General features: G+C 62.6%; 105 protein-coding genes and 4 tRNA genes (1 of these 109 running past the window's edge). 47 read left to right on the top strand and 62 right to left on the bottom strand.

Translation table 11 applies throughout. The annotated features are described in order from the left end of the window. Positions 1–153: 153 nt before the first annotated feature. From J8C05_RS07835 to dnaJ, 3 genes are all read left to right on the top strand, one after another. Entirely contained in the window at positions 154–1,074 is a 921-nt protein-coding gene (locus J8C05_RS07835; protein ID WP_211421676.1) for a nucleotide exchange factor GrpE, read from the top strand. A 104-nt stretch (positions 1,075–1,178) separates the two neighbouring features. After that, positions 1,179–3,059: a molecular chaperone DnaK gene (gene dnaK / locus J8C05_RS07840; protein ID WP_211421677.1), complete on the top strand. Its 1,881-nt coding sequence runs from the start codon at positions 1,179–1,181 to the stop codon at positions 3,057–3,059. Positions 3,060–3,200: 141 nt separating this feature from the next. After that, positions 3,201–4,430 (top strand): molecular chaperone DnaJ, encoded by a 1,230-nt coding sequence (gene dnaJ / locus J8C05_RS07845; RefSeq protein WP_211421678.1) that lies wholly within the window; start codon positions 3,201–3,203, stop codon positions 4,428–4,430. 57 nt (positions 4,431–4,487) lie between these two features. Here the strand turns inward: dnaJ and J8C05_RS07850 are convergent, their stop codons facing one another. Then, positions 4,488–4,862, bottom strand: coding sequence for a response regulator (locus J8C05_RS07850; protein ID WP_211421679.1), 375 nt, complete (start codon positions 4,860–4,862; stop codon positions 4,488–4,490). Positions 4,863–5,109: 247 nt separating this feature from the next. Here J8C05_RS07850 and J8C05_RS07855 point away from each other — a divergent pair, with 247 nt between their 5' ends. Next, positions 5,110–6,030, top strand: coding sequence for a LysR family transcriptional regulator (locus J8C05_RS07855; protein ID WP_211421680.1), 921 nt, complete (start codon positions 5,110–5,112; stop codon positions 6,028–6,030). On the opposite strand, the gene J8C05_RS07860 is transcribed toward J8C05_RS07855, so the two are convergent. Then, positions 6,027–6,725, bottom strand: coding sequence for an ABC transporter ATP-binding protein (locus tag J8C05_RS07860; protein WP_211421681.1), 699 nt, complete (start codon positions 6,723–6,725; stop codon positions 6,027–6,029). The two genes, J8C05_RS07855 and J8C05_RS07860, sit on opposite strands and share 4 nt — an antisense overlap. 251 nt (positions 6,726–6,976) lie before the next feature. Between J8C05_RS07860 and J8C05_RS07865 the strand changes: the two genes are divergently transcribed. The 18 genes from J8C05_RS07865 (at position 6,977) to J8C05_RS07950 (ending at position 25,824) form a co-directional block, all read left to right on the top strand. Then, positions 6,977–7,744 (top strand): arylesterase, encoded by a 768-nt coding sequence (locus tag J8C05_RS07865; protein WP_211421682.1) that lies wholly within the window; start codon positions 6,977–6,979, stop codon positions 7,742–7,744. 8 nt (positions 7,745–7,752) lie between these two features. Next, on the top strand, positions 7,753–9,144 hold the full coding sequence (gene mnmE, locus J8C05_RS07870; RefSeq protein ID WP_211421683.1) for a tRNA uridine-5-carboxymethylaminomethyl(34) synthesis GTPase MnmE: 1,392 nt from the start codon (positions 7,753–7,755) through the stop codon (positions 9,142–9,144). A 93-nt stretch (positions 9,145–9,237) separates the two neighbouring features. After that, positions 9,238–10,125, top strand: coding sequence for an ABC transporter permease (locus J8C05_RS07875; protein ID WP_211421684.1), 888 nt, complete (start codon positions 9,238–9,240; stop codon positions 10,123–10,125). Between the two features lie 27 nt (positions 10,126–10,152). After that, on the top strand, positions 10,153–11,430 hold the full coding sequence (locus J8C05_RS07880) for an ABC transporter ATP-binding protein (protein WP_211421685.1): 1,278 nt from the start codon (positions 10,153–10,155) through the stop codon (positions 11,428–11,430). Next, positions 11,427–11,600, top strand: a complete 174-nt coding sequence (locus J8C05_RS07885; protein WP_211421686.1) for a hypothetical protein — start codon at positions 11,427–11,429, stop codon at positions 11,598–11,600. Before J8C05_RS07880 ends, J8C05_RS07885 begins: the two co-directional genes overlap by 4 nt. 15 nt (positions 11,601–11,615) lie before the next feature. Then, positions 11,616–12,920: a glycosyltransferase family 4 protein gene (locus J8C05_RS07890; protein ID WP_211421687.1), complete on the top strand. Its 1,305-nt coding sequence runs from the start codon at positions 11,616–11,618 to the stop codon at positions 12,918–12,920. A 29-nt stretch (positions 12,921–12,949) separates the two neighbouring features. After that, entirely contained in the window at positions 12,950–13,690 is a 741-nt protein-coding gene (locus J8C05_RS07895; RefSeq protein WP_211421688.1) for a class I SAM-dependent methyltransferase, read from the top strand. After that, complete coding sequence (locus tag J8C05_RS07900; RefSeq protein WP_211421689.1) at positions 13,687–14,829, top strand: glycosyltransferase family 4 protein; 1,143 nt, start codon at positions 13,687–13,689, stop codon at positions 14,827–14,829. The genes J8C05_RS07895 and J8C05_RS07900 overlap by 4 nt, the downstream gene beginning before the upstream one ends. Further along, positions 14,826–15,845 carry a glycosyltransferase family 2 protein gene (locus J8C05_RS07905; RefSeq protein WP_211421690.1) on the top strand — a complete coding sequence of 340 codons (1,020 nt, stop codon included), beginning with the start codon at positions 14,826–14,828 and terminating at the stop codon, positions 15,843–15,845. Before J8C05_RS07900 ends, J8C05_RS07905 begins: the two co-directional genes overlap by 4 nt. Positions 15,846–15,853: 8 nt before the next feature. Continuing rightward, positions 15,854–17,095 (top strand): glycosyltransferase, encoded by a 1,242-nt coding sequence (locus tag J8C05_RS07910; protein ID WP_211421691.1) that lies wholly within the window; start codon positions 15,854–15,856, stop codon positions 17,093–17,095. After that, the gene (locus J8C05_RS07915; protein WP_211421692.1) at positions 17,013–18,314 is read left to right on the top strand and encodes a glycosyltransferase family 4 protein; all 1,302 of its coding nucleotides are present in this window, start codon (positions 17,013–17,015) and stop codon (positions 18,312–18,314) included. The genes J8C05_RS07910 and J8C05_RS07915 overlap by 83 nt, the downstream gene beginning before the upstream one ends. 45 nt (positions 18,315–18,359) lie before the next feature. Further along, positions 18,360–19,313 (top strand): glycosyltransferase family 2 protein, encoded by a 954-nt coding sequence (locus J8C05_RS07920; RefSeq protein ID WP_211421693.1) that lies wholly within the window; start codon positions 18,360–18,362, stop codon positions 19,311–19,313. A gap of 8 nt (positions 19,314–19,321) precedes the next feature. After that, positions 19,322–21,259: a hypothetical protein gene (locus J8C05_RS07925; protein ID WP_211421694.1), complete on the top strand. Its 1,938-nt coding sequence runs from the start codon at positions 19,322–19,324 to the stop codon at positions 21,257–21,259. A 10-nt stretch (positions 21,260–21,269) separates the two neighbouring features. Continuing rightward, entirely contained in the window at positions 21,270–22,406 is a 1,137-nt protein-coding gene (locus J8C05_RS07930) for a hypothetical protein (RefSeq protein WP_211421695.1), read from the top strand. 3 nt (positions 22,407–22,409) lie between these two features. Further along, entirely contained in the window at positions 22,410–23,474 is a 1,065-nt protein-coding gene (locus J8C05_RS07935) for a glycosyltransferase family 2 protein (RefSeq protein ID WP_211421696.1), read from the top strand. Further along, positions 23,468–24,571 carry a sialate O-acetylesterase gene (locus J8C05_RS07940; protein ID WP_211421697.1) on the top strand — a complete coding sequence of 368 codons (1,104 nt, stop codon included), beginning with the start codon at positions 23,468–23,470 and terminating at the stop codon, positions 24,569–24,571. Before J8C05_RS07935 ends, J8C05_RS07940 begins: the two co-directional genes overlap by 7 nt. A 111-nt stretch (positions 24,572–24,682) precedes the next feature. Next, positions 24,683–25,288: a D-sedoheptulose-7-phosphate isomerase gene (locus tag J8C05_RS07945; protein ID WP_211421698.1), complete on the top strand. Its 606-nt coding sequence runs from the start codon at positions 24,683–24,685 to the stop codon at positions 25,286–25,288. Next, positions 25,285–25,824: an acyltransferase gene (locus J8C05_RS07950; protein WP_058867140.1), complete on the top strand. Its 540-nt coding sequence runs from the start codon at positions 25,285–25,287 to the stop codon at positions 25,822–25,824. Before J8C05_RS07945 ends, J8C05_RS07950 begins: the two co-directional genes overlap by 4 nt. Before the next feature lie 21 nt (positions 25,825–25,845). On the opposite strand, the gene J8C05_RS07955 is transcribed toward J8C05_RS07950, so the two are convergent. The 11 genes from J8C05_RS07955 to J8C05_RS08005 all read right to left on the bottom strand — a co-directional run bounded on the left by J8C05_RS07955 (position 25,846) and on the right by J8C05_RS08005 (position 35,358). Beyond that, the gene (locus J8C05_RS07955; protein ID WP_211421699.1) at positions 25,846–26,880 is read right to left on the bottom strand and encodes a FecCD family ABC transporter permease; all 1,035 of its coding nucleotides are present in this window, start codon (positions 26,878–26,880) and stop codon (positions 25,846–25,848) included. Further along, positions 26,877–27,059 (bottom strand): hypothetical protein, encoded by a 183-nt coding sequence (locus J8C05_RS07960; protein ID WP_211421700.1) that lies wholly within the window; start codon positions 27,057–27,059, stop codon positions 26,877–26,879. The genes J8C05_RS07955 and J8C05_RS07960 overlap by 4 nt, the downstream gene beginning before the upstream one ends. Continuing rightward, complete coding sequence (locus J8C05_RS07965; protein ID WP_211421701.1) at positions 27,049–28,056, bottom strand: Uma2 family endonuclease; 1,008 nt, start codon at positions 28,054–28,056, stop codon at positions 27,049–27,051. Before J8C05_RS07965 ends, J8C05_RS07960 begins: the two co-directional genes overlap by 11 nt. Positions 28,057–28,203: 147 nt before the next feature. Beyond that, entirely contained in the window at positions 28,204–29,103 is a 900-nt protein-coding gene (gene atpG, locus J8C05_RS07970) for an ATP synthase F1 subunit gamma (RefSeq protein WP_211421702.1), read from the bottom strand. Between the two features lie 53 nt (positions 29,104–29,156). Continuing rightward, the gene (atpA, locus tag J8C05_RS07975; RefSeq protein WP_211421703.1) at positions 29,157–30,674 is read right to left on the bottom strand and encodes a F0F1 ATP synthase subunit alpha; all 1,518 of its coding nucleotides are present in this window, start codon (positions 30,672–30,674) and stop codon (positions 29,157–29,159) included. Between the two features lie 26 nt (positions 30,675–30,700). After that, positions 30,701–31,234 (bottom strand): ATP synthase F1 subunit delta, encoded by a 534-nt coding sequence (gene atpH / locus J8C05_RS07980; RefSeq protein WP_211421704.1) that lies wholly within the window; start codon positions 31,232–31,234, stop codon positions 30,701–30,703. A gap of 27 nt (positions 31,235–31,261) precedes the next feature. Further along, the gene (locus J8C05_RS07985) at positions 31,262–31,777 is read right to left on the bottom strand and encodes a F0F1 ATP synthase subunit B family protein (protein ID WP_211421705.1); all 516 of its coding nucleotides are present in this window, start codon (positions 31,775–31,777) and stop codon (positions 31,262–31,264) included. Next, positions 31,774–32,265, bottom strand: coding sequence for an ATP synthase F0 subunit B (locus tag J8C05_RS07990; RefSeq protein WP_211421706.1), 492 nt, complete (start codon positions 32,263–32,265; stop codon positions 31,774–31,776). Before J8C05_RS07990 ends, J8C05_RS07985 begins: the two co-directional genes overlap by 4 nt. Positions 32,266–32,495: 230 nt before the next feature. Next, positions 32,496–32,572, bottom strand: a tRNA-His gene (locus J8C05_RS07995). A gap of 186 nt (positions 32,573–32,758) precedes the next feature. Further along, entirely contained in the window at positions 32,759–34,816 is a 2,058-nt protein-coding gene (locus J8C05_RS15625; protein ID WP_211421707.1) for a DnaJ domain-containing protein, read from the bottom strand. Positions 34,817–34,992: 176 nt separating this feature from the next. Further along, positions 34,993–35,358 (bottom strand): gamma-butyrobetaine hydroxylase-like domain-containing protein, encoded by a 366-nt coding sequence (locus J8C05_RS08005; protein ID WP_211421708.1) that lies wholly within the window; start codon positions 35,356–35,358, stop codon positions 34,993–34,995. A gap of 193 nt (positions 35,359–35,551) precedes the next feature. On the opposite strand from J8C05_RS08005, the gene J8C05_RS08010 reads away from it, so the two are divergent. From J8C05_RS08010 to J8C05_RS08035, 6 genes are all read left to right on the top strand, one after another. Beyond that, entirely contained in the window at positions 35,552–36,028 is a 477-nt protein-coding gene (locus tag J8C05_RS08010) for an acyl-CoA thioesterase (RefSeq protein ID WP_211421709.1), read from the top strand. Positions 36,029–36,176: 148 nt separating this feature from the next. Next, a complete protein-coding gene (locus J8C05_RS08015) occupies positions 36,177–37,163 on the top strand; it encodes a beta-ketoacyl-ACP synthase III (RefSeq protein ID WP_211421710.1) in 987 nt (328 codons plus the stop codon). Positions 37,164–37,220: 57 nt separating this feature from the next. Then, positions 37,221–37,940 (top strand): hypothetical protein, encoded by a 720-nt coding sequence (locus J8C05_RS08020; RefSeq protein ID WP_211421711.1) that lies wholly within the window; start codon positions 37,221–37,223, stop codon positions 37,938–37,940. 78 nt (positions 37,941–38,018) lie between these two features. After that, positions 38,019–40,790, top strand: a complete 2,772-nt coding sequence (gene ppdK, locus J8C05_RS08025) for a pyruvate, phosphate dikinase (protein ID WP_211421712.1) — start codon at positions 38,019–38,021, stop codon at positions 40,788–40,790. Positions 40,791–40,891: 101 nt separating this feature from the next. After that, positions 40,892–43,996: a UvrD-helicase domain-containing protein gene (locus J8C05_RS08030; RefSeq protein WP_211421713.1), complete on the top strand. Its 3,105-nt coding sequence runs from the start codon at positions 40,892–40,894 to the stop codon at positions 43,994–43,996. Between the two features lie 42 nt (positions 43,997–44,038). Further along, a complete protein-coding gene (locus tag J8C05_RS08035; protein WP_211421714.1) occupies positions 44,039–45,277 on the top strand; it encodes a competence/damage-inducible protein A in 1,239 nt (412 codons plus the stop codon). Between the two features lie 24 nt (positions 45,278–45,301). Here J8C05_RS08035 and purS read toward each other — a convergent pair whose 3' ends face one another. The 8 genes from purS to ispE all read right to left on the bottom strand — a co-directional run bounded on the left by purS (position 45,302) and on the right by ispE (position 49,992). Beyond that, a complete protein-coding gene (gene purS / locus J8C05_RS08040) occupies positions 45,302–45,550 on the bottom strand; it encodes a phosphoribosylformylglycinamidine synthase subunit PurS (protein WP_058867124.1) in 249 nt (82 codons plus the stop codon). 25 nt (positions 45,551–45,575) lie between these two features. Continuing rightward, positions 45,576–46,118 (bottom strand): 50S ribosomal protein L9, encoded by a 543-nt coding sequence (rplI, locus tag J8C05_RS08045; RefSeq protein WP_211421715.1) that lies wholly within the window; start codon positions 46,116–46,118, stop codon positions 45,576–45,578. Positions 46,119–46,153: 35 nt separating this feature from the next. Further along, complete coding sequence (rpsF, locus tag J8C05_RS08050) at positions 46,154–46,576, bottom strand: 30S ribosomal protein S6 (protein ID WP_343316623.1); 423 nt, start codon at positions 46,574–46,576, stop codon at positions 46,154–46,156. 122 nt (positions 46,577–46,698) lie between these two features. Beyond that, entirely contained in the window at positions 46,699–47,262 is a 564-nt protein-coding gene (gene pth / locus J8C05_RS08055; RefSeq protein ID WP_211421717.1) for an aminoacyl-tRNA hydrolase, read from the bottom strand. A gap of 7 nt (positions 47,263–47,269) precedes the next feature. Then, entirely contained in the window at positions 47,270–47,887 is a 618-nt protein-coding gene (locus tag J8C05_RS08060) for a 50S ribosomal protein L25 (RefSeq protein WP_211421718.1), read from the bottom strand. Positions 47,888–47,973: 86 nt separating this feature from the next. Continuing rightward, positions 47,974–48,903, bottom strand: coding sequence for a ribose-phosphate diphosphokinase (locus J8C05_RS08065; RefSeq protein ID WP_281503762.1), 930 nt, complete (start codon positions 48,901–48,903; stop codon positions 47,974–47,976). Between the two features lie 98 nt (positions 48,904–49,001). Further along, positions 49,002–49,075 (bottom strand) — tRNA-Gln (locus J8C05_RS08070). 17 nt (positions 49,076–49,092) lie between these two features. Beyond that, entirely contained in the window at positions 49,093–49,992 is a 900-nt protein-coding gene (gene ispE / locus J8C05_RS08075; protein ID WP_211421720.1) for a 4-(cytidine 5'-diphospho)-2-C-methyl-D-erythritol kinase, read from the bottom strand. A 189-nt stretch (positions 49,993–50,181) separates the two neighbouring features. On the opposite strand from ispE, the gene J8C05_RS08080 reads away from it, so the two are divergent. Further along, on the top strand, positions 50,182–51,060 hold the full coding sequence (locus tag J8C05_RS08080) for a prolipoprotein diacylglyceryl transferase (RefSeq protein ID WP_211421721.1): 879 nt from the start codon (positions 50,182–50,184) through the stop codon (positions 51,058–51,060). A gap of 27 nt (positions 51,061–51,087) precedes the next feature. Beyond that, entirely contained in the window at positions 51,088–53,037 is a 1,950-nt protein-coding gene (locus J8C05_RS08085) for an ABC transporter ATP-binding protein (RefSeq protein ID WP_211421722.1), read from the top strand. A gap of 9 nt (positions 53,038–53,046) precedes the next feature. On the opposite strand, the gene adhP is transcribed toward J8C05_RS08085, so the two are convergent. Together adhP and J8C05_RS08095 are read right to left on the bottom strand one after the other, a co-directional pair. Next, positions 53,047–54,090 (bottom strand): alcohol dehydrogenase AdhP, encoded by a 1,044-nt coding sequence (gene adhP / locus J8C05_RS08090; protein ID WP_211421723.1) that lies wholly within the window; start codon positions 54,088–54,090, stop codon positions 53,047–53,049. Positions 54,091–54,314: 224 nt separating this feature from the next. Then, complete coding sequence (locus J8C05_RS08095) at positions 54,315–55,343, bottom strand: NAD(P)H-dependent glycerol-3-phosphate dehydrogenase (RefSeq protein ID WP_211421724.1); 1,029 nt, start codon at positions 55,341–55,343, stop codon at positions 54,315–54,317. Between the two features lie 144 nt (positions 55,344–55,487). Here J8C05_RS08095 and J8C05_RS08100 point away from each other — a divergent pair, with 144 nt between their 5' ends. Together J8C05_RS08100 and J8C05_RS08105 are read left to right on the top strand one after the other, a co-directional pair. Continuing rightward, positions 55,488–56,147 (top strand): HAD family hydrolase, encoded by a 660-nt coding sequence (locus J8C05_RS08100; RefSeq protein ID WP_211421725.1) that lies wholly within the window; start codon positions 55,488–55,490, stop codon positions 56,145–56,147. A 63-nt stretch (positions 56,148–56,210) separates the two neighbouring features. After that, positions 56,211–57,746, top strand: a complete 1,536-nt coding sequence (locus J8C05_RS08105) for an ArnT family glycosyltransferase (protein ID WP_211421726.1) — start codon at positions 56,211–56,213, stop codon at positions 57,744–57,746. Positions 57,747–57,780: 34 nt separating this feature from the next. Here the strand turns inward: J8C05_RS08105 and J8C05_RS08110 are convergent, their stop codons facing one another. The 10 genes from J8C05_RS08110 to nuoH form a co-directional block, all read right to left on the bottom strand. Then, on the bottom strand, positions 57,781–59,664 hold the full coding sequence (locus J8C05_RS08110) for an ATP-binding protein (RefSeq protein WP_211421727.1): 1,884 nt from the start codon (positions 59,662–59,664) through the stop codon (positions 57,781–57,783). Between the two features lie 26 nt (positions 59,665–59,690). Further along, the gene (gene ispF, locus J8C05_RS08115) at positions 59,691–60,209 is read right to left on the bottom strand and encodes a 2-C-methyl-D-erythritol 2,4-cyclodiphosphate synthase (protein ID WP_211421728.1); all 519 of its coding nucleotides are present in this window, start codon (positions 60,207–60,209) and stop codon (positions 59,691–59,693) included. 7 nt (positions 60,210–60,216) lie between these two features. Next, positions 60,217–60,822: a thymidine kinase gene (locus tag J8C05_RS08120; protein ID WP_211421729.1), complete on the bottom strand. Its 606-nt coding sequence runs from the start codon at positions 60,820–60,822 to the stop codon at positions 60,217–60,219. A gap of 54 nt (positions 60,823–60,876) precedes the next feature. Further along, positions 60,877–61,242, bottom strand: coding sequence for a hypothetical protein (locus tag J8C05_RS08125; protein ID WP_211421730.1), 366 nt, complete (start codon positions 61,240–61,242; stop codon positions 60,877–60,879). Between the two features lie 50 nt (positions 61,243–61,292). After that, positions 61,293–62,345, bottom strand: a complete 1,053-nt coding sequence (gene asd / locus J8C05_RS08130) for an aspartate-semialdehyde dehydrogenase (protein ID WP_211421731.1) — start codon at positions 62,343–62,345, stop codon at positions 61,293–61,295. Further along, the gene (locus tag J8C05_RS08135) at positions 62,342–63,151 is read right to left on the bottom strand and encodes a WecB/TagA/CpsF family glycosyltransferase (protein ID WP_211421732.1); all 810 of its coding nucleotides are present in this window, start codon (positions 63,149–63,151) and stop codon (positions 62,342–62,344) included. Before J8C05_RS08135 ends, asd begins: the two co-directional genes overlap by 4 nt. Continuing rightward, entirely contained in the window at positions 63,148–63,708 is a 561-nt protein-coding gene (gene rfbC, locus J8C05_RS08140) for a dTDP-4-dehydrorhamnose 3,5-epimerase (RefSeq protein WP_211421733.1), read from the bottom strand. Before rfbC ends, J8C05_RS08135 begins: the two co-directional genes overlap by 4 nt. 2 nt (positions 63,709–63,710) lie before the next feature. Continuing rightward, positions 63,711–64,445, bottom strand: a complete 735-nt coding sequence (locus J8C05_RS08145; protein ID WP_211421734.1) for a sugar phosphate nucleotidyltransferase — start codon at positions 64,443–64,445, stop codon at positions 63,711–63,713. Between the two features lie 113 nt (positions 64,446–64,558). Further along, on the bottom strand, positions 64,559–66,004 hold the full coding sequence (locus J8C05_RS08150; RefSeq protein WP_211421735.1) for a sensor histidine kinase: 1,446 nt from the start codon (positions 66,002–66,004) through the stop codon (positions 64,559–64,561). 48 nt (positions 66,005–66,052) lie between these two features. Beyond that, positions 66,053–67,075: an NADH-quinone oxidoreductase subunit NuoH gene (gene nuoH, locus J8C05_RS08155; RefSeq protein ID WP_211421736.1), complete on the bottom strand. Its 1,023-nt coding sequence runs from the start codon at positions 67,073–67,075 to the stop codon at positions 66,053–66,055. Between the two features lie 155 nt (positions 67,076–67,230). Between nuoH and J8C05_RS08160 the strand changes: the two genes are divergently transcribed. The 4 genes from J8C05_RS08160 (at position 67,231) to J8C05_RS08175 (ending at position 71,811) form a co-directional block, all read left to right on the top strand. Beyond that, positions 67,231–67,659: a hypothetical protein gene (locus tag J8C05_RS08160; RefSeq protein WP_211421737.1), complete on the top strand. Its 429-nt coding sequence runs from the start codon at positions 67,231–67,233 to the stop codon at positions 67,657–67,659. Position 67,660: 1 nt separating this feature from the next. After that, on the top strand, positions 67,661–68,293 hold the full coding sequence (locus J8C05_RS08165; RefSeq protein WP_211421738.1) for a ribonuclease HII: 633 nt from the start codon (positions 67,661–67,663) through the stop codon (positions 68,291–68,293). A gap of 152 nt (positions 68,294–68,445) precedes the next feature. After that, on the top strand, positions 68,446–71,523 hold the full coding sequence (locus J8C05_RS08170) for a tetratricopeptide repeat protein (RefSeq protein ID WP_211421739.1): 3,078 nt from the start codon (positions 68,446–68,448) through the stop codon (positions 71,521–71,523). A 27-nt stretch (positions 71,524–71,550) separates the two neighbouring features. Beyond that, the gene (locus J8C05_RS08175; protein ID WP_014100157.1) at positions 71,551–71,811 is read left to right on the top strand and encodes a hypothetical protein; all 261 of its coding nucleotides are present in this window, start codon (positions 71,551–71,553) and stop codon (positions 71,809–71,811) included. Positions 71,812–71,823: 12 nt separating this feature from the next. Here J8C05_RS08175 and J8C05_RS08180 read toward each other — a convergent pair whose 3' ends face one another. The 7 genes from J8C05_RS08180 to J8C05_RS08210 form a co-directional block, all read right to left on the bottom strand. Beyond that, positions 71,824–73,638: a cytochrome c3 family protein gene (locus J8C05_RS08180; RefSeq protein WP_211421740.1), complete on the bottom strand. Its 1,815-nt coding sequence runs from the start codon at positions 73,636–73,638 to the stop codon at positions 71,824–71,826. Between the two features lie 26 nt (positions 73,639–73,664). Beyond that, the gene (locus J8C05_RS08185) at positions 73,665–75,845 is read right to left on the bottom strand and encodes a M1 family metallopeptidase (RefSeq protein ID WP_211421741.1); all 2,181 of its coding nucleotides are present in this window, start codon (positions 75,843–75,845) and stop codon (positions 73,665–73,667) included. Then, positions 75,821–77,269, bottom strand: coding sequence for a menaquinone biosynthesis decarboxylase (locus J8C05_RS08190; protein WP_211421742.1), 1,449 nt, complete (start codon positions 77,267–77,269; stop codon positions 75,821–75,823). Before J8C05_RS08190 ends, J8C05_RS08185 begins: the two co-directional genes overlap by 25 nt. 201 nt (positions 77,270–77,470) lie before the next feature. Beyond that, positions 77,471–77,546: transfer RNA gene (locus J8C05_RS08195), tRNA-Ala, on the bottom strand. A gap of 63 nt (positions 77,547–77,609) precedes the next feature. Next, positions 77,610–78,485 (bottom strand): 16S rRNA (adenine(1518)-N(6)/adenine(1519)-N(6))-dimethyltransferase RsmA, encoded by an 876-nt coding sequence (gene rsmA / locus J8C05_RS08200; RefSeq protein ID WP_211421743.1) that lies wholly within the window; start codon positions 78,483–78,485, stop codon positions 77,610–77,612. Beyond that, complete coding sequence (locus J8C05_RS08205; RefSeq protein WP_211421744.1) at positions 78,472–79,455, bottom strand: S1/P1 nuclease; 984 nt, start codon at positions 79,453–79,455, stop codon at positions 78,472–78,474. Before J8C05_RS08205 ends, rsmA begins: the two co-directional genes overlap by 14 nt. A 225-nt stretch (positions 79,456–79,680) precedes the next feature. Continuing rightward, a complete protein-coding gene (locus J8C05_RS08210; RefSeq protein ID WP_058867095.1) occupies positions 79,681–80,040 on the bottom strand; it encodes a hypothetical protein in 360 nt (119 codons plus the stop codon). A gap of 214 nt (positions 80,041–80,254) precedes the next feature. Here J8C05_RS08210 and J8C05_RS08215 point away from each other — a divergent pair, with 214 nt between their 5' ends. Beyond that, the gene (locus J8C05_RS08215) at positions 80,255–81,013 is read left to right on the top strand and encodes a glucose 1-dehydrogenase (protein WP_211421745.1); all 759 of its coding nucleotides are present in this window, start codon (positions 80,255–80,257) and stop codon (positions 81,011–81,013) included. A gap of 55 nt (positions 81,014–81,068) precedes the next feature. Here the strand turns inward: J8C05_RS08215 and J8C05_RS08220 are convergent, their stop codons facing one another. Then, positions 81,069–83,489, bottom strand: coding sequence for a VIT and vWA domain-containing protein (locus tag J8C05_RS08220; RefSeq protein ID WP_211421746.1), 2,421 nt, complete (start codon positions 83,487–83,489; stop codon positions 81,069–81,071). A 112-nt stretch (positions 83,490–83,601) separates the two neighbouring features. Next, a complete protein-coding gene (locus J8C05_RS08225) occupies positions 83,602–84,351 on the bottom strand; it encodes a hypothetical protein (protein ID WP_211421747.1) in 750 nt (249 codons plus the stop codon). Positions 84,352–84,619: 268 nt separating this feature from the next. Here J8C05_RS08225 and J8C05_RS08230 point away from each other — a divergent pair, with 268 nt between their 5' ends. After that, positions 84,620–85,282: an RNA polymerase sigma factor gene (locus J8C05_RS08230; RefSeq protein WP_014100167.1), complete on the top strand. Its 663-nt coding sequence runs from the start codon at positions 84,620–84,622 to the stop codon at positions 85,280–85,282. Between the two features lie 17 nt (positions 85,283–85,299). Then, a complete protein-coding gene (locus J8C05_RS08235) occupies positions 85,300–85,905 on the top strand; it encodes an energy transducer TonB (RefSeq protein WP_211421748.1) in 606 nt (201 codons plus the stop codon). Positions 85,906–85,968: 63 nt separating this feature from the next. Here J8C05_RS08235 and J8C05_RS08240 read toward each other — a convergent pair whose 3' ends face one another. From J8C05_RS08240 to J8C05_RS08280, 9 genes are read right to left on the bottom strand one after another with little or no spacing between them, the layout of a single operon-like run. Then, positions 85,969–86,421, bottom strand: coding sequence for a molybdenum cofactor biosynthesis protein MoaE (locus tag J8C05_RS08240; RefSeq protein WP_211421749.1), 453 nt, complete (start codon positions 86,419–86,421; stop codon positions 85,969–85,971). 8 nt (positions 86,422–86,429) lie between these two features. After that, positions 86,430–86,687 carry a MoaD/ThiS family protein gene (locus J8C05_RS08245; protein WP_211421750.1) on the bottom strand — a complete coding sequence of 86 codons (258 nt, stop codon included), beginning with the start codon at positions 86,685–86,687 and terminating at the stop codon, positions 86,430–86,432. Further along, positions 86,684–87,430: a 16S rRNA (uracil(1498)-N(3))-methyltransferase gene (locus J8C05_RS08250; RefSeq protein WP_211421751.1), complete on the bottom strand. Its 747-nt coding sequence runs from the start codon at positions 87,428–87,430 to the stop codon at positions 86,684–86,686. Before J8C05_RS08250 ends, J8C05_RS08245 begins: the two co-directional genes overlap by 4 nt. Positions 87,431–87,451: 21 nt before the next feature. Beyond that, a complete protein-coding gene (locus J8C05_RS08255; RefSeq protein ID WP_211421752.1) occupies positions 87,452–88,465 on the bottom strand; it encodes an ABC transporter permease in 1,014 nt (337 codons plus the stop codon). Then, positions 88,449–89,957 carry an ABC transporter ATP-binding protein gene (locus tag J8C05_RS08260; RefSeq protein ID WP_211421753.1) on the bottom strand — a complete coding sequence of 503 codons (1,509 nt, stop codon included), beginning with the start codon at positions 89,955–89,957 and terminating at the stop codon, positions 88,449–88,451. The genes J8C05_RS08255 and J8C05_RS08260 overlap by 17 nt, the downstream gene beginning before the upstream one ends. A gap of 3 nt (positions 89,958–89,960) precedes the next feature. Further along, the gene (locus tag J8C05_RS08265; RefSeq protein WP_211421754.1) at positions 89,961–91,022 is read right to left on the bottom strand and encodes a BMP family protein; all 1,062 of its coding nucleotides are present in this window, start codon (positions 91,020–91,022) and stop codon (positions 89,961–89,963) included. Continuing rightward, a complete protein-coding gene (locus tag J8C05_RS08270) occupies positions 91,019–91,726 on the bottom strand; it encodes a DedA family protein (RefSeq protein ID WP_014100175.1) in 708 nt (235 codons plus the stop codon). Before J8C05_RS08270 ends, J8C05_RS08265 begins: the two co-directional genes overlap by 4 nt. Positions 91,727–91,744: 18 nt before the next feature. Beyond that, positions 91,745–93,514: a hypothetical protein gene (locus tag J8C05_RS08275; RefSeq protein ID WP_211421755.1), complete on the bottom strand. Its 1,770-nt coding sequence runs from the start codon at positions 93,512–93,514 to the stop codon at positions 91,745–91,747. Beyond that, positions 93,514–94,059: a hypothetical protein gene (locus J8C05_RS08280; protein WP_211421756.1), complete on the bottom strand. Its 546-nt coding sequence runs from the start codon at positions 94,057–94,059 to the stop codon at positions 93,514–93,516. The genes J8C05_RS08275 and J8C05_RS08280 overlap by 1 nt, the downstream gene beginning before the upstream one ends. 174 nt (positions 94,060–94,233) lie before the next feature. On the opposite strand from J8C05_RS08280, the gene J8C05_RS08285 reads away from it, so the two are divergent. Both J8C05_RS08285 and J8C05_RS08290 read left to right on the top strand, forming a co-directional pair. Then, positions 94,234–94,659, top strand: coding sequence for a CoA-binding protein (locus J8C05_RS08285; RefSeq protein WP_211421757.1), 426 nt, complete (start codon positions 94,234–94,236; stop codon positions 94,657–94,659). A gap of 90 nt (positions 94,660–94,749) precedes the next feature. Further along, positions 94,750–95,103, top strand: a complete 354-nt coding sequence (locus J8C05_RS08290) for a hypothetical protein (protein WP_211421758.1) — start codon at positions 94,750–94,752, stop codon at positions 95,101–95,103. Positions 95,104–95,302: 199 nt separating this feature from the next. On the opposite strand, the gene J8C05_RS08295 is transcribed toward J8C05_RS08290, so the two are convergent. Beyond that, positions 95,303–97,960, bottom strand: a complete 2,658-nt coding sequence (locus J8C05_RS08295) for a ComEC/Rec2 family competence protein (RefSeq protein ID WP_211421759.1) — start codon at positions 97,958–97,960, stop codon at positions 95,303–95,305. 199 nt (positions 97,961–98,159) lie between these two features. Between J8C05_RS08295 and pilB the strand changes: the two genes are divergently transcribed. The 3 genes from pilB (at position 98,160) to J8C05_RS08310 (ending at position 102,841) form a co-directional block, all read left to right on the top strand. Then, complete coding sequence (gene pilB / locus J8C05_RS08300) at positions 98,160–100,004, top strand: type IV-A pilus assembly ATPase PilB (protein WP_211421760.1); 1,845 nt, start codon at positions 98,160–98,162, stop codon at positions 100,002–100,004. A gap of 175 nt (positions 100,005–100,179) precedes the next feature. Further along, positions 100,180–101,349 (top strand): type IV pilus twitching motility protein PilT, encoded by a 1,170-nt coding sequence (locus J8C05_RS08305; protein WP_058867080.1) that lies wholly within the window; start codon positions 100,180–100,182, stop codon positions 101,347–101,349. A gap of 268 nt (positions 101,350–101,617) precedes the next feature. Then, positions 101,618–102,841 (top strand): type II secretion system F family protein, encoded by a 1,224-nt coding sequence (locus J8C05_RS08310; RefSeq protein WP_211421761.1) that lies wholly within the window; start codon positions 101,618–101,620, stop codon positions 102,839–102,841. A 131-nt stretch (positions 102,842–102,972) separates the two neighbouring features. On the opposite strand, the gene J8C05_RS08315 is transcribed toward J8C05_RS08310, so the two are convergent. Next, on the bottom strand, positions 102,973–103,854 hold the full coding sequence (locus J8C05_RS08315; RefSeq protein WP_211421762.1) for a hypothetical protein: 882 nt from the start codon (positions 103,852–103,854) through the stop codon (positions 102,973–102,975). A 119-nt stretch (positions 103,855–103,973) separates the two neighbouring features. Between J8C05_RS08315 and J8C05_RS08320 the strand changes: the two genes are divergently transcribed. Continuing rightward, positions 103,974–104,615 carry a zinc ribbon domain-containing protein gene (locus J8C05_RS08320; protein ID WP_211421763.1) on the top strand — a complete coding sequence of 214 codons (642 nt, stop codon included), beginning with the start codon at positions 103,974–103,976 and terminating at the stop codon, positions 104,613–104,615. Between the two features lie 101 nt (positions 104,616–104,716). On the opposite strand, the gene J8C05_RS08325 is transcribed toward J8C05_RS08320, so the two are convergent. From J8C05_RS08325 to J8C05_RS08360, 8 genes are all read right to left on the bottom strand, one after another. Further along, on the bottom strand, positions 104,717–105,061 hold the full coding sequence (locus J8C05_RS08325) for a hypothetical protein (protein WP_211421764.1): 345 nt from the start codon (positions 105,059–105,061) through the stop codon (positions 104,717–104,719). Positions 105,062–105,067: 6 nt separating this feature from the next. Beyond that, positions 105,068–105,454, bottom strand: coding sequence for a TM2 domain-containing protein (locus J8C05_RS08330; protein WP_335334117.1), 387 nt, complete (start codon positions 105,452–105,454; stop codon positions 105,068–105,070). Positions 105,455–105,574: 120 nt separating this feature from the next. After that, the gene (locus J8C05_RS08335; RefSeq protein ID WP_246840684.1) at positions 105,575–105,901 is read right to left on the bottom strand and encodes a TM2 domain-containing protein; all 327 of its coding nucleotides are present in this window, start codon (positions 105,899–105,901) and stop codon (positions 105,575–105,577) included. 148 nt (positions 105,902–106,049) lie between these two features. Continuing rightward, a complete protein-coding gene (locus J8C05_RS08340) occupies positions 106,050–106,640 on the bottom strand; it encodes a zinc-ribbon domain-containing protein (protein WP_211421765.1) in 591 nt (196 codons plus the stop codon). Between the two features lies 1 nt (position 106,641). After that, on the bottom strand, positions 106,642–108,183 hold the full coding sequence (locus tag J8C05_RS08345; RefSeq protein WP_211421766.1) for an ABC transporter ATP-binding protein: 1,542 nt from the start codon (positions 108,181–108,183) through the stop codon (positions 106,642–106,644). Positions 108,184–108,224: 41 nt separating this feature from the next. Next, positions 108,225–108,301, bottom strand: a tRNA-Arg gene (locus tag J8C05_RS08350). Between the two features lie 70 nt (positions 108,302–108,371). Next, positions 108,372–108,872: a peptidylprolyl isomerase gene (locus J8C05_RS08355; protein WP_058867072.1), complete on the bottom strand. Its 501-nt coding sequence runs from the start codon at positions 108,870–108,872 to the stop codon at positions 108,372–108,374. 74 nt (positions 108,873–108,946) lie between these two features. Further along, a complete protein-coding gene (locus tag J8C05_RS08360; RefSeq protein ID WP_246604592.1) occupies positions 108,947–109,627 on the bottom strand; it encodes a peptidylprolyl isomerase in 681 nt (226 codons plus the stop codon). Between the two features lie 142 nt (positions 109,628–109,769). Here J8C05_RS08360 and J8C05_RS08365 point away from each other — a divergent pair, with 142 nt between their 5' ends. Together J8C05_RS08365 and J8C05_RS08370 are read left to right on the top strand one after the other, a co-directional pair. Further along, a complete protein-coding gene (locus tag J8C05_RS08365) occupies positions 109,770–112,949 on the top strand; it encodes a CHAT domain-containing protein (RefSeq protein ID WP_211421767.1) in 3,180 nt (1,059 codons plus the stop codon). A gap of 104 nt (positions 112,950–113,053) precedes the next feature. After that, positions 113,054–113,422: a hypothetical protein gene (locus tag J8C05_RS08370; RefSeq protein ID WP_058867070.1), complete on the top strand. Its 369-nt coding sequence runs from the start codon at positions 113,054–113,056 to the stop codon at positions 113,420–113,422. A 97-nt stretch (positions 113,423–113,519) separates the two neighbouring features. Here the strand turns inward: J8C05_RS08370 and gyrB are convergent, their stop codons facing one another. Continuing rightward, a protein-coding gene (gene gyrB / locus J8C05_RS08375) for a DNA topoisomerase (ATP-hydrolyzing) subunit B (protein ID WP_246840685.1) crosses the window boundary here: on the bottom strand, positions 113,520–115,343 show its 3' portion. It continues 669 nt past the right edge of the window; the window shows 1,824 of its 2,493 coding nt (coding positions 670–2,493); the start codon falls outside the window, past its right edge — the gene reads right to left on this strand; it ends in the stop codon at positions 113,520–113,522.

The raw sequence follows: 115,343 nt of genomic DNA on the forward strand, positions 1-115,343 counted from the left end.
TGACTGCACGTTTGTAACCTCGTTCCCGTCAGCGGTTTCCGGCGTGCCAGCCCGGTTTCTGACGGCGGTGACTGCCATGCGCCACAATCCTGTGCATCGGTGTGACGCATCCTTCAGTCTGCCCCCCAAGCCTGCTTCGAGGAGGACAATCTGGTGAACACTCCCGTTGGCAACGTCATGCCGAAGCTCGATGTGGCAGGGCCGAAACGCCGCACCATTGAAATTGAATTTCCCACGGAGCCCCCTCTGGCGGACGAACGGCTGGAAGTGCCGGTGTCCTCGCCGGCGGGCACGCCACCGGCGGTTTCGGTTCCAGACCTGGTGGAAAACGTCCTTGAACTGGAAGCCAGCGGAGCCGAGGCAAAGACGGCCGACCTGGCCGTGGATGCCTCCACAGCCGATGCCCCAGCCCCGGCGGCGCCCCGGGCGGCGGAACCGGCGGTAGCGCCGACGGAAGACCTCCCGGCAAGTGGCGTCACCAGCGGCAGGCAGGCTTTCTCTGAAGACGAAACCATTAAGCTGCTGATGGACCTCGCCAGCTTGCAGGAAGACCTCGAACGCGCCCGTGAGCAGACCAACTCCGCCCGCCGCCATGTCGAGATCGTCCAGGAACAGCTTTCCAAAACCCTCGTCGAGAAGAGCGCGGTCCAGGATCAGCTCCAGCGACTGATGGCCGAGTTCGACAACTATCGCCGCCGCGCCGAACGGGAAAAGGCCGAAGCCATGGAACGTGGCAGACAGGCCGTTCTGCTGGCGACACTGGAAGTTCTGGACAACCTCGAGCGTGCCCTGGCCACCGGACGGGCAGAAGGCGGGACACTCGCCGATTTTCTGGCCGGGGTCGAACTCATTCAGCGGCAGGTCGTGGACAGCCTATCCAGCTTCGGCGTCAAGCCGGTTCCGGCCGTTGGTGAAATTTTTGACCCCACGGTTCACGAGGCGATTGCCACGGACGAAACAGACGAGTACAAACCCAATACCGTTCTGGCCGAACTCAAGCGCGGGTACACACTCGGTGATCGGCTGCTGCGCCCGGCAATGGTACGGGTGGCCGTCCGCCCAGCCGCTTCTTGAGTGCCGAATGGGATCAGCTCAGGTAGGCAGACCCCGCACGACAGTATTTCGTGCGCCCTGTCGTGGCGCACCGGAAGTCATTTCTTCACGCATGTCTTCAGGGCATGCCACGGACTGATGTCATGGGCAAAGTTATCGGCATAGACCTTGGTACGACCAACTGCTGCGTTGCCGTCATGGAAGGCGGCACGACCCAAATCATTCCCAACAAGGAAGGTGGGCGCACGACGCCCTCGGTTGTTGGTTTTACCGACAAGGGCGAGCGACTGGTGGGGCAGATTGCCCGGCGGCAGGCGATCACCAACGCCGCCAACACCATCTATGCTGTCAAACGTCTCATTGGCCGCAAGTTCAACTCGCCGGAAGTCCAGCGCGCACGCGAAACCTGCCCCTACGAAATTTGTGAATCCTCGAACGGCGACGCCTGGGTCCGCGCCCAGGGGCGGGCCTACAGCCCCCCGGAGGTCTCGGCCATCATCCTGCAGCGGCTGAAAGCCTCGGCGGAAGACTTCCTCGGTGAACCGGTCGAGGAAGCCATCATCACGGTTCCGGCCTACTTCGACGACTTTCAGCGCCAGGCGACGAAAGATGCCGGCAAGATTGCCGGTCTCAACGTCCAGCGCATCATCAACGAGCCGACAGCCGCCGCCCTGGCCTACGGTGCCGGGCAGCACAAGTCGGAGCGGATTGCCGTCTATGACCTCGGCGGCGGCACGTTCGACGTGTCGGTGCTCGAAATGAACGACGGCGTGTTTGAAGTCCTCTCGACCTGCGGCGACTCCTTCCTGGGCGGTGAAGACTTCGACCAGCGCATCATTGACTGGCTCATTCAGGAATTTCTCCGCGAGACGGGCATTGATCTGCGCGCCGACCGCCTGGCGCTCCAGCGGCTGAAGGAAGCGGCGGAACGCGCCAAGTGCGAACTTTCCTCCACACTCGAAGCCAACATCAACCTTCCCTTCATTGCCGCCGATCCGGCTTCCGGCCCCAAACACCTCAACCTCAACCTGACCCGCGCCAAGTTTGAGGAACTGGTCAAGGACCTCGTCGAACGCACCGTCGAACCCTGCCAGAAAGCCCTGTGGGATGCCCGGCTCAAACCCGAAGACATTGACCAGGTATTGCTTGTCGGTGGACAGACGCGCTCCCCCATCATTCACGAATGCGTGAGGAAGATTTTTGGGCGTGAACCCAACGCGAGCATCAACCCGGATGAAGTCGTGGCCATTGGTGCCTCGATTCAGGGCGGGGTGTTTACCGGGCAGGTCAAGGACCTCGTGCTGCTCGACGTTATCCCCCTCTCGCTGGGGATTGAAGTCCGCGGGGGGCTGTTCCAGAAGATCGTCGAGCGCAATGCCACGATTCCGGTCCGCAAGGCGCTGACCTTCACCACCGTGGTGGATAACCAGTCCAGTGTCGAAGTCCACGTGCTTCAGGGTGAGCGTGAAATTGCCAAGGGGAACCGCTCCCTGGGACGGTTCGAGCTGATTGGCATTCCTCCGGCCCCGCGCGGCGTCCCGCAGATTGAAGTTTCCTTCGAGATTGACGCCGACGGCATCGTACAGGTCTCGGCGCGCGACAAATCCACCGGCCTTGAACAGAACATGCGCGTCACCCCCTCTTCTGGTCTGTCCCCCGGTGAGATTGCCAACCTCATTGCCGAGGCCCAGCGCAATGCCGAAAGTGACCGCCAGTTGAAAGAACTTCTGCTGTTGCAAAGCCGCATGGACGGTCTGCTGCAAAACACCCAGCGGTCGTTCGGCGAGTTTGGCTGGATGCTGCCGGCGGAAGAGCAGGAACTCGTGCGGGAGACCCTCATCGGCGCCAAGGAAGTGCTCAACATTCAGGACCCGGCCGTGGTCAAACAGTGGCTCGACGCGCTCGAACAGGCCGCCCAGATCATCACCAATGCCATGTTCAATGCGCCGGCAGGCGAGCAGCCTCCGCCATCCGAAACCGGCGGCGTGAAGATGTTGACGGAATGACGCCCGTCGGAAATGGTAAGGCTGACCGGTGAAGTGGTGCGCGCGGCCCCGCTAGGGGCCACGCAGACACACCACCCAGCCGTCGGCAGGCGTGGCCCGGCGGGCCACGGTAACCTCACCCGGTTTCGGAAGGATTGAGGCATGGCAACCAAACGGGATTACTACGAAGTGCTGGGCGTCGCCCGCAACGCAACGGAGACGGACATCAAAAAGGCCTATCGCCGTCTGGCCATGAAGTACCACCCAGACAAAAATCCGGGAGATGCCGCCGCCGAGGAAAAGTTCAAGGAAGCGGCAGAAGCCTATGCTGTCCTTTCCGACCCCGAACAACGCGCGCGCTACGACCGCTTTGGGCATGCCGGTGTCGGCGCGGCCGCCGCGGGCGGCTTCGGCGGCGGCTTCGCCGGTTTCCAGAACTTCGAGGACATCCTGGGCGACCTCTTTGGCTTCGGCTTTGGCGGCGCTGGCGGCGGACGCCGCAACAGCCAGGTCCAGCGCGGCGCGGATTTGCGCTACGATCTGGAACTCACCCTTGAAGAAGCCGCCAATGGCGTCACGACACAAATTCGCGTTCCACGGCTTGAAGCCTGTGGCGACTGCAATGGCAGTGGAGCCGCCCGTGGCAGTTCGCCGGAAACCTGCCCGACCTGTGGCGGGCTGGGGCAGGTTCGCTACCAGCAGGGCTTCTTCAGTGTGACCCGGACCTGTCCCCAGTGCCGCGGGACGGGGCAGATCATCCGCGACCCCTGCCGTACCTGCCGGGGCGAAGGACGGGTGCGGCGCGAAAAGCGCATCGAAATCAAGGTCCCGGCCGGCGTGGATGACGGCATGCGGCTGCGCGTCAGTGGTGAAGGCGAAGCCGGCCTCGGCGGCGGCCCGCCGGGCGACCTGCAGGTGGTCATCCACATCCGCGAACACGACATCTTTGAACGGCAGGACAACAACCTGCTGTGCCAGGTCTCGATTGATTTCGTCGAAGCCGCCCTGGGCGCTGAAATCGAAGTGCCGCTGCTGAATGGTCAGACGACCATGAAGGTTCCCGAAGGCACCCAGTCCGGGACGACCTTCCGCCTGCGGGGCAAAGGGATTCCCTCGCTTTCGGGCGAGGTGGGCGATCTGTTCGTCGTCGTCAACGTTGTCACCCCCACCAACCTCACCCGTGAACAGCGGCGGCTGCTCGAAGAATTCGCGGCGGCCTCCCCCCGGCGCGAAGGACGCAAAGCTGTCCGCAAAACCGAAGAAAAGGGTTTTTTTCGACCGCGTCAAGGACGCCATCTTCGGCACCTGACACCTGCCGGAGCCGGCCGTCGCCGGCGGCCGCCGAAACGGCGCGCCCGTAAAGACTCCCGCAGAAACCGCCCGGCCGCCTGACCGGACGGGACTCCCCCAGCTCCTGGCAGGGATTGGTGTCGTGGGAACGGGCTTCGGCTACCGGGCGGCGATGCTCTGGCGGAGCGTGTTCCGTAACTGCCCCAGGTTGAAAGGCTTGGGCATGACCGTCACATTGGGGCGCTCCCGGAGCTGGTTCAGCCGCGCCTCGTCCTGAAGGGCGGTAATGAGAATGATTGGCAGGTCAGGCTGCTCCGCGTGGAGTTGCCCGATGAGTTCTTCACCGTCCATGCGCGGCATGAACAGGTCCGTGACGACACACTGAATGGCGTCGCGGTGCTGGCTGTAGGTCTCAAACGCCTCCACACCATCCTCGGCCGTCAGGACCGTGTACTCCAGACTCAGTACGGAAACCAGCAAGTCGCGGATGTACGACTCATCGTCCACAATCAGAATCGTGTGCGGGGATGTCATGTGATTGGTTGAAAACTCAGGCAAAGTCCAGCAGTCACGCGCCCGATCAACCCGTAACCGGTGCCGGCAACACCCAAGCATGCCGAGCACCACCAACCCTGGTCAAGCCAACCGAAGGGCGCGGGGACGAAACTGCACTTTTTTATCTTTCAGATGAAAAATACTTTCACACACTGCCAGCCTTTGTCCACCCAGGGACAGCACACCCCACAGCAGCCCCGGTGGGTGCGGAAAGGACTTCTGCACCGTGGACCTGTCGCAGCTTGAAGTCTTTGTCGCCGTCGTCGAGGAACGGCACTTTTCACGGGCCGCCGGCAAGCTGGGACGGACGCAGGCGGCCGTCAGCCAAACCATCAAAAAGCTTGAAGGCGACCTTGGCGCGGCGCTGCTTGACCGCAACTCGAAAGGCGTTATTCCCACTGAAGCCGGACGGCTGCTGTACGACTATGCCCGCCGCCTGCTCGATCTGCGCGATGAAACAACCCAGGCGCTGCGGCAACTTGACACCCTCACGGCCGGGCGGCTGGTCATCGGCGCCAACGAGCAGACCGTGACCTACCTTCTGCCCTGGCTGGAGCGTTTCATTCGGATGTATCCGGCGGTGCACGTCGAGGTCAAACGCTGCCGGGCCAGTGATGTACCGGCCGAAGTCCTGCGGCACGGCGTGGAGCTGGGCGTCATCAGCTTCGCGCCCCCGGAAGCCGGACTGCACGCCCTGACCATTGCCACCGACGCCGTGGCACTCGTTACGGCCCCGCACCACCCGCTGGCCGGACGCGCCTCGGTCTCCATCCGGGAGCTTGGACAGGAGACGTTCATTGCGCACAACGTCGTCTCGCGGTATCGGCTTCAGGTCGTCGAAGCCTTTGCCCGCCACCGGACGCCCCTGCGGATTACCGTCGAGCTGCCCTCCATCGAGGCCATCAAGCGCATGATCGAGGCCGGGATTGGCGTCAGCCTGCTGCCCCGCCTGTGCGTGGCGGCTGAAGTAGCGCGGGGACAGTTGGCGGCCGTTCCCGTCCGGGAAATGCGTCTGGCACGCAAGCTGCGCGTCATCCACCGGCAGCCGTCGTCGCTGTCGCGCGCAGCCCAGGCCTTTATCGCTCTCGTCCGCCATCCCGAACCGGAAAACACTTCACCGGAAAGCACCCGGCCGGAAAACACCTAAGTAGAAGGTAACGGCTCGATGGAGAGCTTCGGGTTGTCGAGCACAATGCGGCCGTCGCGCAGCGTGATGGCGCGGTCGGCCGCCCGCGCCAGCTCCTCGTTGTGCGTCACCAGCACGAGCGTCGTTCCGGTGGACTGGTTGAGTTCACGCAGCAGCTCGAAAATGCGCATGCCGTTGGCGTAGTCCAGATTGCCGGTCGGCTCATCGGCCAGCAGAATGGGCGGCTCGTTGGCAAAGGCGCGGGCAATGGCCACCCGTTGCTGCTCGCCGCCGGAAAGCTGCGCCGGGTAGTGATGCCCCCGGGCGCTGAGACCTACGGCCGCAAGCAAGGCTTTGGCGCGCTTTCTGGCGTCCCGTCGCCCGGCAATCTCCATGGGAATCTGGATGTTTTCGAGGGCGGTTGCCGTCGGGATGAGGTGAAACGCCTGAAAGACAAACCCGATGGTGCGGCTCCGAAACGCAGCCAGGGCGTCTTCCCCCAAGCGCGTGATGGAGGTCCCGGCGAGGATGACTTCACCGGTCGTCGGCGTATCCAGCCCGGCCATCAGGCCGAGCAGTGTGGATTTCCCGCTCCCGGAAGGGCCGAGAATGGCGGCAAACTGCCCGGCCGGAATGACGAGATCGAGCGGGTGGAGAATGGTCAGGCGGCTCTGGCCGCTGAGGGCTTGCTTGGAAAGCTGCTTCAGTTCAATCATTCAGAAGTCGGGCCTTACCGCCAGAACTATGCCGCGCGCGACATCCGGCGTTGATTTGGGCTTGCCCGCAACATACCAGTTTTCTGCATCGGCTGCCCGCTCAGTCAGCACCTTCAGTCCGTCACTTCCATGCCCCGGGCGTCAGTAACAGGTTATCCAAAGTGCCGAAAACCAGGCACCAGACAGTGCGTACATGCGCTAATATCGGAAGGCAATCTTTGCAGCCAGCGAACGGAGCCGCGAACGGACGTATGAAGGCACAGTGCAGTCGGGTTGGCAGCTTTGCCCTCAGTCTTCTGGTCATCAGCAGCAGCCTGCTTGCCGGCGGATGCAGTCGTACCGGCACGGAAGCCCCGGAAACCCTGCCTGTCCTCGCGCCAGCGCCCACGGACACCGCACCTACCGCCCGGCCGCGGATCGTTGTCCTCGGCGACAGCCTGACCGCCGGTTTCGGCCTGCCACGCGAAGCCAGCTACCCGGCCGTCCTCCAGAAGAAACTCGATGCCGCCGGACTGAACTACCAGGTCATCAACGCCGGTATTTCCGGCGACACCTCGGCCGGCGGCGTCGAACGGCTCGACTGGTCGCTGGACGGCGACGTGCGCATCGTCATCCTCGCCCTCGGCGCCAATGACGGACTGCGCGGGCTGCCCCTCAACCAGATGGAAGCCAATCTGCGCACCATCATCGAACGCGCCCGTGCACGCGGAGCGCAGGTCATCCTCGCCGGTCTCAAAGCTCCCGCTGAAGCGGGACCCGACTACGGCGCACAGTTTGAAGCCGTCTATCGCAAACTCGCCCAGCAGTACCGGTTGCCCCTCATCCCGTCCCTGCTCGAAGGCGTTGCCGGCCGGGAAGAACTCAATCAGGAAGACGGCATTCACCCCAATGCGCGTGGCGCGGCCATCGTCGCCGACAACGTCTGGAAAGTTCTCGAACCCGTCGCCCGGCAGCAGCTTGCCCAATCGCAGTCCAATCCCGATGCGCCCCCGGCGGCCAAGCCGGCTGGCGCACGATAACCCGGCGGATGCCCACCTACGACTGGCAGGATACCATCGTTGCCATTGCCACCCCGCCCGGCCACGGCGGCATCGGTATTGTCCGCCTCAGCGGCGAACGCGCGCTCGACATCGGCGCCACCCTTTTCCGTGGACGGCGCACACTGGCCAGACACCCCTTTCGCCTGCTGCGCGGCACATTTCTGGACATCACTGCGGACGAAACCATAGACGACGGGCTGGCCGTCTATTTCCCGACTCCACGCTCGTTTACCGGTGAAGATGTCGTGGAGCTGCACGCCCATGGCTCGCCGGTCGTGCTGCGCCGCCTCGTCGCCTGCGCCATGCGGGAGGGCGCGCGGGCGGCGCGTCCCGGCGAGTTCACCCTGCGCGCCGTACGCCACGGCCGCCTCGATCTCGCCCAGGCCGAAGGGCTGCGCGACCTTATCCACGCCCAGACAACCTACCAGGCGCGGCTGGCCGCCCGGCAGATGCGCGGCGCGCTGTCCACCCGGCTGCAACCGCTGAAGGAGCAGCTCCTGACGACGATTGTCCACCTCGAATCGGCTGTGGAGTTTGTCGAAGAACAGCTCGATACGCATTCACGCGCGACACTGGTGGAAGAACTGTCCCGGCTCGAAACCCAGGTGCGCCAGCTCGCCGCAACCTACCGTGCCGGACGCCTCATCCGCGAAGGGCTGGCGCTGGCCATCGTCGGCCGTCCCAACGTCGGCAAATCCAGCCTTTTCAATGCCCTGCTCGACGCCGACCGGGCGATTGTGACTGACATTGCCGGCACAACCCGCGACACCCTGCAGGAAGTCGCCACGATTGGCGAACTGCCTGTCCGGCTCATGGACACCGCCGGCATCCGCGACACCTCAGACATCGTCGAGCGCATGGGTGTTGAGCGCAGTTACCGGGCGCTGGCCGATGCCGACATCGTGCTGTTTGTCGTGGATGCCGCAGCCGGCCCGCACCCGGACGAAACGCAGGTCATCGGGCACCTGCGTCAGCGCCAGGCCATCTGTGTCGTCAACAAGCTGGACCTCGTGCCGTCCGTCGTGCCGTTTGTGCTGTTTCTTCAGGAACACGACCTCACATGTCCGGTCGTCGGCGTTTCGGCGCATACGCGGGCCGGGCTGGCCGAGCTGAAAGCCACCATCCAGCAGGTTGCCGTCGGCGGCAGCTTCGACACGAGCCAGGACTGGCTGGTGACGGACGCCCGGCACGCCACCGCCCTGACGACCGCGGCCGAGGCGCTCGGTTGCGCGCGCGAACTGCTGGCCGAAGGGCATTCGGAAGAAGTGCCACTGGCCGAACTCCACCGCGCCCTGCATGCCCTGGGCGACATCACCGGCGAAACGGGCATTGAAGAGGTGTTCGACCGCATCTTTGCGACCTTCTGCATTGGCAAGTAAGCTGAGACCTACCCACCCGCTGCCTGAACAACCATCCCCCTGACGTTGACGCACGGGCAGCCGTTTGACATAACAATGCCCGACTGACCCTCTATGGAATCCACCGCTCCACTGGACAAAACCGCCAGCCCGGACCTTGCCGCGACGCCCCACGCGCCGGCATCGCCGGTCATCCGCATTGAACCCACCCGGGGCTGGGTGGCCGTCAGGCTGAAGGAACTGTGGGACTACCGCGAACTGCTGTACTTTCTCGTCTGGCGGGATGTCAAAGTGCGCTACAAGCAAACTGTGCTGGGCGCGGCCTGGGCCCTTCTGCAGCCGTTGTTCACGATGCTCGTGTTCAGCATCTTTTTCGGACGGCTGGCCGGCATCCCGTCCGACGGCGTTCCCTACCCGCTTTTCGCCCTGGCGGCGCTGATTCCGTGGACGTTTTTCGCCAACGCGCTGGGGCAGTCCTCCAACAGCCTCGTCAACAGCGCCCACCTCATTGCCAAGGTCTATTTTCCCCGGCTGGTCATTCCGCTGGCCAGTGTGCTGGGCGGACTCGTGGATTTGGCCGTGGCCTGTTCCCTGTTCGTTCCGATGCTGCTCTACTACGGCATAACGCCGGGCTGGGGCCTCCTCTGGCTGCCGGGATTCGTCCTGCTGGCCATTGTGACGGCGCTGGGCGTCGGGCTGTGGGCTTCGGCGCTCAACGTCGAATACCGCGACGTACGGCACATCATCCCCTTCGCCACGCAGCTCTGGATGTTCCTGACGCCGGTGGTCTATCCCGGCAGCCTCGTGCCGGAACGCTGGCGGCTGCTCTACAACCTCAACCCCATGAGTGGCGTCGTGGATGGCTTCCGGTGGGCGTTGCTGGGCGCTGGCGCGCCGCCGGGCCTGCCGCTGCTGGCTTCCGCCCTCGCTTCCCTGACCCTGCTGGTGACGGGGGCGTTCTACTTCCGGCGCATGGAGAAAACCTTTGCCGACCGGGTGTGACGGTTCGTGTGACGGAAAGCCCTGCCGATGAGTGACATTGCCATTCGTGTCCGAGGACTGGGAAAGCAGTACCGCATTGGCGGCGGGAACCGCGGCCCGTACCGCTCGCTGCGCGAATCCATCAGCGATGTCTTCCAGCTCCCGTTCCGCCGTCCGTCGTCCACCGATGAGGAAACATCCTTCTGGGCGCTGAACAATGTGTCGTTTGACATCCGGCGCGGCGAAGCCGTCGGCGTCATCGGGCGCAACGGCGCGGGCAAAAGCACACTGCTCAAAATCCTCTCCCGGATTACCGAACCCACCACCGGGCGCGTGGAACTCCATGGACGGGTCGGCTCCCTGCTGGAAGTCGGCACGGGCTTTCACCCCGAACTCACCGGGCGCGAAAACATCTTTCTCAACGGAGCCATTCTGGGGATGCGCCGGTCGGAAATTGCCCGCAAGTTTGATGAAATCATCGCCTTTGCCGAAATCGAGCGGTTTCTCGACACGCCCGTGCGCTTCTATTCCAGCGGGATGTACATGCGGCTGGCCTTTGCCGTCGCAGCCCATCTGGAGCCGGAAATCCTTATTGTGGATGAAGTTCTGGCCGTAGGCGATTCCGGCTTCCAGAAAAAGTGCCTCGGCAAGATGGAAAACATTGCCCAGCACGGGCGTACGGTGCTGTTTGTCAGCCACAGCATGCAGGCCGTCCGGCGGCTCACCACAAGCTGTCTGGTGCTCTCCGGCGGCGAAGTCGTCTATGACGGCCCCACGGCCGGCGCGATCCGGGAATACGAACGGCTGCAACGCCTGGCTACTGACATGGCCCCGACCTACGTTGCCAATCCGCCGCCGCGCCACAGCCACATCGCACAGGCCAGCGTTGTGACCTCCGGCCCCTGCGGCCAGCACGAATGGGGCCATCCGCTCACCTTCCGCTTTACCCTGCACTTCACCGAATCCAGTCAGCACTTTACCTTCAGCTTTCAGGTGATGGATGAGCAGGAACGCCCGGTTATCCATTGCTACTACATCCACCCGGTGACAAAAGCTGACTGTGATCTGGGGCCAGTGGAACGTGGGACGTACCAGGTTGAATGTCACCTGCCGCATCCACGGCTCTACATGGGGCGCTACACCGTCACGACCTGGCTGACCAACCGGCGCTCCAACCAGCTCATCGAGAAACTTTCCGGGATTCTTGCTTTTGAAGTCACCATGCATGAGCAGCCCCGCGAGGAATACGAGCGGCAGCACGGCGAAGCCGCCTATGTCGAAGACTGGGCGTGGTCGCCGGTTCAGCCGGTTGAGATTGGTGTATGAGTCTCCAGACCAGTCCCCGGACCGTGCCCAGCCCGGTTGTTCCGGGCGCGCTGGCGCACTTCGTGGATGCCCTTGAAGTCCCACGGCTGATTGAACGCTACCGGCAGGATTACGGTCTCGACGTGACCGACGACTTCCACAGGCTGTCGCAGGATTGCCTGGCAGGCTGATGTGGGAAAGCACTCATGACCGCAGAGCGCGTCATTATCTGTACGTTCGATGCACCGGGCTTTACCGGCGGGCCGAACACATGGCTGCGCCGCTGGTATGATGTCGTCACGGCGCACGGCTTCGAGGTTCTGACGCTGGCCTTTGTCCTTGAGCCGGACCGCTACCGCCTTCCTGAAGACTACCCCCTGCTGGCGGCTCTGGCAGACCGGGGGGCCCGTTTCGAGACCTTCCCCTACTGGGAAACCGTCGAGAAAAAAATCCGGTGGCTGCTGTCCCGCATCGAGGCGTTCCGGCCGGCGGTCTTCGTCCCCAACTTCACCATAGCTGGGCTGTACGCCGCCGCATGGACGCGGCCGGCAGGTCTCCCCACGGTGGGCATGCTGCATTCGGACGATGCCTACTACCGGGCGCTGCTTGATGTCTTCGTGGCCGGGCAGCCGCGTTTCCGGGCAACGGATGTGGTGGCGGTGTCGCAGTATCTCACCGAGACGGCTCAGGCGCGGGCAACGCCTGAAACGGCCGTCCACAGCATCCCCTACGGCGTGCCGCTCCCCGCCACCGTGTCGGGCTGGACACAGGGGCCGCTCCGGCTGCTCTACGCCGGCCGCCTTGAAGAGGAACAGAAACGCATTTCCGATGTCACCCGCGCCCTGTGCCGTGCGGCGCAGCTTCCGAACGTCACGGCCACGATTGCCGGCGATGGACAGGCGCGGGCCTCTGTTGAAAGCATCATCAGCCGGGAAGGTCATGGCCGGGTGCAGTATGTGGGACTGGTGGACAATACCCACATTCAGGCGCTGATGGCCGAACACCACGTGTTTGTCCTGCTTTCGGATTACGAAGGGCTGCCCATTGCCCTGATGGAAGCCATGGCGACCGGTCTCGTCCCCATCTGTACGGCGATGCGCAGCGGCATCGGGCAACTCGTTGTGGATGGTGTCACGGGCTGCATCGTGGGTGACCGGGGCGAGGGCTTCGTAGCCGCCGTCAGACAACTGGCCACCCGGCCGGAGGAATGGGCGCGGCTTTCACGTCAGGCCCGGCAGCATATTGTTGCGTCCGGCTATGACTCGGAGACCTGCCTGCGCCAGTGGGTGGAGCTACTCACCCGCCGCAGCCGGGAAGCCACCTACCGGGGGCAACCCCTGCTCCGCCACCAGGGGCGGCGGCTTGGTCTGCCGGCGCCACATCCTGATCTGGAAGAGGATCAGTGGCGGGAGCCGCCGCCGCTGGTGTACTACAGCCGTGTCGCACGGGCAAAACTCCGGGCCGCTGCCCGGCGGCTGCTCCCTGGCAGCCAGCCTTCAGCCCTTCGGTAGGTTTTTGTCACGCCCTGCAAACAGCCACCATGCTCGAACGCAAGCACTACGTTCAACGCCCTGACTATACGCCGGTTTTTCCACGTGAGTCTTTCATCGTGCCACTTCTGCGTCGAGAAGTTGAAGCGGCATTGGAGACTTACCTTCCAGCCGTTCATGGCGGGCGCGCCCTCGATGTCGGCTGTGGGCGGCAGCCATTCCGTGCCTGGCTGGAAGCGCATGGGTTTCACTACGTCGGTCTCGATGTTGAACAGAACCCCGAAGGAACGGTGGATGTGATCTGTGAGATTGACCAGCCCCTGCCGGAGGGCCTGCTGGCCAGTGGACCGTTTGACTTCATCCTCTGCCTCGAAGTGCTCGAACACGTGGCGGACTGGGAAGCGACCTTTGCCAACTTTGCGCGCCTGCTGCGTCCCGGCGCCCGCGCGCTCATCACCTGCCCGCATTTCTACATGCTGCACCTCGAACCCCATGACTTCTGGCGGCCGACGCCCTATGCCTTCCAATACTTTGCCGCCCGGCATGGCTTTGCCGTCAGGTTCCAGAAAACGGCCGGGGATGGATGGGACATTCTGGGCACCCTGCTGATCAGCAGCTATCCGCAGCCGAAGGGACGCTCACTGGTCAATCGCATCATCAACCGCATGTACTGGTCCATCCATCGGCTGCTGCTATGGGGGCTGCTTTCACGCCAGCTTCAAAAACGTGTTGCGTGGTGCAGTGAGTTCACCTTTTACCAGTCCAACGTCGTCGTGCTTGAAAAATCATGAAATGGGCGTTCATCTCGACCATGGAGGGTTGCCCATGGGGTGGGAGTGAAGAACTCTGGAGCCGAGTGGCGAAGCGGTTGCTGGAAGGCGGCGACGAGATTCATGCCAACGTCAGGTTCTGGCCCGAACCGGCCCGGCAGGTGACGGAACTCATTGCGGCCGGCACGCAGGTGACATTCCGGCGGCTTGACCGCCGGAAAAAACTCCAGAGCCTGCTGCACCGGCTGGGCGGCGGCGGTTACGTGCCGCCCGTGCATCTGGCCAGCCGGCGCTGGCTGGAGCGCGTCCACCCCAAAGTGGTCGCGATTTCACAGGGCGCCAATTTTGATGAATGGTCGCTGTTTTTTTCGGAAGAATGCCGCCGGATGGACATCCCCTACGCTCTCATCACGCAGGCCAACAGTCTGCTGTGGATGCCCTCCGATGAGCTGGTTGAACCTGTGGCCCGGATGTTTGTGCAGGCCCGGCGGGCATACTTTGTCTCGGAAGGCAACCGGCTTCTGCTCGAAAAGCAGATCGGACGGTCGCTGCCCAATGCCGAAGTCGTTTTCAATCCCTTCAATGTGTCCTTCGATGCCCGGCCGCCGTGGCCGGAAGAACACAGCCCGCTGCGGCTAGGGTGCGTGGCCCGGATGGAACCCTCGGCCAAGGGGCAGGACGTACTGTTTGAAACGCTGGCGCTTCCCAAGTGGCGCACACGGGATGTCTGCGTCACGCTGGCCGGGACGGGGCCGTGGGAGAAAGGCTTGCGCCGCTATGCCAACTGGCTGGAGTTGACTTCCGTTCACTTTGCCGGCTTTGTTTCAGATATTGAAGCTTTCTGGCGCAACCACCATGCGCTGGTGCTGCCGTCACGCCACGAAGGGCTGCCCCTCGCGCTGGTCGAAGCCCTGCTCTGCGGACGCCCGGCCATCGTGACCGACATCCCCGGCAATACGGAACTGCTCACCGATGGCATCACCGGCTTCATTGCCCGCGCCCCGGATGTGGTTTCCCTTGACGAGGCGCTGGAACGGGCCTACGAGCGCCGGGATGAGCTGCCCCGGATGGGCGCGCGTGCGGCCGAAGCCATCCGGCAACGCATCCCACGCGATCCGGCGCGGGTGATGGCCGACAAGCTTCTGGAAGTGTTCTCATGACGCCCCCGCGTGTTTCCGTCGTGCTTTGCGTCTATAACCAGGCGGACTACCTGCCGGAAGCCATGGGCAGCATTCTGGGGCAGACGCTGACCGACCTCGAACTCATCGTCGTGGATGATGGCTCGACGGACAGCTCACCGGAGGTCATCCACCGCTTCACCGACCCGCGCATCCGCTATGTGCGCAACGAGCGCAACCTGGGGCATGCCGGCTCGCTGAACCGGGGCCGTGCGCTGGCGCGTGGGCGCTACCTGGCCATTATGGACAGCGACGACATCAGCCTGCCGGAACGCCTCGCGCGGCAGGCGGATTTTCTCGACGCCCATCCTGACGTGGCCATGTGCGGAAGCTGGGTGGAGACCTTCGGCGCCCGGACGGAAGTGCGGCGCTTTCCGACTGAACCGGCGGCGCTGGCCGTCCACCTGCTGCTGTCCTGTCCGTTTTCGACGCCAACGGTCATGCTGCGTCAGGCAGCGACCGTGCCGGGGGGATTTGATTTTGACCGTTTTGGGCTGGCTTTCGACTATGCCTGCTGGGTGGATGTGGCCAATCGCGCGCCGGTCGCCAACCTGCCGGAAGTGCTGCTGAAGTACCGCCTGCATGCCGGGCAAACGACGGTGTCACGCCGGGCGGCGCAACTGGCCGGAACGCGCCTCGTCCTGCGCCGGCAACTGGAGGCGCTGCTCGGTGAAGTGAGTGAAGCGGAGCTGGACGCGCTCATGTATGTTTTCGTCAATGAAGTTTCGGACGAGCCGCCAACGGCCGCGATTGGCTGGCTGTTTGCCCGCCTGCGCCGCGCCAACCGGCAACGGCGGCGCTACGATCCGGCGGTGCTCGATGCCCTGCTGGCCGAAAAGTGGGCGCATATCGTCACGGCGCATGAGCCGGCGGTGGGGGCGATGTGGGGGCAGGCTGTACGGTATCCGGCGCTGTGGTCATGGGCGCTGGGGCGGGATGCCATACGGCGGACGCTGCGCCCGTTCAAACCGTGGTTCTGGAAGCAACGCCCGGTATGAGGCCCGGCATGAGGGTTGTCCACATCAACGAATTCGATCAACTGGGTGGGGCCGCGACTGCCATGTGGCGGCTTCACACGGGGTTGCGGCGGCTGGGGGTGGCGTCTTCGATTCTGGCGGCGCGGATTCAGGGTGACGGGACAGACACTTATCCGCTGCCGCGCTGGCGCTGGCGGGACTACCAACTGGCGCGGCTGGGGCGGTGGCTGCGGTTTCCCGATGTGTTCATCACCAGCACGTTCGATCTGGCGCGGGAAAAGGTGTTTCAGGAAGCGGAGGTCGTGCACCTGCACAACCTGCACCATGGGTATTTCAACTATCTGGCGTTGCCGAAACTGTTGCGGGGCAAGCGGGCCTTTCTGACGTTGCACGACATGTGGGCCATTACCGGACACTGTACCTACAGCACCGATTGCACCCGCTGGCAAACCGGCTGCGGCCGGTGCCCGTATCCAAAGGTCTATCCGGCCATGCGGTTCGACACCTCCAGACTGGAATGGCACATGAAACGGCGTGTTCTGACGCCGACACTGGCCGGCGTTTTCGTGCTGAGCCGCTGGATGGAAGCCGTCGTCAAAGCCAGTTTTCTTGGCGGCCTGCCGGTGCACCGGATTCCATCCGGGCTGGATACGGAAGTCTATCGTCCGTATGACAAATCAGCCTGCCGCCAGTTGCTCGGCATACCCGAAGCGCAGTTCGTGCTCATGTTCGCCGCGATGAACGTCACGGACCCGCGCAAGGGAAGTGACCTGCTCATCGCCGCGCTGCGGGCGCTGCCACCTGCCTACCGGCAACGCCTGACGCTTCTGGTGCTTGGGGATACGGTTCCGGAAGGCTGCCGGGAACTCGAAAGCCGGATGCTTCTGGTCGGACGGATTACCCACGACCATCTCAAGGCCCGGGTATATTCCGCAGCCGATGTGTTTGTGAGCCCGGCGCGGGAAGAGGCCTTCGGACTGGTGCTGCAGGAAGCCATGGCCTGTGGTGTCCCCTGCATCAGCTTCGAGGTTGGCGGTATGCCGGACCTGGTGCGTCATGGTAAGACGGGCCTGACCGTTGAGCCGGGATGCGCCGCCAGACTGGCCGCCGCCATAAGGCAGGTCATGGATGCGCCTGACCAGTGTCTTGCCTTGGGGCAGGCCGCGCGGGCGCTGGTGGTGGACGAGTATGACCTTCTCCAACAGGCCCGGCGCTGCCGGGCGGTTTACGAAGGCCAACCCGACCTGCCCGCCGCCCAACTTTCAGACTGACTCAGGCCCGAGCATGAAGATCACGCTGGTGACGCGCGAATTCTTTCCCCTGACCGGTGGCTTGCAGGCGCTGGCCGCACAGCTTGGGCAGGAACTCCAAAAAAAGGGCTGCGACTTTGACATCATCACCCGTTTTACCAACGAGAGAAAAGCCCTCGAAAGACATCTCACAGAGTCGGAAAAAGACCAGGTAACTGAAAGAAAGTCCATCAGAACCCACATCATCGGACACAGTCATTTCTCTTCCCTGTTTTTGCGGCACACCTATGCTTTGCTTTTCAGAAAAACTGCCTACCGCCTTCCAGTATCCATATTCAGCCACACCTACGAAGAGAAAATAGCCAGAGTCATCACCAATACGGATGTCGTTCATTTCCTTGGGCAGGGACTGGAGCTTCTTGGTTTTGCAGCCCTTTCAGCCGCAAGGAAGCTCGGAAAGCCCTTTATCGTCGAACCGTGCGTCCATCCCGGACAGTGGGGGGATCATTTCGTTGACCTGAGATTGTACCGCCAAGCGGATGCCCTGATTGCACATACCCGCTTCGAGAAGCAATTTCTTGAAAGCCACGGCATTGCTTCACAAAAGATACATGTTCTCCACGGATTTGAAGACCGAACTGACGGAGACGGTTCGAGGTTCAGAAAAAAATACAACATCACCGGGAAACTGGTGCTTTTTCTCGGCCGGAGATCACAGGACAAGGGCTATCCCATTGCCGTCAAAGCTTTTCTGGATGCTCTGAAAGACCACCCGGACGCCAGGCTGGTTGTCATCGGGCCGCCGGACGACTACCAAATCCAGGTTCCCTCGCCATACCAGAACTACGTCATTGAACTTGGGCTGGTCGAAGAATGTGAAAAACACGATGCCCTGGCTGCCTGCGATGTACTTTGCGTGCCATCAGCCGGAGAGTCTTTCGGCATGGTCTATATGGAAGCCTGGCGTTATAAAAAACCGGTCATTGCAAGGAAAATCCCTGTTCTGGAAGAGATCAATGGAAATTATCCAGGTGGTATTCTTGTCGAAAATCATCCCGAAGATGAAAAGGTTGCTGAACATGTTTCCAGCGCACTTTCTATGTTGCTTGGGGACATGCAACTCTGTCAAAAGCTGGGAGAAAGAGGATTCCACATTGCCTCCCGCTTCACATGGGAAAACGTGATTGAACGATACATCATGCTTTATCAGCATGCCCTTGAAACTTCCAAAAAGCAGTAACCCCATAAGCCACGGCCAGTCCACAAAACCGGCGAGCAAAAGACTTTGCCTCTGATTTCAGTCATCGTACCGCTTTACAACAAAGCCGACTACATTGGAGAGACCATTCGCAGTGTGCAGGCGCAGAGCGTCGCGGACTGGGAAATGCTCGTCGTGGACAACGGTTCAACCGACGGCGGCGCACATGTGGCCCGCGCCTGCCCGGACCCGCGCGTGCATGTGCTGACCTCCCCCCGCCAAGGACCCGGTGCCGCCCGCAACTACGGCATCCGGTTGGCGCAGGGCGAGTGGATTCAGTTTCTCGATGCCGATGATTGGCTGGCCCCCGACCAGCTCGAACAACAACTCACCGTCGCCGCCCAACACCCGGAAGCCATGATCGTGGCCGGCGGCTGGCAGGAAGTGCGCGAAACAGCGCCGGGCAACATCACCCGACAGCGGCCGGCCGGGCAGGACGAGGGACTGGCAGGGCTGCGGGATGCCGCTTTTGCCTTTCCGCCCTGGGCTGTTCATGCCGCCATTGTCAGACGGGCCATCCTGGCAGAAGCGTACTTGTGGCCGGAGGAACTCGACCGCTTCTCCAACGAGGATGCCGTGTTCTGGTTCCGGCTGGTGATGACCCATCCGACGGCCTTCAGCCCGGCCACGGGCGCTTTTTACCGCATGCAGACCCCGACGGCGCGCAATCAGTTGGATGATCCGGCCAAGCGTCTCCGCGAGTTCGATCTGGCGGCTGAGTACAACCAGCGGTGGCTGACCGAGCGCGGGCAACAACCCACGGCCGGACAGGCCGCCGCCTTGATGCGGTCCTATTCGAGCGTGTATGAAGCCGCTATCCGCGCCAACGACTTAGAAACGGCCCAGGCCGCCCTGGCCCGCGCCGAACAGTGGTTGGCCGCCTACTTTACCGTTGCGCCCCAACCGGACCTGCCCATGCGGTTGCGGCGCTGGCTGGGATTGCCCCGCTTCCTGCGTTACCGGCGGTTCTGGCCCGCATAAACCAAAGCATGTCTGACGTTTCGCCGTCACCTTCCGCCATGAACCGTCCGCGCTGGCAACTGGCACTGCCGGCGCTGCTGCTCGTGTGGGCGGTGGCCATCCTGCCGTCGGCGCTGCCGCGCCCATGGGGCCTTCTCGATGAGCAGCGCGTGTGGGACATGGCCACGAGCCACGGCTGGGTGGATATGCTTTTCAGCCGGAATGACGGCGAACGCTACCGCCCGGTGTTCTGGTTGTACTACGCCGCCATAGCCCACGGGCTGGGCCCTTCACGAACCGCCCACCATCTGGTTCAGGCGCTCGTGCTGGCGCTGTGCGGCGGCGGATACATGCTGCTCACAGCACAGCAGGCCCGGGTGCAGTCGTGGCTGGCGTGGAGCCTGCCGGCGCTCCTCTTTGTGCAGGCGCCTCTGGCTGAAAACGCCTACACGCTGGCCAAAGCCGACTGGATGACGGCGCTGGGCCTGCTGGGTACGCTGGCGTTCGGGCTGCTGGCGCTGACCCAACCGGTGCGGTGGCCGTGGTGGCTGCTGGCTGCCGGCATGTGCGCGGGGGGCGCGGTGCTCGTCAAGGAAAGCGGACTGGTGACCATCGGCACGGTGGCGTTGCTCGGACTGGCCGGTTATGCCGCCCGGAGCTGGCGCGAACGTGGGCTGCTCATCTGGCAGGCCGCGGCGGTACTCCTGTTTGTCGGGACCTACTGGCTGCCCTCCAGGTACCTCATCCAGCCGACAACCTACCGCCTGACGCTGGCCGATCTGTCGCTGCGCAGCATGGCCTTCAACGGCTACATTTACCTGACCAGGTATCCCGAACTGTTCCTGCTTGGCGGCGGCGTGCTGGCGGGTCTCTGGGCTGACCGGCAGCGCCTCAGTGGGCGGCATCCGGTCGCGTTGCTGGCCGGGGTGGCCTTTCTTTCCGGGCTGGCGGCCCTTGGGCTGCTCATCGTCTGGAAGTGGCCCTGCGGGTACTTTCTCATGCCGGTCGTTGCCGGCTGGCTGGCGGCCCTGCTGCTGACGGCCGATGCCTTGGCATCGTTGCCCCGGCCGGGGCAGCAGGTGGTCATCGGGCTGGGGCTGCTGTGGCTGACGCTCAACGTGGCGGGCTTTGCCCAGACGGCCCGGCTGCAACGGGCCGTCTGGCACGGCTGCGGTATGTTCGTCGAAGTCTATGCCCGCCAAGGTACGCCCGATTCCCGCCTGTTTTTCCCTGAACAGGTGTCCGCAGCCGAAGTTCCGGTCGAAGCCGACAACCAGATCAAGCGGCGCGGCCACGAACGGCTCGGCGCACTGGCCGGCGCTGGCGCCTTTGCGCTGGGAGACGATCCCGAAAACGCCGACCTGCGTCTTCCGACCGCCGGCGATTACCTTGCCCTGCGCCACTATGCGCGGGCCTTCGGCAAGCACGTACGCCTGTTTGAGGACTGCGCCACCGACCGACTGCTGCCGCGCCTGGAAGCCCTGGGCTGGCAACTCACACGGGTCGGGGCATATCACTTCCAGATGCCCAACTTCGTGCCCGGACGCGACCTGGGTCGCACCGTACGCCTGGAACACGATCTCTACCGGCTCGACGCGCCGCCGCCGGTACACTTTGCGCTCAATGGCGGCCGGTGGCGGACGGATGACTGGGCCAGGCCACGGCTGACGCTGCTGGTCAACCGTCCGGGCCGTCTGGTCATCACGGGGGAAATCCCTGCCGGACACCCGGCCCCGGTCACCATTGACAGCCTGGTGGATGGCGTCACCGCCAACCGGCAGACGCTGGCGGCCGGGCAGTCATCCACGTGGGAAATCGCGGTTGCCGGGGCTGCGCCCGGTCGGCCCGTCGCCGTGACGTTGCAGGCGGCTCCGGCCTGGCCGGCGGAACAACTTGGCTTGCGCCCCAAGGGCGAGCCGCTATCGTGGCCGTTGCGGCAGATCCGGTTTATTCCAGACGAAAGATGAGGCGTTTTCCATGTTTGGTATCGTCGTCACCACCATTTATGACGGCGCGTTCATTGATGCTTACCATGAGCACTTCGAGCGTTACGGACGCACCGCAGAGGTCAGGTTTTACGTCGTCGGCGATCTGACGACGCCGGAAGCCTGCGCCGAGCGGGTCCGCGCCTACACCCGCCGGGGGCTGCCCTGGTTTTTCCTCACCCCGGACGACCAGCGCGCCTTTCTTTCGGATTTCCCGGCACTGGCGGCCGAAATCCCCTGGCGCAGCGACAACCGGCGCAACGTCGGCTTTCTGATGGCCTACCGCGACGGCTGCGACCCCATCATCAGCATTGACGACGACAACTATCCCACGCCCGGCTGGGATTTTCTCGGCGAACATGCCGTCACGGGGTGCGACGTGACCCTGCCCGTGGCGGTCGGCAGCGACAACTGGTTCAACATCTGCTCGATGATGACGGTGGACTGCCCGCCGCTGGGCGGAGGGCAGACGGTATATCCACGCGGTTTTCCCTATCCGCGCCGGACACTCGCCTGCGGAACAGTCAGCGCCACGGCGGAAACCGGGCGCGTCGCCGTCAATGCCGGCCTGTGGTCAGGCGACCCGGATGTTGACGCGGCAACGCGCATTGTCACGCGCTGCGCCACGCGGGAAGCCTTCACCGAAAGCTACCTGCTCGGACGCGGCGTGCGGTCGCCCATCAACACGCAGAACACGGCCGTGATGCGCGCCGCACTGCCGGCTTACTACTACGTCAAAATGGGCGTCTCGCTGGCCGGCCTCAAACTGGACCGGTTTGGCGACATCTTCAGCGGCTACTTTGTGCAACTGTGCGCCGAAGCTGTCGGGCACCGGGTGCGCGTCGGCTCGCCCGTGGTGGAGCATCGCCGCACGCCCCACAACCTGTACGTTGACCTGTGGCACGAGCTGGCCGGGATGGTCGTACTGGACGACATGCTGCCGTTGCTCGAAACGCCGCTGACGCCAGCCACGGACTACGGGACGGCGGCCCTTGAACTGGCCGACCGGATTGAAGCCTGGGCCGCCGGGCAGAACGGGTTTCTGTGGGGCGAGGCGTTGCAGGACTACTTCCGCAATGTCGCGGCCAATCTACGGCTGTGGGTTGCCGCCTGCCGCCAACTCGACTGACGCATGGTTACGTCGGAAGCGCGCTACGCTCCGGTGTCACTCGTGACGACCGTACTCAACGACCTGGAGGGCTGCCGGGCGTTTTTTGCCGCCATGGAGCGGCAAACGCTCTGCCCACGGGAAATCGTCGTGGTGGACGGCGGCTCGCGCGATGGCACGTGGGAGTTCCTGCAAGCCTACTGCCCACGACTCGACTACCGGCTGGTCGTCGCCCGTGAAGACGGCTGCAACGTCGCCCGCGGCCGCAATTTGGCCATTCAGCGCGCAACACACGACATCATCGTTTCCACGGATGTGGGCTGCCAGTGGGATGACCGCTGGCTGGAGGAACTGGCCGCGCCGCTGCTCGAAGATGCCACGCTGGAGGCCGTCATGGGCAGTTGGATGGTGCGCTACGAAGACCTGCCCGACGTGTGGGCGCGGGTTGAATTTGCCATGCACCGGGAATTTGCCCTGCGGGCGACGGCCACCGCCCATGCGTCTTCGCGCGCCATTGCCTACCGCAAGCGTCTGTGGGAACGGCTTGGCGGTTATCCCGAAGACCTGACGCTGGCAGCGGATGACATGGTGTTTGCGCTGCTGCTCCACGCTACAACCACGCGCGTAGCCGGCACCCCGACACCGCGCTGTTTCTGGGAGCGGCCGGCAACCCTGCGCCGGTTCCGGCGCGAAGCGGAACGCAACTTTTTCGGCGCTGGCGAGGCGGATATCTGGCGCACATACGGGTTGCTCGTCGGCGGACGGCTGCTGGTTGAAATTCTGGCCTGGCCCGTGGGGCTGCTGGTCGGTGCGGTCGAAATCGTCTGGCTGGGACGCCTGCCGGTCATCGGTGGACTGCTGCTGCTGGCCGGCGTCACCCTGACCGCGCTCCGGCTGTGGCGGTTGCGAACGGCGCTGGCGCGTTATCGTGAGCGTGGCGGACATGGCGGCTGGTGGCGCATTCCGCTGTTTGATTATGCTACGAAGTGGTCGGCGCTGCGGGGCTACTGGCGCGGCTGGTGGCAGGGACGCCGCCGGTGCTGGGACTGTCGCCAGCGTCTGCGCCAAGCAGGGGTCTCACCATGGTAGCCAGGCGGCACTTCTTCGCCGTCTGGGGGACGGCCCTGCTGCTGCCGGTGCTGCTGGCCGGCCTTGCCGTCTGGAACAACTGGTTCGGGTTGCGCCGTACGCTCTACCTTGACCGCCGGATTCATGCCGTTTCCTTTCCGGGCGATGGGCAGGTGGTGCAGCGCGGCGCGGACGGAACGGCATCCGTCGGTTTCACCGGCCGGGCGGGCTGGCTGGCGCAGACCGTCGAAGCGGCGGTAGCCAACGCCGATGACCACTCGGTGCCCCAGTGGCAAACCTTGGCTGCGCCAACCTGGACGCACTTTCAGGGCACGCTGCGGCTGCCGACCGGCTGCCAACCGGTCTGGCTGCGCGTTGGCGAACCACGTCCGCCACAGGCATTCAATCACGTCGAAGTGGGCGAAGTATGCGTTGGCGAGGTGTTCATCGTTGCCGGGCAGTCCAACGCGGCCGGGAGCTGCACGACGCTGTTTTCGGCCGCGTCGCCGCTGGTGCGCACGGGTCTCGTCGGTGAAGATGGGCGTCTGACCTGGCGGGCCGGTCACGACCCACAGGTGCTCAACGGCGGCGGTTCGGTCTGGCCGCTGGTGGGCGACCTGTTGGTGCAACGCCTCGGCACGCCGGTCGGGTTTGTCAATGTGGCCGTCGGCGGCAGCAGCATCCGCGACTGGGCCCCCGGAACGCCCCACTTCCAGCATCTGGTGCAGGTGCTTCAGGCGCTTGGCCCCCAGGGCGCGCGCGCCATTCTGTGGCATCAGGGCGAAAGTGACAGCGCCCTGGCGGCCGACGAATACGCCACCCGTCTGACGGCCATCATCGAAGCCACCCGCGCAGCCGTCCGAACAGAGACGCCGCTGACGTGGGTTGTTGCGCGGGCATCCTTCAAGGATGGGCAGACCTTTGCCGGCGTACGCGATGGCCAACGCCGCGTCTGGGAAACCGGACTGGCGCTGCCCGGACCGGACACCGACGAACTGGGCCCCGACATGCGCCAGCCCGACCGGGTGCATTTCAACGCGGCCGGCACGTCAGCCGCGGCCCGGCAGTGGGCGGCGGCGCTGCTGCGGGAAGTCTTCCGCCGCCCTTCGGAACCTTGATACCTGTCTGGATTTGGGCGGCATCCGGTGGACGTTTTCCGTCATACCGGCGGAATTGCCCTTCGCTGGCGTTCCTGCTAGCGTCCGGGTTGTTGATGTGCAGATTGTCCTATGGCGTCCTCTCCCCAGCCACCCCTCCTGCCAACCGAGATTGCGGCGGCGGCTTTGCGTGAACACGCGGAAGTTGCCGCCGCACTGCCGCCACTCCTGCCCACGATTGCGGAGTTGGCCACCCGGCTGGTGGAGACCCTCCGCCGCGATGGGCGCGTTCTGCTATGCGGCAACGGCGGTTCGGCTGCCGATGCCCAACACCTGGCCGCCGAACTCGTCGGACGCTTTCTCTGTGACCGCCGGCCGTTTCCAGCCCTGGCGCTGACGACGGACACTTCGATCCTGACTGCCGTAGCCAACGACATCGGTTACACGGAAGTGTTTGCCCGGCAGGTGCTGGCGCTGGGGCGTCCGGGCGACATGCTCATAGCGATTTCCACCAGCGGCAACAGCCCCAGTGTGCTCCGTGCAGCCGAAGCGGCCCGGCAGCAGGGACTGATGGTGGCCGGACTGACCGGACGTACCGGCGGCAAACTGCGCCCCCTGTGCGACCTGTGCCTGTGCGTCCCTTCCGAGGCGACGCCGCGCATTCAGGAAATGCACATCCTCATCGGGCATATTCTGTGCGACGTGGCGGAACGCATCTTGGGCGAGGTTGAGCAATGACGCCGCGCGTGCTGGCCGGAAGCCTGCTCAGTTACGCCTACAATCACTGGCTGACGCATTTTCCTTCGCATTATGTCCGCCGGGCTTACCTGCGGGCCTATCTGGGCGCATGCGGTACGCAGACGTGGGTTCAGATGGGCTGCCGGTTTCTCAACGGCCGCAAGGTGTTCTTCGGCCCGCGCAATGCGATCAACTTCGGCTGTCTGTTTGACGGCCGGCGCTACGCCATTCGGACGGGCAGCGATGTCTCCATCGGCCCGGAAGCCACCATTCTCACCCTTGGCCACGATCCCCAGTCGCCGGATTTTGCCGATCAGGGCGGTGAGGTCATCATTGGCGACCGGGTATGGATTGCCTACCGCGCCATTGTCATGCCCGGCGTCACCCTTGGCGAAGGGGCGGTGGTGGCCGCAGGCGCAGTCGTCACGCAGGACGTACCGCCCTACACCATCGTTGGCGGCGTTCCGGCCCGTCCTATCGGCACACGGGAAACCAACCTGCGCTACCGGCTCGATTACGCGCCTTTTCTCATCTGAAAGGCTGGCAGGTTTTCAGGCTCAGGGGCCGGGCCGCAGCAACAGCCGCAGAAAGTACGGCGCGCCGATCAGGGCCGTGACGATCCCCAGGCGGATTTCTTCGGGGCGATTGACCGTCCGCGCCAGCAGGTCTGCACCCACCAGAAACGCCGCCCCCACCAGCGCACAGGCCGGAATCAGCACCCGGTGACGAGGGCCGACGAGCAGGCGGACGGCGTGGGGCACGATCAAGCCCACAAACCCGATGATCCCGCCCACGGCCACGGCGGCTCCGGTCAGCAGCGCCGCCGACAGCAGGATGGTCCACGTCGTCCGCCGGGTTTCCACGCCCAGCGCCCGGGCATCTTCCTCGCCAAGCGACATCACATCAAGTTCGGCGGCATAGGCCAGCGCCACCCCGGCTCCCAGCAGGAAACAGGGCGCGAGCAGCCGCACGTGCAGCCATGTCCGGCTGTCAAATCCGCCCATCAGCCAGAAGGAAATTTCCTGGGCGACTTCCCACCGCTTCCATGCGAGTGAAACGAGCAGCGCCGTGAACGCGCCGCACAGCGCCCCGATGGCCACTCCCGCCAGCAGAAGCGTGGTGACGGGCACGCGCCCGGCCCGGACGGTCAGACCATAGACGGCCACCAGCGCCAGGGCGCTTCCGACGAAAGAGAAGGCTGGAATGTAGAGCGGCGAAACGGCTGCGAGTCCGGCTGAAATGGCCATAACGGCCCCCAGCGCGCCCCCCGCGCTTGTGCCGATGATGTCCGGCGACGCCAGCGGATTACGAAACAACCCCTGCATCTGCACTCCGGCCACAGCCAGCGCCGCACCGACCAGGGCTGCCACGAGCACCCGTGGCAACCGCAGCGCCCAGACAATGGCTTCATCCGTGGGCGTGAAGCGTGGCCAATCGAGCCACGGAAACACCTTGGCAGCCAGAACCGAAACGACCGTCGCTGGCGGCAGCGTGACGCTTCCGATGGCCACGGCCAATACCACGGCGGTGGCCAGCAGCCCCAGCGCCAGAGCAAAAAACAGACCGGGTGACAGAAGGCAGCGGCGCGTCATGGATGAAAGTGGCGCGTCAGCCAGTCCAGCAGCAGGATCACGGCGGCAACGTAGAGCAACGTGACCGTATAGACCGGCCACCAGCGCGGCGGCGGGGATGTTTCTGCCGGTTGCTGTGTTTTCGACGTCAACGCACCGGGCAACCGCGCCTTCCGGTCGGGGGTATCATCAGGAAGCATCGTCTGTCTGTTGCCCCAGGCGGGTGCGCAAGCGCGCCAGTTCATCGAGCAGGGCGGCCCTGGCCTGTTGTTCGGCCGCAGCACGGGCTTCAGCTTCCAATCGTGCCTGCTGCTCAGCGGCAGCCTGGGCTTCAGCTTCCTTCGCGCGGGCTTCGGCTTCCAACCGTGCCTGCTGTTCGGCTGCGGCCTGGGCCTCGGCTTCCTTCACTTGGGCTTCGGCTTCCTTCGCGCGGGCTTCGGCTTCCTTCGCACGGGCTTCGGCTTCCAACCGTGCCTGCTGTTCGGCTGCGGCCTGGGCCTCGGCTTCCTTCACTTGGGCTTCAGCTTCCAATCGCGCCTGCTGCTCAGCCTCAAGACGCGCGATTTCCTGCCGAATGACCTCACTGGTCCAGACTGGCGTCAGGACGACTGATGTCTCCAACGGATACCCTCCGAGTGCGGCAAGCTCAAAGACCGTGCCCGGGACATAGACCTTTTCCTCCCCGTACCGGCCCTGCTCCACGTCCGGGTCGCGGTTGACAATCACCTGTTTGCGCTTCTCATCCACAATCACATACTCGCCAATGCCGCGCCGGGCGTATTCCTGCCGCTTCACACCGTAATCCTGACGCCAGTTCTTGCTCGCAACTTCAATAGCCAGCAGGACATCATCGTTCAACCGCAAAACATCGTCCTGCTGCGTGGCTCTGTATGCGGCCAGCTTGCTTTCTGCCGTCTGCTCCCGACACACCAGAAGGTCAGGCACCCGCACGGTCAGCGGTTCGGTCTGGACACCCGTTTCCAGCATGGCGATGTAGGGCAGGTTGCGCTCGGCAATGGCCCGCATCAAATACACCAGCAGAGCCTGTTCAATGAGCTGATGTTTGAAACCCGGTGGCGCCACTTCGACGGGAACCCCCCGCACAAGTTCAAAGAAGCCATCCCGCTCGGCATAGACGAGGAATTCCTCGATGGTCATGGGCGTCGCTGGCGGCGTCACAGTCGAAGGCGAAGACATGGCGGGCGTGCCTCCCGGCAGCAGGATGAAGGCTGTGACGCCAGTGTGAACAACCGGACAGACCAAGGCAAGTATTCAAAGCCCCGGCCGCCCACCCGACGCCCGGATGAACCCTTTCAGCCTTCTGCTGTATGCACTGAGCGTCAACTACAGTGCCGCCGCGCCGCTGACGACTTCGATGATTTCGTTCGTAATTGCCGCTTGGCGGATGCGGTTCATGGCGAGGGTCAGGTTGGCAATGACTTCCCCGGCATTCCGGCTGGCAGCGTCCATGGCGGCCATACGCGCGCCATGCTCGGAAGCCACCGACTCCAGCAGGGCTTGGAAAATACAGGTTTCGATGAAGCGCGGCAGCAGGCGTCCCAGAATTTCCGCCGGAGGCTGTTCGTAAATGTAATCCGGGGGCGCACTCATCGCCGATGGCTCGGCCTCACGGCCAGCCTGCCTGCCGACCGGCAAAAGCTGTTCGATGCGGACAATCTGGGAAATTGCCGACCGGAACTCGGCATAGACCAGGCAGACGCGGTCAGGGCGTACGGCGACGGTCTCCTCTTCCGCCGCCGCCCCTTCGTAGATGTTGAGGAGGTCCTGGGCAATTTCGACGGCGACTTCATAGCCAAACGTCTTCGAGGTGACGTTGACATATTCCCTGCGGATAGGGATGTTGCGCCGCCGGAAAAAGTCCCGCCCCTTGCGTCCCACGACGACGAGTTCCACCCGCTCATTGGGATGGTCCGTCAGGTACTGCTGGACGGCGCGGATGAGGTTGGCGTTGAAAGCGCCACACAGGCCCTTGTCCGCCGTCATCAGCACCAGCAGGGTCCGGTTGCCCGTCCGTTCCTCCATCAGCGGACTCGTGAAGTCCGTCGTGGCGGCCGCGAGATTGCGTAGCACTTCCTGCATCTTGCGGGCATAGGGACGGCTCGCCGTCACCCGCTCCTGGGCCCGGCGAAGCTTCGACGCCGAGACAAGTTTGTAGGACTTCGTGATCTGGCGCATGTTCTTGACGGCCTTGATCCGCCGTCGAACACCTTGCAGGTTCGGCATGGAAACCTCTCACGGAGCGGCTGGGCGTCAGGCCCCGACTTCAGTCCCCGGCTTCAGGCGCGGACAATGAACGTCTGCTTGAAGGCATCCGTCGCCGCCTTCATTCTGGATTTGATGTCGTCGGTCAGCTCTTTCTTCGTGGCAATGTCCTTGAGCAGCACCGCGTGATTGTTTTTGAGATAGGTCAGCAGTTCGGCCTCAAACCGGCGGACTTCCGACACCGGGATGTCGTCCACATAGCCGTTTGTCGCGGCCCAGATGACGAACACCTGGTCTTCGAGCGGCATGGGCACATACTGCCCCTGCTTGAGGATTTCTGTCAGGCGCTGCCCACGCGCCAGCAGGCGCTGCGTGGTCTTGTCCAGGTCGGAGCCAAACTGTGCAAAGGCTGCCAGTTCCCGGTACTGCGCCAGCTCCAGCCGCAGCGTTCCGGCAACCTGCTTCATGGCTTTCGTTTGCGCCGAGCTGCCCACCCGCGAAACGGAGTTGCCGACGTTGATGGCCGGGCGGATGCCGGCGTTGAACAAGTCGCTTTCGAGGAAAATCTGGCCGTCCGTGATGGAAATGACGTTGGTGGGAATGTAAGCCGAAATGTCCCCCGCCTGGGTTTCAATCACGGGCAGTGCCGTCAGGGAGCCGCCGCCGCGTTTGTCGTCATACTTGGCCGCCCGTTCGAGCAGCCGCGAGTGAAGATAGAACACATCCCCCGGATAGGCTTCACGTCCGGGCGGACGCCGCAGCAGCAGCGAAATTTCACGGTAGGCCACGGCGTGCTTGGACAGGTCATCATAGATGCACAGCACATGCTGGCCGCGGTCCATGAAGTATTCCCCGATGGCGGTGCCGGCATAGGGCGCAATGTACTGCATGGCGGCCGGATCGGACGACGACGCCGAGACCACAATCGTGTAATCCATGGCGTCATGCTCTTCGAGGCGCTTGACGAGTTGGGCAATCGAGCCTTTGCGCTGGCCAATCGCCACGTAAATGCAGATCAGGTCCTTGCCCTTCGAGTTGATGATGGTGTCAATGGCAATCGTGGTCTTGCCCGTCTGCCGGTCGCCGATGATGAGTTCCCGCTGTCCGCGACCAATCGGAATCATGGCGTCAATGGCCTTGATGCCGGTCATCATCGGCTCCTTGACCGACTTGCGCTCGACGATGCCCGGCGCAATGCGCTCCACCGGATTGAAGCCGTCGTTGGCAATCGGGCCGCGTCCGTCAATGGGTTCACCCAAGGCATTGACGACCCGCCCCAGAAAGCCTTTGCCGACCGGAACGGACATGATGCGCTTGGTGCGCTTGACCAAATCGCCCTGCTTGATGGCGTGGTATTCCCCGAACAGCACGGCGCCAACCTTGTCTTCCTCGAGGTTGAGGGCAATCCCCTTGACGTCATGGGGCAGATCGAGCAGCTCCCCGGCCATGACCTTGTCCAGACCATGGATTTCCGCAATGCCGTCGCCCACCTTGATGACCGTCCCGACCTCAGTGACGGTGACACCAGCTTGAAAGTTTTCGATTTGTTCACGAATGAGTTGACTGATTTCATCAGCGCGAATGGCTTCCATGTCATTCCTCGAAACAGTCCGGCCGGTTAGTAGCGCCGGGTAAGTCGCTCCCGAAATTCGGCCAGTTGGGTACGGATCGAACCGTCGTAATACCTGCTTCCAACCCGGGCCACGATGCCGCCAATCAGGTCGGGGGATTCCCTGTAGGTCAGACGGATGTCAGAGCCGACGACTTCCTTCAGCCGGCGCTCCAGCAGCCGCCGCTCGCTGACGCCAAGCGGGAGGGCCGTGGTGACTTCCACCGGCACAATCCCCAGGTGGGCATCCATGAGCGCTTCGACAGCCGTCTGGATGTCATCCAGCCGGGACATCCGCTGGTTGCGGAGCACCACCCCAAGAAAGTTGGCCGTGATCGGATGCAGCCGCAGACGCTCACCCAGCGAGCGCAGCAAGCCTTCTTTCTGCTCCAGCGGAATCGTGGGATTGGCAAAGACCTCACCCAGTTCCTCGTGCGTCGTCACCAGCTTGTGAAAGGCTTTGAGTTCGGCCGCAACGGTTGAAAAATCATCCCCGGCGGCATCAGCCAGGGCGCGGGCATAGCGATTGGCAAGTGAACTCATACGGCAGTCCGTGTCACATCCTTCCCGTCAGGCACGCTGTTTTTCGAGTTGGGCCGTGTAGGTTGCCACGAGCCGCGCCTGGTCTGCTGCCGATAATTCCCGGCGAATCAGCGCCTCGGCCAGCTCCACGGCCTTCGATGCGGCAAAGGCTTGCAGTTCCAGCCGCGCCGATTGACTCGCGCCCTCGATCTCCATCCGGGCCAAGCGCTGGAAGCGTGCGGCATCGGCTTCGGCCGCCGCCACAATCCGCTGGTACTCCGCCTGGGCCTCCTGTTCAGCCTGCTGGCGAATGGCCGCCAGTTCTGATTCAAGCCGGGCAAAACGCTCTTCCAGTTCCCGCAGCTTGGTTTCGGCCAGCCGTCGCTCCTGGCCGGCCTGGTCAAGGGCGTCCCGGATGTTCTGCGCCCGTTTGCGCAGGCCTTCCGTCATCGGTTTGGCCAGCAGCACGGCCAGTAGACCGGCGTAAATCGTGAAGTTGAGAAACTTGGCCCACAAAGGAATCCCGGCGGCCAAAAACGGTGACACCAAAAGCGTTATGGTCATGACGGTGTTCCAATCTGGCGACCCAGAACCGTACTGGCAATCGAAGCCGCCAGGTGTTCGGCATCGCGGGTCAGGGTTTGCTTCACCGCCGCCACCTGCGCTTCAAGAGCCTGGGTTGCCGCAGCGACCTCGGCAGCCGCGGATTGCTTGGCGGATTCGATCAGCTCGTTGCGCCGCTGAAGTGCCACTGCGCGCCGTTCCTCGATGATCCTGGCGGCATCCACCCGCGCCGCACGCAGTGCGGCTTCGTATTCGGCCAACCGCTCGTCGTAATCTCCAAGTTGCTGACGAAACCCGCTTGTCAGACGCGCGCGCTCGTCAAGAACAGCCAGAACCGGCTTAAAAACCAGGGTGTTGAGCAGATAGGCCACCAGCAGGAAGACACCCACGGTGACGAAAAGCGACAAGTCCGGCGTCAGCAGGTTGGCTCCGGCGGCAAAGAAGCAACCCACCTCAATTCCACTGACACCCCATGACAACTCAATCATAACGAAAGCGAGACAGGCAGCAGGGCCCTGATACGCCAGACGGTAGTTTGAAAAGCAAGCCGCCAAGTTACTCGTGGATAGCGTCACTGTCAACCACGAAACCACGAACGGATTTCCGGCCCAGCACACAGCGGAGCCGTCCGCCGCCACACCGGACCCTCCGCACACCGGCTGCTCCGGCAGTGGGCCGCTGGCGCGTCAGGTTTGGGTTGGTGCAGGGAGCCAGCAGGTGGGGCGAGTGATGGGATTCGAACCCACGACCTCTTGAGCCACAATCAAGCGCTCTAACCAACTGAGCTACACCCGCCACGAAGCGAAGTCGCCAATGATAGCCAGCGCGCCGCGCCTACGCAACCGGGTTTCTTCAGACCGCAGCATCCCGGCCGGAAAGAGACGGCGCCGGTTTATGTTTCCCACGCAGCCCCGCTGCAAGGGCCGCGGAAACCACCGGCCGGCGGCCCCGGCTAGCGGCGCTGTGGGGCGAAGTAAAGCCTCAGCCTGATTTGCTGTCTTCCTTTGGTTCGTCCAATCCGAACACCTTTCCCACCAACGCCTGAAGGCGCTTGCCGGTGGCCACCCGGAGGCTGCCGGTCAGCCGGGGCGTGGTTTTTTGCCTGGTGTTGATGGCCTGGCGACGTTTCCTGAGTTCCTCATGCTCTGGCGACAGTTCCAGCCCCCGTTCGAGACACTCCACGGCGCGGGATTCGAGGCCGAACTTGAGGTAGAGGTCAGACAGTTCCATGAGCAGTTCTGTCACCTCGTCCGGGTCACGGCACAGATCAATCGCCGTGAGAAAGGACTTTTCCGCCTCCTTGTTGCGCCCCGGCATGCGGAGCAGGACGCGCGCCATCAGCGCATGGTAGTCAGCATTGTTGGGGCGCTGCTCGACGGCCCGGCGAATGGACTGATAGGCGCGCTCAACATCGCCATTCCCCATGTATTCGACCGTCCGCAGGTACAGCTCCGAGGCTGAAACCGGCGGCGGCTCAGCCGGGCGACTGGGACCAAGCGCCTTGGGATACGCCCCGGTTGGCATCCGGGGTGGTGCCGACGGCGGCAGCGGCGGCGCGTCCGCCGTTGCCCTTGGAGGTGGTGGGACGGGAGGTGTCGGGGCCGGTGGGCGCGGGGCATCCACACCGGGTGAAGTCGCGCCGGGTGTCCCCGTGGGCGTACTCGGGCCCGGTGCATTCGGGGCGGGTGCCGGCACCGTCGGCCGCCGCAGGACAGGTGGAGTCGGAAACGAACTGTTGGACGGTGGTTGGGGGGGTGCCGAAGGAGGCGCCGGCGGACGCGGCGCCTCGGCGGTCGGCGCCAGCCGGGCCGGCGGCACGGGCGGCCGGGGAGGCATGACCGGTGGCTTTGGCACATTCCCGGAAGGCGGTGAGGACCGTCCGGCAACCGGCGGCGGGCTGGGCGGCGTGGGACGGGCCGCTGGATAGGACCCGGTCGGCAGGCGGCTTCCACCCGGCGTCGAGCGGGAACTGCTTCCCGTCAGGGTCAGATCATACCTGCGCCGTTTTTCCTCATCGCTCAGCACGTCATAGGCCTGCTGCACGGCAATGAACACACGTTCCAGTTCCGCCTTGACCTGAAAATCAAACGCAGCCAGTTGTGAGTGGCGGTCCGGGTGAAACTTCTTGGCCAGTTCCCGATAGGCTTTCTTGAGTTCTTCGGGAGTGAACCGCCGGTTGATACCTAAAACCTGGTAGTGGCTTCCCCCACCATCCACGACACGCAGCTTTTCTTCCAGCTCGAAGCACAGTTCGGCGGCTTGCCGGGCATCAATCCCCACCGTCGTCTTTGCCGATGAAGTCGCTGCGCCCTTGACATTGGCCTCGATGGCCGGCAGCGGATCAGCATCCGCGAAACTCACGATGCCTGTCGCCGTAAAGGCGCAAAGTGCGCGTAAAACCTGCTCTTCAGGCAGGGGCACCGCACGGCAGACTTCCTCGACCCGGAGTGGTGCATCGAGCCGGGAGAGGACAAACGCTTCTTCCGAAGTGAGTTTCAGTCCCGGAACGTTGACCTGCTGCGCCCCGACCGGCTGAAGGACGCGCTGGGGCGAACCCAGCCACCGCCGGATCAGACCGGGATCGGGCAAATTCCGAATCCCCTCGAAGATGAGGTTCACCGGCGACAGGGACTGCTGAAAGCCATCCACATGCACCTTTTGGGGCTGAAACTGATACTCACCGGTCGTCCACGCGAAAAGCGACTGCACCAAGTAGCTGACGTGACCGGCCAGCATGGCCTGCAGGTCGGCGGCGGTCAGATAGCCCAGTTCCACCAGACAGGCCCCAAGGCGTTTCCCCTTTTTGGTTTCCAGCATCGCCTGGGCGAGCTGTTCAGGAGAAATGCAACCCAACGTGCACAACCGCTCGCCGAAGCGTTCGGTGACGACTTCACTGGCCGCGTAAACGACCGCGCCCTGTTCAAAGTACACATGACGCACCACCTGTGGCTGCCTGAACGTCAATGTTCCGCTCAACCGCCGTTGGTGGCAGGCGCCAATGAGACGTGGAACACAGGTGTCTTCGAGTCGCTGTGTCATGCAAACGACTCCCGGGATACGAACATGTGCGGGGCATTGCACCAGAAGTACGGCAGCAATGGTCGTGATGGATGCAGTATTTCCCAGTTCCCTGCATTTTGACAAGCCTACCCCTGGCCGACCGCTCAAACCGGCTCACTTCGGCAGAACACCAGCCCGCCATGCGGGACCGGGGTTCAAGCTGTGGGTGGGGTGTCGGGCTGACGCATTTCCGCCAGAAAGGCCCACGAGTAAATGCTCTGGTGGTTGTCGCCCCAGGTCACGCCCAAGGCATAGCGCCCGACGTGGTGCAGACCACTGATCTGAAACTTCCGCACGTCACCCAGCAGTGGCAGCCCCCGCGACCGGGACTGGACCGGCGACGGAGCTTCGAGCAGGCCCGGATGCGGGTTCTCCCCGCGGGCTTCAGCGCAGGTGGCACATGGGCAGACCTGCCGCAGTTTCAGCAGCGGCAGGGTTGTAGTCGTACCATCCGGCCAGACAACCGACAGGCTCCCTTCGGTTCGATTCACATTGACGGCGCGAGGTAACAGTTCCGCCATAGACGCCCAGGCACCACGGGAACACAACCCGGCCCAGCCAAAAACCCTGTACCGGGAGTGGTATTTCAGGCTGTATTACGATACGTTGCGCCTGTGACTTGACGCTACCTTTCCTGGTGCCTGTTCACCAGACGGACGGTATCAGACGGGCCGGCCGGCTGGGAAACAACCTGTGACTGAGGCTGTTTTCACTATGGTATCTGCCACCCCCTCTTCGCTGGAAGGACTGGAAGGCCATTCCCTCGTCATCACCTGCCCGGTGGCCTGGGGTGATATGGACGCCGCGCAGCACGTCAACAACACCGTGTATTTCCGCTACTTTGAAAGCGCGCGGATCGCCTACTTTGAACGCATTGCCTTCGGACTCGACTTCCCCCACAGCATCGGGCCCATCCTGGCGCATACCCAGTGCCGCTTCCGGTTTCCGTTGACTTATCCTGACACGGTTTCCGTCGGGACGGGCGTCACCGGACTGGGCGAGGATCGTTTCGTCATGCGTTTTACAGTCATCAGCCACCGCCATGGCAAAGTGGCTGCCCAAGGCGACGGTCTCATCGTGTCCTACGATTACCGAAACCAGCAGAAAGTACCACTGCCGGCGGAGGTTCGGGCGGCTATCATTGCCCTGGAAGGCTTTGACGCCGCGCATCCTCCAGCGCTTTCAAAGTAACCGGCGCGAGGTCTGTAGCCGTCACCTTCCGCTCCGGGTTTCCACCGCTGTATCGGCAAAACGCTGTATCGGCAAAAAAAGGCGCCCGGAGGTTCCCCAACACGATTTTCCCAAGACTGAAGCCACCCACCACGAACTGGAGTCAACCATGCCTACCCAAGCTGCTGGAATCCTGGGAACGGGACACGCCCTGCCGGAACGAACCCTGACGAATGCCGATCTCGAACAGATGGTTGAAACGAGCGACGACTGGATCGTGTCCCGCACTGGCATCCGCGAACGCCGGATCGCCGCCCCGGATGAAACGACCTCGCACTTCGCCACCCTGGCGGCGGAACGCGCTCTCCAGGCGGCCGGACTCACGCCCGCCGATCTCGACCTCATCATCTGCGCCACGGTCTGTCCCGATATGATGCTGCCCTCGACAGCCTGCATCATCCAGGCCCGCCTTGGGGCCAAGCGGGCCGCAGCCTATGACCTCGTGGCCGCCTGCTCCGGCTTTATCTATGGACTGGCCACGGCCCGCGCCTTCATCGAAGCCGGTCACTGCCGCTACATCCTGGTCATCGGGGCTGAACTGCTCTCCCGCTTCGTGGACTACACCGACCGCGCCACATGCGTTATTTTCGGCGATGGCGCCGGGGCGGCGGTCGTCGGCCCGGTCGAGGACGGGCGGGGTATTCTGGCGCACCGCATTCTGAGTGATGGGGCCTATGCCGACCTGCTCTACACGCCCGGCGGTGGCACACGCTACCCGGCCAGCCCGGAAACCATCGAGCAGCGCCTGCACTACATCAAGATGCGTGGCAACGAGCTTTTCAAAGTCGCCGTGCGCAGCATGGCGGACACCGTGGCACAGATTCTGGATGAACTGCGCCTGACCCCCAGTGATGTGGACCTGTTCATCCCCCACCAGGCCAACCAACGGATTACGGATGCCGTCGCCGACCGGTTGAACATTGACCCGGCGCGCATCTACGCCAACATCGCCCGCACCGGCAATACATCCTCAGCATCCATCCCGATTGCGCTGGATGAATGTGTCCAGGCCGGGCGGGTCAAACCGGGGAACCTGCTGGTCTTTGCCTCCTTTGGCGCCGGCGTCACCTGGGGAGCCATGGCCCTGCGCTGGTAACTTGCAGGGCGACAGCCACCGAGTCAGATGTGGATGCAATGGTATCGGCACAGAAGTATGGGCAGCGTGTGGGGTACGTCCCTGCTCGTGCTGCTAGGATTGCTGAGTGTGGCCTGTCAGCCAACACCCCAGCAGCGCTACGATGAAAGCACCCTCCAGACGGCGCTGGTGGAGCGTATCGCGCGTGGCGAGGTGCGCCTTGAGCGGCTCGGTATGGCACGCCGGCCGGAGCACCCGTTCTTCGGGCGCATTGTCGAAATCTCACTGCGCAACACAAGCAACCGTCCCATTCTCATTGCCATTGAGCCGGGGCAGTTGCTGCGCAGCCGGAGTCCAGAGACGACGGACCTGGTCGTGACCAGCCGCGAGGAAATTGCACTTGACGTGGGTCAGGTCGCCCAGCGCGAGATCGAGGTGTTTTCCCTGTCCCGCCGCAAACTCTCCATGACGCGCGAAACGGTCTATGACCTCGGCAACCTGCTCGAAGGCGACACCTACACGTTCGTGACCTGTTTTGCCGCCAACCGTCCCGCCGAACCACCACCGCCGCCGCCGGGCTCCGGGCTGCCGCCCCAGAAACTTGACCTCACCCCGGTTCAGCTCGCCCTGTGGTGTGTTGCCGATAGCCTTGACCGCCAGGCGCTGCTGGAAGGCATCGCCCTCAACCCACTGCTCAAAGGCGGCGAGTATGGGCGCAGCCGGGATTACTTCGACGGACAGGCCAAGTACGTCCAGGGTCTGCTCGACAGTTGTGGGCTTGCCAAGTACAAGTTTTGATGACGGGCCGCGCCGCTTCCCATCCTGCGCGCGGCACAGGCATCCCTGACGAATCCACATCCCTGACGAGGTTTTCTGATGATACCCCATGCCGCACCACACAAAAATGTCTATCGCTTCATCGCCGGACAGGCCGATGGCAACGGCGCGATGAAAGACCTGCTGGGGGGCAAAGGCGCCGGACTCGCCGAAATGACCCTGGCGGGTTTGCCCGTACCACCGGGCTTCACCATCACGACAGCCGTCTGCCATCGCTACTATGCCGCCGGCAACCAGCTTCCGGCCGATGTCTGGGAAGAAGTCCAAGCGGCCCTGCGCGAAGTCGAAGCTGCCGTCGGAAAACAGTTTGGTGATGCTTCCAATCCGCTGCTGGTGTCGGTACGCTCCGGCGCCAAGTTTTCCATGCCGGGGATGATGGATACCGTTCTCAACCTCGGCCTCAACCACACCACGGTTCAGGGCCTCATTGCCCAAACTGGCAATGAGCGCTTTGCCCGCGACGCCCACCGGCGGTTCATCCAGATGTTCGGCCGGATCGTGCTGGGTATCCCCGGTGAGCGGTTCGACCACGCGCTGGAAGCCCTGAAAGCCGAACGCGGTGTCCGCCTCGACACCGAACTGACCGCCGCCGACCTGCAAAACCTGGTGACGCAGTTTGAAGCTATCGTCGAACGGGAAACCGGCCGGTCGTTCCCCACTGATCCCTACGAACAGCTCCGCCTGGCCATCTGCGCCGTTTTCAACTCGTGGTACGGCAAACGCGCCGTGGACTACCGCCGGCTGAACAAAATCCCGGACGACCTCGGCACGGCCGTCAACGTCGTCGCCATGGTCTTTGGCAACATGGGCGAAGATTCCGGCACCGGTGTGGCCTTTACGCGCAACCCGGCCACGGGCGAACCCGTCCTGTTCGGCGAATACCTCCCCAACGCCCAGGGTGAGGATGTCGTTGCCGGTATCCGTACGCCGGAAAAACTCGCTGCCCTGCGCGACCGGATGCCCGCCGTCTATGAGCAGTTCCGCGAAGTGGCCGCCCGCCTTGAACGGCACTACCGCGATGTGCAGGACCTGGAATTCACCATCGAGCGCGGAAAGCTGTGGATGCTCCAGACGCGCAACGCCAAACGTACCGGCGCGGCAGCCGTCAGGATTGCCGTTGACCTGGCCAACGAGGGGATTATCTCACGTGAAGAAGCGGTTTTGCGTGTCGAGCCGCACCACCTCGACCAGTTGCTCCACCCCATGGTGGACCCGAAAGCGGAAACGACCGTCCTTGGCAAGGGACTGCCGGCCAGCCCCGGCGCGGCAGCCGGTGCGATTGTGTTTGACCCGGATGTGGCCGAAAAACGGGCGCACAGTGGCGAACGGGTGATCCTCGTCCGTACCGAAACCTCCCCCGAAGATTTTCACGGCATGGTCGCCGCCCAAGGCATCCTCACGGCGCGCGGCGGTTTGACCTCGCATGCGGCCGTTGTGGCGCGCGGCATGGGCAAGCCGTGCATTGCCGGATGCAGCGACCTCCGACTCGATGCCGAAGGCATGCACCTCGGCGGGCGGACCCTCAGGGAAGGCGACTTCATCACGTTGGACGGCACGACGGGACGGATTCTGCTCGGCGACCTGCCACTGGTCGAACCGGAAACCGGAGCCGACTTCGAAACCTTCATGCGCTGGGTGGATGACGCGCGTCAGATGCGCGTACGCACAAACGCCGACACACCTCATGACGCACAGGTGGCGCGGCGTTTCGGTGCCGAAGGGATCGGACTATGCCGTACCGAACACATGTTCTTTGAAGGCGACCGCATTGATACCGTCCGGCAGATGATCATGGTTTCTGGGGCCTACCAACGGCTGACCGCTGCCTTGGGCAAAGTCAACGCCGACCTCGAACGCCTCAAAGGCGACGCCGAGAAAGTCGCTGCGCTGGAAGCCGAGCGTGCGGCGCTCGAAGCGGAACTGGAAGCCCCGGCCCGGCTGTTCAAGGGCGCACTCGAAGCCCTGCTTCCCATGCAGCGGGTGGATTTCGTGGGCATTTTTGAAGCCATGGACGGCCTTCCCGTCACCATTCGCCTGCTCGACCCGCCGCTGCACGAGTTTCTGCCGCACACGGATGAAGAAATCGAAGCGCTGGCCGGGAAACTCAGCCTGCCGGTGGCGGATGTGCGGGCCCGGGTGATGGCGCTCCGTGAACACAACCCGATGCTCGGTCATCGCGGCTGCCGGCTGGGGATTGCCTACCCGGAGATTACCGAAATGCAGGCGCGGGCCATTTTTGAAGCCGCCGTCGAAGTCACCCGGCGTGGCATCACCGTCCTGCCCGAAGTCATGGTGCCGCTGGTCGGCGATGTCAACGAACTGCGCGCCCAGGAAAGCATCATCCGCCGCGTCGCCGACGAAGTTCAGCAGGCGACCGGCGTCACCCTCACCTACCTGGTCGGCACGATGATTGAACTGCCACGGGCAGCTCTGACGGCCGACAAAATTGCCACCGTCGCGGAGTTTTTCAGCTTCGGCACCAACGACCTGACCCAAACAACGTTTGGTTTCTCACGGGATGATGCCGGAACGTTCCTGCCGATGTACGTTGAGCGGAAAATCCTCGCCGACGATCCCTTCCAGGTCCTGGACCGGGAAGGCGTGGGCGAGTTGCTCCGCATCGGCGCCCAGAAAGGGCGCGCGGCACGCCCGACGCTCAAAGTCGGTATCTGTGGTGAGCATGGCGGTGAACCGTCGTCCGTGGCGTTCTGTCACGAACTGGGCTTTGATTACGTGAGCTGTTCGCCCTACCGCGTTCCGATTGCGCGCCTGGCAGCCGCCCAGGCGGCCCTGCGCCAGCGCGGCCAGTGAAGGCTTTTCGGGCGGACAGCCTGCCCACGTACACCCTGGCGACACGGTTTCTGCACGGACCTGCCAACCACCCAACCCGTCCACCTGTGGACTGAAACGCCATGGAATGCCTTTCGCTGAGTGACGAGCAACGGCGGGCTGTCGAAGCGCCGTTCGGATCAAACCTGGTCATTGCCGGTCCCGGAACGGGCAAGACCCGGACGCTGGCGTACCGTGTCATCCATGTCATCCGGGCGTTGGGGGTGCCGCCGGACAACATCCTCGCCGTGACCTACACCAACAAGGCGACCGAGGAAATGCGCTATCGGCTGCGCTGGCTGCTCCCCGACGAAGCCGGACGGCTGACGATTGGCACCTTCCACAGCTTCTGCATTCGCCTGCTGCGGCAGCACCACGCGCACCTTGACCTCCCCAGGCATTTCGGCATTGCCGACGAAAACGCGCAAATCAGGCTGCTCCAGCGCCTGCGCCCCAACATCACAGAGCAAAACGCCCGCAACATCCTGCTGCACTTTTCCCAGGAGCGGCTGGGCAAACTCAAGGATATGGACACACTGGCCAGAGAAAATCCCTTCTTTGCCCAGTACCTGGCCGGACTGCGCCACAACGCCCTCATTGACTTCGATGACATCCTGGTATTGACCGGCAGGCTGCTCAACCGGACAGAGATTCTGGACGAAGTGCGGGCCGGACTGCGTTTCATCCTCGTGGATGAGTTTCAGGATACCGACCGCATGCAGTACGCCATCCTCAAACGTCTGGCCCTGCGGCAGGACCTGAATACCAAGCGCTGTGAAAACATCATTCCCGTTTTTGCCGTTGCTGACGATGACCAGTCCATCTTTGCGTGGCGCGGGGCGCACCCGGAAAACATCCACGAGTTTTTTACGGAGTTTCTTGCCGGGCAGGACGAGGCCGTGCTGCGGCTCGAAACCAACTACCGGTGTTCGGGCCACATCGTGGAAGCAGCCAACCGTCTTATGGCACAGGCGCCGCGCCTGTTTGACAAATCCCCACAGGCCCACCGTGCGGCCGGGAAAGCCGTTCAAATCGTCCCCTACGGCAGCCCGGAAGAAGAAATCGCGGGCATTGCCCAGGACATTCTCACCGCCCGGCAACAGAACGTCCCGCTGTCAGAAATGGCCATCCTCTACCGCCGCCACGACACAGGACAGCAGATCGAAGTCGCCTTGCTGGAGAAAGGCATTCCCTGCCAGGTCGTACGCCGCACAGGCCAGTTTGAAGCTCCCACGGTAAAGCAGTGGCTGCTGCTGATGCGCACCATTGTCAACCCTGACGACGACCTGGCCCTGGCGGAACTCATCGGGCTGATCTGTGACGATGCCACCCGCCGGTACTTTGAGCAACAGCACCGGAGTGCAACGGGCAAACAGGCACTGCGCCACATCCTCTGGGAGGCGCTTGAAGCCGACCAATCCGATGTGCGGCGCGCGGCCGGGAAAATCGTGGGCTGGCTTGCCTTTGGCAAAACCTGTCTGGACACTTCCCCGTGCCTGTCCCACTGGATAGCCACGCTGGGCGCGTTTCTCAAAGCCGACACGGCGGCCATGCCGCCGCTGGCTGTCCCTTCGCCTGATCTGGTCACGGCAGCCAGGTGGCTGGCGCGGCTGAGTGAAGTCAAAGGCACGCTGGTCATTGCCGCCACCGATCCACTCGTGGAAGAAGTCGCCACGTACCTCGTTGTGCATACCCTTGCCGGGCAGGCCGCCTTTCACGTTTGCGCCGGCCGCAAACTGCCTCCCCAGATACCGACTGAAAAGGCCGTCCTGCTGGCGCTTGACCCCGCGGCCGAACAGACAGCCACCCGGCAGTGGAAGTTTGACGGCGTCCTGCTCGTCGCAACGACCCTGCCGGGACAGGCAACCTATGCCCGCCGTCAGGTTGATCCTGGCGCGCTACCCACGGACGAACGGGGCGCGCAGCCAAGCCGTTTCGTCACCCTGTGGAAGCTGATGCGGACGTATCTGGCCACGACGCTGCAACCGCTCTTTGCGGATTACACCGTCGTGGACCTGGAAACGACGGATAAAGACGCACAGCACTGCGACATTGTGGAAGTCGCCGCCGTCCGCATCCGGCAGGGAAAGGAAACGGAAGCCTACAGCCAGCTCGTCCGACCGACCCTGGAGCCAATCTCCACCGAAGCCGAAAAGACCCATCACATCAGCCCGGCGATGGTGGCCGACGCCCCCACCTTCGAGGAGATCGCACCGGCGCTGCATGCCTTTCTGGGGCAGGATTTGCTCGTCGCGCACAACGGACTGGCCTTTGATTTCAGGATTCTCCGGCGCCGCTTCCGGGAGGCCGGACTGACATTCGACCACCCATGCTTTGACACCCTGCTCTTTGCACGGCAGCTCTATGCCGATCACCCCACCATCAGGCGTTGTCGCCTGGAAGACCTTGCGCAGGCGCATGGCATCGAGATAGGCACGGCGCACCGCGCACTCGATGACACACGTGCGCTGGCGGCAGTGTTTCAGGCGATGCAGCGGGACTACCAGGAACAGCGCGCCGCAACTCTCGGCGCAGAAACGCTGGGTATCCTGGCGCTGGCGATGCTGTTGGAGATGTCTGAAACCGACGCGGACGCCTCCAGCCTGTTTCAGGCAGGTGCGGCTATGTGGAAGACGGCCACGGATGACTGGCTCGTATCACGCCTGGAAGGCGAGCCGGTGGCAGCAACGGCCCTCGCTGTATGGAGGAAAAGATTGGGCAGCGATGTAACGGAGACGGTCAACCAGGCGCCGGAGGTGTTGGCCGCCCTGGCCAAGCGCTACGATGATCTTCCGACCCGTGAAGGCATGCAGGCGCTGCTGGATTTCACCCGCCTGATGACGGCGGCTGATCACTGGCGCGACTGTGAGGCCGTCACACTGATGACCATTCACGCCGCCAAGGGTCTGGAATTTTCCCACGTCTGGCTGCCGGCATTGGAAGAATCCTCCCCGGTGTCAGGCAGTCCGCCACCGGCAGCCAACCCGAACCGCCACAACAACGACCGGTTGGAGGAAGAACGCCGGCTGCTGTACGTCGGATTGACGCGCGCCCAGGAACAGGCCGTCTTGTCGTGGGCAAAAACCAGGGACGGGAACTCCAGGACCCACCTCCGCTTCCTTGCCGACCTTGGTCAGTTGGTTTCGGCAGGCGAAAACGGTTCCGCCTTCTCCCCCGACATGGCGTAACATCCACTCCCGCAAAACGTTCTCCTCTCACCTCAACGTGCCATGTCACATGCCGAAATCATTGCCATTGGCTCGGAACTGCTCACGCCGTTCCGCAGCGACACCAACTCCCTGTGGTTGACCGCCGAACTCAATGCCCTGGGCATTGCCGTGCGCCGCAAGACCGTCGTCGGTGACGACGAGTTGTTTCTGGAAGAAACCCTCCGCGATGCCCTCCGCAACTCGCCGGTCGTCATCACCACCGGCGGACTGGGGCCGACCGAGGATGACATCACGCGAAAGGTTGTGGCGCGTGTCACGCAGCGCCCGCTCGTACTCCAGCCGGACATTCTCGACCGCATCCGGCATCAGTTTGAAAGCCGCGGCCTGAAGATGGCCCCCAACAACGAACGGCAGGCACTTGTGCCGCGCGATGCCGAGGCGCTCCACAACGAATACGGCACGGCGCCGGGCATCGTGATTGCGGAAGGCGACCGGCTGCTCATTCTGCTGCCCGGACCGCCACGCGAAATGCGGCCGATGTTTACGACCCACGTTCGCCCCAGACTGGCGCCCCTGGCCGGCAGCACGCGCCTCCGCACCCGGACGTTACGGGTGGCCGGCATGGGCGAATCCCAAGTGGATGACCTGATTGCCCCGATTTATACGCGCTACACCAACCCCACCACGACGATCCTGTTCAACAACACCGAAGTCGAACTGCATTTCACTGCCAGCGCCCCCTCCGACGCCGAAGCCGAGGCGCTGCTCGATGAAGTCGTCGGGCAGGTTGAACAGGTGCTTGGCGTCAATGTGTTCTCGCACTGTGGCGAGACGCTGGAGCAGATTGTCGGGCTGCGGCTGACCCTCAAGGGCTACACCATTGCCACGGCTGAAAGCTGTACGGGTGGGCTGCTGTCCAAGCGCCTTACCGACGTGCCCGGCAGCTCGAAGTATTTTCTGGAAGGCGTCATTGCCTACGCCAACGAGGCCAAAACCCGCCGGCTGGGTGTTCCGGCCGAACTCATTGCCGCACACGGCGCGGTCAGCGCCGAAGTCGCCGAAGCCATGGCAACTGGCGTCAAGGCGCGCGCCGGAACAACGATTGGCGTCGGCATCACCGGCATTGCCGGCCCCGATGGCGGAACGGATGAAAAGCCGGTTGGATTGGTCTATGTCGGCGTTGCCGGCGACTTCATCGTGACGCACCGGAAGTTCATCCTGCCCGGCGACCGCGACCGCATCCGCCACCTGGCTTCGCAGGTTGCGCTCGATCTGGTCCGGCGGACCTTCCTGCTGTGAGGCCCCTCACGCGCACCGGACCGCTCAGGCTGGAAGAAACTCTATCCGGTAGTCTTCAATGACCGGGTTGGCCAGCACCTCACGGGCAAACCGTTCCAGCTCGGCGCGGGCGGCTTCAGTGTCGTCGCTGTCGGCCAGCTCGACCTCGAAGAACTTGCCCTGCCGAACGTCCCGAATGCGGGTGAAGCCGAGGGCCTCACTGGCGCGCTGAATGGTTTGCCCCTGCGGGTCAAGTACCCCCGGCTTGAGGGTCACGTGCACGGTGGCTTTCATGAGTTTCTGGCGATGCCGGGCAGGGCTACTCCGCCGCCGGCGCGGTGGCCGGGGCGGCAGTATCCGTAGGGCTGGCAACCGGTGTGGCAGGGGCCGCCGCCGCTGGTGCGTCGGACGCTGGTGCGTCGGAGACCACGACGACCTTGAGCGCCACGGTCACATCGCGGTGCAGCCTGACCGGCACTTCATATTCCCCAAGCGCCTTGATTGGCTCCTTGAGAGCAATTTGCCGCCGCTCGACTTCGAGCTGCTGGGCGGCCAGCGCCTCGGCAACGTCCATCGAAGTCACCGAACCGTAGAGCGTTCCCTTCTCACCAGCCTTGCGCGGGAAGGTCAGCGTCAGGGTGGCCAGCTTCTCGCTGAGCGAGCGGGCCGCGGCGAGTTCGGCTTCAGCCAGCTTGACCAGACGCTGCCGCTCACGCTCGATGAGCTTGATGTTGGCGCGGGTCGCCATGAGCGCCAGTCCCTTGGGAATCAGATAGTTGCGCCCATAGCCGGCGCGGACCTTCACGATGTCGCCCCGAATACCCAGGTGCTCGACATTTTCCTTCAACAGCAGTTCCATCATCGCCATGGTCTTCACCTTGCCTTTCGTCTGATGGGCTATTCGTCACCCTCTGACTCAGCACCAGCATTGTTTGCCGTCCGGCGCGCGGCGCGTATTTCCATCCGCCGCTCCCGGCGGGCCTTGATTTTCTGGGCGCGCTTGAGGTCTTCATCCACACGTACCGTCAGAAAGCGGATGACCGGATCGAGCACCCGCAACCGACGCTCCGTTTCGGCAATTTCCCGCCCCGTGCCGTTGACATGGAGCAGAATATAAAAGCCCTCGTAAAACCGGCGACTTCCCTTACGGATCATATAGGCCAGTCGCTGCCGGCCGATCTTTTCGACCTTGTTGACCACCCCACCCTGACTGGTGATCTGCGTGGAAAGGGACTCTACAATACCTTCCATTTCCCCTTCCGGCAGGTCAGGATCGACAATAAACATCACTTCATAAAGACGATCACACTTCGTATTCACTCGTTAGGCTCCTTTCGGACTCAGTCACCCGACTGACGCCTCCACTCCAGATTGAGGGAAGCAAGGGATATAGCGGCGTTACCGGAACGCCGGATGGGGTTGCCCCCGGGTCAGGCCCGGGGTCAGGCATTGAACCGTGCCATGGCCGGCTCGATGCCATAGTGTACCCAGGCTTCGACGGCATCGGCGGCGCGCGCCGTCACGGCCGGCAGCTCCGCCTGTTCCGCCGCCGAAAAACGGCTCAGCACGAAATCAGCCAGGTTTTCGACCGGGTGCGCCGGGCCGATGCCCACCCGAAGGCGGGCATAGTGCTCGGTTCTGAGCTTCGCATTCAAGGACTTCAAACCATTGTGACCGCCAGCGCTTCCCTTGGCGCGCAGGCGCAGGCGGCCGAAGGGCAGGGCGACATCATCCACCACGGCCAGCAGGTCACGCTGCGGGTTACAGTCATACCTGGCACACAGCAGCGCTACCGCCTGTCCCGAAGCATTCATAAAGGTCTGCGGCTTGGCGAGCAGGACCACCTCGGTGCCCACGGTGATGCGACCGGTCAGGGCTTCGCACTCCGCCAGCTTGATGGGCCGGCCGGCGCGTTCCGCCAGTGCATCCACCACCAGAAAGCCGATGTTGTGGCGCGTCAGGGCATAGGTTGCGCCGGGATTGCCAAGTCCCACGACACACTTCACAGCGGGACTACTTCTTGCCCTTCTTCGGCGCTTCACCTGCGGCTGCGGCCGCCGCCTCGGCGGAAGCGCGCGTGCCGACCAGCGAGGCGATGAGTTGGGTGGGCGGCGAGAGCAACTGCACACCTTCGGGCAGCTTGACATCCTGTGCATAGATGCGCCCGCCAATCTTCAGGTCCGTGATGTCCACCACGATTTCTGTGGGCAGTTGCGCCGTCAGACACTTGACCGTGAGCGTGCGTACCCCACGCTGCAACACCGCCCCCTGCTTGACCCCCAGCGGCTCGCCCTGCAAACGCAGGGGCACCGGGGTCTTGACCGGCTCATCCAGGGCCACGCGCAAAAAGTCCAGGTGCTCGATGGAACCGCGTACCGGATGGGTCTGCACTTCCCGGATGATGACCGGCACGAGCCCTTCTTCCGGCAGGCTGATGTTGAACACCGTAGCCCGACTCACCCCCTTGCGCACGAACGCCGCGAAGGCTTTGCGGTCCACCAGACCATTGAATGACGGCTGTTGGCGCCCATAGACATTGACCGGAATGGCTCCGGCCCGGCGACAGCGCCGCGCCTCGTTGGAACCAAGCTTCTGCCGCGCCTGCACTTCAATCACGGTGTCAGCAATCATGACGACGTACCACTTACCTTTCTTCTCTGCTCCGAATCCTGTTTGGCTCCGCAGACAAAACCTGCCGCGCCCAAGACGAAAAAAACCTACACAAAAAGCCGACTGACCGACGTGGCCGTGTGAATGGAGCGGATGGCTTCCGCCAGCAACCCCGCCACACTCAGCACCCGAATCCTGGACAGGGCCAGGTTCGGGTGCGGAATGGTGTTCGTCACCACGAGCTCTTCAATCGGAGAGTTGGCAATCCGCTCCAGCGCCGGGCCGGAGAGCACGGCATGAGTACAGCAGGCGTACACGGCCGTTGCCCCCTTGTCGGCAATGGCCTGTGCGACCTGCGTCAGTGACCCGGCCGTATCCACCATGTCATCCACAATCAGGGCGGGGCGGCCCTCGACCTGCCCCACGATGTTCATGACCTCGACCGTGTTGGCCTGTTCCTTGTCACGCCGCTTGTCGGCCAGGGCCAGATCGGCATCCAGCCGCTTGGCGTAGGCCCGGGCGCGCTCGACGCCACCGGCATCCGGCGCCACGACGACAAGGTTTTCCAGCTTTTTCTTGGCAAAGTAATCCAGCAGCACCGGCGCGGCGTAGAGGTGATCCACCGGAATATCGAAAAAGCCCTGAATCTGCCCGGCGTGCAGGTCCATGGTCAGCACGCGCGTCGCCCCGGCGGTGGTGATGATGTTGGCCATGACCTTGGCTGAAATCGGCACCCGTGGGCGGTCTTTCCGGTCCTTGCGGGCATAGCCAAAGTAGGGGATGACCGCCGTGATGCGTTCCGCCGAGGACCGCCGGAAGGCATCCAGCATGATGAGCAGTTCGATGACGTGGCTATCTACCGGCGGGCAGGTCGGCTGAACGATGAAGACATCGGCCCCCCGGACGTTTTCATTGATCTGGTAGTTGAACTCGCCGTCGCTGAAACGGGTGGTGTTGGCATCGCCGAGCTGGATGCCAAGGTAGCGACAGATTTCCTCCGCCAGGGGACGATTGGCGTTGCCACAGAACACGCGCATCCCGCTCATGACGTTGTTGCCCTCATCCCCCACGGACGAACAAATGCGACGCCCTGCGGTTTTCCAGGCAAGGCGTCGCCGGTGATCCATCACGAAAGTGGCTGGCAGACAAGGACTCGAACCTTGATTCAGCGCTCCAAAGGCGCTTGTCCTACCATTGGACGATCTGCCAGCAAACCCGAAAGCCGCTCACGGCGCCAATCCGGTTATCGTTCCCTTCAGGCGCTCCACATAAGCTTCACGGCTCACCGAGGAGACCAGCCACGCCTGCCATCCGGCATTCAGACAAGCCTGCCGCGCCGCCTCCCCGGCCTGTACCTCCCCGAAGAGACCGAACACCGTGCTGCCGCTGCCTGACATGCGGGCTACATGAGCGCCGAGGGCGGACAACCGATCACGCACTTCCCGTACCAGTGGAAAGGCGTCAAAGACGGTCGCTTCAAGGTCATTTCCAGTTGCCAACCAATCCACCCGGTTTGGTAAGCAAGCCGCCAGTTTACGGACGGTCTCCGCGTCTGTCAACCCTGCGTTCAAACGCCGAAACACGGGGCCGGTTGGAACCGCCAGCCCGGGATTGACAACCACAATGACCGGCAGACTGACCTCCGGCAGAGGGGTGATGTCATCCCCGCGTCCCAGACCGAGCGCCGTGCCGCCGGTCAGAAAAAACGGCACATCCGCCCCCAGCGCCGCTGCGATGCGCTGACACGTCACTGCCGGCAGAGTCACGCCCCACAGCCGTTGCAGCGCCAGCAGTGTCACGGCCGCGTTGCTGCTTCCGCCACCCAGTCCGGCCTGCATGGGGATGCGCTTCCGCAGGTGCAGGCGCGCGCCCTGCGCAACCCCCGTCGCCGCCTGAAGCTCCCGGGCCGCCCGCACGACCAGATTCCGCTCGTCGCAGGCCAGTGTCGGCTCATCGCAGGTCAGCGAGATGGCCGGCTCGTCTGTGATGTCAATTTCCAGCCAGTCGCAGAGGTCAATCGTCTGGAAGACGGTTCGCAGTTCGTGATAGCCGTCCGGTCGCCGGCCGATAACTTCCAGCGACAGGTTGATCTTGGCAAAGGATGGAAACACAACGGGCATGGGCATCTGTGGGCCATCTGAACCGGCCCGGCCAACCGTGAGCCGGCCAACCGGCCGCATCCGGCACTTGTTTCCGTAGCTTGGCGAAACCGGCCGGAAACGACAAGCCCGGACGGAACGCCGGCCCGTGGCGCTTCCGATGGTTGGCGTTCTCCCACCTTTTCCGGGATAATCGTCCACCGTAAGGAGCAGGGCATGTTTCCCGAACTGTTCGAGATTCCCGGCACAGGCTTCATCATCAACACCTACGGCGTGTTGCTCGCCATTGGCTTTCTCAGCGGCATGTGGCTGGCCGGACGGTTTGCCGTTGCCGATGGTCTGCCCCGTGGTGAGGTGCTGGACATCGTGCTGTATGCGCTCATCGCCTCGCTGGTCGGGTCGCGGGTGCTGCTCGTCGTGGTCGAATGGGAGAGCTTTCACAGGGACTGGCGGGCCATCTTCTCGCTCGATGTGCTGCGCTCCGGCGGGGTCTTCTATGGCGGACTGCTGGCGGCGATTGCGGCCAGTCTGTTGCTTGTCCGGTGGCGCGGACTTGACTGGTGGCGGGTGGCGGACGCCTGCGCGCCCGGCATTGCCCTGGGGCAGTTCTTCGGCCGCCTGGGATGTTTTGCCGCCGGGTGCTGCTGGGGGCGGCCCACCAACGCCTGGTGCGGGGTGCGCTTCTCCGAACGCGGGCATGAACTGACCGGCGTGCCCTACGGCATTCCCCTCCATCCAACCCAGCTCTACGAGAGCGTGGCCACACTCGGTCTTTGCCTGGCGCTGGGCTGGCTTTTCCACCGGCGGCGGTTTCGCGGGCAAATCATCCTGGCGTACATGTTCGGCTATGCCGTCATCCGGTTCGTGATTGAAATCTGGCGCGACGATCCGCGTGGTGCCGTCGGGCCGTTTTCCACCTCGCAGGCCATTGCCCTGGGCTGCGCCGCCTTTGCCGTCGGGGCCTGGCTGGTCCGGCGGCGGCAGGCAGCGATTGTCACCGACATTGTCACTGACGCCAGCGCGCCGGCTGTGCCGTCACCGCCCCCGCCAGCTTCACCGCCGTCATCACCGTCCTTGCTTCCCCCCGAATCCTGAGTCACCGTCGGTATCCAAACATTTGTCATGTCCACGGCACGCGCGGCTTCGACCGCACCACTCGTTTCCGCCCCACAAAAGGAAAAATTCGACAAAAAGGCGGCGGCCAGAGACACCGCCCGGCTCATGGCGAAGTATGGCGCGCCGTATCTGCCCTACTTTGCCCTGGCGTTCTTCTGTCTCCTTGGGGCAGGCAGCCTGGCACTCATCTACCCGCTTTTCGTCGGCACGCTGTTTGGTTCGATCTTTTCCCCGGACAAGCCCTCGGCGCTCTCACCACTTCTGAACCTCGTTTCAGGGTGGCTGACGGCGTTGTTTCCCGGCTACCGTCTTTCGCCACTCGATCCGGTGCTGGCCCTGCTGACGGGCATCCTGGTGGTGCAGTCCGTCCTGAGCTTCGGGCGGACCTACCTGCTCAACTATGTGGGTGAAAAGCTGGTGGCCGACGTGCGCCGGGACCTCTACCGGCATCTGCTTTCGCTGGACATCACGTTTTTCGCCAACCGGCGTACCGGTGAACTCACCTCCCGGATTGCTTCGGATGTCACGGCCATCCAGAACAGCGTCACGCTGAGTCTGGCGGAAGCCATGCGGCAGGTCATCGTGTTCACGGGGGGAACGGCGTTTCTGTTCTGGATTGACTGGCGTCTGGCCAGTCTGCTGCTCGCGCTCATTCCGGTGCTTGTGGTGAGTTTTGCCTTCTTTGGGCGCAGCATCCGGCGGCGCAGCACGCGCGTTCAGGATGCCCTGGCCGAGGCCACGGCCATTCTCGAAGAAACCATTGCCGGCATCCGCACGGTGCAGTCCTTCACCCGTGAGCCTTATGAAGTCAACCGCTACGAATCACATATCACCCGCTCGCTCCACGAGGCCCTGGGCCGCGCCCTGGCCCGTGGATTGTTCAATGCGGCAATTGTGTTTGTGCTCTTCGGCGGTTTTGTCGGGCTGCTCTGGTACAGCGGCAATCAGGTTCTGGAAGGCAAGCTCACCGCCGAGCAACTCATCCAGTTTTTGTTTTACGCGGCGTGGGTTGGCGGGGCCCTGGGCACGCTGGCCGAATACTACGGCGAGTTCAATCAGACGATTGGCGCGTCACGGCGTGTCGTCGAACTCTTTGACACCAAACCTGCGATTAGCGACGCCCCCGATGCCCGCTCCGTGCCGGAAGTCCGGGGACTGGTTGAAATCAGCGAAGCCTGCTTCATTTACCCCGGACGGACGGAGCCGGCCCTGGATGGCATCAGCATCACGGCCCGTCCCGGTGAAGTCATTGCGCTGGTGGGACCAAGCGGGGCCGGCAAATCCACCCTGATTGCACTCATCCCCCGGTTTTATGACCTTACCTCCGGCAGCATCCGTGTGGACGGCCTTGACGTACGGCAGTGGAAACTCGCCGACCTGCGCGCCAACATTGGCATCGTCCCCCAGGAAACGACGCTCTTTAGCGGCACGGTGTACGACAACATCACCTATGGCAAGCTGGATGCGACGCCGGAGGACGTGGAGCGCGTCGCCCGCGCTGCGCATGCCCACGAGTTCATCATGGCGTTTCCCCAAGGGTATCAGACCATTGTCGGCGAGCGCGGGGTCAAGCTTTCCGGTGGACAGCGGCAACGGATTGCCATTGCGCGGGCGCTGCTCAAGGACCCACGGATTCTCATCCTCGATGAGGCGACGAGTTCCCTAGATTCAGAGTCGGAACACTACGTTCAGGCGGCCCTCGATGCCCTGATGGAAGGGCGTACGACCTTCGTCATTGCCCACCGGCTGTCCACGGTCCAGCGGGCCACGCGCATTGTCGTCATGGCGCATGGGCGCATCGTGGAAGAAGGCACGCACAAGGAACTGCTGGCGCGCGAGGGGATATACAAAAAGCTCTACAAACTTCAGTTCCGCGATGTGCCCGAGTGGATTCTGCAGGAAGCCGGGCTACCGGAAACGCCGGCATTGGAATCCACCCGGGCCGCTCTGCGGTAGGGCAATTGGTCAGGCCGTTCCGTTGAGACCAAGGTTGAGGACCACCCGCCCGTTGATTTGACCATGCTTCATCCGCTCGAACACGTTATTGACCTGCTCCAGCGGCTGGAGTTCGATGTTTGGCTTGACCTTCCCCTCGGCGGCGAATTGCAGGCTTTCGTGCAAATCCTTCCGCGTTCCGACAATCGATCCGCGCACGGTCAGACGGTTGAGCACCACATCGAAAATCGGCAGGGGAAAATCCCCTGGCGGCAGGCCCACCATCGAACACGTCCCCCCGCGCCGGAGCATGGCAATGGCCTGGCGGAAAATGGAGGCTGAAACGGCCGCGACCACGACGCCATGCGCCCCACCGGTCTGACGCTTGATAGCTGCCACCGGGTCTTCTTCTTTGGCGTTGACGGTCACTTCAGCGCCAAGCTGCCGGGCCAGTTCGAGCTTGTCGGAGGCAATGTCCACCGCCCCGACGTGCAGCCCCATGGCCTTGGCATACTGCACCGCCATGTGTCCGAGGCCGCCCACGCCGATGACCACCAGCCATTCACCCGGACGCGCCTGGGTTTCCTTGATGGCCTTGTAGGTTGTCACCCCGGCGCACAACACTGGTGACGCAATAGAAAAATCAAGACCATCCGGGATGTGTCCGACGTAGGCGGCCGGCGCCACGACATATTCGGCAAAACCGCCGTCCACGGAATACCCCGTGTTGTGCTGGTGCTCGCACAGGGTCTCCCAGCCGGTCAGGCAGTACTCACACAGGCCACATGCGTCATGCAGCCAGGGCACACCGACCCGGTCACCTTCCTTGACGGAAGTCACCTGATCGCCGACAGCCGCCACATAACCGGCCCCTTCGTGACCGGGCACCAGCGGGAGTTTCGGTTTGATGGGCCAGTCACCATCGGCCGCGTGTAAGTCCGTGTGACAGACCCCGCTGGTGACGACCTTGATCAGCACTTGTCCGGGCCCCGGACGGGGCACGTCCATTTCTTCAATGGTCAGGGGTTTTCCAAACTCGTGAACTACAGCCGCGCGCATTTTGTTTGGCAGCATGCGTCAAAACCTCCATGTACCGGGACTCGACATCCACTCCTGACACACCTGTGACCAGGCCGGCCACAGAAGGGCTCTGCCTGGCTGATGGCGCATCCGTAAGGGAACGAGCGTTGTTTTGGAAAGTAAAGTTGGGGGGCGCAGAAGTGTGATGTTCAATACACTAGCCAAAATGACGCGCCTTGGCAAACCAGATTTTGCTTTTGGAATGATTTTTTGGGCTGTCAGTACTCGCGCCGCAGCGGACGCCCCATGATTTCGGCCATGGCGTCCTGTACGCTGCGGCCTTCGTACAGCACCTGATACATGCCGCGTGTCATGGGCATATCCACCTGATGCTTCTGCGCCAGGGCATGGATGGCCTTCGTGGTTTTGACGCCTTCGGCCACGTTCGTCATACCGGCGAGGATGTCATCGAGCTGGCGTCCCCGGCCGAGTTCGACGCCGACGTACCGGTTGCGGGAAAGCGCGCCGGTTGCTGTCAGAAAGAGATCGCCGACTCCGGCCAGGCCGGACAGCGTCTCGACCCGCGCGCCAAGCGCCACGGCCAGGCGCGTTATTTCCGCCAGTCCGCGGGTGATGAGCGTGACGACGGTGTTGTGGCCAAAACCCAGCCCCACCATGACGCCGGCCGCCATGGCAATGACGTTCTTTGACGCGCCGGCAATCTCGACGCCGGTGATGTCCTGGTTGTAGTACAGGCGGAAGTTGGGCGTACTGAGTTCGCTCTGGACATACTCCCCCCAGCGGGGCGCAAAAGCCGCGACGACGGTCGCCGTGGGATCGCCCTTCGCCACCTCGTAGGCAAAGTTGGGGCCGGAAAGGGTGACGTAGCGCGGCTCGAAAAGGTCATGCCAGACATCGAAAGCCACTTCCGACATGCGCATCAGGGTGTCCGTCTCGATGCCCTTGGTGGCACTGACAAATACCATGGTGGGCGTGATGTAGGGGCGCATGGCCATCAGGACGCTGCGTGTGACGTGCGACGGCACGACGAGCAGGACAATCTGGGCGCCATCGAGGGCTGCCGCCAGTCCGGCCATGGGGAGGATGTTTTCCGGCAACCGGAATCCGGGCAGGTAGGGCTGGTTTTCACGGGTGGCACAGAGGGTGGCGATGTGTTCCGGGCGATGCCCCCAGAGGGTGACGGTACGGGGCGTGCCGTCGGAGGACGGACGCGCGGCCGCGACCAAAGCCAGCGCCGTTCCCCAACTTCCGGCGCCAATCACGGCAATTCGCTGGGCAGGATACATAGATACATCCGTTGGCGGGAAAAGCTTTCCACAGGACAGCCCTGATTCGGGTTACGATAGTCGAGCCCCATCCGGCCGGACAATCCGGTTGGCAAGTCCCGCTGACTTGCCCGTAGGGTCTGGCTCGTGTTTATTTCCGGCATCATGAAGTTGAGCGATTTTGCAGCGGTCATCTTCGATATGGATGGCCTGCTGATTGATACGGAAACCCTGTACTGCCAGTCGTGGCAGCGGGCGGCGGCAGATTGTGGTTTTGTCATTACACCACACTTCTATGAACGGCTTGTGGGACGTTCCCGCGCCGATGCCCTTCAGATTGTGCTGGAGCATTTCGGCGATCAGGTTCCGATGCCGGATTTTCACGAGCGCGTACTGCACTACGAGACGGTCTGCTTTGCCGAAGCACCCATTCCTGTCAAGCCGGGCGCGTGGGACATGATTGCGGCCGTGGATGCCCACGCCCTGCCCAAGGCGCTGGCGACCTCAACGCATCGTCCGGCGGCCCGGCAGCGTCTGGTACGCACGGGGCTGGACCGTCACTTCCACATTACCGTGACCGGCGATGAGGTACAGCGTCCCAAACCCGCGCCGGACATTTACCTGGCAGCCTGTGAACGGCTGGGTGTGTCCCCCCGGGATGTGCTGGCTTTTGAGGATTCCGAACCGGGCGTCCAGGCCGCCCATGCCGCCGGTGTCACGGTCATCATGGTGCCGGACTTCAAGGCACCATCGCTGGAAATCCAGGCCCGCACCGCCCGCGTTTTCCCGTCGCTGACCCTGGCGCGCGCTCACCTGTGCGCGTAGCTTCAGGCGCTGTCAGCTTTCAAAACCGACGCTGAATTCCAGCAAGGCCCTGTCTTTGAGCCGATGACGCCCACTGCGCCCAACGCACTGCGCCTGCCCCCTGCCTGGAGACAGCAATTGTGGTTTGGTCTCATTGGTTTGCTTGGTGCTGGCTGGCTGTGGTTTGCCATGTCCCGGCACGGGATTGGGCTTTCGCCGGATTCGGTGGGCTATCTGGCGGTTGCCCAGCACCTGCTTGAAGGCAGGGGCTTTCTTTCCTACCGGGGTGAGCCATTCGTTGCCCAACCGCCGCTGTATCCTCTGGCGATTGCCACCATAAGTTTCCTCCTTGGCTTCACCCTGGCGACATCGGCTCTTCTGCTCAACCTTATCCTTTTCGTCGCTGTTGCCTACCTCTCTGGCCGGCTTGCCCTCCTGGTCACAAAATCTTTTCCCCTCTCAATCGCCGTCTGTATCTCGGTTATCCTGGGTGTACCGATCACCTGGGTTTCTGTCTTTGCCTGGAGTGAAATGCTTTTCATTTTCCTTACAACTCTGGCATTCCTGAATCTGATTGGCTTTATCTCATCCAGGGATACAAGAGATTTATTGGCATGCTCACTTTATCTGGCCTGTTCATGTATGGCTCGTTACGCAGGACTTTTTTCTGTTTTTTCATTTCTACTAGTTCTGATTCTGGTAACGAGTGAAAGATTACAAAAAAAAGCATATCAAATTGTTGCTTTTTCATTCATCTCATCCTTACCCATATCTCTTTGGGTATTGAGAAACTATATTCTATCTGGTACTCCTTTTGGCCCGAGAACTATGGCCTCTCTGAAACCAAAGGAGATTATTTTTTTGCTTTTCGACACCTTTTCCAGTTGGTTTATTCTTCAGACAGATATTTTGCAAAATTATTTTATTTTAATCGCGATATTTATTTTTTTGACCTTTGCAGTTTCCACTGCATGTATCTGCCAAATAAAGGATACCAACATATTATCTCTTGTAATCTTTGTTTCCACGTATTCGCTTTTTGTCTTTGTTTCTTCCATGCGCTTTGCATACGATCCAATTGACAACCGCTTGCTCTCTCCAGTTTTTATATCCTTGGTCGTCGTCTTGTTAAGCTTTTCAAACAAGGTGCTCTATCCATATCTAAAAAGCAAAGTCTCCGGTGGTGCACAATCCCGGCTCATTATCTTGGGAGCACTGATCTGGTTTACCCATCCGGTACTTTCTACACTGACACTTGGATTTGAGGTGCGCCGGGAAGGCAAGGGCTACCATGCCGTTCACTGGCAGACCAGCCCAACCCTGGCTCATGTCCGCCAGGTGCGTGAGCAGCTCACCCAACGGACGGTCTATACCAACGACCCCGAAGGACTGTACTTTCTGGCCCACATCCGGGCCGAGCACCTTCCCTTTCGGTTTCGCCCAACCTGGCCGGAAGCAGGACAGGCCTACCTGATTCGCTTCAAGCGCGCCTACCGTGGTGAATGCCTGGACATCATCGAAGGACTCCGCCAGGCGGCTGACATCGAGCCGCTGGCCCGGTTTTCCGACGGTGAAATCTATCTGGTGACACACAAACCCCTTCAGGTCCCCAGCCAGTAGGTCCCCCGGAGTTGGGTCGGCTTCCGGCTTCGGGCTAGCGCACCATGGGACGAAGCTGCTCAATGCGCTGGCTGATTTCCGCCGGCGAAAGATGCCGGAAGGCTTCGGGCAGCATGTCGCGCGAGGTGGCCTCCCGGACGGCAACCAGAGTTTGATACTCGATGGCGACTTCGTCCCGGGCCGGAGTGAATTCCTGGGCCACAGCGCGGACATCTTCCGGGCTGACTTCCTTGCGCCCGGCCTGCCGCGCCACCCGCCGGCAGCGGATGAGAATGGACTCAATATCCGCCCCCGAAAGCTTCAGATCGCTTTTCGTAATCGGTGACCAGTCCGTGACCTGATGGGCAATCCGGTTTTTCTTGATCATGGCCTCGACGATGGCCAGACGGTCAGCTTCAGATTCCGGGTAAAACAGCGAGATATGCTCTTCAGCTCTTCCCTGGCGCTTCAGGTCAATGGGAAGCAGGTCAGGGCGTGAGGTCATCAGTATCCAGAGAATGCGTCCGCGATTGTCGGTGTCTCCCATGGCGGCCGCGATCTTGGAAAAGATGCGCTTGTCCACGCCGCTATCCCCACCGCTGTCCCGGTTGCCCAAGGTGGCATCGGCCTCATCAATCAGAACAACGATTGGTGCCAGGGTCTGGATAAGATTGAGAATCTTTTCGAGATTGGACTCCGAAGAGCCAACCCACTTGTCCCGGAAGTTCTTGAATTCGACGACATTCAACCCGCAGTCCTTGGCAAAGGCTTCTGCCAGAAAGGTTTTCCCCGTTCCAACCGGGCCGGAGATGAGAATTCCCATGGGAGCTTCTTCCGTTTCGCCCCTGCGAATAACTTCGGCAATGTTACGCAGGTAAGCCTTGGCTTTCTCGAAGCCGCCAACGTGGTCAAGACCGTATTTGGGCGTCACGAATTCAATCAGGCCGACACATTCCGCCTCGATGATGGACTTTTTCTTGGCGCGTACCAGGTCAATCGTCAGGCCCTCGTCATTGAGCGTCGCACTTTTGAGAATGGAGGAGATGTGAACCCGGTTCAGACCGGAAGTGAGGTGGGCAAGCTGCTCGTCACTCATCTGCATCCTGAGTCCAAGAACGCTGTTTCCCAGCTCCGCCTTCATCTGCTCAAGCCGTTCATTGAACTTTTTGGTTTCTTCGTTGAGCCGGTCAACGCCTTCCTCGCGCAGGATGCGCTCGGCCTTGGCTTTGAAATCAGCTTTGAGCTGTTCGATTTCTTTTTCGGAGCGGCCATTACGTCGTTTGGCAATCTCCGCCAGCTCATAGCGGATGTAATCAAGCCGTTCCGTATGATCCGGGTAGGGAACGCGGATGACCGTCAGCCGCGAATTCTCACGGAATCGCTGGGCCACATCCGACAGGTTTTCTGTGATGAACAGGACGATGTTATCGGAATTGAGCAGACGGGAACTCGTCAGCCACCGCTGGAGCATCACGAGCAGGTTCCGCTCGTCACTGCTGAGGTGGGTCATTTCACCGGCCGGCACAAGCGTCTCAAGGAAATTGATGATGACTGCCACCTGATCACCAGCGTAGAGAAACCGCTCAATCAATCCCAGCGCCGGCACCGGATCACGCGGGAGCGTCGTCAGGGTCTTCGTATCGGCAAGTGGATTGGCAACCCGCAAGGTCGCCAGAAACTGGCGCTCGGCTTCCTGCGAGCCAAAGGAAATCCCCTCGCTGCGGTTGTAGAGCACGATGTGCTTGTTCCCCAGCATTTCCTGCTGGAGAAAGGTCACCAATCCCACATAACCGCGTTTGGCGCGTGCCAGGTCATAGACGTTGTGGTGAAGCAGGAAATGGCTCGCCTCGCCGGAAAAATACTTGCGCCCCATTTCAGCCGCCCAATGTGGAAGCTGGCTGAGTTCATCAAGCGTCAGCAGGTGACGGGTGGCAGACATGGTGTGTTTCCTTCAGACGGATGAGGTTATGCATGTGATTCGGCTTCCCCGTCCCGGCGGCGTTGCGCCACCAGGACAACCGCGTGGACGGCAATGGCTTCCCGCCGGCCGACAGCATCCTGCCCTTCGTTGGTTTTTGCCTTGACGCTGACCGCGTCACAGGGCAGGTGCAAGATAGCTGCCAGACGCTCCCGCATGGCCTGGATGTAGGGTGCCAGCTTCGGGCGCTCGGCCAGAATGGAGGCGTCCACGTTGACCACTTCAAAACCACGGGCAGCCACGAGCCCCACCGCCTGTTGCAGCAGGGTCAGGCTGTCAGCACCAGCCCACTGCGGATCGGTGTCGGGGAAATGCGTGCCGATGTCACCCAGCGCCAGCGCCCCCAGCAGGGCATCGGTAAGGGCATGCGCCAGCGCATCGGCGTCCGAATGACCGAGCAGCCCGCGCTCATAGGGAATGTTCACACCGCCCAGAATCAACGGGCGCCCTTCCACCAGACGGTGGATGTCATACCCCATCCCGACCCGATATGCGCCGGACTGCATCGTGCCTTCAGCTTTCCTTTGCCATTTCCGAGGTTACAGTCTCCGAGGGCGGCACCGGATAGGGAACAAAACAGCGGCGACAGCGTGCCTCGTACAGCCCTTCCGCTCCGACAACCACCCGCCGCTCGTCGGCAATGAGCCGCTGGGAAAAGTTGGCCGGGTGTCCACAGACGACACAGATGGCCTGTGGCTTGCTCACGTATTCCGCCATCGCCAGCAAATGGGGAATCGGCTCAAACGGTTCGCCACGGTAGTCCAGGTCCAGGGCCGCCACAATGACCCGCCGCCCTTCCTGGGCCAGTTGACGGCAGACGGTCACGAGCCCCGCCCCCAGAAACTGCCCCTCATCAATGCCCACAACCTGGGTTTCCGGCCGCAGACACTCCAGAATGTCCTCGGCGCTTTCGACGACCTGAGTTTCGATGCGCAGGCGGCTGTGCGACACGATGAAGTTGGCTTCATACCGGTCATCGAGCCGGGGCTTGAACGCCTGGACAGTCTGCCGCGCAATCAGCGCCCGCCGCAGACGTGTGATGAGCGCCTCGGTTTTCCCGGAAAACATGCCACCGGCGATGACTTCAATCCATCCGCGCGGACGCGCCGACCACTCCATTGACGCTGCTTCCTGCAAGTTCCGGTTGGCCTCCAAAAGTTGCCCTGCCAAAGCCTACCGGCGGATGGGGGGCATCGGGGGCTTGGGCGTCGGAGAAACAACCGCCACAATCACCACCGCCACCACCGACAGCAACAGGGTGACGACAAACCATACGACATACCTGCTGACGAACTGGCGCAGGCGCATCCGCCACCGGCGCGACAGCCTTGGAAACCCGGACGGCGTTGGAGGCGCAACCGGTTCAAACTCGAAGACCGGCGCCTCCGCTACCAGTGGAATCCGCGAGCGCACCTGGTTGTCCCGCGCCACGGCGTCCGGGAACATGAGCTGTCGCTTGGCCGTCACACCAGTCGCAGGTTGGGAAGGGGGTTGGTCGCGTGGGTCTTCGTGTTCAGAAGAGGCCGGCCGGTCAGGCATAGGTTTATCGCCAGTTCGGTCAAAGATACAGCCCGTGCCGTCTGCCTACTCTAGGTGAAGCAGCCCGTTGCGGCCAAGAACTCTGCGTTGAGTACCGCAGCGCCGGCCGCACCGCGTACGGTATTGTGTCCAAGAATCGTCAGTTTGATGTCCAGCAGCGGGTCAGGACGCACCCGTCCCACGATGCTGGCCATGCCCCGTTCCAGATCGCGGTCCAGGCGGGGCTGTGGACGGTCCGGCTCACGCCGCAGCACGATGGGACGCGCCGGTGCGCTGGGCAGTGCTGCAACTTCCGCCGGGCCGCGAAAAGCTTCGAGAGCAGCACCGACTTCATCCACGGTTGCCGGCTGCCGGAGCCGGATGGAGGCAGCGCAGAGATGTCCGTCGGTCACGGCCACGCGGTGGCAATGGGCGCTGAGCCGCAGCGCCGCCGGCTCAATCCGGTCGCCGACAAGCTGCCCCAGGATTTTGCGCGGCTCCGTCTCCACCTTGTCTTCTTCACCGGCGATGTAGGGAATGACGTTGTCCACGATGTCCAGCGACGCCACCCCTGGGTAGCCGGCCCCGGAAATGGCCTGCATCGTTGACACCATAACCATGTCCACACCGAAAGCCCGTTCCAGCGCCGCCAACGGAAGCACCAGCGCCAGCGTCGTGCAGTTGGGATTGGTGACAAGAAAACCGCGCGTCCAATCACGGCGCTGCTGCTGAAGCGGGATGAGGCGCACGTGTTCGGGGTTGATTTCCGGCACGAGCAGCGGCACATCGGGGGCCATGCGGTGGGCGCTCGAATTGCTGATGACCGGGTAGCTGGCGGCGGCAAAAGCCGCTTCCGTTTCCGCGGCCATATCGCCCGGCAGGCTGGAGAACACCAGGTCGCAGTCCAGCGGCGGCCGGCACGGCGCCAGGGTCAGTTCCGCAATCCGCGCTGGCAGGGGCGTCGGAAGCTTCCAGGCAACGGCATCGCCATACCGCTTGCCTTCGGAGCGGTCCGAAGCCGCAACAGCCGTGATGGTAAACCACGGATGCTGCTCCAGAAGTTGAACGAAACGCTGCCCAACCGTGCCGGTCGCGCCCAGAATGCCTACCCGCCAGTGTTTCATGGTGTTTTCTCCCCTGATGGCTTGCTTACGGATAACCGGTTGGCCAATCGCCGGTCTGCTGCCCGTCGCTGCTCGCGCCGGAGAAATCCCAGAAAGGCCAGATTGCCGATGAGATACCGCCGCCACAGCCGGCGCGGTTCCTGTACCAGCCGAAAGCTCCACTCCAGGCCCCAGGACTGCATCCAGCGTGGCGCGCGCTTGCGTTTTCCGGCCAGAATATCGAAGTAACCACCGACGCCAAGTGCAAACCGTACCCCGGTCTGTGGGCCATAACGGGCCAGCCACAGCTCTTGTCTGGGCGAACCCATGGCGACAAAGAGCACGTCAGCGCGGGCACTGCGGATAGCTGCCGCGACGGTAGCCGAAGCAGCTTCCGGGAAGTAGCCATCCTGCGCGCCGGCAATGGGCAGGGTGGGAAAACGCTGCTGCAACCGCTCACAGACGGCCGTGACGACTTCCCCCGTGGCACCGAGCAGGTAGATGCGCTGTCCATGGTGCGCACACCAGGCGAGAACCCCCTCCATGACCTCGGGCGCCGCCACCCGCGCCACCAGCCGCCCGCCCAAAAAAGGCAACCACCGCGTGGCCCATACAACCGACATGCCATCGGCCGTCACCAGATCAGCCGTGGCGAGGGCCGTCTGAAACCCGGCATCGCGCTCGACATCCAGCAGAATCGCGGCATTGACCACTGCCATGCGGCGAAAATCCGGCTCCTGCAGCCAGGTGGCAACCTGGGCCAAGGTTTCATCCAGCGTGAGGTTGGCCACCGGCACACCGGCAAACACTGGCGTCGGACGCTTCATACGCTGTCCGGTGCTTGTTGCAACCGCTGCACGAGCGCGCGCAAGGTTGGCAGCCGCCGGTCCTTTTCCGACAACAACGGCGATTCAATCCCCCAGTCAATGCCAATTTCGGGATCATTCCAGATGACGCCAATCTCATCACCGGGGTCATAGAGCGCCGTGCACTTGTAAAGGACTTCCGCCATGTCACTCACCACGCAAAACCCATGGACAAAGCCCGGTGGAACATAGAGCTGGCGAAAGTTTTCAGCCGACAGGCGCACGCCCAGCCACCGTCCAAAGGTCGGCGAATCCAGACGGATGTCCACCACGACATCGAAAATTTCCCCCGCAATGACCCGGACGAGCTTGCCCTGCGGCCGCCGCCACTGGGCATGAAGACCGCGCAGCGTGCCCTGCACCGAACGCGAGTGATTGTCCTGGACAAAGGCCACATCCAGTCCGGCCTGGGCAAACTTGGCCGCATGGTAGGTTTCCAGGAAAAAACCACGTTCGTCCCGGAAGACCTGTGGCTCAATCAGGATGACACCCGGTAGTTCCGTCGGAATGAAGTTCATGATCAGTGTGGGGCGGCGGTCAGGCGCATCGCCGCGACGAGATTGGAGGCGAGATGCAGGCTCTCGAAAGTTCCGGCATCGGTCCACCAGCCATCGAGGACTTCCCAGGTGAGTTCACCGCGCGCGATGTAGGCGTTGTTGACATCCGTGATTTCGAGTTCCCCCCGCTGGCTTGGCTCAAGCGTGCGGATGATGTCAAAGACGGTGGCATCATACATGTAAATGCCGGTCACGGCGTAGGGCGATGCCGGTTGCGCCGGTTTTTCATCAATGCGCACGACCTGCGATCCCTTCAGGGTGGGCACGCCAAAACGCTGCGGATCGGGAACTTCCTTGAGCAGAATCCGGGCCCCGCGCCCCTGCTCCTGAAACCGCGCGACCGGGCCGGCGATGCTTTTCTCAATCACATTGTCGCCCAATATGACGACGATGGGGCCGCCATCGGCAAAATCTTCCGCCAGCGCCAGGGCATCGGCAATGCCGCCTTCGCCCTGCTGGTAGGTGTAGCTCAACCGCTTGAGACCATGGTCCTTGCCGTTGCCCAGCAGTTGCAGAAAGTCGCCGGCCTTGTTGCCGCCCGTCACCAGCAGGACATCATCCACACCGGCTTCAACCAGTGTCTGGATCGGGTAGTAAATCATCGGCCGGTCATAGACCGGCAGCAGGTGCTTGTTCGTCACCTTGGTCAGCGGATACAGCCGCGTCCCAAGTCCACCGGCCAGGATTACGCCCTTCATGGCAAAACTTTCCCCCTGTTCAAAAAACGCTTGTATTCAAAAATGCGTGTCACAGACGGCGGATCATGCCGCAAATACCCGGCGAAAGGAATGCCCCGAAAAACCAACCCGGATTAGCCAGGTGATGCGGAGCGGTGCGGGAGCGTTACCGTGAAGGTTGTCCCCTGCCCTGGCGTGCTTTCGACGGTAATCGTGCCGCCGTGATCCAGGATGATCTGGCGCGTTACGGCCAAACCCAACCCGATGCCGGTGTCTTTGGTGGAGAAGTACGGGTCAAAGATGTGGCCCAGATCATCGGGCGCAATCCCCAACCCGCTGTCCCGCACCTGAACGGCTTGCCCGGTGGCCGTGGGTGTAATGCTCAGATGCAGTTCGCCACCGTGGGGCATGGCCTCGATGGCGTTGATGACAAGGTTCGAGAAGCACGATTTGAGCGAGTCGGCATCCGCTTCGATGGGCATCCCGCCGGTTTCATCCACACAGATCAGGGAGACCTGCTGGGCCTCGGCTTTGGAGCGAACCACGTCGAGTACGGCCGCAATCAATTCACCCAGCCGGACCGGACGCAGTGAAAGCGTAGCCGGACGGCCAATGCGCAGCACATTCGTCACCAGCGTGTTGAGGCGCGCAATCTCGTCCTTGACGGCTGCGGTCAGCCGCTCGAAGGTGGCGTGTTCGGCCGCATCGGAAGGCGCATAGCGGGTGCGAATGTGATCCATGGTGAGGTTGATGAAGTTGAGCGGGTTGCGGATTTCGTGGGCAATGCCGGAAGCCAGCCGGCCGACGACGGCCGCCCGTTCGGCCTGATTGAGACGTTCTTCCAGTTCCCGGACTTCGCGCAGGCGCACCACCATGGCATTGAAGCGCGCTGCCAGCAGGCCGATTTCGTCCCGTCGGTTGAGCCGCAGTTGCACCGTCAGGTCGCCAGCTTCAATCCGGCGCGTGGCTGTCACAAGATCGCCAATCGGCTGCGTGAAGCGCCACACCAAGGCAACCGCGACAACCAACGCGACCAGGAGCGCCGCACCGGTGGCCAGCAGCCGCTGGCGCGAAGTCGTGGCAATGGTCTCCGCCAACGTCTGGGCTGAAATCGTCACCACCACGTAGTTGCGCTCCGGCGCGCCGTCTTTGCCCAGGGCCTGAAAAGGAATGAACACCGTTCTGGCCAGACTGTTTTCTGTGGTGTTCGCCGCCAGCGGGTCGCCTTCCTGTACCAGGCTTTCATCGGTCGGGAGTGCTAGCCGCTGTCCGCGCTCCGCCCGCAGGGTGCTGTCTGTCACCAGGCCATTCGCGTCCACGATGGCAATCCGCCGGATACGCTGGAGCTGGCTGGGCGTCAGGCGGCGTGACCGGATGAAGTCGTCCAGGTAGTCGCTCGTGCTGATGCTCTGCAGGCCGACTTCCAGCGCCGTCGTCAGTTGTGCGGTCTGAACTTCGACCTGGGCCAGAATCTGGCGTTCAGCACGGCGGTTGAGTTCATACAACACCGCCACCATGCCAATGATGACAATGGAAAGCAGGGCAGCCAGCCGAAAGCGAAGATCGAGATAACGCGGCATCCGTGGAGACCTGCCAGGCCGGGCACCTGAACACCAGTGTGGAGACGACTAGAACCACAGCCCCAGCGTGGCCGACAGGACGACGTTGACCAGGGCCAGCGGGAGCAAAAACTTCCAGCCAAAATTCATCAACTGGTCATACCGCAGGCGCGGCGACGAAGCCCGCAGCCAGACATAGAGAAACAAAAACAGGGCCATTTTCAGAATGAAGTACACCGGCCCCAACCACGGTATCTGCGCCACGCCCGGACCCTGCCAGCCCCCCAGGAACAGGGTCGTGGCCATGGCCGCTGCCGTGACCATGTTGGCGTACTCCGCAATGAAGAACATGGCAAACTTCATGGAGCTGTATTCGGTGTGAAAGCCCGCCACGAGTTCACTTTCGGCTTCGGGCAAGTCAAAGGGGGCGCGGTTGGTCTCCGCAATCATGCTGATGAGGAACACGAAAAAGCCGATCGGTTGAAACCAGAAGACGTGCCAGCCCAGCCCCCACGCGCCGCCCTGCCGTTCCACAATGGTGACGAGATCGAGCGAACCGGCCTGAATCAGCACCCCGATGATGGACAGGGACATCGCCAGCTCATAGCTCACGAGTTGCGCCGAGGAACGCAGCCCGCCGAGCAGGCTGTACTTGTTGTTTGAGGCATAGCCGGCCATGACGATGCCATAGACCCCCATGCCCGTCATCGCCAGCACGGCCAGCAAGCCTACATTGACACTCGTGACGTAGAGCGTTATGGGCCGGTCCAGAAAGGGCACGGTCACTTCCCCCCCAACTGGAATCAGCACGAAGGTCATCAGCGCCGGCACCAGCGACAGCGCCGGAGCCATGACGTAGAGGAACTTGTCAGCATCCAGGGGCACGAGGTCTTCCTTGAAGATGAACTTCAGCCCGTCAGCGATGGGCTGAAACAGCCCGAACGGCCCGACCCGATTGGGGCCATAGCGCATCTGAATGAAGGCCAGCAGCCGACGCTCGATGAGCGACAGATAGGCCACCGTCGTCATGAGAAGGACGAAGCCGGTGGCGATCTTTACACTCCAGGCAAGCAGTTGCTCGAAAGGCAGCATGTGGATTTGACCAGTGACCAGCGTTTCCGTACCAGATACGGCAGCTTATGTATGCTGACGTACCCTATCATTGCCAGTCAGCCCTGCAAACCCTTCCCAAACCAGCGACCGATTCGGCACACTTCAGGCAACTTTCCTGTGGAGTGACGTGGGTGATGCCGCATTCCAACTTTTGCCCGGCCTGTGGTGAGGCGTTGCCGCTGCCGCAGCAGGCCATGCCTGACGGGCGTCCGCACGTGCGAGGGTGGATACAACTGACCGGACAACGCTGTGCCACCTGTGGCCACCGCATCGGTGTTTTTCACTGGAAAACCTTTGGGTTGGGCGTCAGTCTGGGGCTGGCCCTGGGTATCGGACATGCGGTTTGGCAGGCCGTTCAACCGCCACCGCCCCTGCCACCACTCACCACGGCGCAGGCGCTTGCCGGCAGGACTTCGGGTGGCCCGGAAACTGTCAACGAAGCGGCCGCGACAACCCTTTCCCGTGAGCGTCACCGCTGTGGCGCTCCGACCAAAAAAGGCACCCCTTGCCAGCGGTGGGTCAGTGGTGCCACGGGCTACTGCTGGCAACACCGGAAAGACTGAAATGGCACACCGGGCGTACCCGACCACTGAGTTTGAAGCGCCCTACTGGGCCAGGGGACTGAACTATATCGCCGGTGTGGACGAAGCCGGGCGGGGTGCCTGGGCCGGCCCCGTCGTGGCCGCAGCCGTGATGCTCAACCCGGAGGCCATTCCGGCCGGGCTTCAGGACTCCAAGCAACTGACGCCGGCGCAACGGGAACGGCTTGTCCCCCGGATTGAAGCCGCAGCTTACGGGATCGGCATTGGCATTGTGGAAGCAGCGGTCATTGACCGCATCAACATCCTGGAAGCCACCCGGCAGGCCATGCAGGAGGCGCTGGCAGCGCTGTCTCCCCGGCCGGACGTTCTGCTCCTTGACGCCCTCTCCCTTCCGGTCGTACCCATCCCACAGCAGTCGGTCGTGCATGGAGACGCCCGCTCCGTCTCGATTGCCGCGGCTTCCATCATCGCCAAGGTGTATCGTGACCGGCTCATGGAGAAGCTCGATGCCCAATACCCGGCGTATGGTTTCTCACGTCACAAAGGGTACGGAACGGCCTACCATCAGCAGCAGCTTCGCCGTTGTGGACCCAGCCCCATTCACCGGCTGACCTTTCGGGGCGTCGTCCCCGCCTCCCCTGAAACCAATCCTTAACTTTTTGATTCCAGACAAGTTAGAATAGATCACCCCAACTTTCCGGCGTTTGACACGGTATATTCTTTGTGATACCGTCACCCACCTATCAGCCTTGAGCTTCTATCGTCGCAATATCTTTCAGCGGCGTTTACCGCGACGGGAGCCACGCCATGTCCTATACAAAAGCCAACGATTTACGAAAAGCCGAGAAGCTCGTTCAACAAGGCAAAATCAAGCCTGCGATCAAGGAGTATGAAAACCTGGTCGCATCGAATCCGGGCGACACCAACCTGCTCAACATTCTCGGCGATTTGTATGTCCGGGACGGGCGCAATGATGACGCCATCATCACTTTTGTCAAGTTGGCTGAAGCAACGCTGCGCGATGGGCACACACCGCGGGCAATTGCGGTGTACAAGAAAATCTACAAACTGGCCCCCGGCAATGCCGATGTTGCGCTGAAGCTGGCTGAGCTTTACCTTCGCCAGAATCTGATTGTCGAAGCGCGCAAACAGTACCTCGAACTGGCGGACTACTACACCAAAAATGGCCGCAGTCAGCAGGCGCTTGAACTCTTGCAGCGCGTTGCCGACCTCGATCCCGAAAATGTTCCCGCGCGGTTGCGTCTTGCCGAGAATTACCAGCGGGAAGGCATGACGGAGAAGGCCATTGAAGCCTACATTGCCGCCGGCTCACAGCTCATTCGCAAGTCCAGCCTGGTCGAAGCCCAACAGGTTTTTCAGCGTGTCCTTGAACTGAATCCGACGAGCACCCCTGCCCTCAACTCCCTGGCCACGATTTACATCAAGCAGGGCGACTCCGGCCGGGCGGTTGCCCTGCTCGATAATGTAGCGCGGCAACGCCCGGATGACACTGACCTGCTCATCCTCAGCGGACGCATCTACCTTCAGGCCGAGCTGCTGGACGAGGCTGAAAAAGCCCTGCTCAAGCTGCTCAAAGTGGACAAAACCCGCTTTGAATACCTTCTGACACTGGCCCAGAAGTTTGCCGAACAAGGTTACTTTGACCGGGCCGTGAGTCTGGTCGAGCAGTGTGTCGAGCCGATGGTCACCCGGCGGCAGGAAACGCGCGGGGTGGAGCTGCTCAAATCCATCCTTGAAAGCGAGCCGTATCACGTTGCAGCCCATCAGTGCCGGGCGACGCTCTACAAGCGACTCGGCGAAAGCAATGAGTTACCGGAGGCGCTCAAGTCCCTGGCCCAGGCGGCCATGCACCACAACAAGCGCGACATCGCCGAACAGGCACTCAAAGAACTCATCGAACTTGAGCCGAATGAGCCGGCCCATCTGGAACTGATGCGGGCCTGGGGCTTCACGAGCACCGTCAGCCCGACCATCGCCGAACGTGACCGTTTGATCAACGCTCCGGTGTACGCCGGTGGCGTTGGACAGCGCGTGGAGTTCGTTGATATTCCGACGGCCAATCCACCCCTCACACCAACCACCGGACCCGCAGGCGACTTCGGCTTCACCTCCGGGTCGGGTTTTCAGCCCCAGATGACGATGCCCTACCAGCCACCTGGAACGCCCGGTTTGGGCTTTGGCGGGACGACTGGCGGTTGGACAGACTTTACTTCGCCACATTCGGGAAACTTTTCCCCACAGGCTCCGGGAACCGGCTTTGAAGGTGGGTCCAACGGCACGCAAAGCGGCAGTTTTGGCGTGCAGAGCAGCAGCAGCAGCATAGAGGCTCCAAGCGGCAGCTTCGGGCCATTTGGCGCACCTCCACCGCTGGTCGGCGGTTATATCCCACCCACAACTGAGGTGCTCCCGGAAGATGCGCGGCGGCTCAAAGCTGATGCCGAGCGTTTTGCCAACCTGGGTATGCCGGATCAGGCTATCCACCTGCTTCACGAAGCCGTCCGGCAGGCACCACACAGCATTGAGCTGCGGCTGCTTCTCAAACAGCTTTACACCGACATCGGACAGCCACAGGAAGCTGCCCAACAGGCGACAGTCCTCGCCTCACTGTATGCCCAACAGGGGGATTACGCCCAAAGCCAACGTTTCCAGCAGGAAGCCCAGCAGGCAGCCGGCTCCATCCCAGCCGGAGGGAGCTTTGACCTGTCATCCGCAACTGTCAGTTCACCACCGCCATCAGGTGGGGATGAAGTCGAGATAGACATCAGCGGCGAGGTACAGGCCCCGGCACCGGCCCCCTTCGCCGCCTCAGCCCCGTCCAGCACCAGCAGTCCGGCCGGCAGTGATTTTGGCTACACGAGCGGCGGCGGTTTTGTCGTTCCGACCGACGACGCCATTTACTCGGGCCCAGCCCATTTCCCGGCGACGCAGCCACCGGCAGAGCCGTTTGCAGTTCAAACTTCCACTTTTGACCTGCGCAAGGATCAACCCGGCGAAGTTTCTGTCTCCATGACAGAAGAAAAGCTGCGTGAGCAGTTGGAGGGCGTGAACTTCTACATTGCGCAAGGGTTTCACGATATTGCCCGCGACAATCTGGCCAAGCTCAGTCTTGACTTCCCCAACCATCCCGAAATTCTTGCCCTTCTCGCCAAAGTTCAGACCCCTGTGCCGCCAAGGGTGACGGAGCCAAGCCTGACGAGCCTGGCCATTCCGACGGATGCCCCCGCCGAAGTTCCCGTCTCCAAACCGGAATCCATGGGGTCACTGATGAACGGCCTGGTGAGCGAGCTCGAAAAGGCTCTCGAAGAACTCGAAATGGGTCACTTCGATGCACCCGCCGTCACCAACCTGTCCCCCAAACCCGAAGCGGCAACCGACAAGACGCCGACCGGGCCGCTCTTTTTGGGCGAGTCCGGGCTTCAGGATGTCTTTGACGAATTCAAGCAAAGTGTGGAAGTGGATACCGAGGCCACGCCAGACTTTGAAACCCACTACAACCTCGGTTTGGCTTACAAGGACATGGACCTCTTTGATGAGGCTATCGAGGAGTTCCAGACCGCTTTTCGCGGCACCGATCCCAACGCGCCGAATCCACACTACTTCCAAGTCTGCAACATGCTGGGGCTGTGCTTTATGGCCAAAAACGAGCCGCAACTGGCCACGGTGTGGTTCAAGCGTGGCGTCGAAGCCCCCGGACGGACGGAAGATGAATACCAGGCGATGCGGTATGATCTGGGACTGGCCTACGAGCAGATGGGACGCTACGACCAGGCCCTCGAAGTCTTTGAAATGGTCTATGCCGTGGACATCAACTACCGCGAAGTCGCCGAGAAACTCGCCGAACTCCGGCAACGTGTCCAACACTGATTCACACGTGCCTGACGCTTTCGCCCCGTGTCCGTCAAGCTGACCGCCATTCTCTTCATTGCCCTGTGTTTCGAGGTTGGGCTGCTGCTGGCCATCATCCCGTGGACGAACTACTGGGAAAACAACTTCTTTCTGTTCTGGCTGACAGCCCGTTTCCCCGGCAGTCAGCTTGCGGCCATCGTGCAGAGCGGTTACGTGCGCGGCGCGGTCACCGGCATCGGGCTGGTCAACCTCGCCCTTGGCTTCCTCGAAATCACAGGTTTTCGTCGGCTTCCCACCGAGGCATAGCCAGCCCAATGCCTACTCGCCAATGTCAATGGCCTCGGTTTTGCCCAGCTCAGCGCGGAAAGCGGTGAGTCGGGCGGCTGGAATCTGCCAGTTGGCATCGAGGGGCACACTGGCCGGGCGGACCCAGTCAGCTCCCTTGGGCAAGTCGCGCCACCACGCCGCGTACCGCGCGATGACGGCCTCCCGGTCACGCTCATCGGCCAGGTAAAAGAACCCGAAGTCTTCACCGGAAACACTGCGCAGGGCGTCATAGGCGAAGTACCGGACGGCCGGATAGCGGTCGCGCAGCGCCTCGATGAGAAAAGGAATCGCCCACTGGCGCTCACGGGCACGCCCATCGGCGCCACTCGTGCCCAAAGCCCACGCGGCCGTGATCCGCGCCGATGGATCAGGGCTGAAGAGTTCCCGTACGATTTCCGCAATCCTGGCTTCCGGGCGCGCCGCATTCGCGGCAGAGAGCGCGTAGCGGGGCCCGTACCACTGCGTCATGTAGCGCGCCGCCCAGTCGGCACTTTCACCCGGATGACACATGTTGCACCCGTTCGGCATGTTGGTCGAAAGGCTCTTGTCCGGCTCAGGATTGAGAATGCGGTGCGTCCGCTTGGCGGTGAGCAACCCAAAAGAAATACGCGGCCGGTGGCATTCGTAGCAGGCGCTGCCACTGCTGTCGGCCCGGTGATGCGTGTGGGCTTCGAGGTTGGCGGCAATGCTGGCGTGGCACTGGGTACAGGACTTGTTCCCCCGCATTTCATCCTGCATCAGGGATTGCTGGCGACCCTTGTGGACATCGTGGCAACTCACGCAGGTCATGTTGCCTTCCGTGTGGCACTTGCTCATCAGCAGCCCCTGATACTCGTAAGCCGTCAGGCGCGGCGTGCCGTCGGGGTAGAAACGTGGTGCAAAACTGTAGTCGCCGACTTTGGCCGTGATGTCCAGCGGACGGTAGTATTTCGACAAATCTTCGCCGGGCGTGTAGGGATCGCCTTTGGCCATGATTTCCCGGATGTTGTTGATTTCGACGGGCAGCCGTTGCCCATGGCAGTGACCGCACACCTGGGTGTTGGTACGTTTGTCCCGCTTCGCCTGGTTGACAATCGTCGGGTCATCCACCCGCACCTGCCGGCGCAGCCAGGTCCAGCCGAAAGCCTGATTTTTTTCGACGTGCAGCTTTCCGGGGCCATGGCACGCTTCGCAGCCAATCCCCAGTTCTTCAACCCTGGTGTTGGTGAACTGTCCGGTTTTCACATCCATGCCGGGCCTGCCCTTGACGTTGTGGCAAAAGATGCAGTTGTTGTTCCACACACTGGTGTGGTGGCTGAAATCGGGCAAATCCGGGTGCAAAAACAGCCCCTGCAGGTTGAACCAGTATTTTTTCTCGATGTTCCAGGCAATGGGCAGGCGGTAAAAGGTTGTCCCGACTTGGGTGACATACTGCTGGAAACGGCGTGACCCGATAGTGCGGACGATTTTCGCCACGCCCAGGCGGCCGTTTAGGTCCAGCGTTTCCATGAAAAACTCATCCCCCTGCCGGAACATCCGCGAGGTAACGCCCTGGTAGGTGTAGGTGGCGTTGTTGAAGTCGCCCACCACGGTCTCCGGGTTTGCCGGCTGCGTCATTTTGTGGTGATGCGATTGTGACCAGTGCGTAAACTGGTCCTGGTGACAGGCCCGGCAACTTTCCGACCCCACATAAGCCACCTGCGACAGGTCAGGGGCGTAGGTGCGCAGCTCATCCACCTGCCGTTGCCAGACCCACCACCCCAACCCGGACAGCAGACCACAGCCGAGCAGAACGCCGATTTTGAGTGCAGCCGATTTCGAGACCATGGGGACTTCAGAACAAACGGGAGTTTCTATGGTTCGGGACGGAATGGACGTTCGAGATACTGCTGGGCCTGTTGAAGAGCGGCCGCGTCATCACCGGCCTCGATGACTTTTTTGTACTCGGCCACGGCGCGGTCGCGCTGTCCCAGCGCATCATACGCATTGCCTTTCTTGAGTGCCGACCAGGATTCAACCCACCGTGGGCGCAAATCGCCATCAAGCGCCTCATCAAAGGCATCGCGGGCTTTTTCGTAGTTTCGCTGGCTTAGGTACAGCAGGCCGAGATTGTACCATGCCCAACTGCTGCGGCGATTGACGCGAATTGCCGCCTCGAACTGCTGCTGGGCTTCGGCCAGCTCGCCATCTTCGATGTGCTGGATGCCACGCCGCACGACGACTGCAACGCGCAGTTCATCGGAAATGCGGAGAATTTTGGCATCCGGGTCAATCAACAGGTCACGCGGCTCGGAGGTGGAGGTCAGGCTGAAACTGGCTTCCCGTCCGTCAAACTGGAGCGTGGCCCGTTCCGCACTGCCCTTGGTCTCCAGCGTCACTTCGACCGGCATGCGGAAGCCTTCCAGCTTTTGTTCGAGCGTACCGCGCATGCGGTAGGTGCCGCCCGGAATCCGCAGAATCTTGTAATCGGGGACGAATTCGGGAACACCCGTCGAGTCTACCCACAGGGCAAAGAACCAGCGCAGGTCCTGCCCGGCCGTCTGCGTGGCAAGGTTTTCAAAATCGCTCAGGCTGATGTTCCGGCCGAGATACTGGGTGTAACAGGTTGCCAGTAACCGGAAGAACGTTTCATCACCCAACAGGACGCGCAGCATCCGAAAGACGAACGCCCCCTTGTAAAACATAATCGAGCGGTAAGCCGCCGATTGGTCATCGAGTTCCGCCGGAGCGCGCCGCAGCGACGACTGTGATTCAAACGCCAGCGCCCGTTCCAGAACATCGCGGACCAGTTCACGGAATTCCGCATCGTTGCGCCGGGCTTCCTCAACCAGCAGGTAGGCGTAGGTGGCCAATCCCTGGGAAAGCCAGACATCATCAAACGATTTGAGCACGACGCCCTGCCCCCACCACTGGAACGCCACTTCGCGGCAGAGCAGTTCACGGGGCAGCTCACGGGTCCGAAACAGCCGCGAAGCGAGCAGGGTCACGCCGGCGCTGGTGGAACTCTCCAGACTTTCGTCGTCAATTTCCGCCATCGCCAGTGTAGGCCCGAAAGCATAGGGGCCGAAGCTCCGTTCGTAACGCTCAAGCGCCTGCACAGCGATGTCGGCATACTCGGCGGCGCGGGCTTCATTACCGGGACGGACATACACCCGGATTTCCGTCTCTCCCTGCTGCCGGGTCTGCACCTGGTAGCGACCGACGGCCAGATTCCCGAACAGGACACTTTTGGCCGAAGCAAACGACCAGCGGGTGCGCGGCCCCGTCCCGGCGGGCAATGTCGGTGCGGCTTGTGGCACATCGGCTCCGCGCATGGCAACCGGAAGGGACGGCAAAAAGGCATTTGACGGCCGCCGTGGGCGCGGCCGCGGTGATGGGCGCGGGGACGGACGCGGCGTGGCCGGCGCCGGAGCGGGACGCCGCTCCGGTTCCAGGGACGGCACTCCCGGCCCTGTCACCGGCTGTTTCGCCTGAAATCCGTAACCCACTACCGTCAATCCATCGGGAACGGTCAGGTTCAGCGTAAAGGTTGCCGTATCGGCCGCATAGCCGTGGAAGGGGAACCAGCGTCCGCCGTAGAGCAGATAACTCCCACCGTCCTGACCAACGTAGGCCAGGCGCTTGTTGGTCAGCACGCCACCTTCGGCCGACAGAAGCTGCCCGGCATACTCGACAATGACGACGAAGGGTGTACCGGGCGTGGTCGCCCGTGGCAGTGCAATCCGCAGATCGAGATCGCGGAGCCGGTCCTGGGTAAACTGAAGCGGCTGAAGGTTCTCATCCAGAACGCGCCGGACTTCCAGCGCCCCATTGAATTCAAACACGACCGACTGCACAGGTCGCCGGGCATCCATCCTGACTTTGGCGCGGGCGACAAAGGTTTGCGTGGCGGGAATGATCTCGGCATCAATCTGGTAGTCGAGAACATCCAGCGGGTCATCGGCCGGAGCCGCCCAAGTTGTCAGGCAACTCACCAGAACGGCAAGCAGCCACGGCACCGGACGCCGGGCTACTTCCCAAAAAGCGTGCGCCATTTTTCATCCACCTTGCGCTGAATCTCGGCCGTCATACGGTTTTCCCGCGGCCAGGGGCGGGAAAAGCCCTCACTCGGCCACTTGCGTGTGGCGTCAATGCCCATCTTCGAGCCGTAGGCCGGCAACCGGGAAGCATGGTCGAGGGCGTCCACCGGGCCGAGAGTGAACTGAATGTCGCGCTCCGGGTCAATGTTGTTGAGGACGTACCAGGCCACATAGCCTGGGTCCTGAACGGGCACATCGTCGTCCACCACGATGACAACCTTCGTAAACATAAGCTGCCCGGTTCCCCACAGGGCATTCATGATTTTGCGGGCGTGCCCCGGATAGGCCTTCCTGATGGAAACAATTGCCAGGTTGTGAAACACGCCCTCAAAGGGCAGGTGCATGTCCACGATTTCCGGGAACTGCCGACGCAGCACCGGCTTGGCAATCTCGCCGACGGCTTCCCCCATCCAGCAGTCTTCCATCGGCGGCCGTCCGACAATCGTCGTCTGGTAAATCGGACTGCGGCGGTGGGTGACACAGGTGACGTGAAAGACCGGATAGTTGTCCGCCTCCGTGTAAAAGCCAGTGTGATCGCCAAAGGGACCTTCGGTACGGAGTTCCTGCGGGTCAACGTAGCCTTCCAGAACGATTTCCGCCGTGGCCGGGACTTCCAGATCATTTGTCAGGCACTTGACCATCGGCACCGGCTTTCCGCGCAGGAAACCGGCCAGCAGCATTTCATCCACGTCATCCGGCAACGGGAAAATGGCAGCAAAGGTCAGAATGGGGTCGCCGCCAATGGCCACAGCCACGGGCATGCGTTCACCCCGTTCCAGCGCCGTGCGCCAGTGCGAAGCGCCATGTTTGTGGATCTGCCAGTGCATGCCGGTCGTACAGGCGTCGTACAGTTGCATGCGGTACATCCCGACGTTGCGCCGTCCTGTGACGGGGTGGGCTGTAAAGACCAGCGGGAAGGTGATGAAGCGGCCGCCGTCTTCGGGCCAGCACTGGAGCACGGGCAGGCGGCGCAGGTCGAACTCGCCTTCCTGCAACACGATTTCCTGACATGGCCCACGCTTCACCCGTTTTGGAAAAACCGCCCCCAGTTCAGCAAACTTCGGCAACAGCTTGACCTTTTCCAGAATGCCCTGTGGCGATTTGAAATCCAGAATCTCGTTGAGGCGTCCGGCAATGTCGGCGTAGCTCTCGACTCCCAAAGCCATAAGCATCCGCCGCCGGCTGCCCAAGGCATTGATGAGCACCGGAATGGGTGACTCCTCGACGTTCTCGAACAGCAGCGCCGGCCCACCGGCCTTCGATATGCGGTCCGTGATTTCGGTAATTTCGAGGTGGCAGGACACTGGTGTTTTGATGCGCTTGAGTTCCCCGGCCTGCTCCAAATCCCGGATAAACTCGCGCAGGTCTTCATAGGGCATGGTGAGATAACAACCCAGTCCGTCACGCTGAGAAAATGATGCCGCGCCACATGGATGTTCTCCAGGGCCGCGCGGCCCGGCGTGAAACTACTGCATGTCCGTCCACAACCAGAAATGGTTTTGGACCGAACCGCTTTGATGCAGCAAAGATTCGGGCACGAAAAAAGGCAAGTGAGCAATCAACTCACTTGCCTCTCTTGATGGTGGAGGTAAGCGGGTTCGAACCGCTGACCTCTGCAATGCCATTGCAGCGCTCTCCCAGCTGAGCTATACCCCCACAAGTCCGAACCAACACAAAGTTGGCTCGCAACGTGCAAATTATCCAAGCCGCGTCCTGCCGTCAAGCCCCCTCCTGCGATGTGCTGGCAGGCGGCAGCCTTGCCGCCAACCCCTGCGCCATACGCACGAATGCTTCGACAGAAAGCGTTTCCGGGCGTCTCTCCGGCGCAATGCCGGCCCGGGCAAGCCCTTCCAGCAAGTCCGCACGTGAGAGACCAAGCCGCATCAAACTTCCACCCAGCATTTTGCGCCGCTGCTCAAAGGCGACACTGACGACCCGGCAGAAATACGGCATCAACTCCGGCGGCACGATGGCCACCGGGCGTGGCGTCAGGCGGACAACCGACGACATCACCTTTGGCGGCGGGTGAAAAGCGCCCGGCGGAACGTCAAACAACCGCGTCACTTCACAGGCCGCCTGCACCACGACGGAAAAATAACCATAGTCTTTTGTGCCAGGCGCAGCCGCCAGCCGCCACACGACTTCCCGCTGGAGCATGAGCACGATGTCCGTCCAGAGGTGACGCGCGGCCAGCAGCTTCTCCACGATTGGCGTTGAAAGGTTGTAAGGCACATTGGCCACGACCTTGACGGGTGCTGAAGTGAGACCCCACGCTGCACCGGCTTCGGCCACACAGTCCGCCAGGTCAGCCTCCAGAACATCGCCGACGTGCAGACGCCAGCGCCGGTCGGCAAACCGCACAGACAGCCAGGCCGCCAGATCGCGATCAAGTTCAAAGGCGATGACGCCAGCCGCCCGCTCCAGCAGCACTTCCGTCAGGGCCCCGCGTCCGGGTCCGATTTCCACCACCAGGTCATCCGGGCCGACTTCCGCTGCCGCGACGATGCGGGCCAGAAGGTGTCTGTCACGCAGAAAATGCTGACCGAACCGCTTGCGCGGCGGCGGCAGCGGGGGCAGGACGTCAGGGACGGTCATAGAGCTGGTTGAGCCGAGCCGCCAGCCGAAAACCGGCCAGGCGTACCCGTTCCCGGGCCGCAGCGTGCGCTCTGGCCTTGTAGGCGTGGGAAAGCACCGGCGGCTCCGGGGTGTTGTCCTGTCCGGCTTGATAGACAAGGTCCCGCGCCAGTTGGGTACTTTCATCCAGCCAGCGGACCGGCGGCGCAGCGATCCGCTGCCGTGACGGACGCTTCCGGCTGAGTTCCTGCGCCAGTGCCTGGATTGCCGGGAGGGAAAAGGTGTCGAGGGCGGCATTGTCCCAGAACGCATGCAGGTTGGGCTTGCGCGGCCCATCCAGCGGCGTCCCGGCCGTGGGACGCACGATGAACAGGTTGCCCCCCTGGTCTCCCTGGGGATTGTTTTTTGAGCAACGCGCCACCGTATGGAGTGGCTGATGGACATCCCCCACCAGGTGAATCAGCCAGGCCAGATAGTAGGCTTGCCGGGGGCTGTCAGGGGGGCTATGCCGCAGGATGTCTTCGATTTCGACGATTTTCCCCAGTGCGCCGCCATCCGGGGCGACGATCTGAAAGTCGGGCGGAATGGCGACACCCGGCGCTGCCAGCGGACGGTTGACATAGTGCCAAGTCCCGTGAACCCGCATGTCCGGGTATGCCGGATGGGTGCTCGGCGGCGGCTCACGGTCGGAAAAGCCCTGCCGCCGGTCAAATTTGATGTCATCCACCCAGTAGGAAGCACTCAGGAAGGCAATGAAGGAGGACTGTTCGGGCGGTACGTCCCGCGTCCACTCGGCATATTCCGGGTGTTGCCTGAGAATCGCCGCCACCCGCACCCGGGCGCGGGGCTGCAACTGTCCATAAGCAATTGCAGCGACAGTGGCATGCCCGGCCTGGTTCCAGGCGAGTACAGGCGTTGTCCCCAAGGCAAACCAACACACCCCGACCCACAGCCACCACCCACCCCGACACACTTTCTGACAAATGAACATGACAGCCTGTACCCGGCTATGAAGTTTCCCCCCGGCACTTCCCTGGCAGGCAGCCGGGCCTGGCAGGCAGCCGGGGCCGCACGTCAAAACGATAGCCCAATCAAACGGCCGGCCCCAAACGCCACCCAAAAGCCAACGCTCAGGCAAAAGCCCACCAAGCAAAAAGCACCGACCGGTTAGGTCGGTGCTCAGTGGTTTGCCACCTGGTGGCGGCAAGCTGTTGTTTCAGGCCGCGCGCCGCAGATGACGGCGACCGGCAGGTAGCTGATCGACTGTTGTCACGGCTGGCGATCTGACCGGTGCCAACGTCGGACGGTAGATGGCTTTGGTGGAAGGACGCTGGACGTAGTAGGGTCCAACCATCTTCCACTGCTGGGTGTCGAAGGCCCGGTGTGCGCCACAGTTGAGACACATCCGGTAAGTCTGTTGGTCAATCGTGAAGGGGCGGCTCATATCGGTGTGCCAGCACCCAAAAATACGGTGATAAGTGTTTTCAATAAACTCGATGGCACGCTGGAAGGCTTCCTTCGGCCACGTGATCTCAGGCAGTTGCGGAAATGTGAATGTCAGCGACTTGACTTGCATGGCGGATTCCCCCTTTCATCAACAACCTGGAAGCCCACCACCCATAGGTGCTGACCGTGGGTGCTGGTTAGAACCTGCCCTGCGCAGAAACGCCGGCATCTTTTCAGGACGCCGGAAGACACCAAAAGGTTCGCCCGTTTTGCCGGGTCATTGCCGAATCACAAGCTTCTGAAAATCAACCTGCGGTTATCCACCTCCAGACCAATCTCCCACGATGATGCAGACATTTTACAACACCTCTGTTCTCGTTACAGGCGGGGCATCCGGCATCGGGCGGGCCACGGCCCTGGCTTTTGCGGCGGCTGGCGCTAAGGTGCTTGTGGCTGACCGGCAGGCCGAAGGCAGCGCCGAAACGGTGTCCCGGATTGAAGCCGCCGGCGGGCAGGCCATGTCTGCCGTCGTGGATGTCACCGATGCCAACGCCGTCGCCGATCTGGTCAAAACCGCCGTACACGCCTTCGGCAGCCTGGATGTTGCCGTCAACAATGCCGGCATTCTGGGCGCACCGGCCCCGCTGCACGACACCGACGAAGACCGCTTCGACCAGGTGCTGAACGTCAACCTGCGCGGTGTCTTTTTGTGTATGAAGTATGAAATCCGCCAGATGCTCAAACAGGGTGGCGGGCGGATCGTCAATGTCGCTTCACTGGCGGGACTCGTGGGCTTTTCGGGCTTTGCCCCCTATGCCACCAGCAAGCATGCCGTACTCGGTCTGACCAAGACGGCGGCGCTGGAGTATGCCAAGTCCAACATCCGCATCAATGCCGTGTGCCCGTCCATCATTGAAACGCCCATGACGACTGGCGAGCACATTCCACCTGAACTGCTGGCCAAGTACCTCCGCGCCCACCCCATGGGCCGGGCCGGCAAACCGGAAGAAGTCGCCAACGCCATCCTGTGGCTCGCTTCCGAAGGCGCATCCTTCATCAATGGCGTCGGCCTCACCGTGGACGGCGGCGCATTCGTCCAGTAAGGCCTGCGGGTTCGCCCGGCGTGAACGTCCCGCCTGGCCTTACAAACGGATTGGGCTAGTTGCCCATGACATCGAGTGGGACTTCCCGGCTGGCGACATTGTGGGCAAAGTCTTCCGCCGTCACGAGCAGGACGTACCGCCCAGCAGGCAGCCCCGGCGGCAGCCGTAACACCCCGACGTTTGTCTTGCGCTGGGCGTCCCACCTGACCGGTACGGGCAACCCACCGGCCAACCGCGCGGCAATGCGCCGGGTATCGGCATCGGCCGCCACCAGAACCTCGATGTCCTCACCGGCGCGGGCCGGCGTCGGCTTGGTCGTCACCTGCAACTGCGGCGGACGGCTGTCAATCGTAAAACCTTTTTCCTCCTGGAAGACCTGTCCGCGGGCATCGGTCAGCACCAGCCGACAGCGGTAACGCCCATCCTGCATCGTCTTCGGGGCAAGAAAACGGGTTTCCCACACATCTTCTGAAGCGAGATAGGTCAGCGGTTTGACCAAGCCAAAGGGAAAGACGGCGACCACCGAGCGAATCGAAGCGTCTGTCCGTACGCGCAGCACCGGATCACCCGGCTTGATGACCCGTGGGCGCAGCAAAGCCCGTGGCGCGGCCAGAAAAGCCGTGTACGGTGTGACGATGTTGTACTTCTTCGAGAGCGCAATGACCTCGGCAACGAGTGCCTCGTCTTCGCCATCGAGCGCCATCCGGCGCAGCAGGGCGCTGATACGTTCCTGCGCCCACAGCCGGGGCAAGTGGCTGTGTGTGGCATCGCGTTCCGGCAAGGCCCCGGTTGCCGTCGCCATGACTGACCGGCCGGCCTGGGTGCCGCTGACCGTACATTCCACCTGCGCCACCGGCCGCCGATAGCGCCCTATGAAGCTGACCCGCGAGCCGTCGTAACCGGTTGTTTCCTCAGCAGGGTACACAGCATAAGCGTTGTCCGGGTCACTCAGGCGCAGCTTGAGACCCTCAACCGGGCGCTGCCCGACCTTGGCAAAGAAGGCATCCAGCCGGAAGGTCAGATCGTCCGTTTCACGCCCGAACTCACTGACGCCCCGGCTGACCCGCGCCAGTTCACTGAGAAATTCCCGGTTGGCGTCCGCGCCCACGCCAAAGGCAAAAACCCGCACCGGCGCGCCCCCCTTGGCATTGGCTTCGGCAAAGTCCCGGATGAGCCGGTTGCCGCGCGTGGTCGTCAGTGTCGGATTGCCGTCTGTAATCAGGATGAGGGTGCGCTCATCCCCCGGCAGAGCCTTCGCCAGCGCCAGTCCGCGCTGGAGCGCTTTGGCAAAGTCCGTCCCACCGCTCAGGTAACTGCGCCGGATGAAATCCAGCGCCCGCGCCGTGTTTTCTGCCGTTCCGGTCTGGGGTGTCTCGGAAAAGGCCTGTACGTCGTCGTTGAACAGCACGAGATTGAAGCGGTCTTCGGGGCGCAGCGACTTCAAAAAGAGACTACAGGCTTCATACGCCCGGTCGAGCTTTTCAAAGTTCATCGAAAGCGACGTATCCAGCATCAACACGACCGACCGTGGCGGCGCTGGCGTGCGCCCGAAGTCACTGACCGGTTGCCCCCGCTCGTTGAACAGGGCCGACACTTCAAAGTAGCCATCCTCATCCGGCTTCGTCCGATTGGGATCACGCAGGTCATAGGCCAGCAGTGGCTCCGGCGAACGATACGCAATCAGACTCGCACTGGTGCGGGACACATCGAGTCCGTAGTCAAAGGCCAGGTCCTGGGTCAGCGCCACGCCTGCGCCCTGATATTCGGCCACCACACGGTTGACGCCCATCGGCGTGACCTGAAGCGGGTAAGCCGTATCGCGCTGCCGGAATCCCACCAGTGGGAAACCGCTGGTGATGTCCACACGAATGGACAGGCTGCCGACTACCTGCTGGCCGTACTGGGAAGGTTTGAAGGGCAGCGAAAAGAACGACCGCAACCCGGCAACCGGCACGGCCTCGACATATTCCAGCTCAACGCGCTTGGTGCCGTAAGCCGGAATGGGCACGAGGCGGACGGTAAAGGCCGTGGCCCCGCCGGCTTCGTCTTCCTGGGTGACCAGCCCCGGGTCAATGGCCTGCCGTTTGAGTTCGGCGTAAACTTCCTGGGCACGCGGCAGTTCGAGCATCACGCCCGGAATCCGTACGTCGCCATCCCAAACAGCAAAATCGGCAATGGCGCCACTCGTCGGCAGCCGGAAGATGTACTTCCCTTCCAACGGCTGACTTGTCCGGTTGGCATAAATCTGGACAATGCGTACCCGTGCGAACTGCTGGTCAACGCGGATGTCCACCCGCATGTCATCCAAGGCGATGCGGGTGGGATCGGGCCTGGCTTCATCACCGGGCAGAACAACACCCGACTGGGCCGCCGCCGGAAGCCCTCCACCGGCAATGACCAACCACAGGGCAGGCAAAACCCAACGGACCCAGCCGAGCAGCCGGGCCCAGTGCAGATGGCAAACGTGTGGGAGCATGGTCTTGAACGGCCGGAGCAGGATTTCCGAATGCGGCGCTACATTACACCTTCGCACCCGTGGCCGGCTACGTTCAAAATGAAAAGTTTTTCTTGAATCCGTTTCGCCTTGCTTAGCGCGTTACGCCGGGCTGATGATCGCCAAACTCGACGACTTCGACGGACGGCTCGGCTGGCGGGGCAAAGTCATCCCACCCGGCAACAACCACCCCCAACCCACCGTCGGGAAAACGCTCCATCATCCGGGCAATGTCAGGCATCGGTTCGGCCGAAGCTTCCGTGACGGCGCTGGCCAGCAGGTTTCCGGTGGTTTCCACCCACACGTGCTCCCAGGTTTCGCCGAACTTCATACGCCCAAGGTAGGCATAGGGAGAATGTACCGTGTACTCACGGCTGCGCCACATCCGGGCCGGTGTGCCGTCTGCCGTCGCCACATAGCCGGCAAACGCATACTGCACATGCTCGGTTGTCGCTGTTGGCGCTTCGCCGGCGAGGTGAACCACAGCCGGGGCGGTTGTGGCTTTCGGCGTTGCCACGGCAAAGCTCACCGGGGTTTTGCCGGACCGGATTCGGGCAACCGGCTGTGAACCGAAGGTGGCCTTTCGTACGGCTTTCCGCCCACCGTTGCGCATCATCCGGCGGCGGACCTTTTTCCGTACCGTTTTCTTGCCGGAGACTTTCCCGGAAGTCTTCTTCACCGTTCCGGTTGGAAGGACAGAACCGGAACCGGTCTGCGCCAGGGCATCCACGCTCAGAACAGCCAGCAGGACAAGCAGGATGAGGAAGGTACGGCGAAACAGCGCAATCACGGGAAGTACAGCCTCGCGGTGGGTGATGACGTTTCTGCCCCTGGGTTTAGGCAAGTGGCGTACCAGACCTGCGGAAGCTTCGCATGAACAAGCCAAATTCTTGAAAAGACAAGACTTGGGAGCACTGTAAGACCAACTGACACCAGCCCTCGCCCGGTCTCCGGCGTCCAGCCCCCACACAGCCGATGTGTAAGCTGACAGTGCCGAAGGGTGACGCCAGCGCCGGCGCTGGCAATTTTCGGGAACCTTTTGCGCCCAAAGGTGTCAACGCCATTGCATTGCACCCAAGGCTGGCGGCCAGCACTTCATTTGGAGCGCTTCCATGTCATCGGCTTCCGAACTTCCGCTCCCACTTTCACTGCCAGCAGACACGGTGGCCACAGGGTCATCGGAAACCGCCCGGCCGCTTTCCACGGCGGAAGGTGAGTTGCTGGATGGAATTCGCGCCGGCTCACACGCCGCGTTTGAAGTGCTGGTGACGGCGCACCAGAAGCCCCTTTACAACCTGCTCCTGCGGGTGCTGGGCAACCCCGATGACGCGGCCGATGTCCTGCAGGAAACCTTCCTCAGCGCCTATCGCGGCGCTGGCAGCTTTCGCGGAGACTGCGACATCCGCACCTGGCTTTATCGGATTGCCATCCGCCGCGCTGCCAACCATCGCCGGTGGTGGCGGGCCCGGCGACAGACAGCCACGGTTTCGCTCGATGCCGAAACCGAAGCTTCGACGCCGTCACTGTCTGAAACCCTTGTTGCCCCCAATGCCGACCCGGAACAGCAGGCCCTGTGGCGGGAGCGTCAGGCGCAGGTGCTGGCGGCGTTGGCCCGGCTCAAGTTTGACTTCCGGGTGGCGGTGGTCATGCGGGACATCCGTGGCATGAGCTACGAAGACATTGCCGCAGCGTTGGAAATCTCCGTCGGCACGGTCAAATCACGCATCGCCCGGGGCCGCGCCATGCTCCGCGCGGCGCTCAACCTTCCAGCTTGAAGGAAAACGGCAAGCACATGACGAACGATACACCCACCGATCTCGATACCCTTCTGTCTGCCTTGCCCGAAGTGACGCCCCCGGCGCGCCTTCACCGGCGCATGGTGACGGCGCTTGACCTGGAAGCCGCCCGCCGCCGGCAGCCGGGCATGTGGCCGCAGTGGCTGACCGAACACCCCAGGCTCGTCGGCTACGGACTGGGGCTGGCCGTGGCCACGTTTCTGTTCAGCAGCCTGTCCATCCGGGTCTGGCAGCCGCTCCACGACCTCATGGCTGAACCGGACTACGCCCTCGTGTATGTCCCCCACGACGCCAACCACCGCTTCATTGGCGGCCTCACCCCAACCGCCACGCGCCCCTACCTCACCAGTGGCAAGGGATTTGACACTCTGCCGGTCCGTCTGGCCGGCCAACCGGAGGGCATGCTCGTCATTGCCGAAATCTCCCCTTCCGGCGAAGCCCGCTGCGTGGATGTCGTTGAACCCGAAGCCGATGCGTCACTGGTGGCGGCCGTCAATCAGGCCCTGCGCGGCATGACGTTCCGCCCGGCGACCCGGGCCGACGGCCGTCCGGTTGCCGCCCGCATTGCCTTCTACATGGAGCACATGGCTGTCCGGGGTTAGGAGTGGCGAGTGGTAGGGGCAGTTCCGGGAACTGCCCGTACTGGCGAGTGGGGCGGCTGACGCCTACGGCAGCGATGGGCGGACGCCTTCCACCCACACGTCGCCATCCTCAAAGTGTTCGTGCTTCCAGATGGGCACGGTAGCCTTGATGCGATCAATACCAAAACGGCAGGCGTCAAACGCCACGGCCCGGTGCGCAGCGGTCACCACCACCAGCACGCTCGTCTCCGAAACATGCAGTCGCCCGATGCGGTGGATGAGTGCCACACGGTCAATGTCAGGAAACTTGACATGCGCTTCCGCCGCCACCCAGCGCAGCATCTTCACCGCCATCGGGATGTAGGCTTCATAGTCAAGGTGGCGCGTCCGCCGTCCGTGCAGGTTGTCCCGCACAACGCCTTCAAACGTCACCACCGCGCCAGCACATTCGCGCACCAACTGCCGGACGACCGCCTGGGTTTCGATGGGTTCCGTCACAATTCCGACGAGATCGCCGCTGTCCAGATGTTCGATCATCCCGGCTTTCAACCTCCGGCAATAGGTGGGAAAACGGCCACGTCATCCCCGGCGCGAATGGGAGTGTCGGGCCGCGCATACTCCTCATTGACGGCGACGAGCAAACTGCCCTCAAACGGCGCAAGCTGCGGATACTGCCGGCAGACCGCAGCGAGGACTGCGGCGGCTGTCGTGGGTACGCGGACCTGTACCGACGCCGTAGGCTGACCAATCAGCGCCCGACACTGGCCAAACACGGCGATGTCAAGCCTTGTGGAGTCTGTCATAGCGGCTGACCTGTGAAATCACCGAAGGTTGCCTGAAGCAGGCCCACGGCCAGTATAGCAGCCGTTTCAGCCCGCAGGATGCGCGGCCCCAGCGTGACGCCATGCGCCCCCTGCGCTGCGGCCAGTTGGCGCTCGGCTTCGCTCCAGCCACCTTCCGGGCCCACCAGGGCCACAACCGTTGGCAGATGACCCGGAAACCGGCTGACGATAGCGGCCCAGCCATTTCCCTGCCGTTCGGTGAAAAAGAATTTGACACCTCCCAACGAAAGCACCTCCGCAACCGGCTGCGGCGGCAGAACGGGCGTCAGGTAGCCCCGTCCGCACTGCTTTGTGGCTTCACGACTGATGCGTGACCAACGCTCAAGTTTTTCTGAAGCGCCACGAATCAAACCCGGTTCAACATGGCGCGTCACCAGCGGAACAATACGGGTGACGCCAAGTTCAACCGCCTTTTGGATGACCCACTCAAACTTGTCCGCCTTGAGCAGCGCCACCCCCAAGGTCAGATCAAGCGGGGATTCGCCAAGCGTTGGTAGTGGCGCATCCAGCACCAGCCGTACGCCACGCTTTGAAGCCTCGGTCACTGTCGCCTGAAACACCTGCCCCTGCCCATCAAAGACCGTCACCACCTCGCCCACTCTGATGCGCAGAACATGGACGGCATGGTGCGCTTCATCCTCCGGCAACTGGACGGAAGTCGCCGTAAAGTTTTCTGACGGTGCATAGAAGCGATGTCCCGGCACAGTCCAGCTCCACTGAAGACGCTAGGCGGCAACGTCACGCCGTCCGGCGAGAATGACGGCCAGCATGACCAATGCCTCGATGACGCCGGCCAACCCGGCCGACACCCCAACGGCCCGTTGCAAACCAGCAGCGCCGACTTCCAGCGCCCCAAAGGCCACAGCAGCCGGAATCACCCCCAGCGGATGCTGGCGGGCCAGCAGGGCCACAGCTACGGCCATGTAGCCATACCCCGGCGAAAACTGTTCATAGAGACGGTGACTGACGCCGAGCACTTCCACCCCGCCGGCCAACCCGGCGCACCCGCCGCCCACAGCCAACGCCAGCCAGGTCATCCGGTGCAGCGCAATGCCTGCCGTCGCAGCGGCCACCGGGCTGCTTCCGGCCACCTGCAAGCGCAAGCCGGTTGGAGTGTAAAAAAGCCAGACATAACCGACCACGGCCAAAACCAGCGCCCACAGCGTACCGCTGTGCAGACGGGTCGGGGGCAACCAGCGCGTCAGCCACAGGGCTTCGGACACCAACTCTGTCTGCGGATACCCTTTCGAGGCTTCCTGGAGCGGCCCGTGAACCAACCAACTCACCAGCCAGAAGGCGATGAAGTTGAGCATCAGCGTTGAAATGACTTCATTGACGCCGCGCGTGGTCTTGAGCCAGGCCGCCACGAGCGCCCACGCGCTTCCGGCCAGGATGGAGGCTGCCAGCACCAGTCCGACCGCCCACGGCGTTTCCAACCGCACGCCCAGAAACACTGCTGCCAACGCACCGAGCAACATCTGCCCCTCGGCACCAATGTTGAACTGCCCGCCCCGAAAGGACAGTGCGACCCCCAGCCCGCACAGAGCCAGCGGTGTGGCTTTGACCAGCGTATCGGCCACGGCAAACGGACTCCCGAACGCCGACTGGAACATCACCTGCAGGGCCGGCAACGGCGCGTAGCCGGCCACCCGCAGCACAAGCATCCCGGCGGCCAGAGCCGCCAGCAGCGCCAGAACCGTCCGCCCCACCGGATGCCACTTCTCAATCCCGGCGGCCATAGCGTTCCCAAGTCGGACCGTCGCCGGCCATGAGCCGGCCCAGATCAGCCGGTGGGATGTCAAATGTCAAAGAGGTTGACAACCGCCCTCGGTAAAGCACGGCAAACCGCTGACAGAGCGCCTGAATTTCATCGAGTTCGTTCGACATCAGAACCAGCCCCAGCCCCTGCCGGCAGGCCCCGCGCAGGGCCCGGTGAATCGTGGCCACCGAGGCCACGTCAACCCCCCAGGTGGGATTGACGGCCACCAGAACCCGTGGCTGCGGAGCCAGCTCCCGCGCCACAAGCAGCTTCTGCTGGTTGCCGCCGGAAAGTGCCCCCGCCGGAGCGTCGGCATGTGGGGTGCGGATGTCGAAGTCACGGATGAGCGTCCCGGCATACTGCCGCAGGGCGGCTCGGTCGAGCAGCACGCCCCACCGGCGCCAGTCCGGTGCGAGTTCGTCTCCCAGAATGACGTTTTCGGCCACCGACAGCTCAAGCGCCAGACCAGCCTGCCGCCGGTCAGGCGGGATGTACCGCAACCCGGCCGCCAGGCGCGCCCGGCGTCCGGCCGGTAGCGGACGACCATCCAGCCACAGGTTTCCCTGCATCGGGCGCAAACCTACCAGGGCTTCGGCAAGCTCGGTCTGCCCATTGCCATCCACACCCGCGATGCCGAAGATTTCGCCCTCCCGTACCTCGAACGAAATCCGGTGCAGGGCTGTCCGGCTGCCGTCAGCCGGTACGGTCAGGTTTTCGACGCGCAAGCGCACCGTTTCTGCCGGTGGCGCTGTGGCGCTATGACCCAGGGCGGCTGAAGCCAGGTGCTCGCCCACCATGGCGGCTGCCAGCACATCGGCTGTCACCTGGGATGCCGGATATTCGGCCACTACCCGCCCCTGCCGCAGCACGGTGATGGTATCGCACAGCTCCAGCGCCTCACGGAGCTTGTGGGTAATGAAAACGACGCCAGCGCCGGCCGCGCGCAACTCGCGCAGCAGGTCAAACAGCGTCTCCACTTCCGGCGGCGTCAGGACGGCCGTCGGTTCATCGAGCAGCAACAGTGTGGCCTGGCGATAGAGCGCCTTGAGAATTTCGACGCGCTGCCGCACGCCCACCGGCAGCCCGCCGACGGCGACATCAAGCACCTCCCACAGCCCCAGCCGTGCTGCCAACCGGTCCAGGCGCGGACGGTCCGGCGTCCGTTCACCGAGCAGGACGTTTTCACGCACCGTAAAGCTGTCAACCAGGTGGAAGTGCTGGTGCACCAGACCAATCCCGGCGGCAATCGCCAGCCGGGGCGAAGTCAGCCGGAGCGGACGGCCATCCCGCTCAATCCGCCCCCGGTCCGGCTGAACCGCCCCGAACAGGATGTTCAGAAGCGTGGATTTTCCAGCGCCGTTTTCGCCCAGAATGCCGTGAATCTGTCCTGGCCGGAGCGTCAGGGAAACCCCATCCAGCGCCGGCACGGTTCCGTACCGCTTGGAGATGTCGTGAAGCGCAAAGGCGGCCAACGGCTACGGCTGCTCCTTGAAAACGTCAATCTCGCCTTTCTGAATCGCCAGGGTCAGACCGTTGAGCCTGCCTTCAATCTCCTTTGGAATGAAGCCTTTCTTGATGGCAAAGCCAACGGCGTTGTCCCGAATGCCCAGATGGACGACTTCACCCTTCTGTTCCTTTTGCAGGATGCGGCGGACGATTTCGGCCAGCCCCTGCGGATTGCTGGTTGGGCTTCCCACGATGTGCTCAGGGGCCAGATGGGACTGGTCTTTCTGCATCCCAAAGGCGCGGATGTTGCGCTCCTTGACGGCCTGAAAGACGCCGGCCGCGGCGGCATCGCAGTCGTGAATGAGAAAATCCGCCCCTTTGTCAATCATCGCCAACGCCTGCTGGCGCGCGGCGGCAGTATCCGTCCAGCTTCCGATGAAGGCGATCATCACGTCCATCTTTGGGTTGATGGCCCGCGCTCCATTGCGGAAGGCATAGAGGTTGCGCGCCGAAGCCGGAATGTTCTGTCCGCCGATGGCCCCGGCGCGGCCCGTTTTGGACATCATTGCGGCAATGGCTCCGGCCAGATAGGAAGCCTGTCCGGTGTCGAACACGACGCTCACGACGTTCGGCGCGGCTTTGTCGCCGGCCGTCACCACGAAGGTCGTCTGTGGGAAGTCTTTAGCCACAGCCAGAGCCTGATCGGTGAACTCGCCGCCGTGGCCGATCACCACGTCAAAGCCTTCCTGGGCAAAGGCCCGGAAGCCCTGCTCGCGGTCGGCTGGACTGTCATTGACCTGCTGCTGGCGCACTTCACAACCCAGCTCTTTCTCGATGATCTTGAGGGCGTCGTACCCAAAGGCATTCCACCCGTCATCGCTGATGGGGCCGGGACTCAGAAGCGCCACACGCGGTTTCTTCTCACCGGAAGCCGTCGGCGCAGCCGGTTGGGATGCAGGAGTTGAAGCTGGTGTATCCGGCGCTTTGCCGCCACAAGCGGCACCCACGATGAGCCAGAGGAAACCGGCGACACCAAACAGCCAGGAACGTCGCCGATGGTGAAAAACAACGAAAGGGGTTGAGACACTCACGGTACTCTTTCAGAAGAAGCCAGCGGGGTGGTCGTCGGGGGGGCTTCGGCTGCCGGGCGCGGTCTCCATCGCTCGCGCAGCACTTCAATGACAGCCGGCAGCACCGATACGACGATAATCCCCAGAATGACGAGTGAAAAGTTCTTCCTGACGAACGGGATGTTGCCAAAGGCATAGCCAGCGTAGGTCAGCGAGGCAATCCACAACACACCGCCGATGACGTTGTAGATGAGAAACCGCGGATAGTGCATGGCGCCAATGCCGGCGACGAAGGGGGCAAACGTCCGTACGATGGGGACGAAACGGGCGATGATGATGGTCTTCCCGCCGTATTTGGCATAGAAGCGCGCCGTACGGTCAAGATGCCGCCGGTCAAAAAGGCGTGACGTGTCGCTGCGGAAAACGGCCGGCCCAACCCGTTTGCCAATCCAGTAGTTGACCGTATCCCCCAGCACGGCGGCGACACTCAGGGCCACCACCACGAGGTGAACATCGAGCACGCTGCCGGGTGTCGCGGCCAGGGCGCCGATGGCAAACAGTAACGAATCGCCGGGCAGAAAGGGCGTCACCACGAGGCCGGTTTCGCAGAAAATCACCAGAAACAACAGGACGTACAACCAACCGCCAAGCTGACCGCCCAGGGCGTTGAGGTGTTTGTCGAGGTGCAGGACGAGATCGAGGAGGTATTTGAGCAGTTCCATCATCGGGTCTGGTGCGCGGGTTCAGCGTTGCCGGTTCGGCGCAGTGGGCGTGGCAGTTGCCGGTTTGGTCTCGGCTTCGCCCGACGGGGTAAGCGTTCCCTGGATGAAAACAGCCGGGACTTCTTTCATGTCCTTACCGTCGCCGGTCACGATCCGTTTAAGCGACGACTGGCGATATTCCGCATCAGCAACCGTCAGGGTGTAGCGCCCTTCCTGCTGGGGTTCAAGCCGGTTGGGGACAAGGTAGATGGTGCGGCGTTCCGGGGGTGCGCCTTCCGGCTGACGGGGATACAGCTCAATCTCGGCCCGCAGTTCATAGAGCGTCTCGTTGGTGATGTTTTTGACGAGACCGGCAATCGTGACCATACGGACGACTTTTCCACCGGCTCCCTTCGGCGCGGAAGAATAGGCGTTGGCATACTGGCGCACTTCCACCTGCTTGACCGGAAGCGGCGGCGGAGGCGGCGACTCAAGCCCCAGGGCGCGTGGAATGGCGGCCACGCGCTCCGCCCAGGCCGGGGGCAGCAGCCAATGGCGCACGGTGGGGAAAAAGACGACAACCAACCCGCCCAGCACGACGGCATACACCACCAGACTCACCCCAAGCCAGGCTGCCTCGCGCCGAATCCCGGTCGGGCGATCATCGGCCAGAAAGCGCGGTGGCGCAACTGAAGACGCGGACGGCGACCCGGCCGGTGGCAACGTCCCGGCCGGTGGTTGCGGGCGTACGGCCGGCACCTGCTGCACGGGCAGCGGTAGCGGCGGTGCAGGCGGTGCCACCGCCGGAGCAGAAGCATCAGGGCGGGGCTGGTCCGTGACGGCGGCATCCCTGGCTTCCCAGCTCAGGGCCAAAGTTTCCGCGGCCGTAATGACGGCCGTGGTCGCGGCCGAGGTCGCTGGCGTCACAGGTGCCGGCTTCGGGGGGGCTGCCGCGTCTGGCGTTGCCTTCGGTGCCGCTGCCGGTGGGCGCAGGGACTTCCGCTGGACGGGAAGCCGCTCGGTCAAACCGGCACGCGGCGCAGGGGGCACGTTTTCCGGCTCAGACAGCGGCGGCGGGGGCGATGGAGGCAACGGACCTGTCGGGCGGCCGCCCAGTGGACCCGTTGTCTTCGGGGGAGCCGGAGGTGGCGCGGCTGACTGGGCGAGTTGCGCCCGGATGTCATCGGCAAGCAAACCCGGCGGGGTGGAGGAAGGTTCAGCGGTGGAAGCCCCGGCCACCGGTGCGGGCATCAGGGGCGTTGTGGCTGCGTCCGGGTCAGGCAGGGCCGCCGCTTCGGAGTGGAGGCCGACTTCAGGCGCTGGGGCCGGTGGGTGCACAGGCTGATCACTCGTGACCATGGGGCGGATTTCAACCGGGAGCACCGGCGCGGCGTGAGGCGCCGGCGAGGGCGTTGCCGGGGCAGACGGAGCGTTTTCTGATTCTGACCAGTAGGCGGCGATGTCTTCGGCCACGGCTCCCGACGGCGCTGACGCCGGGGTAGCGCGCAGGGCGGGTGGTGGTTCTGCCGGAGCGGTCGGGACAGGCGGAGCCGGCAGCGGGGCCTCCACGGACATTTCAGCAGCAAGCGCCGGGGCCGCCGCCGGGGGTGTCTCACCGGAGACCAATCCGAGCAGGCCGTCGTCGCCAACCTCCCGTTGGTCAGGAGTCGCCCGCAGGCTTTGCCAGGCCACCCACAACAGCACCAGGGCCAGCAGGACGAAAAACACCACCAGCGTCACGCCGGCAATAAACCACCACTCGGCGGCCGGCATGAGCAAACCGGGGCTAACAAGGGTTTTGAGTACAAGCATCAGGATTCGCCGTTGAGGTGTTTGATGATGGCTTCAAGGATTTCATTTTCCTTGACGCCCTTGGACGGACATTCAACCCAGACGCCGCCGGTTTCGGTCTGGTATTCGCCTTCGATACGGGCATAGACCGTCAACTGGGTGCGCTGGGGATCAAGCGGCAAGGCTTCCAACTGCAAGGCATAGCGTCCGCGCACCCAGGTGAAGTTCCCGCCGCCGGGACGGCGCGCGATGAACTCCAGGTTGGCGCCGGAAGTCAACGCGCCACGGGTGAAAATGACCGGTTTGGTCACGAGGCGTCCGGGCTTTTCGGCGCTCAGCTTTTCATCCAGGACAAGTTCGCGGTCACTGAGCACCTGCCGGATGGCGTCAAGCAGTGTGTCGCGCGGCACGTTGAAGGTGTAAGGGTTGGGCAGCATGGGCTTTCTTTCCTTGCCCCGCCCCCAACTGATCTGCCCGGTGGCCGGGGCGAACCACCCACCGGCGAGCACCCCCAGCAGCAGTCCCACGAGGAGCATCCATCCCTGAAAGTTTGTCGTCCTGGTCATCCGAAACCCCTTTGTGCGCGGCGGCACGGTAGATGTCTGGCTGGCATTACCTCAAATCCAGCCCCCAGCATAGGGTGGCACCAAACACTATGGTAGCATTTCACGGCGGACTGCGGCCTCACGTTCCAGCGGATGTTCCCGCGCCGTGAAACGTTTTCCCAACGATGGAGAACCATGACTGACCATTTTTCTGTTGCCGATTTTCAGCGTGCGGCCGACATCGCCTGGATTCTGGAACACTGCCGCCGGATTGCGGTCGTCGGGCTGTCATCCAAACCGGACCGCGCCAGTCATGGCGTGAGCCGGTTCATGCTCGAATGGGGCTACGACATCACCCCGGTCAACCCCATGGAAGTCACGGTTTTCGGGCGTCCGAGCTACCCCGATTTGGCTTCCATCCCCGGTGAGGTGGATTTGGTCAACGTTTTCCGGCGCCCGGAAGATGTGCCACCGATTGTCGAGGCGGCCATTGACAAGGGCGCCAAAGCCCTGTGGCTCCAGCTTGGGGTTGTTCACCCCAGCGTCCAGCGGGCGCGGGAGGCCGGTCTGCGCGTGGTTGTGGATCGCTGCCTGATGATTGAACGGCAGCACCTGGGCTGACCCCGGTGGTTCGAGCAGGGTGAAGGTTTCAAAGAACCGCTGCACGTCGTCCCGGTCCAGCTCGATGGGAAAGGTTGTGATGACGGCCAGTTGGTAGAGGCGTGGCGCAGCAAAGATGAAGTCCACGCGGCCAAAGATGGCCTTGTCATCGCGCATACCACCGAAGAAAACGGCGCGCGCCGGATGGCCCTGAACGATGTAGCGGTCTTCCTGCTCGATGGCTCCCTTGTACGGGCGCAGCAACGCATCCCGCGCCGCATCCATGACCTGATCCGGCGTGGCGTCTTTCAGTTCCAGGCGGGTAAAGGTTCTGACGGCCACGCTGCACAGGGTTTCATTGGCCGACAGGCTGGTGAATGCAATGACGGAGCCGTTGGCGCTGTCCTCACGCCTGGGCTGCTCGAAGCCGCGCGGCAGACGGACGCGGAAACCGCCGTCGGTTGAAACGAGTTCAAAACCGGTGCGGGGCTTGTCATCCGGGCGTTCCCGCTGCCGTCCGCTCTGGGCTGGCACAGCCCCGACCGCGGCCATCAACCAGTACACCGTCAGGAATACAACACACCACCTCATCGCCATAACCTCGCCTGATGGACTCTTCGCCACGGCAGCCGCTCTACCCCGGCCCGGCATCCCTGGCACCCCGTCACCAGACACCCGTGCGGCCAGCGTAGGTTTCAACGCGCAGGATGTCGCCATTCGTTTCAAACGTCACCGCACCGTCCCGTCCGGTATGCCACTGCGCGGCCCGGGGCAGAAGCGCCGCATAGCGATTCACCACCTCCGGGTGGGGATGCCCGAAGGGGGACTGTCGCGGTGCGCTGAAGACCACGTGTGCCGCCCGCGTGGCCCCGATGAAGTCAACCGAACTCGAACTGCGGCTGCCATGATGGGGTGCTTTCACGACATCGCAGGTGAGGTTGGCTGGTTGGGCCACAAGCTGGCGTTCCGCCGCAGCTTCGATGTCGCCCGTGAGAAGGAAGGTGCGCCGGCCGTACTCGACCCGCAGAACGAGGGAATCCTCGTTGGTGCCGGTCGGGACCGCTCCGGCCGGCGGCCAGAGAAAAGTCAGGGTGACATTGCCAAGCTGAAGGCGCTGACCAGTGCCAACGGCCTGGCGTGGAATAGCCCGGCGATCAAGTGCCTGCACCAACCGCCGAAATACCGGGTCATCCAGGCGCGCTGGCCCGTGCCAGACTTGGCCCCATTCAAAACCGTCCACCAGCGGGATGAGTCCCCCGACGTGGTCGGTATCGGGGTGTGTGGCCACCACGGCGTCAAGCCGTCTGATACCACGCGCCCACAGGCAGCGGGCAACGACGCGCTCGCCGATGTCCGGGCGGTCTTCACGGAAGCCATCCAGCCGGGAGCGGCCGCGGTCGGACTGGCCGCCGCCATCCACGAGGATGGTTTCACCGGTTGGGAACTCCAGCAGGATGCTGTCTCCCTGCCCGACATCCAGGAACGTCACCCGCAGCCAGCCGGCCGGCGGCATGCGCCAGGCGCGCGGCGGAGCCACACTCAGCCAACCGAAAACGACACACAGCGCAGCCCCCAGCATGACCGGGGCAACCCGGTGTCGGCGGCCGGAAGGCGGTGCCAGCGGTTGCCACCGCTCAAGCGCCACAACCAGCAGGAGACACCCCAGGGCAAAGCCGCCATACAGCGCAAGCCCCCACCCTTCCCAGTGCGGCACCCGCCAGCTTCCCCACCGGCTTCCTACTTCGGCCACCCGGACAAGCCAGTGAACACTCCCGGCGACCAGCCATTTGACAAGCACGGCACCCGGCGGGAAGACCGCCAGCAGGGCGAAGTACGCCAGCGTGGACAACAACACGACACTCATCATGAGTTCCGCCACCAGTGTCGCCACCCCGCCGCCCGGCGTGAGACGGTTGAAGTAGAAGAGGTTGAGGGGCAACAGGACGATTTGCACACAGGTGCTCACCAGCAGCAGCCCAAAAGCCCACCGCAACCCGGTTTGAAGGTTCCAGTCGCCAAAGCCAAGGCGTTCAAGCCGCGCCGCCCAGGGGGATTTCTCCAGACGGTACGTCACCGGTTCACCCCGCATCCGGGCCTGAAACGCCGAAGGTCGCCAAAAGAGGGCCTCGGCCAGACGGCGGATGAAACGCGGCGCATGGGGCGGATAGGGACTGGTACGTTTCGGCTGCCAGGCACCAATGGCCCGCAAACGGGCATGGATGGGCGCGGCCACGCCGACGAGCGCCAGGACTGCGCCGAATGTCAACTGAAAACTCGCGGCAAAAAGGTTCGAGGGCTGCGTCACCAGCAGCACACAGGCGCAGGCCCCCAGAATATTCAACCAGTGCGGCCGGCGATACCACAGACCGACGAACTGCCAGATGGAAACCGCCACCACGGCCCGCCAGACCGGCGGATCGAGGCCGACCAACAGGGCGTAGCTCCACGCCGCAGCCAGCACAACTAGCGCCACGGCCCAGCGGTGGATGCCAAAACGGGTCAGTATCCAGGCTATGAGTCCGGCGACCAGGGCAAAATGCGAACCCGAAATGACAAGCAGGTGAAACGTCCCGCTTTGACGGAATGCATCAGACCAGGTGGCATCCAGAAAGCGCTCACTCCCCAGCACGACTCCCGCCAGCAACCCGGCAGTGCGGGCGTCAAAATCCCGCTGCAACTGGCAGGTGGCATGCAGCCGCAGTTTTTTCAGCCACGAGCCAGCCGGTGAAGCCGTGGGGCGCAGGCGTGTCAGGGCGATGACCTGCCCCTGGGCATCGTAGCCACGCCAGTCGAGATAGTCACCGACCGCGTAGCTTCCCGGATTGGCGTGGCGTCCCCGGCGACCAAGCGTAGCCGTGACGGCAAGCAGGTCGCCTGGCGTCAGGTTTGCCTGCTCCCATTCGTGGACCTGCTCCGGGCGGGTCAGCGGCAGCACCAGGCGCACCCGTCCACGCGCTGGGACGGGGGCGGCCGACGGTGTTGACTGGAGGGTGGCGACATCCACATCGAAGGACAAACGTCCAACCGCCGGTTCTGGCCAGTCAACAAGACAGCCTGTCAGTTGAAGGGAGGCATCCGGCGGCAGCATCCGCAGCCGGACGCGCACCCGGTCAGGGGCTTCCCGCGCCGCCTGTTCCAGGGCAGCACACCAGGCCCCACCCAGCACTGTACACAGGACCGCCAGGCGCAACCCGGACTCCGGTGCAAAGGAAGGCTGCCGTCGCCGGCTGGCCCACAGCAGCCAGACACTGAAACATCCCAGTCCCCACCACCAGGGCGAGGTTTCAGGCAGCCAGGAGGCCAGCCAGATGCCGACACTCAACCCGACCGCCGCCCAAAACAACGGGCTGTGACGACAGGCACTCGGCCGTCTGAGGCTCTGGCTTGACATGTTCGCAACCATTCACTTAGTTTCCATGCCAAATTAGAGAAAAGCCAACCCCGTACGGCTCCTGCAAGCTGAGCTTTACACTTGAGCGTTTCTGGTCGGTTTTGACCGCTTACCGCAGGGTATTCGCAAAATGTCAGCAAAACTTGGTGAAGTCCTCCTCAAGGAGGGACTGATCACGCCCCAGCAGTTGAAGGAAGCGCTTGACTACCAGCGGGCTCATGGTGGTCGGCTTGGTTCCATTTTCGTCTCGCTGGGGATAGTGCAGGACGAGGCCATCACGGCCGTTCTGAGCCGGCAATACGGTGTTCCGGCTGTCAACCTCGATCTGTTTGATGTTGACCCAAATGCCGTCCGGCTTTTGCCCGAAGAAACCGCCCGCAAGTACATGGTCATGCCGTTGGCGCGCAACGGTTCGACGATGACGCTGGCGATGGTGGACCCGGCCAATGTCTTCGCCATTGACGACATCAAGTTCATGACGGGTCTCAACATCGAGCAGGTCGTCGTTTCAGAGCTTTCACTCGAACGCGCCCTGGCGCGCTACTACGCCCCGGAAAAGGGACTCGTTCTGGCAGAGAAGATGAGCGAGTTCTCGGCCGGACTCAACGACCAGTTCAGCCTCAGCAGCCTCGCCGGCGGAGCCAATGTCCCCGCCACAGCGCCCGTCAACCTTGATGAGGCCATGAGCGAACTCAACGAGGCGCTGGGCGACACCGATCTCGAAGTCAGTGAATCCAATGAGGATGTCCTCGACCTCAGCGCCGCCTCGGCCGATGAAGCACCGGTCGTCAAGCTGGTCAACATGATTTTGGTCAGCTCGCTGGAATACGGGGCAAGTGACATCCACATTGAGCCGTACGAGAAAGAGTTTCGCGTCCGCTTCCGGGTGGACGGACTGTTGCGGGAAGTCATGCGTCCGCCCATGAAAATGCGCGCCGGGCTGACCTCGCGCATCAAGATCATGGCCAAACTGGACATTGCCGAGACGCGCCTTCCCCAGGACGGACGTATCAAAATCAAACTCAAACGCGACACCGGCGTGCGCGACCTGGATTTCCGGGTCTCGACGCTCCCCACCCTCTGGGGTGAAAAAATCGTGCTTCGGCTGCTCGACAAGGAAAAGCTGATGCTCGATATGACCAAGCTGGGGTTCGAGCCGGAAAGCCTTGAAAAATTCAAGCGCCAAATTGCCAAACCCTACGGCATGGTGCTGGTGACAGGTCCCACCGGATCGGGGAAAACCAACACGCTCTACTCGGCACTGGCCAGCCTCAACACACCGGATACCAACATCATGACGGCGGAAGACCCGGTTGAGTTCAACCTGACCGGCATCAACCAGGTACAGATGAAAGAACAAATCGGGTTGAACTTCGCGGCGGCGCTGCGTTCCTTCCTCCGCCAGGACCCCAACATCGTCCTTGTCGGCGAGATTCGGGACTTCGAGACGGCAGAAATTGCGGTCAAAGCCTCGCTCACCGGACACCTGGTGCTTTCCACCCTGCACACCAACGATGCGCCCTCCACCGTCAGCCGCCTGATGAACATGGGAATTGAGCCGTTTCTGGTTGCCACGTCCGTCAACCTCATTCAGGCACAACGGCTCATCCGGCGCATCTGTACCGAGTGCAAGGCCCCGGCCAAAATCCAGCCGCCGGCTCAAACGCTGATCGAGCTGGGCTTTACTCCGGAAGAGGCCTCGAAAGTCGTCATCTACGAAGGGACTGGCAAAACCAAGGACGGGCGGGAGTGTCCGAAGTGCAAGGGTTCGGGTTACAAGGGCCGGGTTGGTCTTTACGAGGTGATGGAAATGAACGATGAGTTGCGTGAACTCATCCTCATCGGCGCCTCGGCCTTGGAGCTGCGCAAAAAGGCCATTGAGCACGGGATGCTCACACTGCGGCGCAGCGGATTGCGAAAAATTATGGAGGGGATCACCACCATCGAAGAAGTGGTGCGGGAGACCGTCCTCTGACCCATGTCCCGGTTCATCAGCAACCAGCCCTGCCCTGGAGGCTGATGCAGAAGCGATAGCGTCAAGGCTGGTGACACAAACCGAGTTGCTCTACCGACGCGCAGACCACCGCGTCTGAACTCCAGACACGCGGGCGACAAGCCTGCCATGAGCGCCACCCAGGGAGGGACCTGCCATGTCGTCAAACTTTGTGCTGAGCGACCTGCTTCGGAAAATGATCGAACTGGGCGGCTCAGACCTCCACATCACAACCAATTCACCACCCCAGGTTCGGGTTCACGGACATCTTCGTCCACTCGACTACCCCGAAATGACGCCGGCGGATACCAAGCAACTGGCCTACTCCGTGCTGACCGACGCCCAGAAGCACCGTTTCGAGGAGACCCTGGAACTCGACTTCTCGTTCGGTATCAAAGGCATGTCCCGCTTCCGGGCCAACCTCTTCAACCAGCGCGGCGCTGTGGCAGCGGTCTTCCGGGCCATTCCCTACGAAATCCGCACCTTTGAAGACTTGGGACTGCCACCGGTAGTCAGAAAGCTGTGTGAAAAGCCGCGTGGTCTCATTCTGGTCACCGGGCCGACGGGTTCCGGCAAGTCCACCACCCTGGCTTCGATGATCAACAAAATCAACGAAGACCGGCACGAGCACATCATCACCATCGAAGACCCCATCGAGTTTCTCCATCCCCACAAGAACTGCCTCGTCAACCAGCGCGAAGTCCACGCCGACACACACAGTTTTGCCAACTCCCTGCGCGCTGCCCTGCGTCAGGACCCTGATGTGGTGCTCATCGGGGAGATGCGCGACCTGGAAACCGTCGAAACGGCGCTGCGGATCGCCGAAACCGGACACCTGACCTTCGGCACGCTGCACACGAACTCGGCTTACTCGACCATCAACCGTATCATTGACATCTTTCCGTCCCACCAGCAGTCCCAGATTCGGACGCAGCTCAGCCTCGTTCTCGAAGGCGTGCTGTGCCAGTCGCTCCTCCCCAAAGCCAATGGGCAGGGACGCTGCATGGCGCTTGAAATCCTCGTCCCGAACTCGGCCATCCGCAACCTCATCCGGGAAGACAAAATCCACCAGATTTACGGGATGATGCAAACCGGGCAGGACAAGTTCGGGATGCAGACCTTCAATCAGTCGCTGCTCAGCTTGTACCTCAGCCGTCAGATTACGCTCGAAGTGGCCATGGCGCGGTCGCACAACCCCGACGAGTTACAGGACCTCATCAACCGTGCCACCAGCGGCGTCGGCGGCGGGGCGATGCCCCCTGGCGGGCGGCCCATGCCCCCGGGTGGCCCGGCGCGCCCCGGCATGCCCCCTCCGGTTCGCCGTTAGTCGGGCCTGACCGGATGGACGAATCCTGCAAAGTCACGGAGTTTTCACTTCGTGACTTGCGTTCGGCGTTCATATCGCCAACAATATGCACACGCTTTTCATAGGACACATCGAACCTGGGAAAATCAGCCGCAGCGGTGCGGTGTCATCGGATGTTGCCCCGTAAGCCGCAGCAACCGGGTGAGGCAGTGGCACCAAACAGTGGGTTGGAGGCAGGGGCCTCGTCCGAAGCCGTTGCAGATGCATCCGTGCAAGGAGTGATTCGGTCATGCCGACGTATGTTTTCGTAGGACGCAACCAGCTCAATCAGCAGGTGCGTGGAGAGCGCACGGCTGCCAGTCGTGAACAGCTCGAAAGCCTGCTCCGCCGCGAACAGGTCACACTGCTCAGTGTCCAGGAAAAAAGCCGGGACATTGCCCTTCCCAAACTGGTCGGTGGAAGCGTCAGCTCGAAGGAGCTGGCCATCTTCACACGTCAGTTTTCCGTGATGATTGATGCCGGCTTGCCGCTTGTCCAGTGCCTTGAAATCCTGGCGAGCCAACAGGACAAAAACAAATACTTCAAGCAGGTTCTCACACAGGTGCGCACGGATGTCGAAAGCGGCTCAACCCTTTCAGACGCCATGGCCAAACACCCGAAGGTCTTTGACAACCTCTACACGAACATGGTGGCTGCAGGGGAAACCGGCGGTATTCTCGACACCATTCTGCAACGCCTCGCCACCTTCATCGAAAAAATCGTCAAACTCCGCTCGGATGTCATCTCGGCCCTGATTTACCCGTCGGCGGTCATTGTGCTGGCCATTGCGGTCATCAGCGTGATCATGATCGTGGTCATTCCGGCCTTCCGCAACATCTTTGAAGGGCTGCTCGGTCCGGGTGAACGGCTTCCCCTCCCGACGGAAATCGTCATTGCGGTCAGCGCCTTCATGGCCAGCTACTGGTGGCTGCTGCTCATCATCATCGGGGCCATTGTCTGGGTGATCCGCGCTTACTACAAAACGCCCGGCGGGCGGCTTGTCATTGACCGCCTGATGCTCAAGATTCCTGTCATCGGGGACATCCTGCTGAAGATTGCCGTCGCCCGTTTTTCACGTACGCTGGCTACCCTCCTGTCAAGCGGCGTCCCGATTCTCGAATCGCTCGACATCACCGCCCGTACGGCCGGAAACGTCGTGGTCAGCAATGCCATCAACCGTGTGCGTGACTCGATTGAACAGGGACAGACCATCGTCGAGCCGCTCAAGGCCAGCGGGGTCTTTCCCTCGATGGTGTGTCAGATGATCGGCGTCGGGGAACAGACGGGTGCTCTCGATGCCATGCTCTCCAAGATCGCTGACTTCTATGAACTCGAAGTTGACGCCGCCATTGCCAACCTTCTGACACTCATTGAACCCATCATGATTGGCTTCCTCGGTGTCACCATCGGCGGCATCGTCATCGCCATGTACCTTCCGCTTTTTGCCCTCGTCGGCAAACTGGCAGGACGCTGATCCGGGCTCAAACACCTCACTGCACGGCTATTCGTGGGGCATCGCCGCTGGCGCGTTGACCAGCCTGGCGATGCCCCACGCGCTTTTTGCTCTCCACGCTTTTTGTCCCGACCGGCTTTCCTGGCCCCGACTCAATCGCGCAGTGGGCGTCGGGTCGTTGCCCAGGAGGGCATTGTCAGCACCGGCCGGTAGTTGCCTTCCTCGAAGCTGAACTTGAAATAGCCATCAAAGCGCGACACATCCGACAGCCCTTCACCGCGTGCCAGCGTCGGCATGCGGAACCGGTCATTGAACTGTGAGTAGTCCACCGTCGCCGAAATGGACCGGATGTTTTTGAGGTTCTTGTCGAGAATCTCTAGGTTGTACATACCATCTATCGTGAGGGTCAGCATTTCGCCCTGCTCGCTGAGGTAAACCACCCCGGAAGCCAGCGGTACCGTCCGCGAGCGCGTCCGGGGACGGAACCGGAAGGCCAGTTCCCCCTCACGGGGTGAAGTCGTCGGCTCAAACTCGTAGTAGGCGACCCGCTCAGGCGTCAGCGGGAAAAAAATCAGGTCGAAAAAGCCTTGGGCCGAGAGGATGGTCAGCGCCTTCGGGTCAACCCGACTCCTGGGGCGTCCATTGTCATCGGTGTCGCTCACGATGCGCGTCAGCACCGGATACTGCCCGGTCTCGTCGGGACGGGTGGACGGTTCAACGATGACTTCGGTCTCACGATTCTGGCGCTGGCGGCCCGGCGCATCACCGGGCCGGCGCGGCTTCTCGTACCGTTCAATCACCAACCGTTGCCGATAGGTACAGCGGTCACGCACGACGGCCGATTGAAACTGGTTACAGATCGTTCGACAGATGACGGGGGGAATCCCGCTACAGTCATAGCTTGGACTGCCGGGGCATTCCGGGCTGGGAACGGGTGCCGGAACCGGCGCGCCAACCGTCGTGGGCATACCGCTGAAACCAAGCAGGCCACCAGCCAGCGCCACGGCCAACCAGGGTCTGAGTGCATACGTCATGGCTTTGTTTTTCACCTCAATCGTGGTTGCGTTATACAGCCTGGCGTTCTACAAGCAAGGCTGGCATCGGCCAGTAAGGTAGTCCGAACCCCACTGTCATCCAAGTCTGGAGTGCTCCCATGCAAGACCGCACCTATCGTCTTCCCGCAGGATTCAACCTCACGGCGCTGGCCAACGACATTCGGCACTTTTTCCTGATGCGGGACCATCGCGTACAGGTTGTGCCGGTCGGTGAAGCCACGGTCATCCAGGCCGTTCGGGACTCAACGCTGACGACCCTGCTGGGACAGTCTTCTGCCCTGACGGTACGGCTTCAGGTTGTAGGTGACCGCCTGCTCGTCGAGATTGGCACGAGCAAGTGGCTGGAGAAAGCCGCTCTGGGTGTGGTCGGCTACGTTTTGCTGGGGCCGCTTGTCGTCCTTCCCATCGTCGGCGCTTTCAATCAACTCAAGCTGGTCGAGGACTTGTGGACCCATATTGACAGCCGTCTGGCGCAGCCCTTCGAGGCGTATGCACCGGTGGCGCCACCCGAACCGTCGTACCGGGGCTATCAGCCTCCCCCGCCGGCTGAACAACGCTGTCTTGCCTGTCAGTCCCCGATGCCAGCCAATGCCATTTTCTGTTCACGGTGCGGAGCCAAAGCCTCCGTCGTGCCCCACACCGCAGAAGCGGCGTCCGGGATGCCGTCCTGTCCCCAGTGTGGACTCGTCAACCAGATGGGCGCGCGTTTCTGCTCCGGCTGCGGCTACCGTTTTCCATAGGGTTTCACGGGAATGGTGAGTGGTGAGTGGCGAATGGTGAGTGGCGAATGGCGAATGGCAAGTGGCGGGTAGTGAATAGTGAATGCACTCCAAAGCCGGGCTCAGGTTGACGAAAGGTAAAGCCACAGGAACCGGATCAGGCTCACGAGGAAGAAAACCGTCCCGACTACACCGAGCACCAGACTCCAGCGTGCACGGCGTTGAAGCCTGACCAGTCGCTCCCGGACGGCCGCCGGCAACGGGTCATGGTCTTCGAGGCGAAGGATGGCGGCCTCAGACTGAATCGCCAGAAAAAGCGCAAAGATGCCCAGCGGGAGGGTACAGAGCCAGCCGATCAGCGCCGACGTGAGGCCGAGCGCCAGCGCCAACATGGTACGCCCTTCCAACCGCGCCACTTCATCAAGCGGCAACTTCACGGCTGGCGGGGCATCAGCAGGTTCCAGCACAGTCCCTCAAAACCAGCCGCGGCGTCCCTGAATATAGGTCGCCACGAACTCCTGATCGGATTTGGTGAGATACATAATCCCTTCCACCAGTCCGATGATGCCGGAGATCAGGCTGCCAAGGCCACAGGTCAGCACGGTAATCCCCAGCATGATGAGACCTTCCACCGTGTACCCCAGGATGAATTTGTGAACGCCAAACCCACCCAACAGGATACCGCAGATGGCCGCCGGGATTTTCTTTTCAGCGCCGGGGATGGGCCCACCCACCGGCGGCGGATAGGGCGCGGGTTGATACGACGGAGGGGTTGACCCACCGTAGGGGCTGGAAAAAAGGTTCAAATCAAGGGCCAGTCTGGGTCCATTCGGGGTTGCCAGGCGCATCTGTCGGAGCATAGGTGTTCTCTTGGGGTGATGGGAAAAAGCCGACACAGCATGGCTGGAGTGTTTCCCAAAGTCAGTAGAATTCACTTCAAGTTCAGCCTGCCAGCCTTGGATGAATGCGGGCAGGGATTTTCAAAACCAGGGGCGCCGCCCCTGAACATACGTCCGCACAAACTCTTCATCACTTTTGTTCAGGTACATCACACCTTCAATCAGCCCGATGACAGAAACCGCAAAGGGGATGATGAACAGAATAAACCCAACGCCACAGGTCACAAGGCCGATGACAACGGCCAGGATAAAGCCGCCGATAGTACCAGCGGCCATGATGAGCCCTTCCTGCTGGTAGCCGAGCAGGAATTTGTGTGCGCCGAAACCACCGAGAAGGATCGCCAGCAAGGCCGCCGACATTCGCTTTTCTGCACCTGGCACTTGCCCCCCTGGTGGAGGAGACATCATAGGTGGCGGATAAGAGGGCTGCTGGTAAGGTGACTGGGAGGGCTGCCCGTAAGGAGTTGTCAGAATGATGGAAACAGGTAGTGCCGCCAATATCGTTTTCTCCTCTCACCAACTGGTGGTCAAACCACCTTGGAGTCCCTCATAGGTGTCACTTGAGAAAGAGGACCAACAGGGCCAGCAGCCCGATGGCAATGTCCAAACCACCGAAAATCATACCAATGAGGGCCATGGCTTGACCTTCAGCGACACCCAGGCGCTGCAGGCTGCTTTTTGATTGGATACCGAGCGCCAAGGCAACTGTACCTAACACCGTACCCAGTAATGCACCCGGCGACATACAACAGAGCATCCCCGGAACTCCCAGAACTCCCAGGATCAGTGCCGTCCGTGCCTGCCCCTGCCAGCGCTGTGCCTCGACCGAAAATGCCGGGTCCTGATACCCAACCGGTCCGTAGAGTGGCGGCCCATACGCCGGAGTGACATCAGGAGTCACATAAGGCTGTTGATAGGGTGCTGGCGGCATTCCGTAAGGCGAGGGCGTCACCGGCGGCGGATAGGGAGGATAGGACGGCGCCTGATAGGGGGATTGCGGTTGGGTCGGCGCCTCGAACGGATTGGTCGCGGCCGGCGGTGTGGCGTCCGTGGTCTGCGCCGTCGGGTTCGGTGCTCCACAGTTGTAGCAGGCCGCCGCCGAATCGGGATTGGAAGCACCACAGTTCGGGCAGTAATAAAAAGGCATGTCAGCGATGCTCCACAGCCGCGTCAGAATGGACAGCGCCGGTCATCATCAGTCCCAGCTCGGACTGGGAAACCTGGTCCGGCTCAACGTTACCGACGATGCGCCCATCATACATGACCAGAAGGCGGTCGCTAAGGGACAAAACTTCCTCCAGTTCCGCCGATACCAGCAGGATGCCCACCCCGGCATCGCGCAGCTTCAGCAGCTTGCGGTGAATGAACTCGATGGCACCGATGTCCACCCCACGGGTCGGCTGGGACACGAGCAGAAGTTTTGGTGGCAGCTCAAACTCCCGTCCGACGACAAGCTTCTGCTGATTCCCTCCTGACAATGAGCGGGAAAGCGCCCGGCGATTGGGTGGGCGGACATCAAAGGCCTGCAGGAGCGCCTCCGTTCGCTCGTTGATGCGCGGGCGGTCAAGAAATCCCAAACGGGCTGCCGGAGGATGGTAATGGTCTCCCAAGATAACGTTGTCCGACAGGTCGAAATCCAGCAGCAGGGCGCGTTTGTGGCGGTCTTCCGGGATGTGCGCCACGCCCAGCGCCCGGATGGCGCGGGGTGATTTCCCCACCAGCGACTGGCCAAGCAACAGCATTTCCCCACCGGTTGGCTTCAGAAGCCCGGCCAGACATTCAATGAGTTCCGACTGTCCATTCCCTTCCACCCCGGCAATCCCGACGATTTCTCCGGCGCGAACCTGCAGCGATACGCCCTGGAGTGCCGGCGTCCCATTGGACTTCAGAGCCGTGAGTTGCCTGACCTCAAGCAGCACGTCCTGGGGGCGGGCCGGCGTTTTTTCAACGCGCAGCAGCACCTCGCGCCCAACCATCAACCGGGCCAGAGCTTCCGCCGAGGTGTCATGGGTTTCGACTTCCCCCACCACGCGCCCATCGCGCATCACGGTCACACGGTCGGAAATCGCCAGCACCTCGGCCAGCTTGTGGGTGATGAGGATGATGGTTTTGCCCTGCTGGCGGAGCGTCCGCAGCACTGCAAAGAGTTCCTCGACTTCCGGCGGCGTCAGAACGGCCGTCGGCTCATCGAGAATCAGAATGTCCGCGCCACGGTAGAGGGTCTTGAGGATTTCGACGCGCTGCTGCTCGCCAACCGACAACTCCCCGATGAGGGCATCCGGGTTGGCGCGCAGCCTGTAGCGCTCGCACAAATCGAGCACCCGGCGCCGGGCACCGGACTTATCCACCATCCACCCCGCCCGCGGTTCCGCGCCAAGGATGATGTTTTCGAGCACGGTCAGCGTCGGCACGAGCATGAAGTGCTGGTGAACCATGCCCAGGCCGGCGGCAATGGCGTCGCGTGGCGAAGTGAAGTGGACCGGCTGACCGCGCAGCCGGATGTCCCCGGCATCCGGCGTGTACAGGCCATAGAGGATGTTCATGGCCGTGGACTTGCCAGCGCCGTTTTCCCCGATGAGGGCGTGAACCGTCTGCGGGGCAATGGTGAGCGTCACCGCGTCATTGGCCACCAGAGACCCAAAACGCTTCGTGACCCCGCGCATCTCGACGGCAGCAGTGTGAGTTTCCATGGCAGGAGGGCGGCGGACCGGCGCGCAGGGGAAAAGCAAAGTGGTGCATCCTGCTGGATTCGAACCAGCGACCTTTGGCTCCGGAGGCCAACGCTCTATCCAACTGAGCTAAGGATGCAGCCGTGAAATGCGGAACGTGAAACTAGCGCGTTCATCCCCGAAAAGCAAGTGACCTTCTCAGCCGCGGCTCAACCGGCCGGAACCTCCTCCACCCGCGCCGACTCGATGATCACCGGCTTGAGGGGTCGGTCCTGGGCATTTGTCGGCGTCTCGGCAATGGCGTCCACAACCTCCTGCCCGGCGATGACCCGCCCAAAAATCGTGTAGTTGGGCGGCAGGGCGCTTTTCTTGTGCATGATGAAAAACTGGCTGCCGTTCGTGTTCGGCCCCCGGTTGGCCATGGCCACAATGCCCGGCACATAACCCGTCCGGTACAGCGGCGAGGCGGGATTGATTTCATCTTCAAACTCCCGCCCGAAAGCCGACGTTCCACCCGCACCGGTGCCGGTTGGATCGCCGCCCTGAATCATGAAGCCGCGAATGACACGGTGAAAGGTCACGTTGGTGTAATAGCCACGGTTCGCCAGCAGCGTGAAGTTTTCCACCGTCCGGGGAGCCTCCCCGGACAGCAGTTCAAACTGAATCGTGCCGTGATTGGTGACGAGCGTTGCAATGCGCCGGGTGGACATATCACATATCCTTTCCAAGGTGAGTTGCACGTCCAGAATAGTCCAGAAGGCTTCCCTTCGTCATGGCGCACAGGTCAAAATTCGCTGACCGTCGCCGAAATGATGCGGATGGGCGTCAGGGGGCGGTCCCGCATCAGCATTTCCGGGCCCTGGTAGGTTGGCGTCTCGGCAATGGCATCCACCACGTCCTGACCTTCAAACACCCGCCCGAAAATCGTGTAGGACGGCGGAAGCTGGTAATCCCGGTGCATGATGAAAAACTGGCTGCCGTTGGTGTTCGGACCGCGATTGGCCATGGCCACGATACCGGCTTTGTACCCGGCCAGATACAGCGGCGATTTGGGGTCAATTTCATCGGCAAATTCACCGCCAAAGGCAGATTCGCCGCCCGTCCCGTCACCTTTGGGATCGCCGGTCTGAATCATGAAGCCCTTGATGACACGGTGAAACGTTATGCCATTGAAATACTTTCGCTCGGCCAGCAGACGGAAGTTTTCACAGGTTTTGGGCGCGTCCTGCGTCAGCAGTTCAAAGCGAATCCGGCCCTTGGTCGTTTCCAGGGTTGCCACCAGACGCTTGGCGGGGGTCGTCGCCGGAGGTGATGCTGGCGCAGATGGCGGCGGTGGAGGCGGAAGGGAGGGCGGTTGCGCCGGGGGCGGAGAGGTGCAGCCAGAGGCCAGAAGCACGGTCAGCACCAGTGAGAGCAGCGCCATCCGGCATTGCGCCGTGCGCTTTTGAGTGTCAGGGAATGTCATGGGTCGCAAAGGATGTCCTCTTTGTAAAAGGTCTGGAACGTTTCGGTGAAGCAGGTTCACCAGCCATGTATTGGCACGCTGAGTGTACCGATGCAACATGCTCTGACTCGCAGAGGGGAAAAGCCACGGAGACGGAATGGCCATGACCAGCCGGCAACGTGCCAGTATCGTGACGACACCGTGGCGCTCTGTCCGGCGGGGAACCTGGCTGCTGGCCTTCGTTGTCGCCGGACTGCTGGCCTGCCGGCAACCATCTCTCACCAGCCAACCTGATGTATGGCAGAGCCTTCGGCAGTGGCCGGTGACTTCACCCCACGGATTTCGTCTTTCCGGGGCGCCAGCACCTCCCAGCGGGACGACGGCCCGCCTCGATCTGGACCAAACCACAAGGCTGACGGCCGCTGTCGCCACCGCAACGACCCTTGAACCCGCAGCCTGTACCCATGCCCTGCTCTGGCGCGACCTGGCCGCCGGAGAGATTCATCTGGCCCGTCGTCGTCTGACGTCCCCACATCCCGCCCCACACCCTGCTACGGCGGACTGGTCCAACGACGCCGCCATTGTGCAGTCCGAATGGGGACTCCGGCACGGACGACCGGAAGACTTCGAGGCGGCGCTCAAAGCTCTCAACCATGCGCCTGCCACCCGTGACCACGCCCGGACCGCCCACTTCAACCGGGCACTTCTGTTTCAGCACCTTGGTCTGGCACGCCGCGCGGAAGCCGAGTGGCGACACTACCTTGACGAAGAACACGACGGGGCCTGGGCCGCCGTCGCCCGGCAGCATCTGGATGACCTGACGCGGCAGCCGCCCGACCTCTCACATCTTCAGGACACACTGGCCGGACTGGTCGACAACCCGGAGACGCCCGAAGCACAGAGCTTTTTCACCCACCACCTGGGCGCATTGCTCGATGGGACAGGCGCACTGGCCGAAGCCTTTGTGACTTCCGGTGCGTCAACACGTCTCAAGCAGCTTCACTGTCTGGCTCAGCAAACCCGGCAACGGGCCGGTGATCTGTGGGCAACCGACCTCGCCCAGGTTATTGCCAGACTCCGGGACACAGAGCAGGCGGCCCCGTGGCTGGCGGCCCGGCAGGACCTGCGCCAGGCCCGCCAACGCTATCCCATCGAGGGCCAACCCACCGCCGCCGAGCCGCTCTACGCGCGCGCGCGCCAGACCTTTCTCGCGGTCGGTGACCTGGCCAGCGCGGCCGAAGCCGAACTGGGACTTGTTTATTGCGCCGTACAACGCCCCGAAACCGCCCCGCTTGACCGGCTAAGCGCGGCGCTGCTGTCCACGGCGCGCAGCCGGCACTATGCCCGCCTGGAAGGGCAAACCCTGCGGGTGCGCGCCCAGCTTGCCCTCCGCCAGTCCCGGCCGGCACTGGCCGTCACCCACTGCCAGTCGGCGCTGGCGACATTTCAGATGCTTTCCGACTGGGAGGAAACCCAACGCACCCTGCTCATTCTCAGTGACGCCCACGAACACCAGGGCAATGCGCCCGCCGCACTGCTGACGCTGCGACAACTGCTCCAGACCGGCCGCCAGCGGGGGACGAATCCCCGGCGGTATTCCCAGGCCTGCGCCTTTGCGGCCCGAACCTGCGCGGCAGCCGGGGCTTTTGAACTGGGCCTCGCCTTTGCTGAAGAAGCCCGCGCGGCCGCCGCCGGACAAACCTTCCCGGCCTTCCAGCTCGATGCCGAAACCCTGTTGGCGGTGTTGAACATCAAGTCCGGCCGGCTGGCAGCGGCTGCGGCTGCGCTCGACCGGGCCGCCGGGGTTCTGGAGCGGGTTGACGACCCGCGTGTGCGGCGTGTTCTTGCCCTCGACTACCTGCCGACGGCGGCCTGGTGTCGCATGGCGCTGGGAGAACCCGTGGCCGCTCTTCAGCTCTGTACGGCGGCCGCTGAAAACCTGCGCACCGGGCAGCACGATGCCTACTGGCCGCTTGTGGAATCCGTACGGAGCGCCGCCCACCTTGCCCTTGGCAATGCCCGGTCCGCCGAAGCCGCCCTGGAAGCCGGTATCCGCTGGCTGGAAACAACGCGCCTCCGCCTGACCCAAACTCCTGACCGCCAACGCTTTTTCCACCGGCAGGCCGAGCTGTACGAACGTCTGGCCGCCCTGCGGCTGAAACGCGGCCAGGTCACGGAAGCCTTCGCATGTCTTGAACAGGCACGGGCGCGCACCCTGCTCGACCGCCGCCGCCAGGCGACCGGAAACCCCGGCGCGTCCTCCCCGCTTCCAGCCACCGGGGCGGCTTTCATCCGGGCGTTACAGGTGCGTTTGCCGGAGCAGGTCATCGTTCTGGCCTACGCGGTCGGGGATGAGCAGACCGAAAGTTTCGTGCTCACCCGGCGCGACCTGCGGCACACAACGCTGGCCACCGGCGGCGCGCAACTCGCCCGCGACATCCACAGCCTGAACGGTCTTCTGACCGATGTGACGAGTGACATCTCCCACATCCGCCACATCGGACAACAACTGTACGCCACGCTCATCGCTCCGCTGAAATGCTCATGGACGGCTTCCACGCGCCTGGTCATCATCCCGGACGGCCCACTTTACAGCCTGCCGTGGGCGGCGATCTGTGATGCTGAAGGACGGTGGCTCGCCCAGCAGGTGCCGTTCTCGATGTGCCCAAGCGTGGCAACGCTCGTCCAGGCACTGGAACAGGCACGCGAAAAGGACGCGCCGCCTGCCCGCGAGCCACCGACCGGAACGGCTCTCGTGGCGGCTGACCCGGACCTGTCCGCTGCCGCTGAAGCCCACGACCTGCCTCCGCTTTCCGGCGCACGGGATGAGCTCCTCTGCCTGCAATCCATTCTGGGGCCGGGGGTGACACTGACTGGCAGCGAGGTCACAAAAGCGCGCCTTATGGCGGCGCTGCCCCAAACCCACCTGGCGCACCTGGCCGTTCACGGACGGGCTGAACCGGATGCACCGCTGCGGTCGGCGCTCCACCTCACGGCCACAGCAGAAGATGACGGGCAACTCACGGCCGCCGAAGTGTACGAATGTTCCTTCCCACAGCTCCGGCTGGTGGTGCTGTCGGCCTGCGAGTCGGCGCTTGGGGCGGCGCTGCGGGGTGAAGGCGCGACGGGCCTCGGACAGGCCTTTCTGGCGGCCGGCGCTTCGAGCGTCGTCGCCACGCTGGCCCGTACGGATGATCACTTCATGCGTGACCTGATGTGCGCGTTTCATCGGGCGCGGCAGGCGGGAGCCAGTCCGGCCGTGGCGCTCCAGCAAGCCTGGCGCGCGGCCCCGGCCCACCATCCGGCACGGTGGGCAAATGTGGTTCTGCTTGGCGCACCGTAATTTTTCGGACTTACCAAGCCACGGCAGCGCAATGTAGCTTGGAAGCGGGTTCCTCCTCCGAACGGCGTCCCTGCCATTTCTCATCTTTTGCAGGTGAGGCGAGTATGTCCTTTCCCATCAATGTTCAGGTCGAAAATCCTGTCAACGATCCCCTCCGCATTGAAACCTGTACGGCTGAAGTGGCCGACAATGGCGACATCACGATCAGCGGCGAGGTCGTCCACACCGGCGATGACGGCGTGCGGCGCTACAATCCGTCGCTTCTGTTTACGGTTCTGGACAAGTACAACGTGCCTATCGGCAGCGGCCGCACCATGGCCGGCGGTGAGTTTCTTGTGCCGGGGCAGCGGGCCTACTTTGTCGGGACGGTGCCACGGATTGGCCAGTCGGCGCGGTTTGGCAAGGTTGTCGTCAGTGCCATTCCCAACAGCGGCTTCCGGGAAAACAAAAAGCGGGGCAAGGCGGCCAGCTAAGCTTGCGCCCTGCCCATTCCCGGCAAAACTGTCCCGGCAAAACTGTCCCGGCAAAACTGTCCCGGACGGACGGCGGCCGGCCCCGTCGCGCAACCGGTCAAACGTCGAGGTTTTTCACATCGAGCGCGTGTTCCTTGATGAACCGTCGGCGGGGTTCGGCATCGTCGCCCATCAGGACGGTGAACATGTTTTCGGTCTCAACGGCGTCATTGATCCGTACCTGGAGCAGGGTTCGTCTTTCGGCATCGAGGGTGGTCTCCCAGAGTTGCTCCGGGTTCATCTCACCCAGTCCCTTGTAACGCTGAATGGAGATGTCACCTCTGGCCAGAGCGAATACCTGTTCGCTGAGCGCGTTGCGCCCGGACACGGTCGTGGTCGTCGTTCCGAGCGACACCCGGTAGGGCCCCGTCATGGCCTCGCGCCACTCGGCATAGATGGCCGCACACTTCTGAAACTCGGCGTGCGTTGCCAACTCCCAGTCCACGGCCACACTTCGCTCCGGTGAAACCGCATCCTGAAGCTGGATGACAAGGCGGAACAGGCTGTGCTCTTCGTCACGGTCGAGACGGGCCGCATACCCGGCGGACTGGAGTGTTTCGGCCAGACTGCGCAACCAGGTATCGGTCTCAAAGAGGGCATGCCACTTGCGCCCTGAACGATAGCCACTTTCGCCGGCACTGGCTTGCAGCACCAGCTCCATCAGCCGGGTGTCGCCACCGAGCCGCCGCGCCAGTTTGGCAGCCAGGGGCTGAAATTCCAGCAATCCGTCAAGAAACCGCACCAGCTTGCTTCCCTTGAGAACCTGCTGGGTCGGCTCGACTGTCACCTGCACCAGTTCGGTCGCGCGCTTGAGCAGATACTGGTTCAGCGCCTGATCATCGAGCAGGTACTGCTCCGATTTCCCTTTCTTGACCTTGTAGAGCGGCGGCTGGGCGATGAAGACGTGGCCGCGCTCGATGAGTTCGGGCATCTGCCGATAGAAAAAGGTCAGCAGCAGGGTGCGGATGTGGGCGCCGTCCACGTCGGCGTCACACAGCAGGATGATTTTGTGGTAGCGCAGCCGTTCAACCGAGAAGTCGCTCTTGCCGATCCCGGTGCCCAGCGCCTGGACGAGGGCTTCGATTTCCTTGTGCTCCAGCACCTTGTCCTGACGGGCCTTTTCGACATTGAGAATCTTGCCCTTGAGCGGCAGGATGGCCTGTGTCCGGCGGTCACGTCCCTGTTTGGCGCTGCCGCCGGCACTGTCCCCCTCGACAATGAAAAGCTCCGACCGGGCAGGATCACGCTCGGCGCAATCGGCCAGCTTGCCCGGCAGGGTGAGGTGGGTGAGCGCCGATTTGCGGGAGATGTCGCGCGCGCGCCGGGCGGCTTCGCGGGCCTGCGCCGCATCAACGGCTTTTTTGACGATGGCCCGGGCAACTTGAGGATGCTCGTTGAAATAGGTCCTGAGCTGCTCGCGCAGCAGGGAATCCACGATGCCTTTCACATCGCTGTTGAGCTTGTTTTTGGTCTGCCCCTCGAACTGCGGCTGGGGAAGTTTCACACTGATGATGGCCACCAGCCCTTCCCGTACGTCTTCCCCCGTGAGATTTTCCTTGAGCTGCTTGCCGAGGCCTTCGCCGGCCATGTAGGCGTTGATGCTCGCGGTCAGCGCCGTCCGAAAGCCCGACAGGTGCGTGCCGCCATCCACCGTGTTGATGTTGTTGGCAAAGCTGAAGACCTTTTCATCGTAGCCGTCATTGTATTGCAGCGCGACCTCAACGTTCAGGTCGCCCTGCGTCACTTCGCAGTAAAACGGCTTGGGCATCAGGACCGTCTTGTTGCGGTTGAGGTGGGTGACGAACTCGGCAATGCCGCCCGGATAGTGAAACACATGCCGCCGTTCTTCGGCCCCCCGCTCATCGGTCAGGGTGATGGTCAG

The sequence above is a fragment of the Chloracidobacterium sp. N genome (assembly GCF_018304765.1).
GTDB lineage: Bacteria > Acidobacteriota > Blastocatellia > Chloracidobacteriales > Chloracidobacteriaceae > Chloracidobacterium > Chloracidobacterium aggregatum.

Bases quoted from the DNA above. Each gene is read 5' to 3' on its own strand.
- dnaK (WP_211421677.1), top strand. From the start codon at position 1,179: ATGCCACGGACTGATGTCATGGGCAAAGTTATCGGCATAGACCTTGGT.
- dnaJ (WP_211421678.1), top strand. From the start codon at position 3,201: ATGGCAACCAAACGGGATTACTACGAAGTGCTGGGCGTCGCCCGCAAC.
- J8C05_RS07850 (WP_211421679.1), bottom strand. From the start codon at position 4,862: ATGACATCCCCGCACACGATTCTGATTGTGGACGATGAGTCGTACATC.
- J8C05_RS07860 (WP_211421681.1), bottom strand. From the start codon at position 6,725: ATGATTGAACTGAAGCAGCTTTCCAAGCAAGCCCTCAGCGGCCAGAGC.
- J8C05_RS07865 (WP_211421682.1), top strand. From the start codon at position 6,977: ATGAAGGCACAGTGCAGTCGGGTTGGCAGCTTTGCCCTCAGTCTTCTG.
- mnmE (WP_211421683.1), top strand. From the start codon at position 7,753: ATGCCCACCTACGACTGGCAGGATACCATCGTTGCCATTGCCACCCCG.
- J8C05_RS07875 (WP_211421684.1), top strand. From the start codon at position 9,238: ATGGAATCCACCGCTCCACTGGACAAAACCGCCAGCCCGGACCTTGCC.
- J8C05_RS07880 (WP_211421685.1), top strand. From the start codon at position 10,153: ATGAGTGACATTGCCATTCGTGTCCGAGGACTGGGAAAGCAGTACCGC.
- J8C05_RS07885 (WP_211421686.1), top strand. From the start codon at position 11,427: ATGAGTCTCCAGACCAGTCCCCGGACCGTGCCCAGCCCGGTTGTTCCG.
- J8C05_RS07890 (WP_211421687.1), top strand. From the start codon at position 11,616: ATGACCGCAGAGCGCGTCATTATCTGTACGTTCGATGCACCGGGCTTT.
- J8C05_RS07895 (WP_211421688.1), top strand. From the start codon at position 12,950: ATGCTCGAACGCAAGCACTACGTTCAACGCCCTGACTATACGCCGGTT.
- J8C05_RS07900 (WP_211421689.1), top strand. From the start codon at position 13,687: ATGAAATGGGCGTTCATCTCGACCATGGAGGGTTGCCCATGGGGTGGG.
- J8C05_RS07905 (WP_211421690.1), top strand. From the start codon at position 14,826: ATGACGCCCCCGCGTGTTTCCGTCGTGCTTTGCGTCTATAACCAGGCG.
- J8C05_RS07910 (WP_211421691.1), top strand. From the start codon at position 15,854: ATGAGGGTTGTCCACATCAACGAATTCGATCAACTGGGTGGGGCCGCG.
- J8C05_RS07915 (WP_211421692.1), top strand. From the start codon at position 17,013: ATGACCTTCTCCAACAGGCCCGGCGCTGCCGGGCGGTTTACGAAGGCC.
- J8C05_RS07925 (WP_211421694.1), top strand. From the start codon at position 19,322: ATGTCTGACGTTTCGCCGTCACCTTCCGCCATGAACCGTCCGCGCTGG.
- J8C05_RS07930 (WP_211421695.1), top strand. From the start codon at position 21,270: ATGTTTGGTATCGTCGTCACCACCATTTATGACGGCGCGTTCATTGAT.
- J8C05_RS07935 (WP_211421696.1), top strand. From the start codon at position 22,410: ATGGTTACGTCGGAAGCGCGCTACGCTCCGGTGTCACTCGTGACGACC.
- J8C05_RS07940 (WP_211421697.1), top strand. From the start codon at position 23,468: ATGGTAGCCAGGCGGCACTTCTTCGCCGTCTGGGGGACGGCCCTGCTG.
- J8C05_RS07945 (WP_211421698.1), top strand. From the start codon at position 24,683: ATGGCGTCCTCTCCCCAGCCACCCCTCCTGCCAACCGAGATTGCGGCG.
- J8C05_RS07950 (WP_058867140.1), top strand. From the start codon at position 25,285: ATGACGCCGCGCGTGCTGGCCGGAAGCCTGCTCAGTTACGCCTACAAT.
- J8C05_RS07955 (WP_211421699.1), bottom strand. From the start codon at position 26,880: ATGACGCGCCGCTGCCTTCTGTCACCCGGTCTGTTTTTTGCTCTGGCG.
- J8C05_RS07960 (WP_211421700.1), bottom strand. From the start codon at position 27,059: ATGCTTCCTGATGATACCCCCGACCGGAAGGCGCGGTTGCCCGGTGCG.
- J8C05_RS07965 (WP_211421701.1), bottom strand. From the start codon at position 28,056: ATGTCTTCGCCTTCGACTGTGACGCCGCCAGCGACGCCCATGACCATC.
- atpG (WP_211421702.1), bottom strand. From the start codon at position 29,103: ATGCCGAACCTGCAAGGTGTTCGACGGCGGATCAAGGCCGTCAAGAAC.
- atpA (WP_211421703.1), bottom strand. From the start codon at position 30,674: ATGGAAGCCATTCGCGCTGATGAAATCAGTCAACTCATTCGTGAACAA.
- atpH (WP_211421704.1), bottom strand. From the start codon at position 31,234: ATGAGTTCACTTGCCAATCGCTATGCCCGCGCCCTGGCTGATGCCGCC.
- J8C05_RS07985 (WP_211421705.1), bottom strand. From the start codon at position 31,777: ATGACCATAACGCTTTTGGTGTCACCGTTTTTGGCCGCCGGGATTCCT.
- J8C05_RS07990 (WP_211421706.1), bottom strand. From the start codon at position 32,265: ATGATTGAGTTGTCATGGGGTGTCAGTGGAATTGAGGTGGGTTGCTTC.
- J8C05_RS15625 (WP_211421707.1), bottom strand. From the start codon at position 34,816: ATGACACAGCGACTCGAAGACACCTGTGTTCCACGTCTCATTGGCGCC.
- J8C05_RS08005 (WP_211421708.1), bottom strand. From the start codon at position 35,358: ATGGCGGAACTGTTACCTCGCGCCGTCAATGTGAATCGAACCGAAGGG.
- J8C05_RS08010 (WP_211421709.1), top strand. From the start codon at position 35,552: ATGGTATCTGCCACCCCCTCTTCGCTGGAAGGACTGGAAGGCCATTCC.
- J8C05_RS08015 (WP_211421710.1), top strand. From the start codon at position 36,177: ATGCCTACCCAAGCTGCTGGAATCCTGGGAACGGGACACGCCCTGCCG.
- J8C05_RS08020 (WP_211421711.1), top strand. From the start codon at position 37,221: ATGGGCAGCGTGTGGGGTACGTCCCTGCTCGTGCTGCTAGGATTGCTG.
- ppdK (WP_211421712.1), top strand. From the start codon at position 38,019: ATGATACCCCATGCCGCACCACACAAAAATGTCTATCGCTTCATCGCC.
- J8C05_RS08030 (WP_211421713.1), top strand. From the start codon at position 40,892: ATGGAATGCCTTTCGCTGAGTGACGAGCAACGGCGGGCTGTCGAAGCG.
- J8C05_RS08035 (WP_211421714.1), top strand. From the start codon at position 44,039: ATGTCACATGCCGAAATCATTGCCATTGGCTCGGAACTGCTCACGCCG.
- purS (WP_058867124.1), bottom strand. From the start codon at position 45,550: ATGAAAGCCACCGTGCACGTGACCCTCAAGCCGGGGGTACTTGACCCG.
- rplI (WP_211421715.1), bottom strand. From the start codon at position 46,118: ATGATGGAACTGCTGTTGAAGGAAAATGTCGAGCACCTGGGTATTCGG.
- J8C05_RS08060 (WP_211421718.1), bottom strand. From the start codon at position 47,887: ATGATTGCTGACACCGTGATTGAAGTGCAGGCGCGGCAGAAGCTTGGT.
- J8C05_RS08065 (WP_281503762.1), bottom strand. From the start codon at position 48,903: ATGCGCGTGTTCTGTGGCAACGCCAATCGTCCCCTGGCGGAGGAAATC.
- ispE (WP_211421720.1), bottom strand. From the start codon at position 49,992: ATGCCCATGCCCGTTGTGTTTCCATCCTTTGCCAAGATCAACCTGTCG.
- J8C05_RS08080 (WP_211421721.1), top strand. From the start codon at position 50,182: ATGTTTCCCGAACTGTTCGAGATTCCCGGCACAGGCTTCATCATCAAC.
- J8C05_RS08085 (WP_211421722.1), top strand. From the start codon at position 51,088: ATGTCCACGGCACGCGCGGCTTCGACCGCACCACTCGTTTCCGCCCCA.
- adhP (WP_211421723.1), bottom strand. From the start codon at position 54,090: ATGCTGCCAAACAAAATGCGCGCGGCTGTAGTTCACGAGTTTGGAAAA.
- J8C05_RS08095 (WP_211421724.1), bottom strand. From the start codon at position 55,343: ATGTATCCTGCCCAGCGAATTGCCGTGATTGGCGCCGGAAGTTGGGGA.
- J8C05_RS08100 (WP_211421725.1), top strand. From the start codon at position 55,488: ATGAAGTTGAGCGATTTTGCAGCGGTCATCTTCGATATGGATGGCCTG.
- J8C05_RS08105 (WP_211421726.1), top strand. From the start codon at position 56,211: ATGACGCCCACTGCGCCCAACGCACTGCGCCTGCCCCCTGCCTGGAGA.
- J8C05_RS08110 (WP_211421727.1), bottom strand. From the start codon at position 59,664: ATGTCTGCCACCCGTCACCTGCTGACGCTTGATGAACTCAGCCAGCTT.
- ispF (WP_211421728.1), bottom strand. From the start codon at position 60,209: ATGCAGTCCGGCGCATATCGGGTCGGGATGGGGTATGACATCCACCGT.
- J8C05_RS08120 (WP_211421729.1), bottom strand. From the start codon at position 60,822: ATGGAGTGGTCGGCGCGTCCGCGCGGATGGATTGAAGTCATCGCCGGT.
- J8C05_RS08125 (WP_211421730.1), bottom strand. From the start codon at position 61,242: ATGCCTGACCGGCCGGCCTCTTCTGAACACGAAGACCCACGCGACCAA.
- asd (WP_211421731.1), bottom strand. From the start codon at position 62,345: ATGAAACACTGGCGGGTAGGCATTCTGGGCGCGACCGGCACGGTTGGG.
- J8C05_RS08135 (WP_211421732.1), bottom strand. From the start codon at position 63,151: ATGAAGCGTCCGACGCCAGTGTTTGCCGGTGTGCCGGTGGCCAACCTC.
- rfbC (WP_211421733.1), bottom strand. From the start codon at position 63,708: ATGAACTTCATTCCGACGGAACTACCGGGTGTCATCCTGATTGAGCCA.
- J8C05_RS08145 (WP_211421734.1), bottom strand. From the start codon at position 64,445: ATGAAGGGCGTAATCCTGGCCGGTGGACTTGGGACGCGGCTGTATCCG.
- J8C05_RS08150 (WP_211421735.1), bottom strand. From the start codon at position 66,004: ATGCCGCGTTATCTCGATCTTCGCTTTCGGCTGGCTGCCCTGCTTTCC.
- nuoH (WP_211421736.1), bottom strand. From the start codon at position 67,075: ATGCTGCCTTTCGAGCAACTGCTTGCCTGGAGTGTAAAGATCGCCACC.
- J8C05_RS08160 (WP_211421737.1), top strand. From the start codon at position 67,231: ATGCCGCATTCCAACTTTTGCCCGGCCTGTGGTGAGGCGTTGCCGCTG.
- J8C05_RS08165 (WP_211421738.1), top strand. From the start codon at position 67,661: ATGGCACACCGGGCGTACCCGACCACTGAGTTTGAAGCGCCCTACTGG.
- J8C05_RS08170 (WP_211421739.1), top strand. From the start codon at position 68,446: ATGTCCTATACAAAAGCCAACGATTTACGAAAAGCCGAGAAGCTCGTT.
- J8C05_RS08180 (WP_211421740.1), bottom strand. From the start codon at position 73,638: ATGGTCTCGAAATCGGCTGCACTCAAAATCGGCGTTCTGCTCGGCTGT.
- J8C05_RS08185 (WP_211421741.1), bottom strand. From the start codon at position 75,845: ATGGCGCACGCTTTTTGGGAAGTAGCCCGGCGTCCGGTGCCGTGGCTG.
- J8C05_RS08190 (WP_211421742.1), bottom strand. From the start codon at position 77,269: ATGCCCTATGAAGACCTGCGCGAGTTTATCCGGGATTTGGAGCAGGCC.
- rsmA (WP_211421743.1), bottom strand. From the start codon at position 78,485: ATGACCGTCCCTGACGTCCTGCCCCCGCTGCCGCCGCCGCGCAAGCGG.
- J8C05_RS08205 (WP_211421744.1), bottom strand. From the start codon at position 79,455: ATGTTCATTTGTCAGAAAGTGTGTCGGGGTGGGTGGTGGCTGTGGGTC.
- J8C05_RS08210 (WP_058867095.1), bottom strand. From the start codon at position 80,040: ATGCAAGTCAAGTCGCTGACATTCACATTTCCGCAACTGCCTGAGATC.
- J8C05_RS08215 (WP_211421745.1), top strand. From the start codon at position 80,255: ATGATGCAGACATTTTACAACACCTCTGTTCTCGTTACAGGCGGGGCA.
- J8C05_RS08220 (WP_211421746.1), bottom strand. From the start codon at position 83,489: ATGCTCCCACACGTTTGCCATCTGCACTGGGCCCGGCTGCTCGGCTGG.
- J8C05_RS08230 (WP_014100167.1), top strand. From the start codon at position 84,620: ATGTCATCGGCTTCCGAACTTCCGCTCCCACTTTCACTGCCAGCAGAC.
- J8C05_RS08235 (WP_211421748.1), top strand. From the start codon at position 85,300: ATGACGAACGATACACCCACCGATCTCGATACCCTTCTGTCTGCCTTG.
- J8C05_RS08240 (WP_211421749.1), bottom strand. From the start codon at position 86,421: ATGATCGAACATCTGGACAGCGGCGATCTCGTCGGAATTGTGACGGAA.
- J8C05_RS08245 (WP_211421750.1), bottom strand. From the start codon at position 86,687: ATGACAGACTCCACAAGGCTTGACATCGCCGTGTTTGGCCAGTGTCGG.
- J8C05_RS08255 (WP_211421752.1), bottom strand. From the start codon at position 88,465: ATGGCCGCCGGGATTGAGAAGTGGCATCCGGTGGGGCGGACGGTTCTG.
- J8C05_RS08270 (WP_014100175.1), bottom strand. From the start codon at position 91,726: ATGATGGAACTGCTCAAATACCTCCTCGATCTCGTCCTGCACCTCGAC.
- J8C05_RS08275 (WP_211421755.1), bottom strand. From the start codon at position 93,514: ATGCTTGTACTCAAAACCCTTGTTAGCCCCGGTTTGCTCATGCCGGCC.
- J8C05_RS08280 (WP_211421756.1), bottom strand. From the start codon at position 94,059: ATGACCAGGACGACAAACTTTCAGGGATGGATGCTCCTCGTGGGACTG.
- J8C05_RS08285 (WP_211421757.1), top strand. From the start codon at position 94,234: ATGACTGACCATTTTTCTGTTGCCGATTTTCAGCGTGCGGCCGACATC.
- pilB (WP_211421760.1), top strand. From the start codon at position 98,160: ATGTCAGCAAAACTTGGTGAAGTCCTCCTCAAGGAGGGACTGATCACG.
- J8C05_RS08305 (WP_058867080.1), top strand. From the start codon at position 100,180: ATGTCGTCAAACTTTGTGCTGAGCGACCTGCTTCGGAAAATGATCGAA.
- J8C05_RS08310 (WP_211421761.1), top strand. From the start codon at position 101,618: ATGCCGACGTATGTTTTCGTAGGACGCAACCAGCTCAATCAGCAGGTG.
- J8C05_RS08315 (WP_211421762.1), bottom strand. From the start codon at position 103,854: ATGACGTATGCACTCAGACCCTGGTTGGCCGTGGCGCTGGCTGGTGGC.
- J8C05_RS08320 (WP_211421763.1), top strand. From the start codon at position 103,974: ATGCAAGACCGCACCTATCGTCTTCCCGCAGGATTCAACCTCACGGCG.
- J8C05_RS08330 (WP_335334117.1), bottom strand. From the start codon at position 105,454: ATGCTCCGACAGATGCGCCTGGCAACCCCGAATGGACCCAGACTGGCC.
- J8C05_RS08335 (WP_246840684.1), bottom strand. From the start codon at position 105,901: ATGATGTCTCCTCCACCAGGGGGGCAAGTGCCAGGTGCAGAAAAGCGA.
- J8C05_RS08340 (WP_211421765.1), bottom strand. From the start codon at position 106,640: ATGCCTTTTTATTACTGCCCGAACTGTGGTGCTTCCAATCCCGATTCG.
- J8C05_RS08345 (WP_211421766.1), bottom strand. From the start codon at position 108,183: ATGGAAACTCACACTGCTGCCGTCGAGATGCGCGGGGTCACGAAGCGT.
- J8C05_RS08355 (WP_058867072.1), bottom strand. From the start codon at position 108,872: ATGTCCACCCGGCGCATTGCAACGCTCGTCACCAATCACGGCACGATT.
- J8C05_RS08360 (WP_246604592.1), bottom strand. From the start codon at position 109,627: ATGACATTCCCTGACACTCAAAAGCGCACGGCGCAATGCCGGATGGCG.
- J8C05_RS08365 (WP_211421767.1), top strand. From the start codon at position 109,770: ATGACCAGCCGGCAACGTGCCAGTATCGTGACGACACCGTGGCGCTCT.
- J8C05_RS08370 (WP_058867070.1), top strand. From the start codon at position 113,054: ATGTCCTTTCCCATCAATGTTCAGGTCGAAAATCCTGTCAACGATCCC.